108 protein-coding genes and 1 pseudogene (2 of these 109 only partly in view) are annotated in these 113,540 nt (G+C 58.8%); 66 read left to right on the top strand and 43 right to left on the bottom strand.

Annotated elements, in window-relative coordinates:
• Positions 1-554: the 3' portion of a carbonic anhydrase gene (locus K5K95_RS09340; protein ID WP_222589213.1), read on the top strand. It extends 178 nt beyond the left edge of the window; 554 of the gene's 732 nt are visible here — the last part of the coding sequence; its start codon lies off the left edge, out of view; the stop codon is at positions 552-554.
• Between the two features lie 90 nt (positions 555-644).
• Positions 645-2,171, top strand: coding sequence for a SulP family inorganic anion transporter (locus tag K5K95_RS09335; RefSeq protein WP_222589212.1), 1,527 nt, complete (start codon positions 645-647; stop codon positions 2,169-2,171).
• A 120-nt stretch (positions 2,172-2,291) separates the two neighbouring features.
• Here the strand turns inward: K5K95_RS09335 and K5K95_RS09330 are convergent, their stop codons facing one another.
• The gene (locus K5K95_RS09330) at positions 2,292-2,942 is read right to left on the bottom strand and encodes a hypothetical protein (RefSeq protein ID WP_222589211.1); all 651 of its coding nucleotides are present in this window, start codon (positions 2,940-2,942) and stop codon (positions 2,292-2,294) included.
• Positions 2,943-3,312: 370 nt separating this feature from the next.
• On the opposite strand from K5K95_RS09330, the gene coxB reads away from it, so the two are divergent.
• The 4 genes from coxB (at position 3,313) to K5K95_RS09310 (ending at position 7,697) form a co-directional block, all read left to right on the top strand.
• Positions 3,313-4,440, top strand: a complete 1,128-nt coding sequence (gene coxB, locus K5K95_RS09325) for a cytochrome c oxidase subunit II (protein WP_222589210.1) — start codon at positions 3,313-3,315, stop codon at positions 4,438-4,440.
• 82 nt (positions 4,441-4,522) lie between these two features.
• On the top strand, positions 4,523-6,115 hold the full coding sequence (gene ctaD / locus K5K95_RS09320) for a cytochrome c oxidase subunit I (protein WP_222589209.1): 1,593 nt from the start codon (positions 4,523-4,525) through the stop codon (positions 6,113-6,115).
• Between the two features lie 117 nt (positions 6,116-6,232).
• Complete coding sequence (locus K5K95_RS09315) at positions 6,233-6,784, top strand: cytochrome c oxidase assembly protein (protein WP_222589208.1); 552 nt, start codon at positions 6,233-6,235, stop codon at positions 6,782-6,784.
• Between the two features lie 25 nt (positions 6,785-6,809).
• Positions 6,810-7,697 (top strand): cytochrome c oxidase subunit 3, encoded by an 888-nt coding sequence (locus K5K95_RS09310; RefSeq protein ID WP_222589207.1) that lies wholly within the window; start codon positions 6,810-6,812, stop codon positions 7,695-7,697.
• 4 nt (positions 7,698-7,701) lie between these two features.
• Here K5K95_RS09310 and K5K95_RS09305 read toward each other — a convergent pair whose 3' ends face one another.
• A complete protein-coding gene (locus tag K5K95_RS09305) occupies positions 7,702-7,905 on the bottom strand; it encodes a twin transmembrane helix small protein (protein ID WP_090177370.1) in 204 nt (67 codons plus the stop codon).
• 70 nt (positions 7,906-7,975) lie between these two features.
• Here K5K95_RS09305 and K5K95_RS09300 point away from each other — a divergent pair, with 70 nt between their 5' ends.
• From K5K95_RS09300 to K5K95_RS09280, 5 genes are read left to right on the top strand one after another with little or no spacing between them, the layout of a single operon-like run.
• Positions 7,976-8,716, top strand: coding sequence for an SURF1 family protein (locus K5K95_RS09300; protein WP_222589206.1), 741 nt, complete (start codon positions 7,976-7,978; stop codon positions 8,714-8,716).
• Entirely contained in the window at positions 8,682-9,275 is a 594-nt protein-coding gene (locus K5K95_RS09295; protein ID WP_222589205.1) for a hypothetical protein, read from the top strand. Before K5K95_RS09300 ends, K5K95_RS09295 begins: the two co-directional genes overlap by 35 nt.
• A gap of 10 nt (positions 9,276-9,285) precedes the next feature.
• Entirely contained in the window at positions 9,286-10,362 is a 1,077-nt protein-coding gene (locus tag K5K95_RS09290) for a COX15/CtaA family protein (protein ID WP_222589204.1), read from the top strand.
• Positions 10,350-11,249 (top strand): heme o synthase, encoded by a 900-nt coding sequence (gene cyoE, locus K5K95_RS09285; protein WP_222589203.1) that lies wholly within the window; start codon positions 10,350-10,352, stop codon positions 11,247-11,249. The genes K5K95_RS09290 and cyoE overlap by 13 nt, the downstream gene beginning before the upstream one ends.
• Positions 11,246-11,881 (top strand): SCO family protein, encoded by a 636-nt coding sequence (locus K5K95_RS09280; protein WP_222589202.1) that lies wholly within the window; start codon positions 11,246-11,248, stop codon positions 11,879-11,881. The genes cyoE and K5K95_RS09280 overlap by 4 nt, the downstream gene beginning before the upstream one ends.
• Before the next feature lie 177 nt (positions 11,882-12,058).
• Here the strand turns inward: K5K95_RS09280 and K5K95_RS09275 are convergent, their stop codons facing one another.
• The 3 genes from K5K95_RS09275 to K5K95_RS09265 form a co-directional block, all read right to left on the bottom strand.
• Positions 12,059-12,829, bottom strand: a complete 771-nt coding sequence (locus tag K5K95_RS09275; protein ID WP_222589201.1) for a MetQ/NlpA family ABC transporter substrate-binding protein — start codon at positions 12,827-12,829, stop codon at positions 12,059-12,061.
• A gap of 63 nt (positions 12,830-12,892) precedes the next feature.
• Positions 12,893-13,567: a methionine ABC transporter permease gene (locus tag K5K95_RS09270; protein ID WP_090177389.1), complete on the bottom strand. Its 675-nt coding sequence runs from the start codon at positions 13,565-13,567 to the stop codon at positions 12,893-12,895.
• On the bottom strand, positions 13,567-14,574 hold the full coding sequence (locus tag K5K95_RS09265; RefSeq protein WP_222589200.1) for a methionine ABC transporter ATP-binding protein: 1,008 nt from the start codon (positions 14,572-14,574) through the stop codon (positions 13,567-13,569). The genes K5K95_RS09270 and K5K95_RS09265 overlap by 1 nt, the downstream gene beginning before the upstream one ends.
• Before the next feature lie 265 nt (positions 14,575-14,839).
• Between K5K95_RS09265 and katE the strand changes: the two genes are divergently transcribed.
• Complete coding sequence (gene katE / locus K5K95_RS09260; protein WP_222589199.1) at positions 14,840-16,978, top strand: catalase HPII; 2,139 nt, start codon at positions 14,840-14,842, stop codon at positions 16,976-16,978.
• 118 nt (positions 16,979-17,096) lie between these two features.
• Here the strand turns inward: katE and K5K95_RS09255 are convergent, their stop codons facing one another.
• Genes K5K95_RS09255 through zur form a run of 4 tightly spaced genes read right to left on the bottom strand, consistent with a single transcriptional unit; the run spans position 17,097 to position 19,902 of the window.
• On the bottom strand, positions 17,097-17,816 hold the full coding sequence (locus tag K5K95_RS09255) for a PA5502 family lipoprotein (protein WP_222589198.1): 720 nt from the start codon (positions 17,814-17,816) through the stop codon (positions 17,097-17,099).
• 37 nt (positions 17,817-17,853) lie between these two features.
• Entirely contained in the window at positions 17,854-18,642 is a 789-nt protein-coding gene (gene znuB / locus K5K95_RS09250; RefSeq protein WP_090177401.1) for a zinc ABC transporter permease subunit ZnuB, read from the bottom strand.
• Complete coding sequence (gene znuC / locus K5K95_RS09245) at positions 18,635-19,420, bottom strand: zinc ABC transporter ATP-binding protein ZnuC (protein ID WP_222589197.1); 786 nt, start codon at positions 19,418-19,420, stop codon at positions 18,635-18,637. The genes znuB and znuC overlap by 8 nt, the downstream gene beginning before the upstream one ends.
• Positions 19,420-19,902: a zinc uptake transcriptional repressor Zur gene (zur, locus tag K5K95_RS09240; protein WP_090177408.1), complete on the bottom strand. Its 483-nt coding sequence runs from the start codon at positions 19,900-19,902 to the stop codon at positions 19,420-19,422. Before zur ends, znuC begins: the two co-directional genes overlap by 1 nt.
• 66 nt (positions 19,903-19,968) lie before the next feature.
• Between zur and znuA the strand changes: the two genes are divergently transcribed.
• Positions 19,969-20,889 (top strand): zinc ABC transporter substrate-binding protein ZnuA, encoded by a 921-nt coding sequence (znuA, locus tag K5K95_RS09235; protein WP_222589196.1) that lies wholly within the window; start codon positions 19,969-19,971, stop codon positions 20,887-20,889.
• A gap of 89 nt (positions 20,890-20,978) precedes the next feature.
• Here znuA and K5K95_RS09230 read toward each other — a convergent pair whose 3' ends face one another.
• Together K5K95_RS09230 and K5K95_RS09225 are read right to left on the bottom strand one after the other, a co-directional pair.
• On the bottom strand, positions 20,979-21,929 hold the full coding sequence (locus K5K95_RS09230) for a homoserine kinase (protein WP_222589195.1): 951 nt from the start codon (positions 21,927-21,929) through the stop codon (positions 20,979-20,981).
• A 60-nt stretch (positions 21,930-21,989) separates the two neighbouring features.
• Positions 21,990-22,286, bottom strand: coding sequence for a DUF2782 domain-containing protein (locus K5K95_RS09225; protein ID WP_222589194.1), 297 nt, complete (start codon positions 22,284-22,286; stop codon positions 21,990-21,992).
• A gap of 74 nt (positions 22,287-22,360) precedes the next feature.
• Here K5K95_RS09225 and polA point away from each other — a divergent pair, with 74 nt between their 5' ends.
• Positions 22,361-25,132 (top strand): DNA polymerase I, encoded by a 2,772-nt coding sequence (gene polA, locus K5K95_RS09220; RefSeq protein WP_222589193.1) that lies wholly within the window; start codon positions 22,361-22,363, stop codon positions 25,130-25,132.
• Between the two features lie 283 nt (positions 25,133-25,415).
• On the opposite strand, the gene yihA is transcribed toward polA, so the two are convergent.
• Positions 25,416-26,060, bottom strand: a complete 645-nt coding sequence (gene yihA / locus K5K95_RS09215; RefSeq protein ID WP_222589192.1) for a ribosome biogenesis GTP-binding protein YihA/YsxC — start codon at positions 26,058-26,060, stop codon at positions 25,416-25,418.
• A gap of 191 nt (positions 26,061-26,251) precedes the next feature.
• Between yihA and K5K95_RS09210 the strand changes: the two genes are divergently transcribed.
• The 7 genes from K5K95_RS09210 (at position 26,252) to K5K95_RS09180 (ending at position 33,561) form a co-directional block, all read left to right on the top strand.
• Entirely contained in the window at positions 26,252-26,542 is a 291-nt protein-coding gene (locus K5K95_RS09210) for a c-type cytochrome (protein ID WP_222589191.1), read from the top strand.
• Between the two features lie 46 nt (positions 26,543-26,588).
• Positions 26,589-27,200 carry a c-type cytochrome gene (locus K5K95_RS09205; RefSeq protein WP_222589190.1) on the top strand — a complete coding sequence of 204 codons (612 nt, stop codon included), beginning with the start codon at positions 26,589-26,591 and terminating at the stop codon, positions 27,198-27,200.
• A gap of 200 nt (positions 27,201-27,400) precedes the next feature.
• Positions 27,401-28,042, top strand: a complete 642-nt coding sequence (locus tag K5K95_RS09200; RefSeq protein WP_222589189.1) for a thiol:disulfide interchange protein DsbA/DsbL — start codon at positions 27,401-27,403, stop codon at positions 28,040-28,042.
• A 14-nt stretch (positions 28,043-28,056) separates the two neighbouring features.
• Positions 28,057-28,935, top strand: coding sequence for an endonuclease/exonuclease/phosphatase family protein (locus tag K5K95_RS09195; RefSeq protein ID WP_222589188.1), 879 nt, complete (start codon positions 28,057-28,059; stop codon positions 28,933-28,935).
• Positions 28,932-30,989: a GGDEF domain-containing protein gene (locus K5K95_RS09190; protein ID WP_222589187.1), complete on the top strand. Its 2,058-nt coding sequence runs from the start codon at positions 28,932-28,934 to the stop codon at positions 30,987-30,989. Before K5K95_RS09195 ends, K5K95_RS09190 begins: the two co-directional genes overlap by 4 nt.
• 103 nt (positions 30,990-31,092) lie before the next feature.
• Positions 31,093-31,872, top strand: a complete 780-nt coding sequence (locus K5K95_RS09185) for an N-acetylmuramoyl-L-alanine amidase (RefSeq protein WP_222589186.1) — start codon at positions 31,093-31,095, stop codon at positions 31,870-31,872.
• Between the two features lie 75 nt (positions 31,873-31,947).
• The gene (locus K5K95_RS09180) at positions 31,948-33,561 is read left to right on the top strand and encodes an EAL domain-containing protein (RefSeq protein WP_222590314.1); all 1,614 of its coding nucleotides are present in this window, start codon (positions 31,948-31,950) and stop codon (positions 33,559-33,561) included.
• A 15-nt stretch (positions 33,562-33,576) separates the two neighbouring features.
• On the opposite strand, the gene K5K95_RS09175 is transcribed toward K5K95_RS09180, so the two are convergent.
• Together K5K95_RS09175 and algB are read right to left on the bottom strand one after the other, a co-directional pair.
• Positions 33,577-35,367, bottom strand: a complete 1,791-nt coding sequence (locus K5K95_RS09175; RefSeq protein WP_222589185.1) for a KinB sensor domain-containing domain — start codon at positions 35,365-35,367, stop codon at positions 33,577-33,579.
• Between the two features lie 10 nt (positions 35,368-35,377).
• A complete protein-coding gene (algB, locus tag K5K95_RS09170; protein WP_222589184.1) occupies positions 35,378-36,724 on the bottom strand; it encodes a sigma-54-dependent response regulator transcription factor AlgB in 1,347 nt (448 codons plus the stop codon).
• Between the two features lie 441 nt (positions 36,725-37,165).
• On the opposite strand from algB, the gene K5K95_RS09165 reads away from it, so the two are divergent.
• From K5K95_RS09165 to K5K95_RS09145, 5 genes are all read left to right on the top strand, one after another.
• Positions 37,166-37,453 (top strand): hypothetical protein, encoded by a 288-nt coding sequence (locus K5K95_RS09165; RefSeq protein ID WP_222589183.1) that lies wholly within the window; start codon positions 37,166-37,168, stop codon positions 37,451-37,453.
• Between the two features lie 82 nt (positions 37,454-37,535).
• Complete coding sequence (locus tag K5K95_RS09160; RefSeq protein ID WP_003177151.1) at positions 37,536-37,700, top strand: DUF1328 domain-containing protein; 165 nt, start codon at positions 37,536-37,538, stop codon at positions 37,698-37,700.
• Positions 37,701-37,702: 2 nt separating this feature from the next.
• A complete protein-coding gene (locus K5K95_RS09155; protein WP_222589182.1) occupies positions 37,703-38,167 on the top strand; it encodes an inhibitor of vertebrate lysozyme family protein in 465 nt (154 codons plus the stop codon).
• A 705-nt stretch (positions 38,168-38,872) separates the two neighbouring features.
• Positions 38,873-40,204, top strand: coding sequence for a glutamate/aspartate:proton symporter GltP (gene gltP / locus K5K95_RS09150; RefSeq protein ID WP_222589181.1), 1,332 nt, complete (start codon positions 38,873-38,875; stop codon positions 40,202-40,204).
• A 203-nt stretch (positions 40,205-40,407) separates the two neighbouring features.
• The gene (locus K5K95_RS09145) at positions 40,408-41,637 is read left to right on the top strand and encodes a nucleoside recognition domain-containing protein (RefSeq protein ID WP_090177461.1); all 1,230 of its coding nucleotides are present in this window, start codon (positions 40,408-40,410) and stop codon (positions 41,635-41,637) included.
• A 119-nt stretch (positions 41,638-41,756) separates the two neighbouring features.
• On the opposite strand, the gene K5K95_RS09140 is transcribed toward K5K95_RS09145, so the two are convergent.
• The 9 genes from K5K95_RS09140 to K5K95_RS09100 all read right to left on the bottom strand — a co-directional run bounded on the left by K5K95_RS09140 (position 41,757) and on the right by K5K95_RS09100 (position 52,058).
• Positions 41,757-42,383: an ABC-type transport auxiliary lipoprotein family protein gene (locus K5K95_RS09140; RefSeq protein WP_222589180.1), complete on the bottom strand. Its 627-nt coding sequence runs from the start codon at positions 42,381-42,383 to the stop codon at positions 41,757-41,759.
• Entirely contained in the window at positions 42,380-43,318 is a 939-nt protein-coding gene (locus tag K5K95_RS09135; RefSeq protein WP_222589179.1) for an MlaD family protein, read from the bottom strand. The genes K5K95_RS09140 and K5K95_RS09135 overlap by 4 nt, the downstream gene beginning before the upstream one ends.
• 1 nt (position 43,319) lies before the next feature.
• Positions 43,320-44,123: an ABC transporter ATP-binding protein gene (locus tag K5K95_RS09130; RefSeq protein ID WP_222589178.1), complete on the bottom strand. Its 804-nt coding sequence runs from the start codon at positions 44,121-44,123 to the stop codon at positions 43,320-43,322.
• The gene (locus tag K5K95_RS09125; RefSeq protein ID WP_222589177.1) at positions 44,120-45,268 is read right to left on the bottom strand and encodes an ABC transporter permease; all 1,149 of its coding nucleotides are present in this window, start codon (positions 45,266-45,268) and stop codon (positions 44,120-44,122) included. Before K5K95_RS09125 ends, K5K95_RS09130 begins: the two co-directional genes overlap by 4 nt.
• Positions 45,269-45,322: 54 nt before the next feature.
• On the bottom strand, positions 45,323-46,351 hold the full coding sequence (locus K5K95_RS09120) for a DUF5924 family protein (protein ID WP_222589176.1): 1,029 nt from the start codon (positions 46,349-46,351) through the stop codon (positions 45,323-45,325).
• A 115-nt stretch (positions 46,352-46,466) separates the two neighbouring features.
• On the bottom strand, positions 46,467-47,855 hold the full coding sequence (locus K5K95_RS09115) for a M16 family metallopeptidase (RefSeq protein ID WP_222589175.1): 1,389 nt from the start codon (positions 47,853-47,855) through the stop codon (positions 46,467-46,469).
• 121 nt (positions 47,856-47,976) lie between these two features.
• A complete protein-coding gene (locus tag K5K95_RS09110; RefSeq protein ID WP_222589174.1) occupies positions 47,977-49,635 on the bottom strand; it encodes a Na/Pi cotransporter family protein in 1,659 nt (552 codons plus the stop codon).
• Between the two features lie 265 nt (positions 49,636-49,900).
• Entirely contained in the window at positions 49,901-50,665 is a 765-nt protein-coding gene (locus K5K95_RS09105) for a TerC family protein (RefSeq protein ID WP_222589173.1), read from the bottom strand.
• Positions 50,666-50,750: 85 nt separating this feature from the next.
• Positions 50,751-52,058: a CitMHS family transporter gene (locus K5K95_RS09100; protein WP_222589172.1), complete on the bottom strand. Its 1,308-nt coding sequence runs from the start codon at positions 52,056-52,058 to the stop codon at positions 50,751-50,753.
• Positions 52,059-52,377: 319 nt separating this feature from the next.
• On the opposite strand from K5K95_RS09100, the gene K5K95_RS09095 reads away from it, so the two are divergent.
• Complete coding sequence (locus tag K5K95_RS09095) at positions 52,378-52,779, top strand: GFA family protein (protein ID WP_222589171.1); 402 nt, start codon at positions 52,378-52,380, stop codon at positions 52,777-52,779.
• On the opposite strand, the gene K5K95_RS09090 is transcribed toward K5K95_RS09095, so the two are convergent.
• Complete coding sequence (locus tag K5K95_RS09090; RefSeq protein ID WP_222589170.1) at positions 52,780-53,106, bottom strand: DOPA 4,5-dioxygenase family protein; 327 nt, start codon at positions 53,104-53,106, stop codon at positions 52,780-52,782.
• Between the two features lie 82 nt (positions 53,107-53,188).
• Between K5K95_RS09090 and K5K95_RS09085 the strand changes: the two genes are divergently transcribed.
• Positions 53,189-53,860, top strand: coding sequence for an NAD(P)-dependent oxidoreductase (locus K5K95_RS09085; RefSeq protein ID WP_222589169.1), 672 nt, complete (start codon positions 53,189-53,191; stop codon positions 53,858-53,860).
• Here the strand turns inward: K5K95_RS09085 and K5K95_RS09080 are convergent.
• Positions 53,847-54,797 (bottom strand): choline sulfate utilization transcriptional regulator, encoded by a 951-nt coding sequence (locus tag K5K95_RS09080; protein ID WP_222589168.1) that lies wholly within the window; start codon positions 54,795-54,797, stop codon positions 53,847-53,849. The genes K5K95_RS09085 and K5K95_RS09080 overlap by 14 nt on opposite strands.
• A gap of 114 nt (positions 54,798-54,911) precedes the next feature.
• Between K5K95_RS09080 and betC the strand changes: the two genes are divergently transcribed.
• From betC to K5K95_RS09065, 3 genes are all read left to right on the top strand, one after another.
• Positions 54,912-56,426: a choline-sulfatase gene (gene betC / locus K5K95_RS09075; protein WP_222589167.1), complete on the top strand. Its 1,515-nt coding sequence runs from the start codon at positions 54,912-54,914 to the stop codon at positions 56,424-56,426.
• Positions 56,427-56,442: 16 nt separating this feature from the next.
• Positions 56,443-57,363, top strand: a complete 921-nt coding sequence (gene choX / locus K5K95_RS09070; protein WP_222589166.1) for a choline ABC transporter substrate-binding protein — start codon at positions 56,443-56,445, stop codon at positions 57,361-57,363.
• A gap of 150 nt (positions 57,364-57,513) precedes the next feature.
• Positions 57,514-59,082, top strand: coding sequence for a SulP family inorganic anion transporter (locus tag K5K95_RS09065; RefSeq protein ID WP_222589165.1), 1,569 nt, complete (start codon positions 57,514-57,516; stop codon positions 59,080-59,082).
• 114 nt (positions 59,083-59,196) lie between these two features.
• On the opposite strand, the gene aroE is transcribed toward K5K95_RS09065, so the two are convergent.
• Positions 59,197-60,018, bottom strand: a complete 822-nt coding sequence (gene aroE, locus K5K95_RS09060; protein ID WP_222589164.1) for a shikimate dehydrogenase — start codon at positions 60,016-60,018, stop codon at positions 59,197-59,199.
• Positions 60,019-60,031: 13 nt separating this feature from the next.
• On the bottom strand, positions 60,032-60,946 hold the full coding sequence (hemF, locus tag K5K95_RS09055; protein ID WP_222589163.1) for an oxygen-dependent coproporphyrinogen oxidase: 915 nt from the start codon (positions 60,944-60,946) through the stop codon (positions 60,032-60,034).
• A 163-nt stretch (positions 60,947-61,109) separates the two neighbouring features.
• Between hemF and K5K95_RS09050 the strand changes: the two genes are divergently transcribed.
• On the top strand, positions 61,110-62,087 hold the full coding sequence (locus K5K95_RS09050; RefSeq protein ID WP_222589162.1) for an NADPH:quinone reductase: 978 nt from the start codon (positions 61,110-61,112) through the stop codon (positions 62,085-62,087).
• Positions 62,088-62,193: 106 nt separating this feature from the next.
• Here K5K95_RS09050 and K5K95_RS09045 read toward each other — a convergent pair whose 3' ends face one another.
• The 3 genes from K5K95_RS09045 to K5K95_RS09035 form a co-directional block, all read right to left on the bottom strand.
• The gene (locus tag K5K95_RS09045; RefSeq protein WP_222589161.1) at positions 62,194-62,751 is read right to left on the bottom strand and encodes an L-threonylcarbamoyladenylate synthase; all 558 of its coding nucleotides are present in this window, start codon (positions 62,749-62,751) and stop codon (positions 62,194-62,196) included.
• 54 nt (positions 62,752-62,805) lie between these two features.
• Complete coding sequence (gene dprA, locus K5K95_RS09040; protein WP_222589160.1) at positions 62,806-63,906, bottom strand: DNA-processing protein DprA; 1,101 nt, start codon at positions 63,904-63,906, stop codon at positions 62,806-62,808.
• 80 nt (positions 63,907-63,986) lie between these two features.
• The gene (locus K5K95_RS09035; RefSeq protein ID WP_222589159.1) at positions 63,987-65,012 is read right to left on the bottom strand and encodes a LysM peptidoglycan-binding domain-containing protein; all 1,026 of its coding nucleotides are present in this window, start codon (positions 65,010-65,012) and stop codon (positions 63,987-63,989) included.
• Between the two features lie 167 nt (positions 65,013-65,179).
• Between K5K95_RS09035 and def the strand changes: the two genes are divergently transcribed.
• The 5 genes from def (at position 65,180) to K5K95_RS09010 (ending at position 69,887) form a co-directional block, all read left to right on the top strand.
• Complete coding sequence (gene def / locus K5K95_RS09030; protein ID WP_090177534.1) at positions 65,180-65,686, top strand: peptide deformylase; 507 nt, start codon at positions 65,180-65,182, stop codon at positions 65,684-65,686.
• Positions 65,687-65,743: 57 nt separating this feature from the next.
• Entirely contained in the window at positions 65,744-66,703 is a 960-nt protein-coding gene (gene fmt / locus K5K95_RS09025; protein WP_222589158.1) for a methionyl-tRNA formyltransferase, read from the top strand.
• The gene (gene rsmB / locus K5K95_RS09020) at positions 66,700-68,010 is read left to right on the top strand and encodes a 16S rRNA (cytosine(967)-C(5))-methyltransferase RsmB (RefSeq protein WP_222589157.1); all 1,311 of its coding nucleotides are present in this window, start codon (positions 66,700-66,702) and stop codon (positions 68,008-68,010) included. Before fmt ends, rsmB begins: the two co-directional genes overlap by 4 nt.
• A gap of 23 nt (positions 68,011-68,033) precedes the next feature.
• Positions 68,034-69,407: a Trk system potassium transporter TrkA gene (trkA, locus tag K5K95_RS09015; RefSeq protein WP_208670713.1), complete on the top strand. Its 1,374-nt coding sequence runs from the start codon at positions 68,034-68,036 to the stop codon at positions 69,405-69,407.
• Positions 69,408-69,572: 165 nt separating this feature from the next.
• Positions 69,573-69,887, top strand: coding sequence for a tetratricopeptide repeat protein (locus K5K95_RS09010; protein WP_222589156.1), 315 nt, complete (start codon positions 69,573-69,575; stop codon positions 69,885-69,887).
• On the opposite strand, the gene K5K95_RS09005 is transcribed toward K5K95_RS09010, so the two are convergent.
• From K5K95_RS09005 to tag, 3 genes are all read right to left on the bottom strand, one after another.
• Positions 69,888-70,127, bottom strand: a complete 240-nt coding sequence (locus K5K95_RS09005; protein WP_222589155.1) for a PilZ domain-containing protein — start codon at positions 70,125-70,127, stop codon at positions 69,888-69,890. It abuts the gene before it with no gap.
• Between the two features lie 72 nt (positions 70,128-70,199).
• Positions 70,200-71,087 (bottom strand): lysophospholipid acyltransferase, encoded by an 888-nt coding sequence (locus K5K95_RS09000; protein WP_090177553.1) that lies wholly within the window; start codon positions 71,085-71,087, stop codon positions 70,200-70,202.
• 40 nt (positions 71,088-71,127) lie between these two features.
• Positions 71,128-71,685: a DNA-3-methyladenine glycosylase I gene (gene tag / locus K5K95_RS08995; RefSeq protein ID WP_222589154.1), complete on the bottom strand. Its 558-nt coding sequence runs from the start codon at positions 71,683-71,685 to the stop codon at positions 71,128-71,130.
• 81 nt (positions 71,686-71,766) lie between these two features.
• Between tag and glyQ the strand changes: the two genes are divergently transcribed.
• The 4 genes from glyQ to K5K95_RS08975 all read left to right on the top strand — a co-directional run bounded on the left by glyQ (position 71,767) and on the right by K5K95_RS08975 (position 76,177).
• Positions 71,767-72,720: a glycine--tRNA ligase subunit alpha gene (glyQ, locus tag K5K95_RS08990; protein ID WP_003213601.1), complete on the top strand. Its 954-nt coding sequence runs from the start codon at positions 71,767-71,769 to the stop codon at positions 72,718-72,720.
• Positions 72,717-74,771 carry a glycine--tRNA ligase subunit beta gene (gene glyS, locus K5K95_RS08985; RefSeq protein ID WP_222589153.1) on the top strand — a complete coding sequence of 685 codons (2,055 nt, stop codon included), beginning with the start codon at positions 72,717-72,719 and terminating at the stop codon, positions 74,769-74,771. Before glyQ ends, glyS begins: the two co-directional genes overlap by 4 nt.
• Before the next feature lie 4 nt (positions 74,772-74,775).
• Entirely contained in the window at positions 74,776-75,315 is a 540-nt protein-coding gene (gmhB, locus tag K5K95_RS08980) for a D-glycero-beta-D-manno-heptose 1,7-bisphosphate 7-phosphatase (protein WP_197281768.1), read from the top strand.
• An 82-nt stretch (positions 75,316-75,397) separates the two neighbouring features.
• Positions 75,398-76,177: a lysophospholipid acyltransferase family protein gene (locus tag K5K95_RS08975; protein WP_222589152.1), complete on the top strand. Its 780-nt coding sequence runs from the start codon at positions 75,398-75,400 to the stop codon at positions 76,175-76,177.
• Positions 76,178-76,466: 289 nt separating this feature from the next.
• On the opposite strand, the gene gyrB is transcribed toward K5K95_RS08975, so the two are convergent.
• From gyrB to dnaA, 4 genes are read right to left on the bottom strand one after another with little or no spacing between them, the layout of a single operon-like run.
• Positions 76,467-78,884 (bottom strand): DNA topoisomerase (ATP-hydrolyzing) subunit B, encoded by a 2,418-nt coding sequence (gene gyrB, locus K5K95_RS08970; protein WP_222589151.1) that lies wholly within the window; start codon positions 78,882-78,884, stop codon positions 76,467-76,469.
• 5 nt (positions 78,885-78,889) lie between these two features.
• Entirely contained in the window at positions 78,890-79,993 is a 1,104-nt protein-coding gene (gene recF / locus K5K95_RS08965) for a DNA replication/repair protein RecF (RefSeq protein WP_007969883.1), read from the bottom strand.
• Between the two features lie 20 nt (positions 79,994-80,013).
• Entirely contained in the window at positions 80,014-81,117 is a 1,104-nt protein-coding gene (gene dnaN / locus K5K95_RS08960; protein WP_017341709.1) for a DNA polymerase III subunit beta, read from the bottom strand.
• A 39-nt stretch (positions 81,118-81,156) separates the two neighbouring features.
• Positions 81,157-82,677: a chromosomal replication initiator protein DnaA gene (gene dnaA / locus K5K95_RS08955; RefSeq protein ID WP_222589150.1), complete on the bottom strand. Its 1,521-nt coding sequence runs from the start codon at positions 82,675-82,677 to the stop codon at positions 81,157-81,159.
• Positions 82,678-83,244: 567 nt separating this feature from the next.
• Between dnaA and rpmH the strand changes: the two genes are divergently transcribed.
• From rpmH to K5K95_RS08830, 25 genes are all read left to right on the top strand, one after another.
• Positions 83,245-83,379 carry a 50S ribosomal protein L34 gene (rpmH, locus tag K5K95_RS08950; RefSeq protein ID WP_003213577.1) on the top strand — a complete coding sequence of 45 codons (135 nt, stop codon included), beginning with the start codon at positions 83,245-83,247 and terminating at the stop codon, positions 83,377-83,379.
• A 16-nt stretch (positions 83,380-83,395) separates the two neighbouring features.
• The gene (gene rnpA, locus K5K95_RS08945) at positions 83,396-83,797 is read left to right on the top strand and encodes a ribonuclease P protein component (RefSeq protein ID WP_003187205.1); all 402 of its coding nucleotides are present in this window, start codon (positions 83,396-83,398) and stop codon (positions 83,795-83,797) included.
• Positions 83,790-84,035: a membrane protein insertion efficiency factor YidD gene (gene yidD, locus K5K95_RS08940; protein WP_201115586.1), complete on the top strand. Its 246-nt coding sequence runs from the start codon at positions 83,790-83,792 to the stop codon at positions 84,033-84,035. The genes rnpA and yidD overlap by 8 nt, the downstream gene beginning before the upstream one ends.
• A gap of 2 nt (positions 84,036-84,037) precedes the next feature.
• A complete protein-coding gene (gene yidC / locus K5K95_RS08935) occupies positions 84,038-85,744 on the top strand; it encodes a membrane protein insertase YidC (protein ID WP_222589149.1) in 1,707 nt (568 codons plus the stop codon).
• A 79-nt stretch (positions 85,745-85,823) separates the two neighbouring features.
• Positions 85,824-87,194: a tRNA uridine-5-carboxymethylaminomethyl(34) synthesis GTPase MnmE gene (gene mnmE / locus K5K95_RS08930; protein WP_222589148.1), complete on the top strand. Its 1,371-nt coding sequence runs from the start codon at positions 85,824-85,826 to the stop codon at positions 87,192-87,194.
• Positions 87,195-87,745: 551 nt separating this feature from the next.
• Positions 87,746-89,644 (top strand): tRNA uridine-5-carboxymethylaminomethyl(34) synthesis enzyme MnmG, encoded by a 1,899-nt coding sequence (gene mnmG, locus K5K95_RS08925; protein ID WP_222589147.1) that lies wholly within the window; start codon positions 87,746-87,748, stop codon positions 89,642-89,644.
• Positions 89,641-90,285 carry a 16S rRNA (guanine(527)-N(7))-methyltransferase RsmG gene (gene rsmG / locus K5K95_RS08920; protein WP_222589146.1) on the top strand — a complete coding sequence of 215 codons (645 nt, stop codon included), beginning with the start codon at positions 89,641-89,643 and terminating at the stop codon, positions 90,283-90,285. The genes mnmG and rsmG overlap by 4 nt, the downstream gene beginning before the upstream one ends.
• Before the next feature lie 18 nt (positions 90,286-90,303).
• On the top strand, positions 90,304-91,101 hold the full coding sequence (locus tag K5K95_RS08915; protein WP_090177596.1) for a ParA family protein: 798 nt from the start codon (positions 90,304-90,306) through the stop codon (positions 91,099-91,101).
• A gap of 9 nt (positions 91,102-91,110) precedes the next feature.
• The gene (locus K5K95_RS08910) at positions 91,111-91,983 is read left to right on the top strand and encodes a ParB/RepB/Spo0J family partition protein (protein WP_090177598.1); all 873 of its coding nucleotides are present in this window, start codon (positions 91,111-91,113) and stop codon (positions 91,981-91,983) included.
• A gap of 148 nt (positions 91,984-92,131) precedes the next feature.
• On the top strand, positions 92,132-92,539 hold the full coding sequence (locus K5K95_RS08905; RefSeq protein ID WP_090177601.1) for a F0F1 ATP synthase subunit I: 408 nt from the start codon (positions 92,132-92,134) through the stop codon (positions 92,537-92,539).
• 16 nt (positions 92,540-92,555) lie between these two features.
• The gene (gene atpB, locus K5K95_RS08900) at positions 92,556-93,425 is read left to right on the top strand and encodes a F0F1 ATP synthase subunit A (protein ID WP_222589145.1); all 870 of its coding nucleotides are present in this window, start codon (positions 92,556-92,558) and stop codon (positions 93,423-93,425) included.
• Between the two features lie 133 nt (positions 93,426-93,558).
• Positions 93,559-93,816: a F0F1 ATP synthase subunit C gene (atpE, locus tag K5K95_RS08895; RefSeq protein WP_002555987.1), complete on the top strand. Its 258-nt coding sequence runs from the start codon at positions 93,559-93,561 to the stop codon at positions 93,814-93,816.
• Between the two features lie 56 nt (positions 93,817-93,872).
• A complete protein-coding gene (locus K5K95_RS08890) occupies positions 93,873-94,343 on the top strand; it encodes a F0F1 ATP synthase subunit B (RefSeq protein ID WP_007948090.1) in 471 nt (156 codons plus the stop codon).
• A gap of 12 nt (positions 94,344-94,355) precedes the next feature.
• On the top strand, positions 94,356-94,892 hold the full coding sequence (locus K5K95_RS08885; protein WP_222589144.1) for a F0F1 ATP synthase subunit delta: 537 nt from the start codon (positions 94,356-94,358) through the stop codon (positions 94,890-94,892).
• Positions 94,893-94,913: 21 nt separating this feature from the next.
• Positions 94,914-96,458 carry a F0F1 ATP synthase subunit alpha gene (gene atpA / locus K5K95_RS08880; RefSeq protein ID WP_090177609.1) on the top strand — a complete coding sequence of 515 codons (1,545 nt, stop codon included), beginning with the start codon at positions 94,914-94,916 and terminating at the stop codon, positions 96,456-96,458.
• 50 nt (positions 96,459-96,508) lie between these two features.
• Positions 96,509-97,369, top strand: coding sequence for a F0F1 ATP synthase subunit gamma (atpG, locus tag K5K95_RS08875; protein ID WP_090177612.1), 861 nt, complete (start codon positions 96,509-96,511; stop codon positions 97,367-97,369).
• 27 nt (positions 97,370-97,396) lie between these two features.
• Positions 97,397-98,776 carry a F0F1 ATP synthase subunit beta gene (gene atpD, locus K5K95_RS08870; protein WP_222589143.1) on the top strand — a complete coding sequence of 460 codons (1,380 nt, stop codon included), beginning with the start codon at positions 97,397-97,399 and terminating at the stop codon, positions 98,774-98,776.
• A gap of 45 nt (positions 98,777-98,821) precedes the next feature.
• Positions 98,822-99,247 carry a F0F1 ATP synthase subunit epsilon gene (locus K5K95_RS08865; protein WP_222589142.1) on the top strand — a complete coding sequence of 142 codons (426 nt, stop codon included), beginning with the start codon at positions 98,822-98,824 and terminating at the stop codon, positions 99,245-99,247.
• 116 nt (positions 99,248-99,363) lie between these two features.
• Positions 99,364-100,731, top strand: a complete 1,368-nt coding sequence (glmU, locus tag K5K95_RS08860; RefSeq protein ID WP_222589141.1) for a bifunctional UDP-N-acetylglucosamine diphosphorylase/glucosamine-1-phosphate N-acetyltransferase GlmU — start codon at positions 99,364-99,366, stop codon at positions 100,729-100,731.
• Between the two features lie 217 nt (positions 100,732-100,948).
• Positions 100,949-101,725 (top strand): DeoR/GlpR family DNA-binding transcription regulator, encoded by a 777-nt coding sequence (locus K5K95_RS08855; protein WP_222589140.1) that lies wholly within the window; start codon positions 100,949-100,951, stop codon positions 101,723-101,725.
• 1 nt (position 101,726) lies between these two features.
• Positions 101,727-103,559: a glutamine--fructose-6-phosphate transaminase (isomerizing) gene (gene glmS, locus K5K95_RS08850; RefSeq protein ID WP_222589139.1), complete on the top strand. Its 1,833-nt coding sequence runs from the start codon at positions 101,727-101,729 to the stop codon at positions 103,557-103,559.
• 79 nt (positions 103,560-103,638) lie between these two features.
• Positions 103,639-104,541, top strand: coding sequence for a LysR family transcriptional regulator (locus K5K95_RS08845; protein ID WP_222589138.1), 903 nt, complete (start codon positions 103,639-103,641; stop codon positions 104,539-104,541).
• A 125-nt stretch (positions 104,542-104,666) separates the two neighbouring features.
• Positions 104,667-105,293, top strand: a complete 627-nt coding sequence (locus K5K95_RS08840) for a glutathione S-transferase family protein (protein ID WP_222589137.1) — start codon at positions 104,667-104,669, stop codon at positions 105,291-105,293.
• 63 nt (positions 105,294-105,356) lie between these two features.
• Positions 105,357-107,387, top strand: a complete 2,031-nt coding sequence (locus K5K95_RS08835; RefSeq protein WP_222589136.1) for a pyridoxamine 5'-phosphate oxidase family protein — start codon at positions 105,357-105,359, stop codon at positions 107,385-107,387.
• A 438-nt stretch (positions 107,388-107,825) separates the two neighbouring features.
• Positions 107,826-108,203: a DUF6124 family protein gene (locus tag K5K95_RS08830; RefSeq protein WP_222589135.1), complete on the top strand. Its 378-nt coding sequence runs from the start codon at positions 107,826-107,828 to the stop codon at positions 108,201-108,203.
• Positions 108,204-108,302: 99 nt separating this feature from the next.
• Here the strand turns inward: K5K95_RS08830 and K5K95_RS08825 are convergent, their stop codons facing one another.
• The 6 genes and pseudogenes from K5K95_RS08825 to gmd form a co-directional block, all read right to left on the bottom strand.
• Positions 108,303-109,433, bottom strand: coding sequence for a glycosyltransferase family 4 protein (locus K5K95_RS08825; protein ID WP_222589134.1), 1,131 nt, complete (start codon positions 109,431-109,433; stop codon positions 108,303-108,305).
• Positions 109,434-110,564 carry a glycosyltransferase family 4 protein gene (locus K5K95_RS08820; protein ID WP_222589133.1) on the bottom strand — a complete coding sequence of 377 codons (1,131 nt, stop codon included), beginning with the start codon at positions 110,562-110,564 and terminating at the stop codon, positions 109,434-109,436.
• Positions 110,548-111,912, bottom strand: a complete 1,365-nt coding sequence (locus K5K95_RS08815; protein WP_222589132.1) for a glycosyltransferase family 4 protein — start codon at positions 111,910-111,912, stop codon at positions 110,548-110,550. Before K5K95_RS08815 ends, K5K95_RS08820 begins: the two co-directional genes overlap by 17 nt.
• Positions 111,909-112,025: pseudogene (locus tag K5K95_RS33535) on the bottom strand (hypothetical protein); the annotation flags it as partial. The gene K5K95_RS08815 and the pseudogene K5K95_RS33535, both read right to left, overlap by 4 nt.
• Positions 112,026-112,027: 2 nt before the next feature.
• Entirely contained in the window at positions 112,028-113,470 is a 1,443-nt protein-coding gene (locus tag K5K95_RS08810) for a mannose-1-phosphate guanylyltransferase/mannose-6-phosphate isomerase (RefSeq protein ID WP_222589131.1), read from the bottom strand.
• A gap of 3 nt (positions 113,471-113,473) precedes the next feature.
• Positions 113,474-113,540 carry the final stretch of a GDP-mannose 4,6-dehydratase gene (gmd, locus tag K5K95_RS08805; protein ID WP_109626923.1) on the bottom strand. The gene runs 905 nt beyond the window's last position, so only the last 67 of its 972 coding nucleotides appear in the window; its start codon lies off the right edge, out of view; it ends in the stop codon at positions 113,474-113,476.

Here is a 113,540-nt window from a genome sequence, read left to right as displayed (position 1 = left end):
TGTTCATCGCCTGCGCCGACTCGCGCATCGTTCCCGAGCTTATTACCCAAAGCTCCCCCGGCGACTTGTTCGTAACCCGTAACGTCGGCAACGTCGTTCCGCCTTATGGTCAGATGAACGGCGGTGTTTCCACGGCCATCGAATACGCCGTGCTGGCCCTCGGGGTGCAACACATCATCATTTGCGGGCACTCCGATTGCGGCGCGATGCGCGCGGTGCTCAACCCGCAAAGCCTGGAAAAAATGCCCACGGTCAAAGCCTGGCTGCGGCATGCCGAAGTGGCGAAAACCATGGTCCAGGAAAACTGCCATTGCACTGACGAAAACGAGACCATGCACTTCCTTACCGAGGAGAACGTGATCGCCCAGCTGCAGCATTTGCGCACTCACCCGTCGGTTGCTTCGCGCATGGCCAACGGTCACCTGTTTATCCATGGCTGGATCTACAACATCGAAACCAGCGAAATCAGAGCTTACGACGCGGATCAGGGGTGCTTCCTGCCGCTCGATGGCACTCATCCGATTCCGGTGGCGACGCCCAAAGCGCGCTTCTAAATCCTCCTAAATCTATGTGTGGTTTAGCCGAGGCTGCTGATTGAGTAGCCTGGCTTTGCCATGCCTGAAGAAAACTTCGGGAGAATCACCATGCGTGCTGCGCAATTGAAAGCTGTTCTGCCACGGGAGCTGCTGGCATCCGTGGTCGTGTTTCTCGTCGCCCTGCCCTTGTGCATGGGCATCGCGATCGCTTCGGGTTTGCCGCCCGCCAAAGGTTTGATCACCGGGATCATTGGTGGACTGGTCGTCGGTTGGCTTGCCGGCTCGCCTCTGCAAGTCAGTGGCCCAGCGGCAGGTTTGGCGGTGCTGGTCTTCGAATTGGTGCGCCAGCACGGTATTGCCATGCTCGGGCCGATCCTGCTGCTGGCGGGTTTTCTGCAGCTGGTGGCCGGGCGCTTGAAGCTGGGTTGCTGGTTCCGGGTCACGGCGCCAGCCGTGGTTTACGGCATGCTTGCCGGGATCGGTGTGCTGATCGTGCTTTCACAGGTGCATGTGATGCTCGACGCCGTGCCCAAGCCTTCCGGCCTGGACAATCTCGCGGCCTTCCCGGCTGCCGTCATGCAGGCATTGCCGTCCCTTGGCTGGCAGGCAGGCTTGCTTGGGCTGTCGACGATTGCCGTGATGTGGCTGTGGGAAAAATTTCGCCCTCACTCATTGCGCTTCATTCCCGGTGCACTGCTCGGCGTCGGGTTGGCGACTGTCGCCAGCCTGATCCTCGCGTTGCAGGTCAAACGGGTGGAAGTCCCGGCCAATCTGGCGGAAGCCATCGACTGGTTGAAACCGGCCGACTTGCTCAACCTCGCGGACCCGACCTTGCTGATCGCCGCTTTTGCCGTGGCCTTCATTGCCAGCGCCGAAACCTTGCTCTCGGCAGCAGCGGTGGACCGTATGCACAGCGGCCAGCGTTCAGACTTTGACCGAGAGTTATCGGCGCAAGGGGTGGGCAATATGCTCTGCGGCCTGATGGGTGCGCTGCCGATGACCGGTGTGATCGTGCGCAGTTCGGCCAACGTTCAGGCCGGTGCCACCACGCGTCTGTCGACGGTGTTCCATGGTTTGTGGCTGCTGGCCTTTGTGTTGCTGTTGTCCAGTGTGCTGCAAAGTATTCCAGTAGCGAGCCTGGCAGGGGTGCTGGTGTACACCGGCTTCAAACTGGTCGACATGAAGGCCTTTCGAAGCCTGGGCCGCTATGGCCGGATGCCGATGTTCACTTACGCGGCGACAGCGTTGGCCATCATCTTCACCGACCTGCTGACGGGGGTGTTGATCGGCTTTGGCCTGACGCTGGCGAAACTGGCGTGGAAAGCTTCGCGACTGAAAATCAGCCTGATCGACCTGCCCACGGACGGTGAAATGGAGTTGCGCCTGATGGGCGCCGCGACTTTTCTCAAAGTACCGGCATTGACTCAAGTCCTGGGGACCATCCCCGCAGGTACGACGGTGCATGTGCCGCTCAATAACCTGAGCTACATCGATCACTCGTGCCTGGAATTACTGGAGGAATGGGGCCGGGCCAATGCGGCCAAGGGGTCAAAGCTAATCATTGAAGCGAGGGGGCTCAAGCGCAGGTTGGAAGGGCGTTTGCGGACAACCACCGGCGTAGGTTCAGCCGCGTAGAAAACAATGTGGGAGCGGGCTTGCTCGCGAAGGCGGTGTATCAGTCAACATCAATGTTGAATGATCGACCGCATTCGCGAGCAAGCCCGCTCCCACAGGTGTTCGGTTTCTCCCGTTGGATCAAGCCGCCGGCTGATCCAGTTCAAAGCCCACGCCTAAACGGCGCGACATGCACGGCCAGCGCTTCCACGCGGCGCCAGTGTCCGGGCTGCTGAGCTTTTCACGGTAGGCCTCGACCGATTCCAGCGCAAAGCTTTCCTCGTTGAGCATCTCGTCCACGGCGTGATGTACCGCCTCGTCGAGCTGGTTGGCGAACTCCTCACCGATCAATTGGTGGGCAATCAGGTTGGCGACAGTCATGTCCAAGGGGATCAGTGGCTGGCCAAAATGCTTGATGTACAGGTCGTTGACCTCTTCAACCAACCGATGTGCCAGATATGCCTCGTCCAGCAGGCTGTCCAGACCGACATGACCGGCCATGATCGCCGGTGGCTGAAGGAAATACTGTTCGGCAATCGTCAGCACCGGTTTGATCTGTGACTCGATACCCGCTTCCCTGGCGACTTCATTGGCTGCATCCAGCAGATCAGGCACTTCATTTATGTAAGCGGCGACGAAACGCGCCAGTACACCGTTGGCATCCGTTTCCGGCAATTGAATCGATGGATGTAAATGAGGCAGTTTGCTTTCCAGCTGACGAGTCAGCAGGCCGGTATCGGCTTCATGTTGTTGGGCTTTTTGGATCTGCTCGCGCAATGCGGCGGTGTTCATGAAAACTCCAGGAAACAAGGCAATGAAATAGGGAAGACATAACTTAGCTGGCGTATGACGAACGCTAAGACGCATTTGTCATAATTGTTTCATCCTTGAGACGCCTCCGTTATATCGGTTTGCCACCACTCGTCTGCATCCTTCTCCATTCGTGACCTTGAACGCAAGTCCCAGCTGTTTCAGATCATTTACGCCATCACATTGCGAGGTCGCGGTCGCTGTCTATACTCGGGTTGGAATGGAGTTAGCTGATGACGCCCGACTGCACATGCAGCAAGGCACGGCGATTCAAGTTCGTAGTCTGAAAATGCCGCTCCCTTGCCGCTGGTGTTTGCCGGCGGGATAACAAGAACGATAAGGGGAACCCGCAATGATGCGACATCCACACGTCTGGATGGGCCTCCTGTTGTGGTCGATTTTCAGTCCTGCGCACGCCGCCTGGACTGTGAATATGGCGCCGGGAGCGACTGAAATCAGTCACGCAGTATTTGATCTGCACATGACCATCTTCTGGATCTGTGTGGTGATCGGCATCATCGTCTTCGGCGCCATGTTCTGGTCGATGATCCTCCACCGCCGCTCGACCGGGCAGGTGGCTGCAAAATTTCATGAAAGCACCACCGTCGAAATCCTCTGGACCATCGTGCCCTTTCTGATCCTGGTGGCCATGGCGGTTCCTGCGACCGCAACCCTGATCAAGATGTACGACGCCAGTGAACCGGATATCGATATCCAGATCACCGGCTATCAGTGGAAGTGGCATTACAAATACCTCGGCCAGGACGTTGAGTTCTTCAGCAACCTGAACACTCCTGCCGATCAGATCCACAACAAGGAAACCAAGGGCGAGCACTACTTGCTCGAGGTCGACAAGCCGCTGGTGCTGCCGATCGGCGCCAAAGTTCGCTTCCTGGTGACTTCCGCCGACGTCATCCACTCCTGGTGGGTGCCGGCCTTCGCGGTCAAGCGCGACGCGATCCCGGGGTTCGTCAACGAAGCGTGGACCCGCATCGACAAACCGGGCATCTACCGTGGCCAATGTGCCGAATTGTGCGGCAAGGACCACGGCTTCATGCCGATCGTGGTCGAGGTCAAGGAAAAGGCCGACTACGACAAATGGCTGGCCGAACGTAAAGCCGAGGCCATGCAGCTTAAAGAGCTGACCAGCAAGGAATGGACGCTCGACGAGCTCAAAGAGCGCGGCGACAAGATCTATCACACCACCTGCGTGGCCTGTCACCAGGCCGAAGGCCAGGGCCTGCCGCCGATGTTCCCGGCGCTCAAAGGCTCGCCGATTGCTACCGGCCCCAAAGCCGACCACCTGCACCGCGTTTACTTCGGCAAACCCGGCACCGCCATGGCGGCGTTCGGCAAGCAGCTTTCGGAAGTCGATATCGCGGCGGTCGTGACCTACGAACGTAACGCCTGGGGCAACAACAAAGGCGACATGGTCACTCCTAAAGAAGTGCTGGAGCTGAAACAGGCGGAAAGCAAATGACCCGGTCTATTGCGCACGTAAGGAACCGGTCGGGGCTGCACGCCCTGACCTGCCCAGCCCCTCTGTTTGCAGGAGACAGGACATGACTGCTGTCGTCGATGACCATGTTCAAACCGAGACCGCCCACGCCCATGGCCCTGCCAAAGGCCTGATGCGCTGGGTGCTGACCACCAACCACAAGGATATCGGGACGCTGTACCTGTGGTTCGCGTTCTGCATGTTCCTGCTGGGCGGTTCGTTTGCGATGGTGATTCGCGCCGAACTGTTCCAGCCCGGACTGCAAATCGTCGAGCCGGCGTTCTTCAACCAGATGACCACCATGCACGGCCTGGTGATGGTCTTCGGTGCGGTGATGCCGGCCTTCGTCGGCCTCGCCAACTGGATGATCCCGTTGATGATCGGCGCGCCGGACATGGCCCTGCCACGGATGAACAACTTCAGTTTCTGGCTGTTGCCGGCCGCGTTCATCCTGCTGGTCTCGACCCTGTTCACCCCCGGTGGCGGACCGAACTTCGGCTGGACGTTCTACGCCCCGCTCTCCACGACCTATGCACCGGAAAGCGTCACGTTCTTCATCTTCGCCATCCACCTGATGGGGATCAGTTCGATCATGGGGGCGATCAACGTGATCGCAACCATCCTCAACCTGCGCGCCCCCGGCATGACGTTGATGAAAATGCCGCTGTTCGTCTGGACCTGGCTGATTACCGCGTTCCTGCTGATCGCGGTGATGCCGGTATTGGCCGGCTGCGTGACGATGATGCTGATGGACATCCACTTCGGCACCAGTTTCTTCAGCGCGGCCGGTGGCGGTGACCCGGTGTTGTTCCAGCATGTGTTCTGGTTCTTCGGTCACCCCGAGGTGTACATCATGATCCTGCCGGCCTTCGGTGCCGTCAGCTCGATCATCCCGACCTTCTCGCGCAAGCCGCTGTTTGGCTACACCTCGATGGTCTATGCGACAGCGAGTATTGCGTTCCTGTCGTTCATCGTCTGGGCGCACCACATGTTCGTGGTCGGCATTCCACTGGTGGGCGAACTGTTCTTCATGTACGCCACGTTGCTGATCGCTGTGCCCACCGGGGTCAAGGTGTTCAACTGGGCCAGCACCATGTGGCAAGGCTCGTTGACCTTCGAGACGCCGATGCTGTTCGCGGTGGCGTTCGTGATCCTGTTCTCCATCGGCGGCTTCTCCGGCTTGATGCTGGCCATCGCCCCGGCGGACTTCCAGTACCAGGACACCTACTTCGTGGTCGCGCACTTCCACTACGTGCTGGTGCCGGGGGCGATCTTCGGGATCTTCGCGTCAGCCTATTACTGGATGCCGAAATGGACCGGCCACATGTATGACGAAACCCTGGGCAAGCTGCACTTCTGGCTCTCGTTCATCGGCATGAACATGGCGTTCTTCCCGATGCACTTCGTGGGCCTGGCCGGCATGCCGCGGCGGATTCCTGACTACAACCTGCAATTCGCCGACTTCAACATGGTGTCGTCGATTGGCGCGTTCATGTTTGGCGCCACGCAGATTTTCTTCCTGTTCATCGTGATCAAGACCATTCGCGGCGGCCCGCCAGCACCGGCCAAACCGTGGGATGGGGCCGAAGGCCTGGAGTGGAGCATCCCGTCACCGGCGCCGTATCACACGTTCACCACGCCGCCGGAAGTGAAATGAACGCACTGACCCTTGTGGGAACCGGCTTGTTCGCGATGGCGATTTGTCTGACTCACCGTGTCGCGTCCATCGCAGGCAAGCCAGCTCCCACAGGGTCTGGTGTTGAGGGCTTGAATCATGGCTGATTCGATTTCGCTGAAGAAACTCGTCACCCGCCTGCTACTGGTGGTGGTGGCGATGTTTGTTTTCGGCTTTGCCCTGGTGCCGATCTACGACGTGATGTGCAAGGCGTTCGGCATCAACGGCAAGACCGCCGGGCAATACGAAGGCGAGCAAGTGGTGGATATGTCGCGGCAAGTGCGCGTGCAGTTTCTGTCGATGAATAACGCCGACATGGTCTGGGAGTTCTATCCCAAGGGCAATGAGCTGAAGGCGCATCCGGGGGCCGTGAACGAGATGATTTTCGTCGCCTACAACCCGACCGATCACCCTATGAGCGCCCAGGCAGTGCCGAGCATCGCACCCAGTGAAGCGGCGGCGTACTTCCACAAAACCGAATGTTTCTGCTTTACCCAGCAAGTGCTGCAGCCCGGTCAACGGATCGAGATGCCGGTACGTTTCATCGTTGACCGTGACATGCCCAAGGATGTGAAGCACCTGACGCTGTCCTACACGCTGTTCGATATCACCGCCCGACATCCACCGGTAGCTGTAAACACTGGCGGTTGAGCGTGCCCGATAAGGAGAACAATAAATGGCAACTCATGAACATTATTACGTTCCGGCCCAGAGCAAATGGCCGATCATCGCCACTGTCGGCATGCTCACGACCGTTTTCGGCCTGGCCACCTGGTTCAATGACCTGAAAGCGGCGCGACCCGAATCCCACGGTCCGCTGATCTTTTTCGTCGGCGGCCTGCTGGTGGCCTACATGCTGTTCGGCTGGTTCGGCACGGTAATCAAGGAAAGTCGCGGCGGCTTGTACAGCGCGCAGATGGACCGCTCGTTCCGCTGGGGCATGAGCTGGTTCATCTTCTCCGAGGTAATGTTCTTCATCGCCTTCTTCGGCGCGCTGTTTTATGTGCGACACGTCTCCGGACCGGCCCTCGGTGGCGAGGGCGCCAAGGGCATCGCCCACATGCTGTGGCCGAACTTCCAATTCACCTGGCCGTTGCTCAACAACCCCGACTCGAAACTGTTCCCGCCACCCAAGGAAGTCATCAGCCCTTGGGGTTTGCCGTTGCTCAATACCGTGTTGCTGGTGAGTTCCAGCGTCACCATTACCATCGCCCACCACGCCTTGAAAAAGGGCCATCGCGGTGCGCTGAAAATCTGGCTGGCGATCACCGTGCTGCTGGGTTGCGCGTTCCTCACCTTCCAGGCTGAAGAGTACATGCACGCCTACCACGAGCTGGGCCTGACCCTCGGCTCGGGCATCTACGGCGCGACGTTCTTCATGCTCACCGGTTTCCACGGCGCCCACGTGACCATCGGCACCATCATTCTGTTTGTGATGCTGATGCGGATCATGCGTGGACACTTCGATAACGAACATCAGTTCGGCTTCGAGGCCGCGAGTTGGTATTGGCACTTCGTCGATGTGGTGTGGATCGGGCTGTTTGTTTTCGTCTACGTGCTCTGAGGTTTTACCAAGGTGCCGTAGAGACCAACTGGCCGCTGTAGAAACCCCAGGCGATCAAGCCGACGGTCACGGCGGCCAGTGCAACACGAACACTCAAGGCAATGACGAGGCGGTTCGAGCTGCTGTCGTCCTTGACCAGAAAAAACAGGCCGCTGAACAGGCTGACAACCGTGGCAATCAGCATCAGGACGATGGCTGCTTTGAGCATGGTGAAACTCCGGGGGAAAGGCGATGCACTTGAGTATAGCTATCGCGATGACCGACTTTCTGGCGACGCCATGAAGCGCTTCCGGCCGGGTGTCGTGCCAACGCTGGTGGTCGCAATCCTGCTGCCGCTGCTGGTGTCGCTCGGGTTCTGGCAATTGAGCCGGGGCGCGGAAAAAAGCGCGCTCCTGCACACCTACACCGAACGCCGTGCCGCTGAACCGATGGCCAGCACCGCACTGCAACACACTGAAGATCCGGCGTTTCGCCGCGTTCACTTGCGCGGCCAGTTCGATCCCGCCCACAGCCTGCTGCTGGATAACCGCCAACGCGACGGCAAGGTCGGCGTCGAGTTGCTGCAACCGTTCCAGGATCAGGCCACCGGACTCTGGCTGCTGGTCAATCGCGGCTGGCTGCCGTGGCCGGACCGGCGCACACCGCCGCAATTCACCACGCCGACCGAGGCGTTGAACCTGACTGCCTGGGTTTACGTGTCCCCCGGCGCGACGTTTCAGTTGCACGCCGACCCGAGCACCACAACCTGGCCACAGCTGGTGACGGCCGTTGACCCGGCGAAGCTGTGGACCACGCTCGATCGTGAAGGCTTTGCCTACGAATTACGTGAAGAAACCGGCCCCGCGTCCTACCAGGCCGATTGGCCCGTGGTAGCCATGGGGCCGGAGAAACACATCGCTTATGCCGTGCAGTGGTTCGCCATGTCGATCGCCCTGCTCGGCCTTTTCATCTACCTCGGCTGGCACAACGCAAAGGAGAAACACCATGGGAGCGGCCATGAATCCACCCAGCATGTCTGAGGCGAAAACACCGGTGAGCCGGCGCAAGGGTCGCTTGCAGTTGCTGCTGATCCTGCTGGGGGTGATCGGTCCGATGATCCTCGCCACCGGCATGTACAAATTGCAGTTCTGGGTACCAGAGGGCCGCAGCTATCACGGCGAACTGATCGGCAATGGCCAGTCCCGCGCCGACCTTGGCGTGCAGGCGCAAGAGGACCGTTGGCAATTGCTGGTCACGGCGCCCAAGGAGTGTTCGGTCGACTGCCAACAACTGGTGTACCTGGCGCGACAAGTCCAGATCGGCCTTGGCCGCGACGCCGGGCGCGCCAGTCACGCACTCGCCGCGGCGCAACCGCTGAGCAGCGATTACGACGCCAAACTCACCCGCGAGTATCCTCAATTACAGCGCTATCCACTGAATTTGACCGAGTTCCATAAAGCCGCCGGCGACCAGGCAGTACCGCAACTCTGGATCATCGACCCTCACGGCAATCTGGTGCTGCGCTACGACCCGACGGTCAAGGGTAAGGACCTGCTCAACGACCTGCGTCATCTGTTGAAACTGTCGAACATCGGATAAGGGCATCGTCATGGCCAAACCTGGATTTCGCCTCGCGTTGTTTGCCACCTTGCTGGCACTGATTGTAGTGCTGCTCGGCGCCTACACCCGCCTGACCCACGCCGGCCTCGGCTGCCCGGACTGGCCGGGCTGCTACGGCTTCATCAGCGTGCCCAAAGGCGAAGCTCAACTGGCCCATGCAGAACTGCATTTTCCCGAGGCGCCTGTCGAAGCCCATAAAGGCTGGAACGAGATGGTCCACCGCTATTTCGCCGGCACACTGGGGCTGTTGATTTCGGTGCTGGCCGGGCGTGCCTGGGTGCATCGCCGTCATCCGGGGCAACCGGTGAAGTTGCCATTGTTTCTGTTGGGCGTGGTGTTTGCCCAAGCGGCGTTCGGCATGTGGACGGTAACGCTCAAGCTCTGGCCGCAGGTCGTCACCGGGCATTTACTCGGCGGATTTGCGACGTTGAGTCTGTTGTTTTTGCTGACCTTGCGCCTGTCCGGCTTAGTGCCGGCGCTGACGGTGCCACGGCGTCTGCAACACTGGGCGACGGCGGGATTGCTGCTGGTGATCCTGCAAATCGCCCTCGGCGGTTGGGTCAGCTCCAACTACGCGGCAGTGGCCTGCATCGATTTCCCGACCTGCCATGGGCAATGGCTGCCGCCGGCTGACTTCGCCAACGGCTTTCACCTGACCCAGCACATCGGCCCCAATTACCTTGGCGGGCAACTGGACAGCGATGCCCGCACGGCGATTCACCTGACTCACCGGATCGGCGCGTTGCTGGTGACGCTCGTACTGCTTGGGCTGGCCTGGCAACTGAAGGTGGTCGGTATGACCCGCCTGGCAGGGCTGGTGCTGATTGCACTCGGCGCACAAATCACCCTCGGCATCAGCAACGTGCTGTTCCACCTGCCCCTGCCGGTGGCTGTCGCCCATAACGCCGGTGGCGCGGCGCTGCTACTGACGATGGTCCTGGTCAACTATCACGCGCGAACCAGCCTGGTTCGGGTGAAGCAGCAAACTCCGCGCTGGCGCTTCAGCCCGCGTAAACATTCGGCCGGCCCCATAACAATAAAAGGAGAGACGCCATGGCGACTCTGATCGGCGCGCGTCACAGTCAGGCCATCTGGCGTGATTACCTGGAGCTGACCAAGCCCAAAGTGGTGGTGCTGATGCTCATCACCTCGCTGGTCGGCATGTTTCTCGCGACCCGCGCCGGGGTGCCGTGGACCGTGCTGGTGTTTGGCAATCTGGGGATCGCGCTGTGCGCAGGCGGCGCAGCGGCAGTTAACCATGTGGTCGACCGGCGTATTGATGCGGTCATGGCTCGCACGCACAAACGCCCCTTGGCCGAAGGTCGGGTGTCCCCGGCGGCCGCGCTGATTTTTGCCCTGGTGTTGGCGCTGCTTGGACAAGCCGTGCTGCTGGCCTTCACCAATGCGCTGACGGCCTGGCTGACCCTCGCCTCCTTGCTCGGCTACGCGGTGGTCTACACGGGTTTCCTGAAGCGTGCGACGCCGCAGAATATTGTCATCGGTGGCCTGGCCGGTGCCGCGCCGCCGTTGCTCGGCTGGACCGCTGCGACGGGGCATGTCAGCGCCGAACCGTTGCTGCTGGTGTTGATCATCTTCGCCTGGACCCCGCCACACTTCTGGGCCCTGGCCATTCACCGCAAAGAGGAATACGCCAAGGCCGACATTCCGATGCTGCCGGTCACCCATGGTGAGCACTACACCAAAATCCACATCCTGCTTTACACCTTCGCGCTGCTGGCCGTCAGCCTGATGCCCTACGTGATCCACATGAGCGGCATGCTCTACCTGATTTGCGCGCTGGGACTCGGCGCCAGATTCCTGCAATGGGCCATCGTGCTGTACCGTGGCACTCGGCCGCACGCGGCGATCAACACCTTCAAGTACTCTATTTACTACTTGTTCCTGCTGTTTATCGCGCTGCTCGTAGACCACTACTTACTGTTGAACCTATGACTCGAACTCAGAAAACCGTCTTCATCCTTGTCGCCCTGATCGCACTGGTTCTGGGCCTGACCATCAACAAAGTGCTGTCCGGCAAAGGCCAGGGCGATCCGACAGCGCTGATCGACGCCGGGATCATTTTGCTGCCGCAAAGCCGCAACCTGCCGAACGTGACGATGACGGACGAAGACGGCAAGCCTGTCACGGTCAATGAGTTGAAAGACAAATGGTCGCTGCTGTTCTTCGGTTACACCTTCTGCCCGGACATCTGCCCGACCACCCTCGCCCAGTTGCGTCAGATCAAGAGTGAATTGCCGCCAGAGGCGGTGGCCAAGTTGCAGATCATTCTGGTCAGCGTCGACCCGAACCGTGACACGCCCAAGCAACTCAAGCAGTACCTGGGTTACTTCGATCCGCAGTTCAAGGGCCTGACGGCCTCTTCGGTGGACGACATTCAAAAACTGGCCAACGCGGTGAGCATCCCGTTTATTCCGGCGGACACCAGTAAGCCGAACTACACCGTCGACCACAGCGGCAACCTCGCAGTGATCGGGCCGGACGGGACGCAACGTGGATTCATACGAGCGCCATTGAACAACACGAAGTTGGTGGCGCAGTTGCCGGTGATGCTTAACCGCAAATAGTTGTGCTGACACAGAACTAATGTGGGAGCGGGCTTGCTCGCGAAGGGGCCAGTACATTCAACATTTGTATTGACTGGCATACCACTTTCGCGAGCAAGCCCGCTCCCACAAGGTCGATGTTTCAGGCAAAAAAATGGGGCGCATTCAATGCGCCCCATTTTTCGTTCAAGCGGTAGATCAGAACGCCGGCAATACCGCACCTTTGTACTTCTCGAGGATGAAGGCTTTCACTTCCGGGCTGTGCAGGGCAGCAACCAGTTTCTTCATCGCGTCGCTGTCCTTGTTGTCCTCACGGGCTACGAGGATGTTCACGTACGGCGAATCGTTGCCTTCGATAACCAGCGCATCCTTGGACGGATCAAGTTTGGCTTCCAGCGCGTAGTTGGTGTTGATCAGCGCCAGATCGACCTGAGTCAGCACGCGCGGGATGGTCGCGGCTTCCAGTTCACGGAATTTCAGGTCCTTGGTGTTCTCGGTGATGTCCTTGACGGTCGACAGGATGTTGTTGGAATCCTTCAACTTGATCAGGCCAGCCTTGGCCAGCAGCAACAGCGCACGGCCGCCGTTGGTGGCGTCGTTCGGAATCACCACGTTGGCGCCACCAGGCAGTTCGGTCAGCGCCTTGTACTTGCTGGAGTAAGCGCCCAGCGGTTCCAGGTGCACGCCGGCAACGGCCACCAGGTTAGTGCCCTTGGCCTTGTTGAACTCATCAAGGTACGGCTGGTGCTGGAAGAAGTTGGCGTCCAGACGTTTTTCGGCGACCTGCACGTTCGGCTGGATGTAATCGGTGAAGACTTTGACCTTCAAGTCCACGCCTTCCTTCGCCAGGGCCGGTTTCACGAATTCGAGGATTTCTGCGTGCGGAACCGGGGTGGCCGCGACGGTCAGTTCATCGGCGTGAGCAGCGAACGCTGCAACAGCGGCGAACGCGACAAGTAGTTTTTTCATTCAGCTAACTCCATGTGAGGCGCCTGCATTTGGGCGCCTGCCAGCGAATGGCCGGCTCATTTGTCATTTACGTGAAAAGTGTACGACCATCTTATCGCCGACGGTTTGCAGCACTTGAACCAGTACCAGCAGCAACATCACCGTCACGACCATCACATCAGGCTGGAAACGCTGGTAACCGAAACGGATCGCCAGGTCGCCCAGACCACCCGCGCCCACCACACCCGCCATCGCCGTGTAGGACACCAGTGTAATGGCTGTCACCGTTATCGCCGCGAAGATGCCCGGGCGGGCTTCCGGCAGCAAGGCATTGGTGATGATCTGGCGCGTCGTGGCGCCCATCGCCTGGGTCGCCTCGATGATGCCGCGATCGACTTCACGCAAGGCGGTTTCCACCAGTCGTGCAAAAAATGGCGTAGCGCCTATCACCAGCGGCGGAATCGCACCGGCGACACCCAGGGACGTACCGGTAATCAGCACGGTGAACGGAATCATCACGATCAGCAGAATGATGAACGGCAGCGACCGCAGGATGTTCACCATCAGCGACAGCATCGCGTAGACGCCTTTGGCTTCCAGCAACTGACGCGGGCTGCAGAGAAACAGCAGCACGCCAAGCGGCAGGCCGAGCAAAACGGTAAACAACAGCGAACCGAAGAGCATCAGCAACGTATCGCCGGTGGCCAGCCAGATTTCGAACCAGTCGATATTGACGAAGAAACTTGTCAGGACTTCCATCAGCGCAACACCTCCATGTGGACGTCAGCGGCGGTGAAATGGGCGAACGCCGCTTCCATGTCGCCACCGGTGACGGCCAGGGTCAATTGCCCGTAGGGAATGTCTTTGATGCGGTCGATACGACCGGCGAGGATGCTGTAGTCCACACCCGTTTCCCGGGCAACGGTTCCCAGCAATGGCGCGTAGGTCGCTTCGCCCTGAAAGGTCAGGCGTACTATGCGGCCCGGCACGTGAGCGAAGTCATCGCGCTGTTCGCTTTCGTCGATCTGTTCGTCTTCTTGCACGAAGCGCTTGGTGGTCGGGTGCTTCGGATGCAGGAACACCTCGGCCACCGAACCTTGCTCGACGATCACGCCCGCGTCCATCACCGCCACTTGATCGCAGACCCGACGGATCACGTCCATCTCGTGGGTGATCAGGACGATGGTCAGCTTCAACTCGCGATTGATCTCGGCCAGCAATTGCAGGACCGACGCAGTGGTCTGCGGGTCCAGTGCGCTGGTGGCTTCGTCGCACAACAGGATTTTCGGTTTGGTCGCCAGGGCGCGGGCAATGCCGACGCGCTGCTTCTGGCCACCGGACAACTGCGCCGGGTACTTTTTGGCGTGATCGGACAAACCGACCCGTGCCAGCAATTCCGATACCCGCAAGTCGATTTCACTGCGCGACAGTTCGCCGGCGAGGGTCAGCGGCAGCGCCACGTTGTCGGCCACGGTCTTGGATGCCAGCAGGTTGAAGTGCTGGAAAATCATCCCGACCTGCTGGCGGAAACGCCGCAAGCTGTTGGCGTCGAGCGCTGTGACTTCTTCGCCGTCGACAATGATCTTGCCGCCACTGGATTCTTCCAGGCGATTGATCAGACGCAGCAGGGTACTTTTTCCCGCACCGGAATGGCCGATCAGGCCAAAGACCTGACCGTTCTCAATCGTCAGACTGGTCGGGTGCAGGGCGGGAATATCCTTACCGGCGACGCGGTAGGTTTTGTGGACGTTTTGAAACTCGATCACGTAGCGAACCTTGTGGGGCGCGTTGGAAAAGGATCAGCGGTTAGCCGGGCGCGCATTTTAGCCTGTCCGTATAGAGGTTATTAGCATTTATTCCGCATTCAACCTTCCATTTGGCAATAACGCGATCAAAGGTTAGAAAAAAGGAACGGCGCAAAACGTCATCAGTCACTTATTAGGCAACTCGAAAACGCCCCCGGTGCCGTGCCTGGGGAATTGCTCAAGAGTCCTGGCTACGGCGGGAATCGCAACGAGGAGTTTAAAACCGATGAGTACCAAGAAGCCTGCCGCTCCAAAAAGCGCACTGGCCGGGACCGATACCCTGGACCGAGGCAACACCAATACCAAGCTCGACAGCCTGGAAAAATTTCGCTCCGATGCCACTGATCAGGCCCTGCGCACCAATCAGGGCGTGAAAGTTTCGGACAACCAGAACACCTTGAAGGTCGGCGCTCGCGGGCCGTCGTTGCTGGAAGATTTCATCATGCGTGAAAAAATCACGCATTTTGACCATGAACGCATTCCCGAGCGCATCGTCCATGCGCGCGGCACCGGTGCTCATGGTTATTTCCAGACGTACGAAAACCATTCAGTCCTGACCAAGGCCGGTTTCCTGCAAGACCCCGGTCATAAAACCCCGGTCTTCGCGCGCTTCTCTACGGTCCAGGGCCCGCGCGGGTCGGGCGACACCGTGCGCGATGTGCGCGGTTTCGCCGTGAAGTTCTTCACCGAGGAAGGCAACTTCGACCTGGTCGGCAACAACATGCCGGTGTTCTTCATTCAGGACGCCATCAAGTTTCCTGACTTCGTGCACGCCGTGAAGCCGGAGCCGCACAACGAGATTCCTACCGGTGGCTCGGCTCACGACACCTTCTGGGATTTTGTGTCCCTGGTGCCGGAGTCGGCGCACATGGTGATCTGGGCCATGTCCGACCGGGCCATTCCGAAAAGCCTGCGCAGCATGCAAGGTTTCGGTGTGCACACCTTCCGGCTTGTCAACGCCGAAGGTAAATCACGCTTCGTCAAATTCCATTGGCGCCCTACCGCCGGGACTTGCTCGCTGGTGTGGGATGAAGCGCAGAAGCTCGCCGGTAAAGACACCGATTTCCACCGTCGCGATCTCTGGGAGTCGATCGAGATGGGCGACTACCCGGAATGGGAACTGGGCGTACAGATCATCGAAGAGGAGAACGAGCACTCGTTCGACTTCGATATCCTCGACCCGACCAAGTTGATTCCGGAAGAACTGGTGCCGATCACGCCGCTGGGCAAAATGGTGCTCAACCGCAACCCGGACAACTTCTTCGCTGAAACTGAGCAAGTGGCGTTTTGCCCAGGGCATATCGTGCCGGGCATCGACTTCTCTAACGACCCTTTGCTGCAAGGTCGACTGTTTTCCTACACCGATACGCAAATCAGCCGACTCGGTGGACCGAATTTCCACGAGATTCCGATCAACCGTCCGGTCGCGCCATTCCACAACGGTCAGCGCGATGCCATGCATCGCACCACCATCGACAAGGGACGCGCTTCCTACGAGCCGAACTCCATCGATGGCGGATGGCCGAAAGAAACGCCACCGGCGGCACAGGACGGCGGGTTCGAGACTTATCCGGAGCGCATCGACGCCAACAAGATCCGCCAGCGCAGCGAATCGTTCGGCGACCACTTCTCCCAGGCGCGGCTGTTTTTTCACAGCATGAGCAAGCACGAGCAGGAACACATCATCGCGGCCTACAGCTTTGAGCTGGGCAAGGTTGAGCGTGAATTTATTCGTGCGCGCCAAGTGAATGAGATCCTGGCCAACATCGATCTGGAACTGGCCAAGCGCGTTGCGACAAACCTTGGTTTGCCAGCGCCCAAAGCCGGCACCGTCGAAGTGCGCAAGACGTCGCTGGATCGCTCACCCGCCCTGAGCCAGGCGAACCTGCTGCCGGCGGATATCAAAACCCGCAAAGTGGCAATTCTTGCAGCCAACGGTGTCGATGGTGCAGCGATTGATGCCATGAAGAAGGCGCTTCAAGCAGAAGGCGCGCACGCGAAATTGCTCGGCCCGACTTCCGCGCCCGTGAAAACGGCAGATGGCAAATCACTGCCGGTGGATGCATCGATGGAAGGATTGCCTTCGGTGGCGTTCGACGCGGTATTCGTACCGGGTGGCGCAGCGTCGATCAAAGCGTTGAGCGGCGATGGCGTGGCGCTGCATTACCTGCTCGAGGCGTACAAGCACCTGAAAGCCATTGCGCTGCATGGCGAGGCTAAACAGTTGTTGGATGTGCTCAAGCTTGAGGTCGATGCGGGGCTGATCGTGGGCGCGGATGCCAAGTTGATCAAACCGTTCTTTGCCGCCATCGGGCAGCATCGGGTTTGGGATCGGGAGCCGAAGGCCAAGGCGATTCCGGCTTAAGGATTTGTGTAGTCAGGGACGACGCCTTCGCGAGCATGCTCGCTCCCACAAAGATTAGTTTCGTTCGCTATTTCGTGAACGATTAAATCCTGTGGGAGTGGGCTTGCCCGCGATGCTTTTAAGGCTGCTTACGCGGACTCAAGACCATTTGCGCGGGAACGTTGCGCAGGATCTGCTTCTCAAGCTTCAGATCAAACCCGGAATCCAGCTTCTTCACCCTTTTGGTGAGCAATGTCGCCAACCAAGGAAAATCCTCGGTGCGTGGCGCTTGAATGCTCACGTCGCACTGGTAATTCACCACATCAGCAGCAATCGCATCGAGCTGCCGGCGAAGCTTTGTCATATCCGCGAGGTTCAGCGCGATCGTCGTGCTTTCTGCCGTCGGATCGATCACTTTCGCCTGGGGCTGGGCCTCTGCAGCCATGAGCGCAGCTTCGGCTCTATCCAGTTCGGCCTTGCGAGCATTGACGATGGCGTTGTTGACGCCACCTGTCAGCGCCGGAGCCTTGGGCATCAACGCGCGAGCACGGGCCAGCGCCGTTGCGGCAGCATTGACATCGCCTTTTTGCAGCACGATCTGGCTGCGACGCAGGTACGCTTCAGCCAATTGCCGCTGATACGGCACAAGGGATGGATCGTTTGGCGACTGCGCTTGTAAGGCAGCCAGTTGATCTTCGGCAGTGGCCAGCTCGCTGCTGGCCAGGTTTTGTTCCAGCTGCGCGATGGCCGCAGCCCGTGCATCGGTCGCCTCAGTGGCGGCCGGCGGCGTGCTTTGACATGCGCCCAGTAGCAGCGAAAATGCGACAAGGAGCAGATAACGGGAGGCTAACAGCTTCATTCCTGCGACTCTCTATTTGCGCAAAAAACGAGCAAGTCTACACCCCTCGACGGGGCAGGACAAAACTCAGCAGAAACAGTGCGGCGGCCGTCACAACAATTGACGGGCCCGCCGGGGTGTCCTTGAACCATGACAACGCCAACCCGCCACAGACCGCGAGCATACCCAGCAGGCTCGCGCCCAGTGCCATCTGCTCCGGTGACCTGGCGTGACGTTGTGCCGCAGCCGCCGGAATGATCAGCAACGAAGTGATCAGCAACACACCGACAATCTTCATCGCCACCGCGATCACCACGGCGATCAGCAACATCAGGGTCAGGCGCAACGCCGCGACCGGCAAGCCTTCGACCGTGGCCAGTTCTTCATGCACCGTGATTGCCAGCAACGGCCTCCACAATGTCACCAGCAAGGCCAGTACGGCCGCGCTGCCGCCCAGAATCCAGGACAAGTCAGTCGGACTGATCGCCAGCAAGTCGCCGAACAGATACGCCATCAGGTCGATCCGCACTTCGTGCATGAAGCTTAGTACGACCAGGCCCAAAGAGAGCGTGCTTGGCGCGAGAATGCCCAAAAGCGTGTCGGAAGCCAGTGGCTGACGTTGTTGCAGGGTCACCAGCAACACCGCCAACAGCAGGCAGCCAACGGTGACGGCCACGGCCGGACTGACATCCAGCAGAAAGCCCAACGCCACACCCAGCAAGGCCGCGTGGGACAGGGTATCGCCGAAATAGGCCATGCGCCGCCAGACCACAAACGAACCCAGAGGTCCCGCGACCAGCGCCAAAGCCAGACCTGCGAGCAGGGCGTAGAGCAGAAAATCAGCCATGCTTGCAGCTATCTCCATGGACGTGGGTATGGACCGCCGGGGTCGCGGTGACCACCGAGCCATGCAGGTCATGGGCGTGGTCGTGATGGTGGTGATAAATCGCCAGGCTTTGTGCGTTCTTTCCGAACAACTCGACGAAAGCCGGATCGCCGCTGACCTGTTCCGGGTGCCCGGAGCAGCAAACATGGCGATTGAGGCAAACCACCTGGTCGGTGGTGCTCATCACCAGGTGCAAATCGTGGGAAACCATCAACACGCCACAACCGTGACGGTCGCGCAGGCGTGTGATCAAGCTGTAGAGCTCGGCCTGACCGGCCACATCGACACCTTGCACGGGTTCGTCGAGCACCAGCAATTGCGGTTCGCGCAACAATGCCCGAGCCAACAACACGCGCTGCATTTCGCCGCCGGAAACACTTTGCACCGGACTGTCGATCACCTGTTCGGCACCGACTTCCTTGAGGGCCGACAGGGCCATGGCGCGATCCACGCCCGGCACCAGGCGCAAGAAGCGCAGCACCGAGAGCGGCAAGGTCGGGTCGACGTGAAGTTTTTGCGGCATGTAACCGACGCGCAGCTTCGGCTTGCGCCAAACGCTGCCGCTGTCAGGCTTCAACAGGCCGAGCACCGCCCGAACCAACGTGGTCTTGCCCGCGCCGTTAGGGCCGATCAGCGTCACGATCTGCCCTGGCTCGACGCTCAGATCAATGTTGTCCAGAACGTTTTGCCCGGCAAAAGTGACGGCAACCTTTTCGAGGCGGATCAGCGTGTTGCTCATCAAGCCCCCTGACATCCCGAGCAGAGCCCGACCACTTCAACGGTCTGGCCTTCGACGATGAAACCGACATCCTTCGCGCTGCCAACGATGGCGTCGCTGATGGACTTCTGCTCCAGCTCGATGGCGGCGTGGCATTCGCGGCAGATCAGGAACTGCCCTTGATGGGCATGCTCCGGGTGATTGCAGCCGACGAAGGCGTTCAGTGAGGATATGCGGTGCACGAGGCCGTTTTCCAGCAGGAAATCCAGCGCGCGGTACACAGTGGGCGGCGCGGCACGGCGACCGTCCTGCTCGCTGAGCACTGCCAGGATGTCGTAGGCGCCCAACGGTTTGTGGCTTTGCCACACCAGTTCCAGCACCCGCCGACGCAAGGCGGTCAGGCGCAGGCCTTGCCGCGCGCACAAAGCATCGGCCTCTGACAGAGCGCTATGCACGCAATGAGAGTGGTCGTGGGGACGGCTGGCAATCGGTGTTTTAGGCATGAGCGGCGACGAGTTTTGTGAGAGACGTTATTATGTTACCCGTTCTCGCCTCTTCGAGTGGTCATCGTGTCCCGAATTTTTTCCTTCTTTGTCGCCTTTTCCGCCAGTTTCCTGTTGATCGGCTCGGCGCAGGCCGACGTCAAGGTCCTGACCAGCATCAAGCCGCTACAGTTGATTGCCGCTGCAGTGCAGGACGGCGTGGCGATTCCGGAAGTGCTGCTGCCACCGGGCGCTTCGCCGCATAACTACGCCTTGCGGCCTTCCGACGTACGGAAGGTGCAGTCGGTGGACCTGGTCTACTGGATCGGTCCGGACATGGAAGGTTTCCTGCCTCGGGTGCTCAATGGCCGATCACTGCCAAGCGTCGCGGTGCAGGATTTGCCGGGACTTAAACTGCGACGATTCGCCGAAGATAGCCACTCACACGCCGAAGAAGCCGACGAGCATGACCACGATCACCGCCCAGGCAGCCTGGACGCGCATTTGTGGCTGTCGCCGGTCAATGCCCGGGTCATCGCCGCGAAAATGGCGGCTGACTTGAGTGCCGCCGACCCGGCCAACGCAGCACGCTATCAAAGCAACCTCAAGGCATTCGATGAGCGTCTCGATGCGCTGGATATACGCCTGAAAAAACGTCTGGCCTCTGTCGAAGGCAAACCTTACTTCGTGTTCCACGAAGCGTTCGACTACTTCGAAGACGCCTATGGCCTCAAGCACACCGGCGTGTTCAGCGTTGCCGCCGAAGTGCAGCCGGGAGCCCAACACGTCGCAGCGATGCGTGCGCGGTTACAGGAAGTCGGCAAGACCTGTGTATTCAGCGAGCCGCCATTGCGCCCACGCCTGGCGGAAACCCTGGTAGCCGGCCTGCCGGTGAAACTGGCGGAACTGGACGCGCTCGGCGGATACACCCCGGCGACCGCTCAGGGGTATGAGCAAGTGTTGGAGAAGTTGGGGAATGATTTGGCGGGGTGCCTGGAGTCGCTTTAAACCTATTCGGCTTCGCCTCAATCGCGGGCAAGCCCGCTCCCACAGGTTCGCGGTGATCCTTGTGGGAGCGGGCTTGCCCGCGATTCTTTTCAGAGGGCGAAGGGCAATGAAGTACTAACCTTCTGGCGCTGCGCCAAGCGCTGCTGAAATTCCATCGGATCGTGAATCAACACGTCCTGCCCGGCGAACGATTCCGCGGCGATCAACCGTGACAACCAGAACCGCACACACGCCACGCGCAGCATGGTCGGCCACAGCTCAGCCTCGGCTGCCGTGAACGGTCGCAACGCGGCGTAGGCCCCGAGCAACGCCCGCGCTCGCGGCCCGTCGATCTGCCCGTGTTCATCCGAACACCAGTCATTCAATGCAATCGCAACGTCATACAGCATCGGGCCCGAACAGGCGTTGTAGAAGTCGATCAGGCCGGTCAGATGCGTGCCTTCGAACATCGCGTTGTCGCGGAACAGGTCCGCGTGGATGTTCGCCCGTGGCAACGCGAGAATTTTCGTCTTCTGCTCGGTGATTTCATCCAGTGCACGTTGCAGCAGATCGCTTTGCTCGGCATTCAGGTGCGAGAGGAACTGCGTGCCCTCCTCCAGCATCCAGTCCAGGCCACGATCAGTCTTGCGCTTGATCATGTTGTCCTGGGTCGCCAAGTGCAGGTGGCCGAGCAACTCACCGACTTGAGCGCAATGCTGCGCATTGGCTTCCTTGATGTGCTTGCCGGCCAGGCGTGGCTGCAACAACGCGGGTTTACCGGCCAGTTCGCGCAGGGCGACACCGTCGGTGGTTCGCAGTGCATACGGCACTGGCAGGTCAGCCTCGTGTAGCACGTCGAGCAGTTCGATGAAGAATGGCATCTCCTGAACCGGACCACGCTCAACCAGGGTCAGGACAAATTCGCCCTGCTCCAGGCTGATAAAGAAATTGGTGTTTTCGCTACCGGCGGCAATCCCCTGGAAATCAAGCAGGCGGCCGAGCCCGTATGGGGCGAGAAAGGTTTCCAGCTCGGGCCGAGCCAGCGGGGTAAACACAGACATGGTTAAAAACTGCTCAGTTCGGGCGCCGCGATTAAGCCGGCGCCGATTAAAGTTAGGAAACTACTTCCAGGTAAAAATTTCCCACGACGGAATCAACATATCCGGCTGGTCGGAACGTATGTAGTTCGCGTCTGAACCATCGGCGCGCACCAGGAAATAGGGTTTGCCCACCTTCGGTGTGACCTTGATCGCATACACGAATCCACTCCGGCTGTATTCCTGAATGACCTTGTCACCTTCCTTGTGCGTCTTGATGGTAACTTCCGGCTCCGAAGTCGGCGCGGTGTCCGCCGCCATGACGGCAAGCGGAACGGTTGCAAACAAGCCAGCCAGCAACAGGCGATTTAGTGTGCGCATGATAACCTTGTCCCTTTGTCGTCAACGGTCCCGCTATTCTAGCGCCGGACCCGCCGAAAAGGTTGATCCTGCTCATGAGCCAAGCCCCCCTCGTCCTGGTGGACGGTTCTTCTTACCTGTATCGCGCCTTTCATGCACTGCCGCCGCTGACCACCTCCAGAGGTTTGCCGACCGGTGCGGTCAAAGGCGTGTTGAACATGCTCAAGAGTCTGCGCAAGCAGTACCCGGACAGTCCGTTCGCCGTGGTCTTCGACGCCAAGGGCGGGACCTTCCGCGACGAAATGTTCGCCGAGTACAAGGCCAATCGCCCGAGCATGCCCGATGACATGCGCGTGCAAATCGAGCCACTGCACCAGAGCGTGATTGCCCTGGGCTTTCCATTGCTGTGCGTCGAAGGCGTCGAAGCCGATGACGTGATCGGCACCCTGGCCCGCAGCAGCGCGGCCGCCGACCGTCCAGTGGTCATCTCCACCGGCGACAAGGACATGGCCCAATTGGTCGACGGCCACATTACCTTGGTCAATACCATGACCGGTAGCGCGCTGGACGTGGAAGGCGTGAAGGAGAAATTCGGCGTCGCTCCCGAGCAGATCATCGATTATCTGGCATTGATGGGCGATTCTTCCGACAACATTCCCGGCGTTCCAGGCATCGGTCCAAAGACGGCGTCTGGCTTGTTGGTCGGCGTAAACGGCGGCCTGACCGAGCTATATGCGAATCTCGACATCGTTCCGACGCTGCCGATTCGCGGCGCCAAGACCCTGCCGGCCAAGCTGGAAGAGCACAAGGAGATGGCGTTCCTCTCCTATCAACTGGCGACCATCAAGATCGACGTACCGCTGGACATCGGTCTCGACGATCTGCAAATGGGCCAGCCGGATCACGACAAACTCGCCGAGCTCTACACCCTGCTGGAATTCAAAAGCTGGTTTGAAGAAAACCAGCGCGATGCCAAGCGTTCCGGTCAGGAAGTCTCTGTTCCGGTGGCTGAAGAAGCCGCTGTCGACACCGAACTCAAGTACACAACGATCCTCACCCAGGCTGATTTCGATCTGTGGCTGAAGAAACTCAACGACGCCAAGCTGATCGCCTTTGATACCGAAACCACCGGCATCGATGCGCAGCAGGCGCAATTGGTGGGCCTGTCTTTCGCGGTACAAGCCAACGAAGCGGCCTACATCCCGCTGACCCATTCCTACATGGGCGTGCCGGATCAGCTGGATCGCGACACCGTGCTGCGGGCGCTGAAACCGATTCTGGAAGATCCGAGCAAACTCAAGGTCGGCCAGCACGCCAAGTTCGACATGAACATCCTGGCCAACTGCGCCATCGGCGGCGATCAGAGCTGCGGCATCACCGTGCAAGGCATCGCTTTCGACACCATGCTCGAATCCTACGTGCTGGACTCCACAGCCACCCGCCACGACATGGACAGCCTGGCGCTCAAGTACCTGAATCACACCACCACCAGCTTCCAGGACATCGCCGGCAAAGGTGCCAAGCAACTGACCTTCGACCAGATTTCCCTGGAACTGGCCGGGCCTTACGCCGCAGAAGACGCCGACGTGACACTGCGCCTGCATCAAACCCTGCAGGAAAAGCTCAATGCCATTCCGAGCCTGAGCAAAGTCCTGAGCGAAATCGAAATGCCGCTGGTGCCGGTGCTGGCACGGATCGAACGCCAGGGCGCGCTGGTCGACGCCAACCTGCTGGGCATTCAGAGTGTTGAACTGGGCGACAAAATGGTCGCGCTGGAGCGTGAGGCGTTTGCCATCGCCGGCGAGGAGTTCAACCTCGGCTCGCCCAAGCAACTGGGCGTGATCCTGTACGAAAAACTCGGCCTGCCGATCCTCAGCAAAACCGCCAAGGGCCAGGCATCCACCGCCGAAGCGGTGTTGGCTGAACTGGCCGAACAGGATTACCCGCTGCCTAAAGTGCTGATGCAGTACCGCTCGATGAGCAAGCTTAAAAGCACGTACACTGATCGTTTGCCAGAGCAGATCAACCCGCGCACCGGGCGGATTCACACCTCGTACCATCAGGCCGTCGCGGCCACTGGCCGTTTGTCGTCCAGCGATCCGAACCTGCAGAACATCCCGATCCGCACCGCCGAAGGCCGTCGCATCCGTCAGGCGTTCATTGCCCCTAAAGGCTACAAGTTGCTGGCAGCGGACTACTCGCAAATCGAACTGCGGATCATGGCTCACCTGGCCAAGGATGAAGGGTTGCTCCATGCGTTCCGCAATGACCTGGACGTGCACAAAGCCACGGCGGCCGAAGTCTTCGGTGTCGAACTGGCCGACGTCACCACCGATCAGCGTCGCAGCGCCAAGGCGATCAACTTCGGTTTGATCTACGGCATGAGTGCGTTTGGCCTCGCCAAGCAGATTGGTGTTGATCGCAAACAGTCACAGGCGTACATCGACCGCTATTTCACCCGCTACCCGGGTGTTCTGGAGTACATGGAACGCACCCGCGCCCAGGCAGCCGAGCAAGGTTTCGTTGAAACCATTTTCGGACGTCGCCTGTACTTGCCGGAAATCAACGCGAAAAACCCGGCCCTGCGCAAAGGCGCCGAGCGCACGGCAATCAACGCCCCGATGCAAGGCACCGCGGCGGACATCATCAAGAAAGCCATGGTAGCTGTGGATAACTGGCTGTCGACCTCAGGCCTCGACGCCAAAGTCATCCTGCAAGTGCACGATGAATTGGTGCTTGAGGTGCGTGAGGATTTGGTCGACCAGGTTCGCGACGAAATTCGCGCGCACATGAGCGATGCCGCGAAACTCGATGTACCGCTTCTGGTTGAAGTCGGCGTGGGCAACAACTGGGACGAGGCTCACTGAGCCGTCTAGCTCGGGGTTTTCTGCTGCGGCACAGTGCCGCGGCAGAACAGCGAAGGGGCTTATTTCGGAAAACGAGGGGGCTTATTTCAAATGGTTTCTGAAACGCCGGAACTAAACCTGTGAACTGCCACTCAGAGTTACTGAATGGCTGGTGAAGCCCTTCGATGCTCCTATGTTGTGTTAAGTGTTGGCAGATATCTGGACCCCGCCCTAGCGGTCCGGAACTTGAACCCCGGAACTTCCCCCTCCCCATAAGAAGTCCGGGGTTTTTTTTGCCCGCGATTTATTGCCCGGCAACCTCCGAGCCCTTGTCCGCGAGTTCCATCCAGCCTGCCAGTACAGTGTAGGCGTCTTCCAGGCCCATGCGTTTCGGCGCCGAAAACAATTGGATGCTGATCGCATCACCCCAGCCTTTGCGAATATCCGCCTGAACCTTGAGCAGGACGTTTTTCGCTGCGCCGTACGTCAACTTGTCGGCTTTGGTCAGCAAAATGTGCATCGGCATGCCACTGGCGACCGCCCAGTCGAGCATCAACAGGTCGAAGTCAGTCATTGGATGGCGGATGTCCATCATCAGGATCAGACCTTTCAAACTCTCGCGACCACCCAGATAAGCTTCCAGGTGACGCTGCCAGTGCAGCTTCAGCGGAATGGGTACTTTTGCGTAACCGTAGCCCGGCAGGTCGACCAGACGACGATCATCGTCTAGCTTGAAGAAGTTCAAGAGTTGCGTGCGACCCGGGGTTTTCGAGGTTCGCGCCAGGCTGGCATGCGTCAGGGTGTTCAACGCGCTGGATTTACCGGCATTGGAACGCCCGGCGAATGCCACTTCGAAGCCTTCGTCGTCAGGACATTGATCGACTTTGGCAGCGCTGAGCATGAAGGTGGACTGTTGGCACAGGCCGAGGATGGGGTTCTTGAGTTGCATGGGATTTCCGATGTGGGCGGCGCCGGGAATGGACGCGGCGAGCAGTGTCGTTTCCGTTTCAGTGACGCCAGTATATAATGCCGCAGATTTTGTGTGCGCTTTGTCCCAGCGTAGGATGAAGTTCACGAGAGCGAATGACCTTGATTGCGCATTAGAACGCAAAACGCTCTCAACCCTGAAAAGGTCGTTTTATGACGAAATGGCTGCTAGTTGCCGGTGTCTTGATGCCGCTTTACAGCGCTCAGGCTACACAGGATCCGGAAACTGTGTACAACCGTGTTTGTGGTGCCTGTCATTCCGGCCAACTACCCATGGCCCCTCAAAAGGGCGATCAGGAAGCTTGGACGCCGAGGTTGGCGAAAGGTATGGAGACGCTGGTGCAACACGTGACCCAGGGTTTCAAGGCGATGCCGCCGCGTGGTTTGTGCATGGACTGCAGTGCCGAGGATTACCAGGCCATCATCCACTGGATGAGCGAGTGATCCCGGTCCATAACTCTTTAACCCTTAGCCGTAGTTGGATTAGCTGATGAACAAATTGATCGTGAGTCTGCTGTTGACCGTGGGGATCTCCGGCATTGCCCATGCTGCAGGTGATGCAACTGCTGGTCAGGCGAAAGCCGCAGTATGTGGCGCCTGTCATGGCCCGGATGGCAATAGCATGGCGCCTAACTTTCCGAAACTGGCAGGCCAGGGCGAGCGTTATCTGAACAAGCAGCTGCACGACATCAAGTCCGGCAAACGCACGGTACTGGAAATGACCGGACTGCTGACCAACCTGAGTGATCAGGACCTGGCCGATATCGCCGCCTACTTCTCCAGCCAGAAAGGCAGCGTTGGCGCCGCCGACCCTAAAGTCGTGGCTCGCGGTGAAGCATTGTTCCGTGGTGGTGACCTGGCCAAGGGCCTGCCCGCCTGCACCGGTTGCCACTCGCCCAATGGCGCAGGCAACCCGGCAGCTGGCTTCCCACACCTGGGCGGTCAACACGCTCAATACGTTGCCAAGCAACTGACCGAATTCCGCAAGGAAGAAGGCGGCCGCACCAACGACGGCGACACCAAAACCATGCAGACCATTGCCAAGCGGCTGAGCGACGAAGACATCGCAGCAGTGTCCAGCTACATTCAGGGCCTGCACTAAGACCGGCGAATCGGGGGTCGCGCAGGATGTACATCTCCTGCCACGTTAACGCTCCATTAATCCGTCGCAGCAAGTATAAAAAGGGTGGCTTAGGCCGCCCTTTTTTGTGGCCGCTGCCGTTACACTACAGAACTCACGCCCGCCATGACCTGTCTGAAAACAGGTCGCGCGAAGCGACCAAAATTGTCCAGGAGTAAAGCATGCGTAATCTGATCATCAGCGCCGCACTCGTCGCTGCCAGCCTGTTCGGCATGACTGCCCAAGCCGCCGAAGCACCCGCCGCCCCTTATGTCGAACTGAGCAATCCGGTTCCGGTCGCCGTGCCTGGCAAAATCGAAGTCGTGGAGCTGTTCTGGTACGGCTGCCCGCACTGCTACGCTTTTGAACCGGTGATCAATCCTTGGGTCGAGAAGCTGCCTTCGGATGTAAACTTTGTCCGCATTCCGGCGATGTTCGGCGGCCCTTGGGATGCACACGGCCAGATGTTCCTGACCCTTGAAGCCATGGGCGTCGAGAGCAAGGTTCACGCCGCGGTGTTCAACGCGATTCAGAAAGAACACAAGAAGCTGACCGATAAAGCCGACATGGCCGACTTCCTCGCCACTCAAGGCGTAGACAAGGACAAGTTCCTCGCGACCTTCGACTCCTTCGCCATCAAGGGCAAGATCGTCCAGGCGCGTGAACTGGCCAAGAAATATGAAATCTCCGGCGTTCCAACCATGATCGTCAACGGCAAGTATCGCTTTGACGTGGGCTCTGCCGGCGGTGCCGAGCAAGCCCTGCAACTGGCCGACAAACTGGTCGACAAAGAGCGAGCGGCTAACAAGGCTGCCGCCAACTAAGCGCGGGGCCTGCCATGCGCCGCTGGGGTACTGAACGGGTCGTTGGCCTGCATGATCCGCAGGTCAACGAACATCATCTGGAATCGACGGGCTTGCCCGCAGACAGCCGTCTGCGCCTGCTCAGTTTCAATATTCAGGTCGGCATCAGTACCGAGCGTTATCGGCACTACCTGACCCGGGGCTGGCAACATCTGTTGCCACACACCGGGCGTGCCGACAACCTGCAAAAGATCGGCAATCTGTTGGGCGACTTCGATCTGGTTGCCCTGCAGGAAGCTGATGGCGGCAGCCTGCGATCGGGTTACGTCAATCAGGTTGAACACCTGGCGCAACTTGGCGCCTTCCCCTACTGGTATCAGCAACTCAACCGCAATCTCGGCCGCCTCGGCCAGCACAGCAATGGCGTGCTGAGCCGACTGCGCCCGTGGGCGATTGAAGATCATCCACTGCCTGGCCCCAAAGGCCGCGGAGCCATCCTGGTGCGCTTCGGCGAGGGTCCGGAGGCGTTGGTGGTGGTGATGATGCACCTTGCGCTCGGCGCTCGGGTGCGCACGATGCAACTGGCTTACATTCGCGAGTTGATCGGCGGCTACAAGCACCAGGTGCTGATGGGCGACATGAACACCCACGCCAGTGACCTGCTGCAGAACTCCCCGTTGCGTGACCTCGGCCTGCTCGCGCCACAACTGGAAGCGACTTTCCCCAGTTGGCGTCCGCAGCGCTGCCTGGACCATATTCTGCTCAGCCCCACCCTGACCCTTGAAAAGGTCGAGGTGCTGGCACAACCGATTTCAGACCACCTGCCCGTCGCGGTAGAGATTCGTCTGCCGGGTTCGCTCACGGCCGATGCATTGCCCGCGTTGAGTCCTGCCCCTCGCGGATCCCTTGAATGAGCGACGAAACAGAGCGTTGGAAAGAGAAATACCTCAAAAGCATCGAACAACAGGAAAAGCTCGAACGCCGATGGAACGCCAGGCTCGACCTGCTGCGCCGTGGCCTGGTACGCAGCACGCTTGCCGCGGAGGGCACCGATCGCGCCGTTGATCAATGCATGAAGGAAATGCGCGAAGTCGTGCGTTCCGATGATATGGACGCCGGCCTGGCCGCCTTGTTGCCACGGCTCGAAAAAGCCGTGCTCGACTCCGAACAGCGCCGGGAAACCCGGGTCAACCAGACCAGCGCTGCACTGACTGCACTGGTTACGCAGCTGCAAACGCTGCCGCTGCCACGCGAAGTCAGCCGACCGCTCAAGAATTTTGCCAAGCAACTGGATGCCCGGGTCAGTCAGGCAAAGGAAATTCCGTTGCTGCTTAGCGAGCTTAGTGGCTTGCAAGGCAACGCCTTGCGCCAACTGGATAACCCGACAGAGCCTGATCGCCCCGGTTTTTTGCAGCGGCTGTTCGGTAGCCGGGAAGCGGATGAGGCTGCGCCTCAGGTTGCCGTCGCTACCGTGCAAGCGCCTGCCCAGCAGACCGTTGAACCGGCTAGCCCACTGGCTGCCGAGACTCAACCGGTGACAGCCAATCCCGCGCCCACGATCGAGCCGCCGCCAGTCGCGTCGCCAGTCGCCCCGTCACCGGCCTACGACGCCCAGCCCGTCGCTGCAATCCCTGAGCCCCTGGTGATACAGGCCGCTCCCAAAGCGGTTACCGCTCCCGACGTCGTGGCGTTTGTCCCAACTGTCCTTGCCCCCACGCCTGAATGTACGCAGCCGGTAGATACACAAGAGCCGAGCGATTTTGAACAACTGGAAGAGCCTGCACAGCCAGTCATCGCACCTGCCGCGCAGGTTCAAGAGGTAATCAATCCTGACGAATTGAACCCGGCAGTGGCGATCGGCGATGCGCAGCAACCTGAGTCTGGAGACGCTGTTTATGCCTTGCCAGATTCACCAGAGCCTTCCTACAGCTCTGTCGCCAAGCACATTGAAGACACGCTGCTGGGCCTTCTTGACGACCTGACGCTGCCTGAGCGCCACCGGCCGCAAGCCGAAGCGATGCGCGACCGCCTGCAAAACGGCTTGAACTGGTACGAGTTGATTCCGATCCTCGACGATCTCGCAACTTTGATGCTGGCGATCACCGACAGCGGCCAGCACGAATTCGAAGCTTACTTGCAGCATCTCAACGAACGCCTGGAGTCATTCCAGAGCAACTTGCAGGCGGCCAGCGACGGTCATGCCGACAATCGATCTGCCGCGCGCGAAATGGACACGCAGATCCGTGAGCAGGTCGACGGCTTGCAAAGCAGCATGCAGGAAGCGGCAGATCTGGAGGACCTCAAACACGTCCTTGAGAACCATCTCGAAGGCCTGCTGGGCACGATGGACCAACACCAGAAGCAGCGCGACGAGCGTGAACATGAAATCGCCGCACGCCTGCAAAGCCTGGCCGAGCGGGTGGCGCACATGGAACAGGAAGCGCTGGGCTACCGCGAGCACCTTGAAGAACAGCGCCAGAAGGCGCTGATCGATCCGCTCACCAGCCTGCCCAATCGAGCCGCCTGGAGTGAGCGACTGGAGCACGAGGTTCACCATTGCCAGCAACACGGCAACACCTTGTTGCTGGCGATGCTGGATCTCGACCACTTCAAACGCATCAACGATAACTACGGGCACCTTGCGGGTGACAAAGTACTGAAAATCATCGCCAGCGTGCTGCGCAAGCGCCTGCGGGGAACCGATTTCATTGCACGGTTCGGAGGTGAGGAGTTTGTCATGTTGATGCCTGACACTTCATTGGTAACCGGCGCAAAGCTGCTGGAAACGTTGCGCGCCTCCATTGAAGCCTGCCCTTTTCACTTCAAGGGCGAGCGGGTGACCATCACGCTGTCCGTAGGTTTTACCGCATTGAAAACCGCGGAACACAGTGATCAAGCACTGAAAAGAGCCGATCAGGCGTTGTATCGCGCAAAGAATGGCGGCCGCAACCGGGTCGAGCCGGGCTGACAGGCAATTGTTCCTTTTTATTTAAAACAGCGCTTTTGCCCTCTGCACGCGAGGCAGTACGTTACACTGTTGCATTACTGTCTTGCGTGTATTGCCTCCAGCCATGAAATGTCTTGCTCTCATTGTGTCGCTGCTCCTGCTGGCGGGTTGTGCCAGCGGTCCGCGGATCGACACCAGTCACCCTTCAGCCAACTACGACAGTCGCATTCAGTTCGTGGTGGTGCATTACACCAACGCCTCGCTCGAGCGCTCTCTGCAGTTGCTGACCCATGGCGAGGTCAGCAGCCACTATCTGATCGGCGATGATAAAGGCGCCACCATCTATAAGCTGATGGATGAAAATCTGCGCGCCTGGCACGCCGGTGAAAGCGAGTGGCAAGGCCGGACCTGGCTGAACTCCAGCTCCATCGGCATCGAGATCGTCAATCCGGGCTTCAAGGACACCCCGACCGGTCGCCTGTGGTATCCCTACAGCGAAGCTCAGATTCAATCGTTGATCTTCCTGCTCAAGGACATCAGCAAACGTCACAACATCAACCCTGACGCCATCATCGGTCATAGCGACATCGCGCCGCTGCGCAAGCTCGACCCCGGCCCGCTATTCCCCTGGAAACGCCTGGCCGCCGAAGGCCTGGGTATCTGGCCCAACGAGCAGGCGGTTGCACGCCAGCAAGCCCGGTATGCAGTCGAACTGCCAAGCATCAGCTGGTTTCAGTCACAGTTGGCTCACCTGGGTTACTCCACTCCGCAAACGGGTGAGCTGGATGTAGCGACACGCCATGTACTGGCCGCTTTCCAGATGCATTTCCGCCCAACCCGCTTCGACGGCACCCCGGACGCTCAAACCGCAGCATTGCTACAGGTCTTGAATCAGACAAAATAATGACGCCCGCCCGACGGTCGAGGCTATTTCCAAATCAGCAGCTATAACTCATTGGTAATTCTTCGGATATCCATGATGGCTGTAGCTCGAGAGACGCTTCGTAGTTGGTTCTATCGCCCTTGGTTCCTGGCGATACTGGCTGCTGCCTTCAGCGCAACACTATTGATGGCCGGCAGCCTGTTCGTGGCAATGCATCAGGTCGAACAGAGCGAGAGCGAGGAAATGAACGCTCAGGGCGAACGCTTCCTTGTCCGCCTCGAGCAGTTGTTCGGGCAGCTTCGAGAGAGCCTCGACGACCTGGAAGCCCAGCCGTTACGAACGTGTGATACGGCGATGGTCGCGACGTTGCAACAGGTCAGTTTCAACTACCGCTTCGTTTACGAAGCCGCTTACATGGATGGCCCGCGAATCTGCTCAAACCGCCCTCGCCAGGAAGTGTTGTCGCTGACACGACCACCGGACATCAGGGGCCCCACCTACAGCTTCTGGTTGAACACCACGACCGAGCCCGATGAAAACCGTGCTGCGCTGATGCTCGGACGTGGCAACTTCCGTGTCGCGACGTCTCGCGGACATTTGACCGACATGGTCGATCTGTCCCCCGGTAGCAGCCTGCTGGTCGTGCTCGATCACGGCAACCGGGCGATTCCGGTTCTGGGTGTCGAGCAAGTCTGGCCGCCCACACAACCCTGGCCCCCAAAAAGCCAGGATGCATTGCAAGTGACTCAAACTCACTTGATTTACCGCATGCCCACCAACAACCCCGAATACCAATTAGTGCTGATCACACCGCGCACGGGCATGCATGTGCCTGCCGTTTGGTGGTGGCTGCTACCGGCCAGCCTGGCCCTGGGTGTCTTCGTTGGTTTCATGGTGTTTTTGCTGGTGCGACAGCGACAGTCGCTGGACGCCGAATTGAACGGCGCCATTCGCCGAGGCGAATTGCAGGTGTTGTATCAACCGATCTTCGATCTCGACAGTCGCAACTGCGTCGGTGCCGAAGCCTTGTTGCGCTGGCGAAGGCCGGACGGCACCCTGACCAGTCCCGACCTGTTCATCCCGATGGCCGAAAACACCGGCCAGATCCGTCAGATGACCGACTTCGTATTGCAGCGGTTGCTTGAACAGCTGGGGCAATTGCTACGCGCCAATCCGCAGTTGTACATCTCCGTGAACCTGGCGGCTTGCGACGTCATGGTCCCGCGTATCGGCCAGGTGATGGCCCGCCTGCTGACCTTGCATCGGGTTGCGGCAAAACAAATCGCTTTCGAGGTGACTGAGCGTGGCCTGATCGATGTGGTGGTGGCCAGGGAAAACCTGCAAGCGCTGCGCGATGTCGGGCATCAGGTGTTGATCGATGACTTTGGCACGGGTTATTGCAGCCTCGCCTACCTGCAAACCCTGCCGGTGGACTGCCTGAAAATCGACAAGGCGTTTATCGATGCTCTGGGCCATGACGCCGCCAGCAGCGGTGTGGCACCACACATCATCCATATGGCGCAGGCCCTGCAACTCAAGGTGATTGCAGAAGGTATCGAGCATGAAGCCCAAGCGAAGTTTTTGAGCAGTGAAGGCGTGAGGTATGGCCAGGGTTGGCTTTTCGCCCATGCGCTGAGCGCCGTCCAGTTCATTGAACTGATTACCCGCGGTCGCCGGCTGAGCGCGCGGCGTCTGGATGATGAAGCCTGAAGAAATGGCTGCGGCTTATACCGCCAGTGCCATGTAGAACTGCGTCCCCTGCCCCGGCCGCGAATAGACACCCATCCGGCCGCCGTGCAGCTGCACGATTTCCTTGCACAGCGCTAAGCCAAGCCCCGCACCACCCTTCTTGCGCCCGACCTGAACAAAGGGCTCGAAGATCCGCCCTTGCTGGCCGTAAGCAATGCCTTCACCGTTGTCTTCTACGCTGATAATCACCCGTTCCCCATGACGTCGGGCCTGCAACCGTATCAACCCACCCTGAGCGGTGTGGCGCAAAGCGTTATCGATGAGGTTATCGAGTACCCGGTCCAGTTGCCCCTGGTCGACCTGCAACCTGGGCAGCGGCCCCTGCACTTCCACCAGCAATTCAATGCCCTTGAGCGTCGCAACCCCGGAAAAACGTCCCCGGGCCTGCTCAAGCAGATCTTCGATGGCACAAGGTGCCAGCGTCAGTTTCTGCAATCCGTTCTGGTAGCGCGAGAAATTCAACAAGTCGTTGATCAGCTGCATCAAGCGCTGCATTTCTTCATTCACGGTGTCCAGCAAATCAGCTTCGCGCGAATCCTCAGGAAACTTCGCCCGTTCGCGGAACAGGCCGAAAGCCATGTGCATGCCAGTCACCGGGGTGCGCAGCTCATGGGAGGCCCGCAGGACAAACTCACTGCGCACCCGTTCGAATGCACGCTGTTCGGTGACATCATGCAACACCATCACAGCGCCAAGAATGTGGCCCTGTGTATGGCTGACCGGCGTCAAGCTATAGGTCAGCAACCTCGATTCGCCGTCTACCTCAACGCTCAGGTCTTCCGGTGCCCGCTCGAGGGTCCCGCCGCGCAGCACCAGTTGCAGTTGTTCATCCAGTTCGGGGCGTTCAAGCGCCGTCCCCAGCCCTTGGCCAAGACGATCGGTGTCCCAGCCCAACTGGCGCTGCGCCACTGGGTTGAGGTGCTCGAGATGACCATCGCGATCGATCATCAGCAACCCGTCGTCGATACTGTCGAGTACGGCCTGCAATCGTTGCTGACCGGCAAGCAGCTCATCGATATTCATCGCCTGGTGCTCGCGCAACGCCTCGGCCATGATGCCGAAACGCTTGGTCAGCTGGTTCATTTCCACGGCGGAGGACACCGGCAAGGTCACTTCGAAATTGCCCTGGCCGATATTGTCCGCAGCTTGCACCAAGGCTTCGATCGGAGCGCCAAAACGCCTGGCGATTGCATGGGCGGTAACGAACCCGATGATCAGGACCGCCAATCCCACCAATCCCAGCAAGCCGGCGATCAACAGCGCCCGCTCACGAGCCTTGCGTTCGGTGTCATTGATGCTATCCAGCGCACGCTTGTGCTCGGTGATCAGGCCATTGCGCAGTGCGTTGAATTTTTCCGTCAGCGCTTCTTTGCCACTCAATACCTGCGTCGGTTCACGCGCCTGGCTGTAGGCCTCAAGAAATTCGAGGTAATCAGCCTTCGCCTGCTTGAATCCGTACAAGTCGCCGTTGCCGGCTTGCTCATGGGCGATGCCTTCGTCCAACAACTGGAGGTAATGCTGGCGGGTCGCCTCAAACGCTTCCGGGTTGGGCGTCTCATTGACCATGACCATGAGTTGATCGCCCAAGGTCTGGCGCAATTTCAGCCCCAGATCCAGCGTGACAAAGTTCTCGCGAACCAGTGCTTCCTGGGTCGCGGCCATCTGCATCACGCTCACCAGCCCGAGCAAGAGCCCGAGCAATGCCACCGTGATCAGCGCCGAAATACTCAGGAACAGCCGAGTACGCAGCTTCATCGCCAGTTTCATCGGACAGCGCTCACAGGTTGTACTGCTTGCGCTTGCGATACAGGGTCGAAGCGTCGATGCCAAGGGTTTTGGCCGCCTGGTCCAGCGTGTCGGCCGTGGCCAGCACGGCACCGATGTGGGCTTTCTCCAGTTCGTCCAGACTCAACGCAGCACCGATGCGCGGTGCGTTGTTGATCGGCGTCTCGGCCATGCCCAAATGACTGATCTCGACCCGCTCCTGTGGACAAATGATGCTCGCCCGCTCCACCACGTTACGCAGCTCGCGAATGTTGCCGGGCCAGCGGTAACCCAGCAGCGCCTCACGGGCTTCATCGCTGAAGCCTCTCGCCGGTCGGGCGTACTCCTTGACGAAGCGCGCAAGAAAACGGTCAGCCAGGTTCAGGATGTCTTCCCTGCGCTCGCGCAGTGGCGGCAAGTGCAGGGTAATGACGTTCAGGCGATAGAGCAGGTCTTCACGAAAACGACCGTCGCGCACCATGTCTTCGAGGTTCAGGTTGGTCGCCGCAAGAATTCGCACGTCGGCGCGGCGCGTCACTGGGTCGCCCACACGCTCGTATTCTTTGTCCTGGATGAAACGGAGCAATTTGGGTTGCAACGTCAGAGGAAAATCGCCGATCTCGTCGAGGAACAACGTGCCGCCATCCGCTTGATTGACTCGTCCCAAGGTGCTTTCACTGGCACCCGTAAACGCGCCACGGCTGTGGCCAAAGAGTTCGCTTTCCATCAATTCCGCCGTCAGCGACGGGCAGTTGATAGTGACGCAGGACTTCTTCTGACGTTTGCTCCAACCGTGAATGGCTTGCGACAGCTCACCTTTACCAGTCCCGGACTCGCCAAGGATCAGGATGTTGGCGTCGGTGCCGGCCACCTGGCGTGCGGTCTCGAGCACAACTTTCATGGCCGGGCTATGTGAGTCCAGGCCGTCCTTGGATTTACGCACTTCGCCTTCAAGGGCCTCAAGGCGCGCGGAGAGTTGGCGCACTTCCAACTGCTTGGCCGTGGCCAGGCGCAATTGGTCGGGGCTGCAAGGTTTGACGAGATAGTCGGCTGCACCGGCCTGAATGGCATCGACTGCGGTGTCTACGGCGGAGTGAGCTGTGACGATCACCACGCGCATCCAGGGTGCCTGGATGCGCATCTGGGCCAAAACATCCAGGCCATTGTCTTCGCCCAGGCGCAGATCGAGAAAGCACAGATCGAAAACCTGGCGCTGCAACAAGGCGTCGGCCTGTGCTGCGCTGTTTGCGGTAGCGACGCTATAGCCTTCATCTTCGAGGCAATAACGGAAGGTTCGCAGAATGGCAGATTCGTCATCCACCAGCAGAATGCGGCCTTGATGCTCAGTGGCTGATTCCATGTTCCTGCGCTCCATTTAGTGAATGATCTTGGTTAGTCCCGGAAAAATCGGGCAAGTTGCATGGTTTATTCTGATCCATTCCAGCCCTGGCAGGGTAGTTCTCTACCGATCTGTTAGCTAATGGTCTGATTTATCTGGTTTTTTACTTAAATATCGCTTTTAAGGCGATTACCCACGTCCCTTTCTGACATCTGCGCCCTCCTCGCAATTCAAAAATTCTCAAAGTTCCCTCGATGCGATCGTGCAATACGCACGACCTTGCGCAGGACATCGTGCAGGATGCGTCCTGCGCGTATTTCACCAACAACCTAACTACTTGATTTTAAACGATTTAATTCTATGAAAAAGCTGGCATGCAGGCTGCAATGTATAGGGTAAGCAGGGCATAAATTATCGACGCCCATTAGCAGATCACCCCACCAGAGTGGGAGGAGCTTCAGGATGAATCGTCAACGTGCCGGCCAGTTGCCTATATCGCCATTGCATATCCAGCAAGGCCTGTTTGCCCTTCTGGCCCTGCTGATCACGCTGATTGCGGGCCAACAGTTCCTTCTTTGGGAACAGAGCCAGCAGCCAGAGGCGCCGCACGTATCGATTCACCCTGCAACCCAGACTCATTTCAGAGCCGTCAGCAGCAACCAGGCTGACCTCGCCCCGATGCGAATGATGGACGTCGACCAGGCTCAGCCTGCGGATCAGATGCCACGTCAGGAACATTGGGTGTTCTAGGCAAACGAACTTGGCGCGATCGATGCGCCGGGAAAAGCACCACACGCACTACCTCTAATATAGAAGCGTAAGGAGAATCACCATGTTGAGCTGGGCAATCACATTCTTGATCATTGCCATCATTGCTGCGGTACTGGGCTTCGGTGGTATCGCGGGCACCGCCACGGGTATCGCCAAGATTCTCTTTGTCGTGTTCCTGGTGATGTTTATTGCTTCGTTCTTCTTTGGCCGTCGCGGTCGAGGTTGAAGATGAGCGTCACGTTTAAGACATTGGCAGCCGCCCTGCTTCTGGGCGGTAGTGCCATGGCAATCGCTGCCAATGATGGGCAGTCGCGGGTCAACGAGTTGCTGAGCGCAGACCCGCAGTACCGTGAAACCTGGACAAAAGTCGTTAAAAAGGAAGAACGACTGCCGGAATGGGTGATGAACCTGTCTGGCGATGCCGAGCAAATGAATGCTCTTGAAGAAGATGGCGACAAGTATCTGGTCGGCCCGCTGTGCGAAACAAAGTCGACGTGCCGGACCAAACGCTTGATCGTGGCATTCAGTTTCGACAAAAAGGACGCCTACGCCATGTTGATCGAAGTGCCTGCAGGACTGCCGGCCGACAAGTCGCCAACGCGACATGCCGATTACCGCTTCCTCGGTAAACCCGATCAAGGTATGCAGGATTTGTTGATGGAACAGCTCAAGAAAGATCCAAACTGGTACTGAGTTCGAAACACGGAAGAGGCGGCACCGCTTCTTCCCTATGCGCTACCCGAGGAAGGTAGTCGCATGACCAAGGGGTCGGGACGTTCTGACTGTTTCAGGGTCGGAGTGACCTACGGGCACATGGAGTGCCTGCGCGAGGGCCGGGTCAGGAATAGCTGCGACGCAAGTTCGCCAATCCCGTGTGATTTGACGAGCTTGCGTAGAGCTTTTTGCATGAAAAGCATCGTCCTAGAGCGTTCTGCTCATCCCCTGTCCTTAAGATATGGCGACTCTTCGCAAAACCGTTGCGCGGTGTTTCTTTCGTGACCGTATATCGAGAAAGATCTGCTTTGCGTACGAAGTGTTTTCGCTTTGAAACGTAGGCTTTTTCCTAAGTTTTGCCCTACACATCCCCGCTCAAGAAATGACCAACCTCCCCTGTAATGGCCGGTTCACGGCACTTATGCCTGCCGAAATGTCGTATTCGAACCGGTTGGGACGCGAGTTTGAATTGAAAAAGCTCATGCCGATTCGGCATAGGGTAGGCGTTTACGGCATTAGACGTCGCAGCCTTGCATCGGAATAGTTGCGCCTTTTTTCGCCTGCCAGAGAGCCATACAACTCGCTCCGGGGCACCTTATACGGGGGCAGAGGCATACGACTTTTTCGCCACAAGCGTTCCAGTTCCTGCATCTGCCTGAGTCAAACGCAAGTAAGGGTAAAGATATGAAGAAGGCAAAGCTTAGCCTCGCCTGGCAGATCCTCATCGGTCTGGTATTGGGGATTGCAATCGGTGCGCTGCTCAACCATTTCAGTGCCGAAAAAGCCTGGTGGGTCAGCAACGTCCTGCAACCGGCAGGCGATATCTTTATCCGTCTGATCAAGATGATCGTTATCCCGATCGTCATTTCCTCGCTGATCGTCGGCATCGCAGGCGTTGGTGACGCGAAGAAGCTTGGACGTATCGGTCTGAAGACCATCGTTTACTTCGAAATCGTCACCACCATCGCCATCGTGGTCGGTCTGGTGCTGGCCAACGTGTTCCATCCGGGCACCGGCATCGACATGAGCACCCTGGGTACGGTGGATATTTCCAAGTACCAGGCGACCGCTGCCGAGGTTCAGCACGAACACGCGTTCGTCGAAACCATCCTCAATCTGATCCCGTCGAACATCTTCGCGGCCATGTCTCGCGGCGAGATGCTGCCGATCATCTTCTTCTCCGTATTGTTCGGCCTCGGTTTGTCGAGCCTGCAATCGGACCTGCGTGAACCGCTGGTGAAGATGTTCCAGGGCGTCTCGGAAAGCATGTTCAAAGTCACCCACATGATCATGAACTACGCCCCGATCGGCGTTTTCGCACTGATCGCGGTGACCGTGGCCAACTTCGGTTTCGCCTCCCTGCTGCCGCTGGCCAAACTGGTGATCCTGGTCTACGTCGCCATCGCCTTCTTCGCCTTCGTGGTGCTGGGCCTGATCGCCAAGGTATTCGGCTTCTCGGTGCTCAAGCTGATGCGCATCTTCAAGGATGAGCTGGTGCTGGCTTACTCCACCGCCAGTTCCGAAACCGTGCTGCCGCGCGTGATCGAGAAAATGGAAGCCTACGGCGCACCGAAAGCCATTTGCAGCTTCGTGGTGCCAACCGGTTACTCGTTCAACCTCGACGGTTCGACCCTGTACCAGAGCATCGCGGCCATCTTCATTGCTCAGCTCTACGGCATCGATCTGTCTATCAGCCAGCAACTGCTGCTGGTGCTGACCCTGATGGTCACCTCCAAAGGCATCGCCGGTGTACCGGGCGTATCCTTCGTGGTGTTGCTGGCCACCTTGGGCAGCGTCGGTATTCCGCTCGAAGGCCTGGCGTTCATCGCCGGTGTCGACCGCATCATGGACATGGCCCGTACCGCACTGAACGTGATCGGCAACGCCTTGGCCGTACTGGTCATTTCCCGTTGGGAAGGCATGTATGACGATGCCAAGGGTCAGCGCTACTGGAACTCCCTGCCGCACTGGCGCAGCAAGGAAAAGCTGCCTGCCGGCGAAGTGTCCAGCAACTGACACAAAACCTTGTAGGAGTGAGCCTGCTCGCGATAGCGGTGTATCAAACAACAGAGATGTTGGATGTGCCGCCCTCATCGCGAGCAGGCTCACTCCTACAAAGGTCCAGTCCAAGCCGTACAAACAAACCCCGGAGAAATCCGGGGTTTGTCGTTTCTGCACACCCCGCTATCATTCGCCGCATCTTCCGGGGGATTTGACTGATGCTTAATGGCCTGTGGCTTGGCTTCTTCATCGTGGCTGCCATTTCGGCGCTGGCGCAATGGCTGATTGGCGGGAACGCCGGGATCTTCGCGGCGATGGTGGAAAGCATCTTCGCCATGGCCAAGTTATCGGTCGAAGTCATGGTCCTGCTGTTCGGCACACTGACGCTCTGGCTGGGCTTTCTGCGAATTGCCGAAAAGGCCGGCATCGTCGAATGGCTGGCCAAAGCGCTCGGCCCGTTGTTCCTGCGTCTGATGCCGGAAGTCCCACCCGGTCACCCGGCCATCGGCCTGATCACGCTGAACTTTGCCGCCAACGGCCTGGGCCTGGACAACGCCGCCACGCCGATTGGCCTCAAAGCCATGAAAGCGCTGCAAGAGCTCAATCCCAGCGACACGATTGCCAGCAACGCACAGATCCTGTTTTTGGTGCTCAACGCGTCCTCGCTGACCCTGCTGCCAGTGACGATCTTCATGTACCGCGCCCAGCAAGGCGCGCCCGATCCGACGCTGGTGTTTCTGCCCATCCTGTTGGCCACCAGTTGCTCGACCATCGTGGGCTTTTTGTCGGTAGCGTTCATGCAACGTCTGCGCATCTGGGACCCGGTGGTGCTCGCCTATCTGATTCCCGGTGCCCTGGCCCTCGGTGCCTTTATGGCGCTGCTGGCGACCCTCTCGGCGAGCGCTCTGGCGGGTTTGTCATCCATCCTCGGCAACCTGACGCTGTTTGGCTTGATCATGCTGTTCCTGGTGATCGGCGCGCTGCGCAAGGTGAAGGTGTACGAAGCGTTCGTCGAAGGGGCCAAAGAAGGCTTCGACGTGGCCAAGAACCTATTGCCGTACCTGGTGGCGATGCTGTGCGCGGTCGGTGTGCTGCGAGCCTCCGGGGCACTGGACTTTGGTCTGGACGGTATCCGTCACCTGGTGGCATGGGCCGGCTGGGACACGCGCTTCGTCGACGCACTGCCAACGGCGATGGTCAAACCGTTCTCCGGTAGCGCCGCCCGGGCAATGCTGATCGAAACCATGAAGACATCGGGTGTAGACAGCTTCCCTGCGTTAGTCGCGGCGACGGTGCAGGGCAGTACGGAAACGACGTTCTATGTACTGGCGGTGTACTTTGGCGCGGTGGGGATTCAGCGCGCGCGGCACGCGGTCGGGTGTGCGTTGCTGGCGGAGCTTGCTGGCGTACTGGGTGCGATCGGCGTTTGCTACTGGTTCTTCGGTTAACCGAAATTCCCTGTGGGAGCGGGCTTGCCCGCGATGGCGTCGTATCAGGCGACGATGATGTCGACTGATAGTCCGCTATCGCGGGCAAGCCCGCTCCCACATGGGGTTCTGTGGTGGATTCAGGGCTTTGGCGGCGGCGCGACTTTCTGGCCTTGCTCAACCGCCCAACTCACCACCTGCGCCGTCAACTGATCACTGGCCTGGCCAAACCCGGCCACCACCGCCGGCACCTGCACATCGCTCAACGGCTGGCGCACTTCGAAGCGACGGCTGGCGAGGATTCGCTGGTCATACCCGCGCACCAGCAACGCATCCAGACGCACGACCACACTGGCCGACGTGCCTTGATACTCCGTCTGAAAGGCCTGCAGATTGCCGCCCAACTCCAGATCAGCCTGGAAATTGCTGTCATCGGTGCTCAACAACGGCACCCGCCCGTCACGCTGGAAACCATCGAGCAGGCGATTGCGCAGCAACACCGGCGCCGGATCGCTCCAGCGTGACGCCTTGTAGCTGCTGAGCAGGTCACCCTGAGGGATGACCGCGATGTTCGGGCTGTTCAAGGCCTGGCTGGCCTGGGGCTTGGTCAGGCGCAGCGACCAGCGTTGCGGCGCGCCGTGGCTGGCCGCGACGCTGCCCTGGGACGCGGGCAAGCGATAGACATCGGACGGCTCTGACTTGGGCAGGATCGAACAGGAACTGACCCAGGTGAAGCTGGCGAGGAGGGCGAGGTGAACAAACTTCATGGCGTGAATTCCTTGTTCTTGTCATCACCCAGCAGATAACCGCTGGGGTTGGCTTGCAGGCGTTGGGAGATGGCCCGCAATGCCGTCAGGGTGTCGCGCAGTTCACGCACCGCTGGCGCCAGGCCATTGAGGCCCTGCATCCCGCTGTTGAGCGAATCCTGATTGGTCGTGAGGAGGGTGTTGATAGTCGCGCTGCTTTGCTCCAGCGATTTCATCGCCTGCTCGGCGCTGCCGAACACCTGCTTGCCCTGATCATTGAGCAGGCCATTGGCGTTGCGCATCAGCGCTGACGTCTGTTCGAGCATGGCCCCGGCTTGCTTGCCGACCGACGCCAGTTGCTGCATCGCCTGACGAATATCACCGCGTTGATCGGCGATGGTGCCGGTGGTTTGCTCCAGATGCTCAAGCGTCTTGCTGACGCGATCGACGTTGTCCGGAGAAAACATCTGATTGGCGTTATGCATCAACGTGCTCACGCCGGCCATCAAATCATTGCTGTCGTTCATCAAGCGCGCGATGGGCGAGGGCGACGCCACAATCGTTGGCAAGTGACCGTCCTTGCCCCTCAGCGTCGGGCTTTGCGGCGTACCTCCGCTGAGCTGGATGATCGACGTCCCCGTGATCCCGGTCAGCGCCAACTTGGCCTGGGTGTCTTCCTTGATCGGCGTATCGCCCCCCAGGCGAATCCGCGCCAGCACCCGACGCGGGTCTTTCGGGTCAAGGCGCAACGTCACCACGTCGCCAACCTTGATCCCGCTGTACTGCACCGCGCTACCTTTGGACAGACCGCTGACCGCCTCGTTGAAGACGATCTCATAATCCTTGAACTCGGTGTCGACGCTGGACTTGGCCAGCCACAGACCGAAGAGCAGGGCGCCTGCCACCACCAGCACGGTGAACAGGCCGATCAATACATGATGGGCTCGGGTTTCCATGTCAGACCTCTTTCAACTGTTGAGCGGCCGTCAGCGCCGCGCGGCCGCGAGGGCCATGGAAGTATTCGTGAATCCACGCGTCGTCGGTTTCCGACACCTTGTCGATGGCGTCCGCCACCAGCACTTTCTTCTGCGCCAGCACCGCCACCCGGTCGGTGATGGTGTAGAGCGTGTCGAGGTCGTGGGTGACCAGAAACACACTCAATCCCAGGGCATCACGCAGGGTCAGGATCAATTGATCGAACGCCGCAGCGCCGATCGGGTCGAGGCCGGCGGTAGGTTCGTCGAGAAACAGGATGTCCGGGTCCAGCGCCAGCGCCCGGGCCAGTGCCGCGCGCTTGATCATGCCGCCGGACAGCGAAGCAGGGTACTTGTCGGCCGCCGACAGCGGCAGACCGGCCAATGCGAGCTTGACCGCCGCCAGGTGCTCGGCGTCTTCACGGCTCAGACCCGCGTGTTCGATCAAGGGCAGTGCGACGTTTTCGGTCACGGTCAGCGAAGAGAACAGGGCGCCTTTCTGGAACAATACGCCGAAACGCCGTTCGACCAGCGAGCGCTCGTGTTCGGACAGGGTTGGCAGGTTCTTGCCGAAGACTTTCACCACCCCCTCACTGGGCTGACGCAAGCCGACGATGCTGCGCAGCAACACCGATTTTCCGCTGCCGGAACCGCCGACCACGGCGAGGATTTCGCCCTTGTACAAATCGAGATCAAGGTTTTCGTGCACGCTCTGGCTGCCAAAGCGATTGCACAGGCCACGGACTTCGATCACCGCCTCGGAAGGCGCGCGCGGTTGTCGACTCACCAGCCCATCTCCATGAAAAACAATGCGGCCACGGCGTCGAGCACGATCACCACGAAAATCGACTGCACCACGCTCGACGTGGTGTGCGCACCGACAGATTCGGCACTGCCGCTGACTTTGAAGCCTTCAAGACAACCAATCGAGGCAATCAGGAAGGCGAAGATCGGCGCTTTGACGATCCCCACCAGAAAGTGCTGAACGCCAATGTCCGACTGCAGCAGCGAAAGGAACATCGCCGGCGAGATATCCAGCGACACGGCGCACACCACACCGCCGCCGACAATGCCTGAGAGCATCGCCAGAAAAGTCAGCATCGGTAGCGCAAACAGCAAGGCCAATACGCGCGGCACCACCAGCAATTCCACCGGGTCGAGACCGAGCGTACGGATGGCGTCGATTTCTTCATTGGCTTTCATCGAGCCGATCTGCGCAGTGAACGCACTGGCAGTGCGCCCGGCCATCAGGATCGCAGTCAGCAATACACCAAATTCGCGCAGGAAGGAGAACGCCACGAGGTCCACGGTGAAAATGCTCGCGCCGAAACTGGCCAACACCGTCGCCCCGAGAAACGCGACCACGGCGCCCACCAGAAAGGTCAGCAGCGCAACGATGGGCGCGGCGTCGAGGCCGGTCTGTTCGATGTGCGCAACCATCGGCGTGATACGCCAGCGCGCGGGGCGAAACAGATTGCGCGCGATGGTTTCAAGAATCAGGCCGACGAAACCCAGCAGTTGCAGGGTGTCCTGCCAGACCGCATCGACGGCGCGACCAATGCGCGTCAGCAGTTGAATGCCAACGCTGATTTCCGGCTCCTTGAGAGGCACGCAGAAATCGGTAAGCGAGCAATAAACCGTCTGCAACAAGGCACGGTCGGCAGAGGAAAGCGTGCAATCGGGATGCTCGGCGGACCGGCCCAGACGCTCGGAGCCGAGTAATTCCACCAGCAGCGATGCCCCGGCAGTGTCGAGGGCGCCGAGGCCATTGAGGTCGATGTGCGTGCTGTCGTCGTACTGGCCACGGAGCTTTTCGCTCAGTTGCTTGAGATCGGCGTAATGGGCGAGCGTCCAGTCACCCGTAACCCGCAATTGAGCAGGGGAGTGAGAGGCGTCTAGTCGGGCATTGCCGGCCACTGTGCTACTGGTCATAAGCTCCGTGCTTGTTCGGCTGATACGCAGGTCTACGTAATAGCACGAACCGGATTAGTTTTCTTTTATCGGTGTGCTGTCCGCGATCTTGAAGCGCAGCACCCCGATCAACTGGCCGTCTTCGGTCAGCACCCGAACCTGCCATTTACCCGCCGGGTTGCCGGGGAAGTTCTGCTTGTGGGTCCAGGCCCGATAGCCTTCCTTGCGCCCGCCATGGATGTCCAGCGGGATGCGGTCAACCTCTTTGCCGTTGAACATCCACACGTGATAAATCCGTTCATCCAGACCGCGCGGAGCGTTGATCGCGGTGTAGGCGTACAGGCCATCTCCGCGGATCTGTTCGGCGCTGACCTCTTCAAGGCTCTTGCCTGGCGTGCGGTCTTGCATCTGCGTGCTGATCGCCACGTCGGTCATCCACAGCGTCGCCGGCGGCACCCACGAACGCAGCACCCAGCCAACGCCGCCGATACCTACGGTAATGCTCAGAATCGCCAACGCGTTGCGCACTGTCCGTATCGGGAAAATCGACGCCAGGCTCGGGAACGACAGCACGACGGAGATACCCAGCGCCAGTTTGAAACTCTGGGAGGTGGTCAGGTGCATGATGACGGGCAGGGCAGTGAGTAGCGCAGCAAACAGCGTCAGGGTGTGCAGCGCCAGGAACGCCCAGCGTCGGGGCGCCAGCCATTTGTAGTAGAGCGGGTCGATGATGGAAATCAGCGCCGCAATCCCCAGCATCCCGGTAAAAAACAACTGGCCGCTGTTCCAGGTGGTGGTGATGAAAAAGAATGGCAGGACGAAGAACAGACTTTCCTGGTGAATCATCTGCGTCGCATAACGCAGCAAAGGCTGGGGAATTTCGCGTTTGAAAATTCTGGTGAAGAGCTTGGTCAGGCTGTTTTCCAGCATCAGCCAGATCCAGCTGAGCACCATGATGATGGTGATCCACGTCGCCAGGCTCTGTTGCCGATCAACCAGAATGAAACTGCCGACCCCGGAGATAAAACCGCCGAGCGCAATGACGCCTGGATAGCGCTTCATCAATTCCAGGATGCGCTGTACGTATAGGGTCAAAGTAGGCATTCGGCGATTCACAATAGTCGTGGGAAAAATCCTCGACAGACTACCGCCCGTGGGGCGGTGTGGCGAGGTTCGCAATCCAGACCCGCCCCCCCTGTAGCACCGCCAAAGGCAGCGGTTATACGGTTGGCGGACCCCTTCGGTGCATGCGCCAGCCCAGCACCATCAACACGATAAGGCCAAACACGCCGGCAATCGCCCACATCAACTGGTCATAGCTCAGCAGTGGCTTCTCGATTCGCAAGTAGCCCGGCTGCATCAGCAACTCACGCATCGCCTTGTTCGCTTCTTCGAGCGTCACGCCTTGCAGCTCCTTGGCCGGATCAGCGAAGCGTCCGTCCTCGTAGTCTCCAAGCGCACTCCAATAGTAATCGGCCAGTGCGCTGTTTCCTTGAACGGCCCAGGCCTGGCGGGCGATTGCGGCCTGTTTGAGCCGGTTGAACGTGTTCGCGTTGAGGCCGTCCCTGAGCATTCCGGCCTTCAAGTCTTCCAGCACTTGTTTGGCTTCAGGCACGTCGTCGCGTTCCAGGTCTGCGTTCAGGCTCATGAAGCCCACCCCGCCAAACAGTTCGCGCTCAGCCGAGGGGCCATAGGACAAGCTGTGGGCAAGGCGCAATTTGCGATAGAGCGCCCAGTCCAGATACTCCTTGAGCAAATCGAAGGTTTCGTCATGCAGGTCCTCCAGCACCGGCTCCGGAACCAGCCAGTGGAGCTTGGCGCCACCTCCGACGAATCCAGTGTTCAGCGTTCGCTCGTGGGCAGCGCTGGCCTGGATTTGCGGCAGGGCCAAATGATCGCTCGGGTCGACAGCCGCAAGTTCGCCATAGGTTCGCTCCAGATAGGCTGGCAGCAGGCGGTCGAGTTCGCCGACGACGATCAGCGTCATATTGTTGGGTGCATACCAGGCCTTGCGCACTTTCTCCAACTGTTCACGGGTCAGGTGATCGACTTGAGCCCGCTCCGGGCATTTGAGGCCCAGCTCCACCGCCAGTTGATTACTTGCCGTGTGGCCCAGGTCCTGACGATCCAGCCAGCGTTGCAAGTGCGAGTAATGGCCGCCGTCTTCGCGCTCGACCACTAGTTTGGCCGCGTTGATCGCGTTGTCATCGATTCGGGTCTGAGTCAGGAGCGCCAGCAGCAGGTCGAGGACCTTGCGCTGGTTTTGCGCCGGGGCCTCGATGGTGAACGTGGTGTCGGCGTTGCTGGTGAACGCGTTCCACTCACCGCCCAATGCCTGCATGCGCTCTTCCAGACCACCTTCGCCGGTGGCATCGATGCCGCTGAACAGCAAATGCTCGAGCAAATGCGGCAGCTCCTTGTCGGCGCAGCTGAAATCATCCAGGCCAACGCCGACCACCAGACGAATCGCCACATGCCCGCGCTCGGTGCCGGGCTTGAGCAGCAATTGCAGACCGTTGGGCAGCGTATAGCCTTCGACCTGAAAACGATCCAGGGCAAACGACGGCAATGAACCCAGCAAAAGAAAGGCGAACAACAGACAACGCATAGAAAGCTTCCAGGCAACCAATCGGAGATCCGTGTCGTCCTTCAGGCCGCTATCGCGGGTTGCCCACGAAGACGGCCTTGAGGCTGAACCACTGTAACTGACTGACCACACTGCCAGACGTTCAAGGCGAATGCGTAATGTCAGCCAAATCGTCGACGGCGAGCGCGCCAGTGTCAGACGTTTCCAGCACCACATAAGCGCTGCTGCAAAACAACGAATTCAAGCGCTTCATGTCGGCGATCAGTTCCAGGTGCAACGAACTGGTCTCGATACTCTGTACGATTTTACGTTGCAACCGGCTGACATGCGCATGGGCCAGGCGGCGTTCCTGTGCGCGAAAGCGACGTTTCTCACGCAGTAACTGGCGGGCACTTTCCTTGTCGGCACTGAGGAACACCGACAATCCCAGGCGCAGGTTAGAGATTAGCTGAGTGTGCAATCCTGCAAGCTCTTCCAGGCCGACCTCGGAAAAAGACCGGCGCTGCGAGGTTTTCTGCTGCTGGACCTTGCGCAACATGCGCTCGATCAGATCGCTGGCAAGTTTGAGGTTGATCGCCAATTCGATGATTTCTGCCCAGCGCCGGCTGTCTTGATCGCTGAGGTCCTCACGAGGCATCTGCGCCAGATAGAGCTTGATCGCGCTGTAGAGCGCTTCGACATCATCGGTCAGCCGGCGCATTTCCTGGGTGACAGCACTCTGTTTGCCGCGCAGCACGTCGAGCATGGCTTCAAGCATGTTGTCGATCAGATCGCCAATGCGCAGGGTTTCCCGGGCGGCGTTGGCCAGCGCCAGGCTTGGCGTGAGCAGGGCCGTGGGATCAAGGTGCCGCGGTTTGGCCGTGCCATTGAGCTCCGGGCGCTCGGGCAGCAGCCACGCGCAAAGCCTGGCCATCGGACCGACGCTGGGTAACAGGATCAGGCATCGCGCGGTGTTGTAGAGCAGGTGGAAGCCAATGACCATTTCCTGAGGGCTGAAATCCAGGCTGTCGATCCAGTGCACCAGCGGATCGAGTACCGGAATGATCAGCAGCAGGCCGATCAGCTTGTACAACAGGCTGCCCAGCGCCACCTGACGACCGGCGGCGTTTTGCATGCTGGTGCTGAGGAACGCCAGGATGCCGCTGCCGATATTGGCGCCAATCACCAGACCAATGGCCACTGGCAGACTGATCACCGCAGCTCCGGCCAGGGTTGCCGTCAGCAGGACGGCGGCCAGGCTGGAGTAGGAAATCATCGCGAACATCGCGCCGACCAGGGCATCGAGCAGAATGTCACCGGTCAGTGAGGCGAAAATCACCTTCACGCCCTGCGCATGAGTGATGGGCGCGGCAGATTCGACAATCAATTGCAGCGCCAGAATGATCAGGCCCAGGCCAATACTGACGCGGCCCATCTGCCCAAGCCGCGTCTGTTTGCGAGACAGAAAGAAAATCACCCCGAGGAAGATCAGCAGCGGCGACAGCCACGACAAATCGAACGTCAGCACCCGCGCCATCAGCGCCGTGCCGACGTCGGCGCCGAGCATGGTCGCCAGGGCCGGCGTCAGCGCCATCAGGCCTTGGCCGACAAAGGAAGTGACGAGCATGGCGGTGGCGTTACTGCTCTGGACCATCGCGGTCACGACGATTCCGGAGATGAAAGCCAACCAGCGTTTGGACATGTTCTGGCCGATGACATGGCGCAGATTGGAACCGAAGACCCGCAAGATGCCGGTTCGGACGATGTGCGTGCCCCAGATCAGCAAGGCCACGGCGGATAACAAATTGAGCAGGGTGAGCATAAGGGCCCCCTGTGGTGTTAGCGCCCCAGAGGGGCAAGTTGACGGTGCCGCGCGACGTTCTACGTTTTGTACTTAAGCTGTAGTTGGCTAACGGCCTGCGCGCCAGCATCGCACAGCTAAAGAAGCGATTGAAACAAAACTGTCATGAAAACAGGTTGATGCGGATGTGAAAAAGGGGCCGAAGGCCCCTGCAATTCATGTGAGAGCAAGCTCGCTCCCACAGGTTTTGTGCACTGACTGACACCAGCCAGTGCACAGGTTCGGGTTATTGCCCCGGAATGTCCTTGCGCAGTTTCACCGGTTCCTGCTGCTTTTTCTTCGCCATCGCGGTGCGCATCTTGATGTTGATCGCTTCAACCGCCAGCGAGAACGCCATGGCGAAGTAGACGTAGCCTTTTGGAACGTGCACGTCGAACGACTCGGCAATCAGCACCGTACCGACGATCAACAGGAACGACAGCGCCAGCATCTTCAGCGACGGGTGCTTGTCGATGAATGCGCTGATGGTGCCCGACGCCCACATCATCACCAGCACGGCAACAATGATCGCCGCGACCATGACCGGAACGTAGGAGACCATGCCGACCGCAGTGATCACCGAGTCCAGCGAGAACACGATGTCGATGATCGCGATCTGAATGATGGTGTAGAAGAAGTTGCCGCCCTTGCCGCCCGGCTCTTCATTGCTTTCGTCTTCGCCTTCGAGCGCGTGATACATCTCTTGCGAGCTCTTCCACAACAGGAACAGGCCACCGAAGAACAGAATCAGGTCACGCCCGGAAATGCCTTGGCCGAACACTTCGAACAGGTCGGCGGTCAGGCGCATGACCCAGGTGATCGACAGCAGCAACAGGATCCGCGTGACCATGGCCAGCGCCAGGCCGAAAATCCGCGTGCGCTGTTGCATGTGTTTAGGCATGCGGCTGACCAGGATCGAAATCATGATGATGTTATCGATACCCAGGACGATTTCCAGGGCGGTCAGGGTAAAGAAGGCAACCCAGATTTCAGGGTTGGTCAGCCATTCCATGTGTATTCCTTTGAGCGAGTGTTAAACCATAAAGGGCCCGGGCTTCAAACCGCGAAGCCTGGACCCCTTACGGTGAGTCTTGGGCTTATAGAGTGCTGAACAGAGGAAAGATCCCCATCAGCAATGCTGCAACCAGTATGCACATGCAGACCAGCACTGCCCATTTCAGGGTGAAGCGCTGATGGTCACCAAAATCGATACCGGCCAGGGCCACCAACAGGTAAGTCGACGGTACCAGCGGGCTCAACAAGTGGACGGGCTGACCAACGATCGAGGCACGTGCCATTTCAACCGCGGTTATACCGTAGTGACTGGCTGCTTCGGCAAGTACTGGTAACACGCCGTAATAAAATGCGTCGTTCGACATGAAAAACGTAAACGGCATGCTCACCAGCGCGGTGATCACGGCCAGGTACGGGCCGAGGAAATCCGGGATAACCGCCAGCAGGCTTTTCGACATGGCGTCGACCATGCCGGTGCCCGACAGGATACCGGTGAAGATACCGGCCGCGAAGATCAAACCGACTACCGCCAGCACGCTACCGGCATGGGCCGCGACGCGGTCCTTCTGCTGTTGCAGGCATGGATAGTTGACGATCATCGCGATACTGAACGCCACCATGAACAGCACTGGCAGCGGCAACAGGCCGGCAATCAGGGTGCACATCAATGCGAACGTCAGGGCACCGTTGAACCAGATCAACTTCGGACGACGGGCATCCGGGAACTGCGAAACGCTGATTACACTGTGGTCGACTTCTTCGCCCACCAGGTGCAATTCACCCAGACGCGCACGCTCACGTTTGCCGTAGAAGTAGGCGATCAGGAGGATAGCCACCACGCCGGCGGCCATTGCCGGAATCATTGGTACGAAGATCGCGGAAGGGTCCACATGCAGCGCACTGGCCGCACGGGCGGTCGGGCCGCCCCACGGGGTCATGTTCATCACGCCTCCGGCGAGGATGATCAGACCGGCCATGATTCGCGGGCTCATGCCAATGCGGCTGTAGAGCGGCAACATGGCGGCCACACAGATCATGTAAGTGGTCGCGCCGTCACCGTCCATGGACACGATCAGCGCCAGTACGGCGGTGCCGACCGAAACTTTCAGCGGGTCGCCCTTGACCAGTTTGAGGATCTTGCGCACGGCCGGGTCGAACAGGCCGGAGTCGATCATCAGGGCGAAATACAGAATGGCGAACATCAGCATCACGCCGGTCGGCGCGAGTTTGGTGATGCCTTCGAGCATCATCGGGCCGATCTTCGGCGCAAAACCGCCGAACAGGGCGAAAACGATCGGGATGATGATCAGGGCGATCAGCGCGGACAGGCGCTTGGTCATGATCAGGAACATGAACGTGATGACCATGGCAAAGCCAAGGAAAGTCAGCATAGGAGTACTCCAGGCATAGCGCGGCTAGGGAATGGGCGAACCGGTTGGGGTCAGCGCAGAACGGGAAGCGCGAGGCGTATGAACGGAGTGACAGCGAAGCGGCGGGTAGCAGAGGACATCAGGATCACCATTGTTGTTGTTAAATGGACCGTGCGAGCAATCAAACACGCGCTTTGGCCAACCGGTCTGTTGCCGGCAGTGGGGGCGATCCTAATCGGGGAAGCTTTCAGCCAGCTTTCGTTGACGAAAGCATTGACCGGATGTGCAACCGGTCGTCGGACAGGGCTTATGTCCCGGAATACGGGACAGGAGGAGAAAAATGAATGACATTCATTCGGGCGGCTGTCACTGCGGACATCTGCGCTATCAATTCAACGGGCCGTTGCACGACATCGCCCACTGCCATTGTTCAATTTGCCGGCGGGTCAGCGGCGGGATCGTGACCACCTGGATCACAGTGCCCGCATCGGCGTTCCAATGGATGAACGGGACGCCGGCGCAGTACGCGTCCTCGTCCACCTGCCTGCGCTATTTCTGCCCGACGTGTGGGGCACAGATGGCGTTGGTGTCACGCCTCAGCCCGGAGACTATCGACGTGACCATCGCCACCCTTGACCACCCGGAGCATGCACCGGCCGAGCGGCACATCTGGACGGACAACCAATTGCCCTGGCTGCACCTGGACGAACACTTGCCCGGCGAAGCGCAAGAAAGCCTCTGATCAAAAAACAGACAGGTCCAGCGGACGGACCGCGCCCATCCAGATCGCGTGCTCTGTGTGGTCGAGCAAATCGTTCCCCGTATCAGGGTGCAGGAACACCACCAGCCCCTGGCGATTGAGCGCCAGCCAGGGCAGCACTTCGCCAAGCAGTTCCGGGGCAAAAGCCAGTTGGCAGCTCCAGTCCGGGTGCGGACCGACGGGGCGCTCATGCACGCGTCCCATCCTCAGCGGGAATAGCTGTGCCGCCCGCTCACAGATATCCCGCGCCCGCTCGATGCTGTCGGCGTCAAAATAGACATGGGCGTGATAGCCCTTGATCTGCTGCATCTCAATCCCTCTTAAACCCGTTCGAACCCTCACCGTTCCCCACAGGTCACACGTCATATACGTAGAAAACAAGGACTCAGCCATGAAAAATGCCGAAACCCCCGTTGTGAAAGTGGTGCTTTATGGTGCCATGAGTAGCCTGGGCAGTGCGCTGATGGCTGAAATGCTGCGGCGCCAGCATGAAGTCATCGCGATTCTGGACGACCTGACGGCCCTCGCGCCACGCCCGGGTTTGCGCACCAAGACCGGTGACCTGTTTGAGGCTGAACGGGTGAAGCAAAGCGTTGCAGGCAGTTCAGCGGTTATCTGTTTGCTCGACGCGCCAGGGCTGCCCTTCAACAGCGACAGTGTGGAAAAGACCATCGTCCCGGGCCCGGTCGAGCAAGTGCTGGCTGTGGATGCGTTGGTTGAAGGTATGCAGGCCGCGGGCATTTCCCGGCTGTTTCTGGTGGGGGATTTCGAGGTACTGGACGATCTGGAGACTGACGATAGCCTGCAACGCCATGCCGCCGAGGAAATCCGCGAAGCGCTTCAAAGCAGTGCGTTGCACTGGACGCTGGTGAACGCGCCACGTGGGGTGCCCGGGCTGACCATCGAACATTTCAGCCAGGTCAGCAGCAGCCTGGAACCGGGGCTGGCAGAACCGCTTGAGCGGTTGAACCGCGTCGCCGTCGGCATTGCCGATGAGCTTCAGCTGAACCTGCACGTTCGCGAGCACGTCAATTTTGTAGCGGTGGACGCTAAACAGCGATAGACGGCAACGCAAGGCCGGTAAGCGATTGCGCACTGCTGGCTTGTTCTGCCATCAACCAATCGACAAATAGCTGGATCAACGCTCCCCGCCGTTTGCGTTGAGGCAACACCACGTAATAGCCGAGCCTGGAAATCACCGTGTCTGCAATCGGCCGGCACAACAAACCTTGTGCCAGCAAGTTATCCACAAGGTGACGCCAGCCGATCGCCACGCCTTGGCCGCCAATCGCGGCTTGAATCAACAGCGTGTAATTATCGAAACGCAATTGCCCCGGCGCAGGCGCTGAAGTGATGCCCAGCTCGCGAAACACGCCGCTCCAATCGAACCAGTTACTGCTGTTTTCTCCGCGTAAATGCAGCAGCGGAAATTCCAGCAATGATTGAGCGGGCAAGGGCAGGGGACGGTCCTTCAACAACAGCGGGCTGCACACCGGAAACACTTCTTCGCTGAACAGCCAATGGCTTTCGCCCTGTTTGAAGCGCCCGTCGCCGAACAGCACCGCCACGTCGATATCGGTGCGCAGCATGTTGTGGTTGCGCTCGCTGGTAACCAGGCTCACATCCACTTGCGGATTGGCGGCATGAAAACGGTGTAATCGCGGCATCAACCAATACGCGGCAAACGCGAAGTCGGTGGCGACCTGCAAGACCTCGTGTTGCTGTTGTGCGGTTATCGCGCTCAATCCTGCGTCGATATTCTGCAAACCGAGCTGAACCTGCTCGAAAAGAATGATCCCGGCTTCCGTCAGTTCAATGCCGCGATAGATACGGTCGAACAGCCGTGTGCCGAGTTGTTCTTCCAACCGCTTGATCTGCTGGCTGATGGCCGGTTGCGTTGTTCCAAGCTCCACTGCGGCGGCGGTGAAACTGCGTTGACGGGCAGCCGATTCAAAAGCGCGGAGCAAATCCAGCGACAAATCACCGAGGGATTCATACATAAGCTGTGCTTATCCTAGTCATTGCCGTGCATGGGCTTTACCACAACAAGCATGGACTCCATGCTCGATTGCAGCACTCTCGCATAAATATTCACTATGGAATGCCGCGATCACATGAAGCGCAAGAATATTCTTTTCATCATGGCCGATCAGATGGCCGCGCCAATGTTGCCGTTCTACGGCCCTTCGCCCATCAAACTGCCTAATTTGAGTCGCCTCGCCGCCGAAGGCGTGGTGTTCGACGCCGCCTATTGCAACAGTCCACTCTGCGCGCCGTCGCGTTTCACCCTGGTCAGCGGTCAATTGCCGAGCAAGATCGGCGCTTACGACAACGCGGCCGATTTCCCTGCCGACGTACCGACATACGCTCACTACCTGCGTCGACTCGGCTACCGCACCGCGCTCTCGGGCAAGATGCACTTTTGCGGCCCGGACCAACTCCATGGCTACGAAGAACGCCTGACCAGCGATATTTACCCGGCCGACTACGGTTGGGCCGTGAATTGGGATGAACCGGACGTCCGTCCGACCTGGTATCACAACATGTCGTCGGTGCTGCAAGCCGGGCCGTGCGTGCGCACCAATCAGCTGGATTTCGATGAAGAGGTGGTGTTCAAGGCCCAGCAATACCTGTTCGATCACATCCGTGAGGATGGCGATCAGCCGTTTTGCCTGACCGTGTCGATGACCCATCCACACGACCCGTACACCATTCCCAAAGCTTTCTGGGACCTGTACGACGATGCCGACATCCCATTGCCTGAAACTCCCGTGCAGACCTCGCTCGACCCGCACTCCCAGCGTTTGCTCAAGGTCTACGACCTGTGGGACAAACCGCTGCCTGTGGATAAGATTCGCGACGCGCGCCGCGCTTACTTTGGCGCTTGCAGCTATATCGACAGCAACGTCGGCAAACTCCTGCAAACCCTCGAAGAAACCGGGTTGATCGATGACACCATCATTGTCTTCTCTGGCGATCACGGCGACATGCTCGGCGAGCGCGGCCTCTGGTACAAAATGCATTGGTTCGAAATGGCCGCGCGAGTGCCTTTGCTGATCAGTGCACCGGGGCAATTCGGGGCTGGCCGGGTCAGTGCGTCTGTTTCCACCGCCGACCTGCTGCCCACCTTCGTGGAACTGGCCGGAGGTTCGCTGGAGCCAGGCCTGCCGCTGGACGGCCGCTCGCTGGTGCCGCATCTGCAAGGGCAGGGCGGTCACGACGAAGTGTTCGGCGAATACATGGCCGAGGGCACCATCAGTCCTTTGATGATGATCCGTCGCGGCGCCTACAAATTCATCTACAGCGAAGACGACCCTTGCCTACTCTTCGATGTACACAATGACCCGCGTGAGCAAGAAGAACTCAGCCAATCGCCGCAGCATCGGCAGCTGTTCGAGGATTTTCTCGCCGAGGCGCGGGCCAAATGGGACATTCCGGCCATTCACCAACAGGTGCTCGCCAGCCAGCGACGCCGGCGTTTCGTCGCCGATGCGCTGACCATCGGCAAGCTGAAGAGCTGGGATCACCAGCCGCTGGTGGACGCCAGTCAGCAGTACATGCGCAACCACATCGATCTCGACGATCTGGAGCGCAAAGCACGTTATCCACAACCCTGCCAAAACCAATAATGTTAAGGGGAAGTCCATGCAAAAGTTATCCACAGTACTGACGGTCGGGCTTTTGGCTCTGGGCAGCGCATCGGTTTACGCCGACCAAAGCTGCGACACGGTGAAAATGGCCGACCCTGGCTGGAGCGACATCGCCGCGACCAACGCCATCACCGGGTTTCTGCTGGATGGCATGGGCTACAAGGCCAAGGTCGACACCCTCGCGGTGCCGATCACCTTTGGCGGGTTGAAGGATGGCCAGGTGGATGTATTCCTGGGTAACTGGATGCCAGCGCAGCAGGGCTTCTACGACAAGTTCGTGGCCACCGGCGATGTCACCCAACTGGCGAAGAACCTCGACGGTACCGAGTTCACACTGGCAGTCCCGGATTACGTGTGGGACGCGGGTGTGCATAACTTTGCCGACCTGAATAAATTCGCCGACAAGTTCGACAAGAAGATCTACGGCATCGGTTCGGGCGCTCCGGCGAACATTTCGCTGCAAGAGATCATCAAGAAGAATGACTTCGACATGGGCCAGTGGAAACTGGTCGAGTCCAGCGAGCAAGCGATGCTGGCCGAAGTGTCTCGCGCGGTGAAGAAACAGAAATTCGTGACCTTCCTCGGCTGGACCCCGCACCCGATGAACGTGCAGCTGAAAATGCATTACCTGAAGGGCGGCGAGAAGTATTTCGGCGACACTGGCAGCGTCCACACGCTGACGCGCAAAGGTTATGCACAGGCCTGTCCGAACGTTGGCAAGTTGCTGACCAACCTGAGTTTCACCCAGGAGATGGAAAACAGCATCATGGCCGAGGTGGTAAACAAGAAGGTCAGCAATGCCGATGCGGCCAAAGCGTGGATCAAGGCAAACCCGGCGGTGCTGGACAAGTGGCTTGACGGTGTGAAGACCGTGGACGGGAAGGATGCGTTGACGGCAGTGAAAGCCAAACTTTAAGGTTTGCAGACGCTATCGCGAGCAGGCTCGCTCCCACAGGATCACCGTGAATATGTGGGAGCGAGCCTGCTCGCGAATCGATTTATGCCCTTGCGCCTACGCAACTGACACACCACCCTGACGCCTTACAGTCACTCACCGAGAGGATCCATGGCCTTCCCCAGCCGCCATTCACTCTTCCCCTTCCTTTCCTGGTTGCCCCGGCAAACCCGCGCCAGCGTCGGCCGTGACCTGATTGTCGGACTCAGTGGCGCCATTCTCGCGTTGCCGCAATCCATTGCCTACGCACTGATCGCCGGTCTCCCGCCCGAATACGGCCTCTACGCTGCGATCATCCCGGTGTTGATTGCCTGCCTGTGGGGTTCGTCGTGGCATTTGATCTGCGGTCCGACGGCGGCCATTTCCATTGTCCTGTACGCGAGCGTCAGCCCACTGGCGGTTCCTGCGACCCAGGACTACGTGACGTTGATCCTGTTGCTGACCTTTCTGGCCGGCATTTTCCAATGGCTCCTGGGTTTGCTGCGGTTTGGCGCGCTGGTGAATTTCGTCTCGCACTCGGTGGTACTGGGTTTCACCCTCGGCGCGGCGGTGGTGATTGCCATCGGCCAACTGCCGAACCTGCTGGGGCTGGACCTGCCCAATCAAGCCACGGCGTTGAACAGCCTGATGATGCTGTTGAGTCATCTCGGTGAGATGGACAAGCCTTCACTGGTACTGGGCGTGGCAACGGTCGTGGTGGGCGTGATCCTGAAAATGCTGCTGCCACGCTGGCCGACGCTGCTGATCACCTTGGTGTTGAGCGGATTGCTGGTGTGGGTTTGGCCATCGATGTTCGGCCATGTGAAGTTGGTTAGCGCGTTTGTCGGGCGGCTGCCGCCGTTCAGCCCGCTGCCGCTGGACCTGGATCTGGTCCTGCGCCTGCTGCCCAGCGCCGTGGCCGTCGGAATGCTCGGGTTGGTGACGAGCCTGTCGATTGCCCGTTCCTTGTCGGCGCGCTCACAGCAATTGCTCGATGCAAACCAGGAAGTCCGCGCCCAGGGGTTATCGAACATTGTCGGTGCGTTCTTTTCCGGATCGCTGTCGGCCGGCTCCTTCACCCGTTCGGGCCTTAGCTACGAGGCGGGTGCCTGCTCACCGTTGGCTGGTGTCTTCTCGGCCATGTGGGTGGCACTGTTCGCGATCTTTGGCGCGGTGCTGATCGCGCACATTCCGATCCCGGCGATGGCGGGCAGTATTTTGCTGATCGCCTGGGGCCTGGTGGATCATCGCGGCATTCGCGCGTTGTTGCGGGTCAGTCGCGCCGAGTTCCTGGTGATGGCGCTGACCTGTGTCGCCACGCTGCTGCTGGAGTTGCAGACGGCGATTTACGCCGGGGTGCTGGCGTCCTTGTTCTTCTATCTCAAACGCACTTCGCAGCCGCGCGTGCAGCATTGGCGCGAAGGCGATGAAGATATTCTGCGGGTCGGCGGGTCGATCTTTTTCGGCGCCAGCCATTACCTGCAAGTACGTCTGCAACGCATGCACGGCGCGCGGGTCGTGATCGAGGCGCAGCAGATCAACTTTATCGACTATTCGGGGGTGGAAATGCTGCATCAGGAAGCACGACGGCTTCTGCGCCAGGATCGCAGCCTGACCCTGCGCGGTGCGCGCCCGCCAGTGATAGAAGAATTGAGAAAGCTCGAAGGCGCGGAGAAATGCCCGATCCGGTTTGAGGATTGATCCGTCATGGCGCAAATCCCCTGTGGAAGCGAGCTTGCTCGCGATGGCGGTCGTTCTGATACATCAATGTTGGATGTACCGTCGTCATCGCGAGCAAGCTCGCTCCTACAGTAGTTACAGGGCGAGTTGCCGGCGCAGTTCGGCCAGCACTGGCGCCGTGTCCGGACGCACGCCGCGCCACAGGAAGAAGGCTTCAGCCGCTTGTTCGGCCAGCATGCCCAAGCCGTCCATCGACACTGCCGCGCCGTGTTCACTGGCCCAACGACAGAACGAAGTCGGCTCTTTGCCGTACATCATGTCGTAGCACACTGTTTTGCCCGGTTCGATCAGGCTGCTGGCAATCGGCGGCACATCGCCCGACAGACTCGCCGACGTCGCATTGATGATCAGGTCCACCGGCTCGCGCAACCAGTCGAAACCGCTGGCTGATACCGGCCCCAAGTCGCAGAACAGCTCCGCCAGTAGCTCGGCTTTTTCCACTGTACGGTTGGCGATGATTACCGACGCCGGCTGCTCGGCCAGCAACGGTTCCAGCGCGCCACGCACCGCGCCGCCAGCGCCGAGCAGCAGGATGCGTTTGCCCTTGAGGCTGAAACCGGCGTTGACGGTCAAGTCGCGCACCAGCCCGGCACCGTCGGTGTTGTCACCGAGCAGCGTGCCATCGTCGAGTTTGCTCAAGGTGTTTACCGCGCCAGCCCGTTGGGCCCGTTGCGTCAGGCTGTCGGCCAGGCGAAAGGCATCTTCCTTGAACGGCACCGTGACATTCGCCCCACGGCCTTCGAGGAAAAATTCCCGGGCGAAACCGGAAAAATCGTCGAGTGGCGCCAGCGAAGTGCTGTAATCCAGTTCCTGAGCGGTTTGCTCGGCAAACAAACGGTGAATCAGCGGCGACTTGCTGTGGCCAATCGGGTTACCGAATACGACGTAACGGTCCATCAGAACTCCTCGTTCAGGCTTCGGCCAACCAATCGCGATCTTGCAGGAAGTATTCGGTCAGGCGTGCTTCTTCGCTACCGGGCTCGGCTTTCCAGTCGTAGCTCCAGCGCACTTGCGGCGGCAGCGACATGAGGATCGACTCGGTACGCCCGCCCGATTGCAGGCCGAACAGCGTGCCACGGTCGTAGACCAGGTTGAACTCGACGTAGCGCCCGCGACGGAATTCCTGGAATTCACGCTGCTGGGCAGTGAACGGATCCTGTTTGCGGCGTTGCATGATCGGCAGGTAGGCGTCGATGTAGGCGTCACCGATGGCGCGCATGAAGGCGAAACTGGTGTCGAAGTCCCACTCGTTCAAATCATCGAAGAACAGACCGCCGATGCCACGCGGCTCGTGACGGTGCTTGATGTGGAAGTAGCTGTCACACCAGGCTTTGTAGCGCGCGTAGACGTCCGGACCGAACGGCGCACATGCCTGCTCGGCGACACGGTGCCAGTGCACGCAGTCTTCGATGTTGCCGTAGTAAGGGGTCAGGTCGAAGCCACCGCCGAACCACCAGACCGGTTCTTCACCTTCTTTTTCCGCGATGAAAAAGCGCACGTTGGCGTGGGAAGTCGGCACGTGTGGGTTGTGCGGGTGAATCACCAGCGACACGCCCAGGGCTTCGAAGCCACGTCCGGCCAGTTCTGGCCGATGAGCGCTGGCGGACGGTGGAAGACCGCTGCCAAAGACGTGAGAGAAGTTGACGCCGCCCTTTTCAATCACCGCGCCGTTTTCGATCACTCGCGTGCGACCTCCGCCACCGGCGGGCCGGGTCCAGGCGTCTTCGACGAAGTGCGTGCCGCCGTCTTCGGCTTCCAGGGCAGCGCAAATACGGTCTTGCAGGTCGAGCAGGTAGGCTTTTACGGCCTCGGTGCGGGTCGTCATGTCATCACCTTGAATCGGGCAAAGCTACGCGGCGCTCCATCGGAGCAGGGGGCGGCGCAAACGGGCGCGTAGCATAACATCGCAGATGGGCCTGCCGCAGTTGACGAAGGTCAAGCTTAGGAGTCCGATAGGGAGCTTCGCACATGACCTAAGGAGAGTTCTGATGGCAAAGCGTATTCAGTTTCGCACCCATGGCGGCCCCGAAGTCCTCGAGTATGTCGACTATCAACCCGCCGAGCCCGGCCCGCAGCAGGTTCGCGTCACCAACAAGGCCATCGGCCTGAACTTCATCGATACCTACTACCGCAGTGGTCTCTATCCACTACCCGCCCTGCCATCGGGCCTGGGTGCGGAAGGCGCGGGCGTGGTCGAGGCTGTCGGCAGCGAAGTCACCCGCTTCAAGATCGGTGATCGTGTGGCGTACGGCAGCGGCCCATTGGGCGCTTATAGCGACGTTCATGTGTTGCCGGAGGCCAATCTGGTGCACCTACCGGATGCCATCAGTTTCGAACAGGCTGCCGGGGTGATGCTCAAAGGCCTGACCGTGCAGTACCTGTTGCGTCAGACCTATGAACTCAAGGGCGGTGAAACCATTCTGTTCCACGCCGCGGCCGGCGGTGTCGGTTCGCTGGCTTGCCAATGGGCCAAGGCTCTTGGCGTGAAGCTGATCGGAACGGTCAGTTCGCCGCAAAAGGCGGCGCTGGCAAAAGCCAACGGTGCCTGGGCAACCATCGATTACAGCCACGAAAACGTGGCACAACGCGTGCTGGAATTGACGGACGGGAAGAAAGTCCCGGTGGTGTACGACGGCGTCGGCAAGGACACGTGGCTGACGTCGCTCGACAGCGTTTCTCCGCGCGGTCTGGTGGTGAGCTTCGGCAATGCGTCCGGAGCGGTCGATGGGGTGAACCTGGGGATTTTGGCGGCGAAGGGATCGTTGTACGTCACCCGGCCGACGCTGGCGACTTACGCCAACAACGCCGAAAACCTGCAGCGCATGGCGGATGAGCTGTTCGAGATGATCATCAGCGGAAAGTTGAAAGTCGACATCAGCCAGAAGTATCCGCTGGCTGAAGCCGCTAAGGCGCAGGCTGAGTTGTCGGCGCGGCGGACCACAGGCTCGACAGTTTTGTTGCCCTGAAGGACGCCATCGCGAGCAGGCTCGCTCCCACAGTTGACCGGGTTTCCTCAGAGGAATGCGGTTAAATGTGGGAGCGGGCTTGCTCGCGATTGGCAGCGCCGCGATCTTAATCCGGGCGAATCACGTCGCCCGTCGCCAGATCTCGAATCACGCTCGGATTCTTGCGCCCGCCCAGATTCCCGCCCAACACGTAATCCACCTGCCCACGGAAATACTGCTCGACGCGAATTCGCGTACGCGCCGCCGGCCGGCCCTGCGGGTTGGCCGACGTCGAAACCAACGGCCCGACCACCGCGCACAAATCCCTCACCAGCGGGTGATCGCTGACACGCAGCGCCACCGTTTCATGCACGCCGGTAATCCACTGCGGCAACATATTCTGATGCGGCACCAGCCAGGTGTTCGGCCCCGGCCAGGTGCTGGCCATGCGATCCATCCACAATTCAGGAAAGTCTTCAAAGAGGAAGTCGAACTGGCGGATGTTGTCAGCCACCAGAATCAACCCTTTTTCCACTGACCGTCCCTTGATCGCCAGCAGACGATAGACCGCCTCTTCGTCCCACGGGTCGCAACCCAGGCCCCACACGGCTTCGGTTGGATAGGCGATCACCGCCCCTGCGCGAACGGCTTGTGCGGCTTGTTGCACACGCCAACTGTTGACCATGAAAAACTCTCCGGAATAAGGCTCTGCGCAGTTTACCGATCTTCCTTATAAAACCTAGCTCACCCGTGCAAACCAACGCCCGCTTTCGCAGACTGCCCGGCCGTCCATTTCCAGCTCCGTCAACGCCGCCAGCACTTTGGACAAGGCCCAGCCGCTGCTCACGGACAACGCTTCACTGGTGTGGGGCGCGGCGTGCAGTAGTTTGAGCAACGGATGCGTCACCGCTGGAGTCTCTGTGGATAACGGCAACCGTTGCCAGCCGCGTAGCGCTTCAAGGATATGTTCAATGGTTTCCACCAACACTGCGCCGTCGCGGATCAATTGATGACAGCCCTTGGCGCCGGGATGATGGATCGATCCCGGAATCGCGTAGACCTCGCGCCCCTGTTCCGCCGCCAGCCTCGCGGTGATCAACGAACCGCTCGCAATACTGGCCTCGACCACCAGCACACCCAGGGATAAACCGCTGATGATCCGGTTGCGTCGAGGGAAGTTGCCAGCGCTAGGACCGGCGTCCAGCGGGAACTCGGAAAGCACCGCGCTACCCGATGCAATCATGGCGTCCGCCAGCCGTCTATTGCGCTGTGGATAAAACTTTTCAAGTCCCGTGCCAAGTACACCGACCGTTCGACCGCCCACGTCCAAAGCGGCCTGATGCGCGGCAGCATCGATGCCCAGCGCCAGACCGCTGGTAATGACGAAACCGGCACCGGCCAGACTGCGCGAAAACGCCGTGGCGGTGTCCATGCCCGGTCGCGAGGCGCGACGACTGCCGACCATCGCCAGCTGCGGAATCTCCAGGATCCCCGGATCACCCGCCACAAATAACAGCGGCGGCGCATCGCTGATCTGCGCCAGCAACGCCGGGTAGTCAGGCTGGTCCCACATTAATAAATGCTGGCCCGGACGCTCTATCCAGGCCAATGCGTGGCTCGCGCCATCGCGCACTTCCTGGGCCCGTCGCGCTTCGGCGCAGGCCAGCGGCAAGCCCAACGAGCGCCAGGCGCTGGCCGGTGCGCTGATGGCTTTGGAGGCCGATCCAAACGCTTCAAGCAGTTTGCGAAAACGTGCAGGGCCGATTTCCGGCAAGCGGTGCAGGCGTAAACGAGCTTCCAGTTCCGCAGGGGAAACCGGTGTGACGGCAGACAGCGACATGGATCATCCTTGATCGTTATGAGCCCCGTTCAAACGGGAATAAGCTGTGGATAACTCTGTTGGTAACTTGTGGAGCAGGCTTACGGATTTCGCACCTTGTCCATGACGGCCAAGGAGCGCGACGCGGTGAGTACCAAACCGTAACTAAGCTTGTCGTAGGTGCGGAAAACCATCAGCAACCCCGCGCGCTCATCGGGAATTTTCAACGGTTGACCGGTGATCCGGTCACGTACGGTTTCGCCGGTTTTCATCACCACCAGCACGTTGCCTTCAACCAGACCATCGCGCTGGCCTTTGTTCAACGTGACAACATCCAACGCACCAATCTGGGTAACCCCGCGCGGCACATCGATAATCAAGCCGTTGACCGGCGTCTTGGGCGCGCTGGGCATGAAGGTCGAGTTGATGGATCGCTCTTCCCCACTGAACAAACGGTCACCCAGTCGAACTTCCTGGGTCGTGCGTTGCAGCGCAAGGGTGGCGACGTCACCTTCGGTGGCGACAATCTCGCCGCCGCCGATGTCGTCGGCGTTGATCCCCAGAAACTCTTTGCTGTCGGGATCGGTATAGACCTTGCCCTGACGGAAGATGCCGTAGACCGGCTGGTTCGGGTCGAAATGGCCGCGGGCGAAGATGCGATCGCCGGTGCCGCTGAGCACGCGTTCGGCATCTCCGGCGACGATGTAGGGCGCCTTGTCGAAGTCCTCGACCTTGTCGACGATGCGGTTGCTCAACAAGAAACTGTTGATCGATTTCAGCGGAATGCTCGGGATTGCATCAGCCACCGGCGCGCTGCGTACCCGAGGCGAGAGCTTGATAGTGCCCCGGGAAGCGCCGCGGTTGAGGGTCAGGCGCGGCTGGCCATTGACGTAGACCAGCGACAACGAATCGCCTGGATAGATGAGATTGGGGTTTTCGATCTGCGGGTTGGCCTGCCACAACTCTGGCCATTTCCATGGCTCTCGCAGAAATTTGCCCGAAATGTCCCAGAGTGTGTCCCCCGCGACCACCGTGTATTGCGCTGGAAAACCTTCCTTGAGTTGCACCTGCCCGTGCGCCAAACCGGCCGAGGCCAGAAGGAGCAAGGCGAGTAGTGATTTCCTCATGCGGTGAATCCCTTTATTATGTGCGTTCGCGTGAAACGCCAGAGCCCTCGTGGCTCGCTCATCTATTCTGAAAAGAACAGGGAGCTACGCTTCACAACGGTAGCCGGCATCTTCGGACCCGCCAGGCCATCGCCCGACTTTACCTCACACGTGCAGCAATTAAGCTTATGGCCATTTTAGACATCCTCGAATTCCCCGACTCGCGCCTGCGCACGATCGCCAAACCGGTGACCGTAGTGGACGACGAAGTGCGTCAGTTGGTCGATGATATGTTTGAAACAATGTATGAAGCGCCAGGCATCGGCCTCGCCGCGACCCAGGTCAACGTGCACAAACGTATCGTCGTGATGGACCTCTCCGAAGACCGCAGCGAACCGCGGGTGTTCATCAACCCCGAATTCGAAGCGCTGACCGACGAGATGGAGCAATACCAGGAAGGCTGCCTCTCGGTGCCGGGTTTCTACGAAAACGTCGACCGTCCGCAGAAGGTCAAGGTCAAGGCCCTGGATCGCGACGGCCAGCCTTACGAACTGATCGCCGAAGGCCTGCTCGCGGTGTGCATCCAGCACGAATGCGACCACCTGAATGGCAAATTGTTCGTCGACTACCTGTCCAACCTCAAACGCGACCGAATCAAGAAGAAACTGGAAAAGCTCCATCGCCAGAACGCTTGATGCCCTCCTTTCAAAGGCTTGCCGCGGCAAGCCTTTTTCTTTTCAGAGATTGCTCCCATGACTGAGCCACTGCGCATCGTCTTTGCCGGCACCCCGGAATTCGCCGCCGAACACCTCAAGGCCCTGCTCGACAGCCCTTACGAGATCGTCGCGGTCTACACCCAGCCGGACCGTCCGGCGGGTCGCGGGCAAAAACTGATGCCGAGCCCGGTCAAGCAACTCGCGCTGGAAAACAACATCCCGGTGCTGCAACCGCCCACCCTGCGCAACGAAGACGCCCAAGCCGAATTGGCTGCACTCAAGCCGGACTTGCTGGTGGTGGTCGCCTACGGCCTGATCCTGCCGCAAGCAGTGCTGGATATTCCGCGCCTGGGTTGCATCAATAGCCATGCCTCGTTGCTGCCGCGCTGGCGCGGTGCGGCGCCGATCCAGCGCGCCGTCGAAGCGGGCGATAGCGAAAGCGGCGTGACCGTGATGCGCATGGAGCTGGGCCTGGACACCGGGCCGATGCTGCTCAAAGTCACCACGCCGATCACCGCTGAAGACACCGGCGGCAGCCTTCATGACCGTCTGGCCGAAATGGGCCCACCGGCTGTGATTCAGGCGATTGCCGGCCTCGCCGCCGGCACGCTGAAAGGCGAAGTGCAGGACGACAGCCTCGCCACCTACGCGCACAAATTGAACAAGGACGAAGCACGCATCGACTGGAACCGCCCGGCGGTAGAGTTGGAGCGTCTGGTCCGTGCCTTCAATCCATGGCCGATCACCCACAGCACGCTGAATGGCGAAGCCCTGAAAGTGCTGGCCGCGAGCGTTGCCGAAGGGCAGGGCGCACCGGGGGAAATCCTCAGCGCCAGCAAGGACGGCTTGATCGTCGCCTGCGGTGAGCGGGCTTTGTGCCTGACCCGTTTGCAATTACCCGGCGGCAAGGCGCTGAATTTCAGCGACTTGTTCAACAGCCGTCGTGAGAAATTTGCCGTCGGCACCGTGCTCGGCCAAACGGCGGACGCTCAATGAACCCGCGTCTGGCCGCCGCCAAGGCACTGGCTGCTGTGCTCAACGGTAAAGCATCCCTCAACAGTTCGTTGCCGACGCAAATGGACAAGGTTGAAGACCGGGATCGCGGCTTCACCCAGGACCTGGCGTTCGGTACCGCGCGCTGGCAACCGCGTTTGTCGGCGCTGGCGGCCAAGTTGCTGCAGAAGCCGTTCAAGGCGGCGGACGCCGATGTCGAGGCGTTGTTGCTGGTCGGTCTCTACCAATTGCTCTACACCCGCGTTCCGGCCCACGCCGCCATCGGCGAAACCGTAGGCTGCGCCGACAAGCTGAAAAAACCCTGGGCCAAGGCCTTGCTCAATGCCGTGCTGCGCCGCGCCCAGCGTGAAAGCGAAGCGCTGCTGGCCGAACTGGAACATGATCCGGTGGTGCGCACTGCCCATCCACGCTGGCTGCAGAAATCCCTGAAGGCCTTCTGGCCTGAGCAGTGGGAAGCCATTTGCGCGGCGAACAATGCACATCCGCCGATGATTCTGCGGGTCAACCGTCGCCATCATTCACGCGATGCGTATCTGGGGCTGCTAACCCAAGCCGGCATCGCCGCCACGCCGTGCATTTACAGCCGGGACGGCATCATCCTAGAAGCAGCGACCGACGTGCGCAGCTTGCCGGGCTTCGCCGAAGGCTGGATCAGTGTGCAGGACGAAGCGGCGCAACTGGCCGCTGACCTGCTCGACCTGGCGCCAGGCCAACGGGTGCTGGACGCCTGCTGCGCGCCAGGCGGCAAAACCTGCCACATTCTCGAGGCCGAGCCAAAACTGGCGGGCGTCGTGGCGGTGGACCTGGAAGCCAAGCGTCTGGTGCGAGTGCGCGAGAACCTTGCGCGCCTTGGCCTGAGCGCCGACCTGATCGCCGCCGATGGCCGCGACACCGCCACCTGGTGGGACGGCAAACCGTTTCAACGCATCTTGCTCGACGCGCCGTGCTCAGCCACCGGCGTAATCCGTCGTCACCCGGACATCAAGCTGACACGCCAACCCGACGACATCGCCGCATTGGCGGTGCTGCAAGGGGAGCTGCTCGACGCCCTGTGGATAACTCTGGAAGTCGGCGGGATTCTGCTTTACGCCACCTGCTCCACGCTGCCGACCGAGAACACCGAGGTCATCGAAGCGTTCCTCGCTCGCACGCCGGGTGCCCGTGAACTGGACCTCGCCACAACGGCCGGCATCAAGCAGCCGCACGGTCGCCAGTTGCTGGCCCAGGAAGGTGGCCACGACGGTTTCTACTACGCCAAGCTGATCAAGATCGCCGCCGCGCGCGGTTAACGGGATTCCAAGGGAGTGACTGGATGAAAATCATCATCCTCGGCGCAGGGCAGGTCGGCGGTTCGTTGGCGGAACACTTGGCCAGCGAGGCCAACGACATCACGGTGGTGGACACCGATGGCGATCGCCTGCGAGATCTCGGTGATCGGCTGGACATCCGCACCGTGCAGGGCCGCGGCTCGTTGCCGACGGTGCTGCGCCAGGCCGGCGCGGATGACGCCGACATGCTGGTGGCAGTGACCAACAGCGACGAAACCAACATGGTCGCCTGTCAGGTCGCCCACACCCTGTTCCACACCCCGACAAAAATTGCCCGGGTCCGCGAAGCGGCGTATCTCACGCGATCCGAGTTGTTCGATAACGACGCGATTCCGGTGGACGTGCTGATCAGTCCGGAACAAGTGGTCACCAACTACATCAAGCGTCTGATCCAGCATCCGGGCGCCTTGCAGGTGATCGACTTCGCCGAAGGCAAAGCACAATTGGTGGCCGTGAAGGCGTACTACGGCGGACCGCTGGTGGGTCAGCAACTGCGTCAGTTGCGCGAGCACATGCCAAACGTTGAAACCCGTGTAGCGGCGATTTTTCGTCGTGATCGGCCGATTTTGCCTCAGGGCGATACCGTCATCGAGGCCGACGACGAAGTGTTTTTCATTGCCGCCAAAGCGAATATTCGCGCAGTGATGAGCGAAATGCGCCGTCTGGATGAAACGTACAAACGTATCGTCATCGCCGGCGGCGGGCAGATTGGTGAGCGTCTGGCCGAGGCGATCGAAAGTCGCTACCAGGTCAAGATCATCGAGATGAACCCGGCACGCTGCCGCCATCTCTCGGACACCCTCGACAGCACCGTGGTATTGCAGGGCAGCGCCTCAGACCGTGACTTGCTGATGGAAGAGAACATTGCCGACGCCGACATCTTCCTGGCCCTGACCAACGATGACGAAGCCAACATCATGTCTTCGCTGCTGGCCAAGCGCCTTGGCGCGAAGAAGGTGATGACGATCATCAACAACCCGGCGTACGTTGATTTGATTCAGGGCGGTGACATCGACATTGCCATCAGCCCGCAACTGGCGACCATCGGCACCCTGCTGGCCCACGTGCGCCGCGGCGATATCGTCAGCGTGCACTCACTGCGCCGCGGCGCGGCCGAGGCCATTGAGGCGATTGCCCATGGTGACGCGAAGTCGAGCAAGGTGATTGGCAAGGCCATCGAGAACATCGGCTTGCCACCGGGTACGACGATTGGCGCGATCATTCGCGATGAGGAAGTGATCATTGCCCACGACGATACGGTGATCGCAGCGGGCGACCATGTGATTCTGTTCCTTGTGGATAAGAAGCATATTCGGGATGTGGAAAAGCTGTTTCATGTGGGGTTGAGCTTCTTCTGATCCAGAAGCTGCGGCGGCCGGTCTGGCCTCATCGCGAGCAGGCTCACTCCCACAGTATTTCTTCAGTGAATACAGATCTTGTGTCCGGCAAAAATCCACTGTGGGAGTGAGCCTGCTCGCGATGGCTATCTTGAAGCTGACCAACCTCTAGAAGGAGTCCACCCAATGCTCGAATCCCTGGAAAAAATGCTTGCCAAGGGTGTGGATAACTCATTGCTGCGCTTCGGCCTGGGCAAGGGTTACCTGGATCTTGGGGAAAACGCCAAAGCGGCCGAGCATTTCACGCGTTGCGTCGAATTTGATCCGAAGTATTCGGCGGCCTGGAAACTATTGGGCAAGGCTCATCTCGCACTCGCGGACTTTGCGGCCGCGCGTCAGGCATGGGAACAGGGTCTGGAAGCTGCCCGCGCCCATGGCGACAAGCAAGCAGAGAAAGAGATGACGGTATTTCTGAAAAAGCTTGAACGCCAGTCGCACTGATCAGAGATAGCGCAAGCCTATGCCATCGGCATCGACCAGCACCACTTCCATACGCACCCGCGGAGCACCTGTGGGTAAGTCCTGCACTTGACCGTAAACCACCGCGCCTCGGGACAACGACGACAAGCGCGGATGCCTGACGTAGACGCCTGTATCCGAAAGATTGCGGGTCTGGCCGAGGCATTCGCCAAAGCTTTCGTGAGTGATCTTGATGCGAAACGATTTGCGAAGTTCGGACATCTTTTGCGCCCTTGAATGAACGGTTGTGGATAACGTTGGCCCCAAGGTTATCCACAGATCATGCCAATCGAGTCAATACCAGCGCTCTTCGCCTGGCGGACGTTTCTTGAAACGTTTCATGCTCCACATGTATTGGCTCGGATAGGCCCGTACATAACGCTCCACGACCTGGCTCATGGCGGCGCAGGAGGTTTCGGTATCCGTGCTGTACATGGCCTCTGGCGCGGCTTCGAGGATCACTTTGTAACCGGAACCGTCCGGCAACCGCAGCGCATGCAGGAACACACCGACGGCTTTACCGCCAGCGAGCATGTTTGGCACGAATTTACTGGTCAGCGCCTGCGTGGCGAAGAACGGTACAAAGATCCCGGCGGATTCGGCCGGTTCCGGGTCAGCCGGAATGCCGACCGCACCACCTTTGCGCACTTCCTTGATAACGCTGAGGATGCCTTCCTTGGTCGAGGCGGCCACCCGGTTGCCCAATTGGACACGTTGCTTGCGCAGCAAATCATCCACCGCCTTAAGCTTGGGCGGACGATAGAAGATGATCGGTTTGCACTGGCTGCAATAGAAGTGGTTCAACACTTCCCAGTTGCCCAGGTGGCTGGTGATGCCGACGACGCCTTTGCCGGAAGCAAGCGCGTCTTTCAACACGTCGAGGCCTTCGACTTCGCGCACCAGGTCGATTGAACGCTGGGCCGGCCAGATCCACGCACAGGCGCTTTCAGTCAACGACTTGCCAATGTCTTTCAGGCTCTGGCCCACCAGGCGCTCACGTTCGGCCGGGTCCATCTCGGGAAAGCACTTGGAAAGGTTGATCCGCACCACGTCGCGGGAACGGTTAGGTGTTTTCCACATGACCCAGCCAATGGCCGAGCCCACGGCTTGCACTGCCCGCCACGGAAGCAAGGCAAACAGCCGCAGAGCGCCTACCAGCAAGGCGCCTTTAAACTTATCCACAGGTCACTCCTGATCTTGTGCTGTGCGCGAGGCGGCTATTCTAACCGCCGTTGGCGAGCTGAGCGTAGCGGTCGCAGTCTTGCGTGTGGTCCATGACCATGCCCGAGGCCTGCATCAGCGCGTAGCAAATCGTCGGGCCGACGAAGGTGAAACCGGCCTTTTTCAAGCCCTTGCTCATCTCCACGGCAACTGGCGTGATCGCCGGTACCTCGGTGCGATCCTTGAAATGATTGATCACAGGAGTACCTCCAACGAAAGACCAGAGAAACTCCACCGGGTCTTCCAGCGTCAGCCAGGCCTGGGCGTTGCGCCGGGCGGCGTTGAGTTTCAGGCGATTGCGAATGATGCCCGGATCGAGCATCAATTCATCGATTTCCGCGTCGCTCATCTGCGCTATGCGTTGTACGTCGAAGCCGAACAGCACCTCGCGATAACGCTCACGTTTACGCAGCACGGTGATCCACGAGAGGCCGGCCTGGAACCCTTCGAGCAAAAGCAACTCGAACAATCCCTGCGCATCGCGTAGCGGCGCGCCCCACTCCTGGTCGTGATAAGCCATGTACAGCGGATCTTCGGAACACCAAAAGCAGCGTGGCATAAGGCTCCAGGGGGCGTGCGCAGCAATGAATCGGGTATACTCCCGCTCTTTAAATCGCAGCCCAAGAAACAGGTGAATTTCGTGAGCCAGCCTACGCCAGCCGTGCGTACCTTCCAAGACTTGATCCTCGCCCTCCAGCAATACTGGGCCGAGCAAGGTTGCGTGGTACTTCAGCCCTACGATATGGAAGTAGGCGCCGGTACTTTCCACACTGCCACGTTTCTGCGCGCCATCGGCCCGGAAACCTGGAACGCCGCTTATGTGCAGCCCAGTCGTCGCCCGACTGACGGCCGCTACGGCGAAAACCCGAACCGTCTGCAGCATTACTACCAGTTTCAGGTTGTCCTGAAGCCGAACCCGGACAATTTCCAGGAACTGTACCTGGGCTCCCTCAAGCATGTCGGCCTGGACCCGCTGGTCCACGACATTCGCTTCGTCGAAGACAACTGGGAATCGCCGACACTGGGCGCCTGGGGTCTGGGCTGGGAAGTCTGGCTCAACGGCATGGAAGTGACGCAGTTCACTTACTTCCAGCAAGCGGGCGGGATCGAGTGCTACCCGGTGACCGGCGAGATCACTTATGGCCTGGAACGTCTGGCGATGTACCTGCAAGGCGTGGACTCGGTCTACGACCTGGTCTGGGCGGACGGTCCGTTCGGTAAAGTGACCTACGGCGACGTGTTCCACCAGAACGAAGTGGAGCAGTCGACCTACAACTTCGAACACGCCAACGTCGAGAAGCTGTTCGAACTGTTCGATTTCTACGAAAGCGAAGCCAAGCGCCTGATCGAACTCGACCAGCCGCTGCCATTGCCAAGCTATGAAATGGTGTTGAAGGCATCCCATACCTTCAACCTGCTGGATGCACGCCGGGCAATCTCGGTGACCGCGCGTCAGCAATACATCCTGCGTGTGCGCACCCTGGCGCGTTCCGTTGCGCAAGCCTACCTGCTGGCTCGCGCCAAGCTGGGCTTCCCGATGGCGACCCCGGACCTGCGTGATGAAGTACTGGCCAAGCTGGAGGCTGCACAATGAGTGCTCAAGATTTTCTGGTTGAACTGGGCACCGAAGAACTGCCACCCAAAGCCCTGAACACCCTGGCCGACGCGTTCCTGGCCGGTATCGACAAGGGCTTGCAGGCCGCCGGCCTGAACTACGAAACCAAAACCGTCTACGCCGCGCCGCGTCGTCTGGCTGTGCTGATCACTTCGCTGGCCACCCACCAGCCGGATCGCAGCATCAACCTCGACGGCCCGCCACGTCAGGCCGCGTTCGATGCCGAAGGCAATCCGACTCAAGCGGCACTGGGTTTTGCCAAGAAGTGCGGCGTCGACCTGAGCGAAATCGATCAGAGCGGCCCGAAACTGCGCTACAGCCAAAGCATCGCGGGCAAACCGACCGCGAGCCTGCTGCCGACCATCGTCGAAGATTCCCTGAACGACCTGCCGATTCCCAAGCGCATGCGCTGGGGTGCTCGCAAGGAAGAATTCGTTCGCCCAACCCAATGGCTGGTCATGCTGCTCGGTGACCAGGTCATCGACTGCACCATCCTTGCCCAGAAGGCTGGCCGTGATTCCCGTGGTCACCGTTTCCATCACCCGGAAAGTGTGCGCATCACTTCGCCGGCCAACTACCTGGCCGACCTGCGTGGCGCTTACGTGCTGGCCGACGCCAACGAGCGTCGCGCGCTGATCAGCAAGCGCACCGAAGAGCTGGCGACGATGCAGGAAGGTACTGCAATCGTTCCGCCTGCCTTGCTCGACGAAGTGACTGCGCTGGTTGAATGGCCGGTGCCGCTGGTGTGCTCGTTCGAGGAACGTTTCCTCGACGTGCCGCAAGAAGCCCTGATCACCACCATGCAGGACAACCAGAAGTATTTCTGCCTGCTGGATGCCGACGGCAAATTGCTGCCACGTTTCATTACCGTGGCCAACATCGAAAGCAAAGACCCGCAGCAGATCATCGCCGGTAACGAGAAAGTGGTTCGCCCACGCCTGACCGACGCCGAGTTCTTCTTCAAGCAAGACAAGAAGCAGAAACTCGAAGACTTCAACCTGCGCCTGCAGAACGTGGTGTTCCAGGAAAAACTCGGCAGCGTCTACGACAAGGCCGAGCGCGTTTCCAAACTGGCCGCGTTCATTGCGCAACGCATTGGCGGCAACGCAGCCTGGGCTTCCCGTGCCGGCCTGCTGTCCAAGTGCGACCTGGCGACCGAGATGGTTGGTGAGTTCCCGGAGATGCAAGGCGTCGCCGGTTACTACTACGCCCTCAACGATGGCGAGCCGGAAGATGTCGCTCTGGCGCTAAACGAGCAATACATGCCGCGCGGTGCCGGCGCTGAACTGCCGACCACCCTGACCGGTGCGGCCGTGGCCATCGCCGACAAGCTCGACACCCTGGTCGGGATTTTCGGCATTGGCATGTTGCCAACCGGCAGCAAAGACCCGTATGCACTGCGCCGTGCCGCACTCGGCGTGTTGCGCATCCTGATCGACAAGAAGCTCGACCTCGACCTCAACGATGCCGTGGCGTTTGCCGTGAATGCGTTCGGTACCAAGGTGAAAGCTGCCGGTCTGAATGACGCGGTGCTGGAATTCATCTTCGATCGTCTGCGTGCCCGTTATGAAGACGAAGGCGTGGACGTCGGCACTTACCTGTCGGTACGTGCCCTGAAGCCGGGTTCGGCGCTGGACTTCGACCAACGCGTACAAGCGGTGGAAGCATTCCGCAAGTTGCCGGAAGCCGCTGCCCTGGCCGCAGTGAACAAGCGCGTGTCGAACTTGCTGAGCAAGGTCGAAGGCTCTGTTCCGTCGGTCGTGGAAGCCAAGTACTTCGACAATGCCAACGAGTTCTCCCTGTACTCGGCGATCCAGCAGGCTGACCAGGCTGTACAGCCGATGGCCGCTGCGCGTCAGTACCGTGAATCGCTGGCTCGTCTGGCTGCCCTGCGCGAGCCGGTGGATGCATTCTTCGAGGCCGTGATGGTCAACGCTGAAGATGCCAAGGTCCGCGCCAACCGCTATGCATTGCTGGCGCGTCTGCGTGGGCTGTTCCTCGGCGTCGCCGACATTTCGATGCTGGGCTGAGGAGCTGCTGTTGAAACTGCTGATTCTCGATCGGGACGGGGTGATCAATTACGACTCCGACGCTTACATCAAGTCGGTGGAGGAGTGGATTCCGCTCCCGGGCTCGATCGAGGCGATTGCGCAGTTGAGCAAGGCCGGCTGGACGGTGGCGGTAGCTACCAACCAGTCGGGCATTGCTCGCGGTTATTACGACATCGCCACCCTGGACGCCATGCACGAGCGCCTTCGCTCGCTGGTGGCGGAGCAGGGCGGTGAGGTCGGGCTGATCGTCTATTGCCCGCACGGGCCGGACGACGGCTGCGATTGCCGCAAGCCAAAACCGGGGATGCTGAAAACCATCGCCGCGCATTACAACGTTTCGCTGACTAATCTATGGTTTGTTGGCGACACGCTCGGTGACCTGGAAGCCGCCAAAGCCGTCGATTCTCAGCCAGTTTTGGTAAAGACCGGGAAAGGCGAAAAGACTTTGGGCAAGACCCTGCCGGTGGGCACCTTGATTTTTGACGATCTTGCGGCGATTGCCGCAGAACTTATCCACAATTAGAGCGCTTTCGAATTTCCTGACCAAGGATTGATCGGGAGTGCGCTTTATATAGACGGGCAGAGCCCGCACGGTAAATGTCGCCATGTCGATACTGCAGGCCATCAGAACCTTCCTCTTTTACCTGCTGCTGGGCACCAGCTCCTTGCTTTGGTGCAGCCTGAGCTTTTTCATCGCGCCTTTTCTGCCGTTCAAGGCGCGGTATCGCTTTATCAATGTTTATTGGTGCCGTTGCGCCTTGTGGCTGAGCAAAGTCTTTCTGGGCATCAGCTACGAAGTGAAGGGCGCGGAGAACGTGCCAGACCAGCCCTGTGTGATTCAGTCGAACCACCAGAGCACCTGGGAGACGTTCTTCCTCTCGGCCTACTTCGAGCCTTTGAGCCAGGTACTGAAGCGTGAACTGCTCTACGTTCCGTTCTTCGGTTGGGCCATGGCCATGCTGCGTCCGATCGCCATCGATCGCGACAATCCGAAAGCTGCGCTAAAGCATGTGGCCAAGAAGGGTGACGAATTGCTCAAGAATGGTGTTTGGGTGCTGATTTTCCCGGAAGGGACACGCGTTCCCTTTGGCAGCATCGGCAAGTTCTCCCGCGGAGGCACCGCGTTGGCGGTCAACGCGGCACTTCCAGTGCTGCCGATTGCACACAATGCCGGCAAATTCTGGCCGAAAACCGGTTGGGCAAAGAAGCAGGGCGTGATCACCGTGATCATTGGCGCACCGATGTACGCCGAGGGTAGCGGGCCGCGCGCCATTGCCGATCTGAACGACCGTGTGCAGCACTGGAACGAACAGATGCAACGGGAAATGGGTTCGCTGCCAGCAGCCCCTGCAGCACCCTCTGCCAACGATCAGGTCGCTGTCTGAGATTCTGTGGATAACCTGTGTACCGTTTTTCCAAAACGCGGCTTATTTAGTTCGTAAGCATATGATTTATATGTATATTTCTTAAACTGATAAAATTCCGAAAAAGGTGCATAAGTTTTTTTCGGGCGCAAAAAAACCGGCTGATATAGCCGGTTTTTTTATGCCCGAAATTGCTGTGTTTCAGTGGCTGAACAATGGCTGTGTCAGGTTGTTAACGGGGTGGCTGAGATGCAATAAAAAAGGCCAACGCTGAGCGTTGGCCTTTTGGGTTTGGCAGGATTTCGCTGAATCAGAAGTCCAGGTTGGAAACCGCCAAGGCGTTGCTTTCGATGAAGTCACGACGAGGTTCGACCGCATCACCCATCAGGGTGTTGAAGATCTGGTCTGCGCCGATGGCGTCTTCGATGGTCACTTTGAGCATCCGGCGCTGGCTAGGGTCCATGGTGGTTTCCCACAGCTGATCCGGGTTCATCTCGCCCAGACCTTTGTATCGCTGAATGGTGTGACGCTTGGTGCTTTCAGCCATCAGCCATTCAAGAGCTTCCTTGAACTCGGTGACCGGCTTCTTGCGCTCGCCACGCTGGATGTACGCGCCGTCGTCCAGCAAGGTGCTCAACTGAGCGCCGAGGGATACCACGGTTTTGTAGTCATTGCTGCCAAAGAAGTCGCGGTTGAAGGTGACGTAGTTCGACAGGCCATGGGAGATCAGCTCAACCTCTGGCAGCCAGACGTTACGTTCACGGTCTTCACGCAGGCTGGCTTTGTACACCAGGCCGGACTTCTCAACAGTGCGCAGACGAACTTCGTACTGAGCCAGCCAATCCTGCATCGCTGCGTGATCGGACAGTTGCTCCATGCTCACTGCAGGCAGGTAGATGAAGTGTTCGGTCAGTTCCTGTGGGTACAGGCGCGACAGACGCTTGAGGGTCTTCATCACCAGACGGAAGTCATTCACCAGACGCTCGAGGGCAGGGCCGGAGATCCCCGGTGCTTCCTCGTTCAGGTGCAGGCTCGCGTCTTCCAGGGCCGACTGCGTCATGTACTCTTCCATGGCGTCGTCGTCTTTGATGTATTGCTCTTGCTTGCCCTTCTTGACCTTGTACAGCGGTGGCTGGGCGATGTAGATGTAGCCGCGCTCGATCAGCTCAGGCAACTGACGGAAGAAAAAGGTCAGCAGCAGGGTACGAATGTGCGAACCGTCGACGTCAGCATCGGTCATGATGATGATGTTGTGATAACGCAGCTTCGCAATGTTGTACTCGTCGCGGCCAATGCCACAGCCCAGTGCGGTGATCAAGGTGCCCACTTCTTGCGAAGAGATCATCTTGTCGAATCGCGCTTTTTCAACGTTCAGGATCTTGCCTTTGAGTGGCAGGATGGCCTGGGTTTTACGGTTACGTCCCTGCTTGGCGGAGCCGCCAGCAGAGTCACCTTCCACGAGGTACAGTTCGGAAAGGGCAGGGTCCTTTTCCTGGCAGTCAGCCAGTTTGCCCGGCAGGCCGGCAATATCCAGCGCGCCTTTACGACGGGTCATCTCACGGGCTTTACGCGCCGCTTCCCGCGCACGAGCAGCATCGATCATCTTGCCGACGACGAGCTTGGCTTCGTTCGGGTTTTCCAGCAGGAAGTCGGAGAAGTACTTGCCCATTTCCTGTTCGACCGCGGTCTTCACTTCGGAAGAGACCAGCTTGTCTTTGGTCTGCGAGCTGAACTTCGGATCCGGTACTTTCACCGAAATGATCGCGGTCAGGCCTTCGCGGGCATCGTCACCAGTGGTGGCGACCTTGTGCTTCTTGGCCAGGCCTTCAGCTTCGATGTAGGTGTTCAGGTTACGCGTCAGTGCGGAACGGAAACCCACCAAGTGAGTGCCGCCATCGCGCTGTGGAATGTTGTTGGTGAAGCACAACAGGTTCTCGTTGAAGCTGTCGTTCCACTGCAGGGCGATTTCCACGCCGATGCCGTCTTCACGCTGGATGTTGAAGTGGAACACCTGGTTGACCGGAGTCTTGTTGGTGTTCAGGTATTCAACGAACGCACGCAGGCCGCCTTCGTATTTGAACAGCTCTTCCTTGCCGCTGCGCTCGTCCTTGAGGACGATGCCGACGCCGGAGTTGAGGAAGGACAGTTCGCGGATCCGCTTGGCCAGGATATCCCAGCTGAAATGGATATTCTTGAAGGTCAGGTCGGATGGTTTGAAGTGAATCTGGGTACCGGTGGTTTCGCTCTCGCCGACGATTTTCATCGGCTCTTTCGGTACACCGTGGATGTAGGTCTGTTCCCAGATCTTGCCACTGCGGCGAACGGTCAGAACCAGCTCTTCGGACAGGGCGTTAACAACCGAAACACCTACACCGTGCAGACCGCCAGAAACCTTGTACGAGTTATCGTCGAACTTACCGCCGGCGTGCAGTACGGTCATGATGACCTCAGCTGCCGAGACGCCTTCTTCTTTGTGCACGTCTACCGGGATGCCACGACCGTTGTCGCGAACGGTGATGGATTCGTCCGGGTGGATGATGATGCTGATGTCGTCGCAATGGCCAGCCAGTGCTTCGTCGATCGAGTTGTCGACCACCTCGAACACCATGTGGTGCAGACCGCTGCCATCGTCGGTGTCACCAATGTACATACCGGGACGTTTGCGTACGGCATCCAGGCCTTTCAGCACTTTAATGCTCGTTGAGTCGTACGTATTTTCTTCGCTCAATGCCTTCACTCCCGATGGTCGTGGGTCTGGGTGATACGGCCCTGTTCCACGTGGAACAGAGCGACTGGCGTTTCCGTCTGCCAGCCTTCCCTCAATAATTCGTGATCTACACAGGTGATAAACACCTGGCAGCGTAAGTCTTCCAGCAAGCGGCAAAGCGCGCGACGGTGGTGCTCGTCCAGTTCGGACGGCAGGTCATCCACCAGATAAATACACTGGCCGCGCCGGGCCTGGCTCACCAGGTGCCCCTGGGCAATCCGCAATGCACAGACCACTAACTTCTGCTGGCCGCGGGACAAGATGTCTGCGGCATTATGTGCGCCCAATCTGAGACGCAAATCAGCACGTTGTGGTCCGGCCTGGGTGTGCCCCATTTGCTGATCCCGCTGAAGGGAACCGGCGAGCACTGCGCTCAATTCTCGGTCCTTGTCCCAACCTCGGTAATAGCTGAGCGTCAAACCTTCAAGCTCAACCAGTTCGCTCAAGGTTTGTTCAAAGACTGGTTTCAAGGCTTTGATGTAAGCGCGGCGGTATTCATCAATTTCAGCGCTGGCCTGGCACAACTCCCTGTCCCAAACCGCTTGCGAAACGGCGTCAAGTGTACCATGCCGCAGCCAAGAGTTTCTCTGGCGCAGGGCCTTCTGCAAGCGCTGCCAAGTTGACATGAATCGCGGTTCCACGTGGAACACGCCCCAGTCGAGAAACTGCCGGCGAATCTTGGGTGCACCTTCCAGCAAGCGAAAGCTGTCAGGGTTAATCAGCTGCAGCGGCAGGATTTCTGCCAGCTGTGCCGCACTGCGGGCGTTCTGCCCATCGATACGGATCTGAAATTCGCCCTGACGGTCGCGGGAGATTCCCAAGGCGCTGTGCCCACCTTCCGCCAACTCCACCTGACCAAACACCGTACACGCCAACTGCTCGTACTGGATCACCGGCAACAGACGGGTGCTACGAAACGAACGGGCAAGCCCCAGCAGGTGGATGGCTTCCAGAACACTGGTTTTGCCGCTGCCGTTGGCGCCGTAAAGAATGTTGATTCGGGGGGAGGGGGAGAAGGTCACCGGGTGCAGATTGCGCACCGCGGTGACCGAGACGCGACTTAAGGACATCTAGCTTCTGCTGAGCATGATTACAGACGCATCGGCATGACAACGTAGGCCGAATCGTCGTTGTCGGACTCTTGCACCAGCGCACTGCTGTTGGAGTCGGACAGGATCAAACGAACCTGCTCTGTGGTCATCACACCCAGCACGTCGAGCAGATAGCTGACGTTGAAGCCGATTTCCAGATTGCCGCCGTTGTACTCGACGCCAACTTCTTCTTCAGCTTCTTCCTGCTCCGGGTTGTTCGCCTGGATCTTCAACTGACCGTTGGCCAATTGCAGACGAATACCACGGTATTTCTCGTTGGAGAGAATCGCGGTACGGCTGAATGCTTCACGTAATGCCTGACGATCACCCAGCACCAGTTTGTCGCCGCCTTTAGGCAGAACGCGCTCGTAGTCAGGGAACTTGCCGTCGACCAGCTTCGAGGTGAAGGTGAATTCGCCGGTGGTCGCGCGGATATGATGCTGACCCAGCACAATGCTGACAATGCCGTCCGGTTCGGTCAGCAGGCGCGCCAGTTCAAGGATACCCTTGCGCGGCACGATGACCTGGTGACGATCCGGCTGACCAATATCGGCCTGCATCGAGCACATAGCCAGACGGTGCCCGTCAGTGGCCACGGCACGGATGATGCCGGCAGAGACTTCCAGCAGCATACCGTTGAGGTAATAACGTACGTCCTGCTGGGCCATGGCGAAGCTGGTGCGTTCGATCAGACGACGCAGTTTGCTTTGCTCCAGGCTGCAGGTCAGCGAGCCAGGACCTTCTTCGACGGTCGGGAAATCGTTGGCTGGCAGGGTCGACAGGGTGAAGCGGCTACGGCCGGCTTTCACCACCAGCTTCTGCTCGTCGACCTTGATGTCGATCAGCGCGTCGTTCGGCAGGCTCTTGCAGATGTCCATCAACTTGCGCGCAGGCACAGTAATGGAGCCCGGGTCCGCAGGCTCTTCGAGTTGCACACGACCGACCAGCTCGACTTCCAGGTCGGTACCGGTCAGCGACAATTGCTGGCCTTCGACAACCAGCAGCACGTTGGAGAGCACCGGCAAGGTCTGGCGGCGCTCGACGACGCCTGCGACCAGTTGCAGGGGTTTCAACAGGGCTTCGCGTTGAATGGTGAAATGCATGGTCTAGTCCCTTGCCTTAATAAGCTGCGCTGGTGTTCATCAAGTGGTCAGTGTACGCAGCAGGTTCTTGTAGTCCTCGCGGATGTCCGCGTCGGATTCCTTAAGTTCGTTGATCTTGCGGCAAGCGTGCAAAACGGTGGTGTGGTCCCGGCCGCCAAACACATCGCCGATTTCCGGCAGGCTGTGGTTAGTCAACTCCTTGGACAACGCCATTGCAACCTGACGCGGACGTGCGACCGAGCGCGAACGACGCTTGGACAGCAGGTCGGAAATCTTGATCTTGTAGTACTCAGCGACCGTGCGCTGAATGTTATCCACAGAGACCAGTTTGTCTTGCAGCGCCAACAAGTCCTTCAGGGATTCGCGAATCAACTCGATGGTGATGTCGCGGCCCATGAAGTGCGAGTGGGCGATCACGCGTTTCAGCGCGCCTTCCAGCTCACGGACGTTGGAGCGAATACGTTGTGCGATAAAGAACGCCGCATCGTGTGGCAGATCGACTTTGGCCTGATCGGCCTTTTTCATCAGGATCGCTACGCGGGTTTCCAGCTCTGGCGGCTCGACCGCTACGGTCAGGCCCCAGCCGAAGCGGGATTTGAGGCGCTCTTCAAGGCCTTCGATTTCTTTAGGATAGCGGTCACTGGTGAGAATGACCTGCTGACCACCTTCAAGCAGGGCGTTGAAGGTGTGGAAAAACTCTTCCTGGGAACGCTCTTTGCGGGCAAAGAACTGAATGTCATCGATCAGCAACGCATCCACCGAACGGTAAAAGCGCTTGAACTCGTTGATTGCGTTCAGTTGCAGCGCCTTGACCATGTCGGCCACGAACCGCTCCGAATGCAGGTAAACCACCTTGGCATTCGGGTTCTTCTTTAATAGGTGGTTACCCACCGCGTGCATCAAGTGGGTTTTACCCAAGCCGACGCCGCCATAAAGGAAGAGCGGGTTGTAACCGTGCTTCGGGTTGTCCGCCACTTGCCAGGCCGCAGCCCGGGCCAACTGGTTGGACTTACCTTCGACGAAGTTTTCGAAGGTGAAGGTGCGGTTCAGGTAACTGGTGTGCTTGAGCGCGCCCTCGACCTGCACGGTGCGCTGCTCGGAGCGAACCGGCGCCTGTTGCGAACTGGCCCCGGCCATCGGATCGAAGCTGTCACGCGACGGCTCTTCACTGACCTCGGCAACTTTTTGCGTCGCGCGCTTGGTCGGTGTCGTCGCCGGGGCGGGCGCCGGAGCGTTCACTGGCGCTTGGCTCGCCTGAGCTTGGGACGCAGCAGCGGCCAACGGCGCATTTGGAGCCGCACGCGGTGCTGAACTGCGTTTGCTGCCTATTAATAAGGAAAGCGCAGGCGCCATGCCATTGCCATGCTCATCCAGCAGTTCGAGGACACGGCCCAGGTACTTTTCGTTGACCCAGTCGAGAACAAAACGATTCGGTGCGTAGACACGCAACTCGTCGCCTTCGGCTTCGACCTGTAGTGGACGGATCCAAGTGTTGAATTGTTGGGCAGGCAGCTCATCGCGCAAAAGCTCCACGCACTGCTGCCAAAGTTCCACTGACACGGATATCCCCTAAGTTGAAAGCCGGTGAGGCAAAAACAAGCGGCCATTGTAGCGGCCAGACGTCCACTTATCCACATGCAGGTTGCGCACAGGCCATGAATTATCAACGCGTTACCCCTCATAAAGGCGACCAATGGTATGTGCATAAGCTCTGTGGATAACCGACCATGAGGGCACTGGACAAGTGGGGGCGAAACTCGGTGGATAACCTGCCTGTGGATAACTGGCCGTTCCACACACAGCTTATCCGATAGCGCAGCACAGGCTGACCACCGTTTTCCACTGTAGTTGTCATTCTCTGTACAGTGCACAGTAGAAGGGCTGAAGCTACTTATCCACAGAGGACGGCGTCCCTAGCTTTTATAAGCTTTACAAAAAAGCTTTAAATAACTTCCTTCTTTATTTCTATATCTAGCGAAGGCTGTGCGAACCAGAAAACGCCTGGAGATCTATTTATAAGGAAACGTTGGTTGGAAATTGACCTAGAGGCTTGCTTTCTCTAGAATCCCCGGTCTCTTAAAACGGGGGCCATTCCGGCCCGTTGTGGACGAACCAGGTAACACGACAATGAAACGTACTTTCCAACCAAGCACTATCAAACGCGCTCGTACCCACGGTTTCCGTGCTCGCATGGCTACCAAGAACGGTCGTGCCGTCCTGTCGCGTCGTCGCGCCAAAGGTCGTGCGCGTCTGGCAGTTTGATAATCCGGCACTGGAGGTGAGTCAGGACTTCAGTCGGGAAAAGCGTCTGCTTACTCCCCGGCATTTCAAGGCAGTCTTTGACTCCCCTACCGGCAAGGTTCCGGGGAAAAATCTCCTGCTCCTTGCGCGCAACAACGATCTCGATCACCCCCGTCTAGGGCTGGTTATCGGGAAAAAGAGCGTAAAGCTCTCCGTCGAGCGCAATCGCCTCAAACGTCTGATGCGCGAATCGTTTCGCCTGAACCAGGATTCACTGGTCGGTTGGGACATCGTAATCGTCGCGCGCAAAGGTTTGGGTGACGTAGAAAACCCCGAATTGATTCAGCATTTCGGCAAGCTCTGGAAGCGTCTGGCACGTAGCAAGCCGGTACCAGCAGTCAACACCGAAACTGTAGGGGTAGACAGTCCCGATGCGTAAACTGGCCCTCGTTCCGATCCAGTTTTATCGCTATGCCATTAGTCCCCTGATGGCCAACCACTGTCGCTTCTACCCCAGTTGTTCCTGCTACGCGTTAGAGGCCATAGAAAATCATGGTCTTCTGCGCGGTGGCTGGCTGGCCTTTCGTCGTTTAGGTCGCTGTCATCCGTGGAATCCCGGTGGTTATGACCCGGTTCCATCTATCCCTACCTCCCGTTCTTCTTCGATGGCCGAGTAATCATGGATATCAAACGCACGATCCTGATCGTCGCCCTGGCAATCGTGTCCTATGTTATGGTCCTTAAATGGAACCAGGACTATGGCCAGGCTGCCCTGCCGACTCAGAATGTTGCTTCCAGTACTTCCGCACCGGGCCTACCGGACACGGCGACTGGCAATAATGCTTCTGTCAGTGACGACATTCCACGCGCCGCAAGCGATACCAGTGCGACTGCACCTGCTGAAACATCGGTAGCTGCGAGCAAAGACCTCATCCAGATCAAAACGGATGTGCTCAACCTGGCTATCGATCCACAAGGTGGTGATGTTGCCCAGCTGACGCTGCCGCTGTATCCACGTCGCCAGGACCATCCGGAAATTCCATTCCAGTTGTTCGATAACGGCAACGAGCGGACTTATCTGGCCCAGAGCGGTTTGATCGGTACCGATGGTCCGGACGCAAGTCCTGCCGGTCGTCCGGTTTACTCCTCGGAGAAGAAGATCTACCAACTGGCTGACGGTCAGGACCAATTGGTCGTGGACCTGAAGTTCAGCAAGGACGGCGTCAACTACATCAAGCGTTTCACCGTGAAACGTGGCCTGTATGACGTAACCGTTACCTACTTGATCGACAACGAAAGCGCCAAGCCTTGGTCCGGTGCGATGTTCGCTCAATTGAAGCGTGACGCCAGCGCCGATCCATCGTCCAGCACTGCCACCGGTACCGCGACTTACCTGGGCGCTGCCCTGTGGACAAGTAACGAGCCGTACAAGAAAGTGTCCATGAAGGACATGGACAAGGTGACCGAAGACAAAACCAAGCCACCAATCACCTATAACGTGAATGGCGGCTGGGTTGCATGGTTGCAGCACTATTTTGTAACCGCGTGGATTCCTCAGCCTGGTCAGAACAATGCGGTAGTTGCTCGTAAAGATGGCAAGGGCAACTACATCATCGGCTACACCGCGCCAGCAATTACTGTTGCGCCAGGTGCGAAGGCCGAGACCAGCGCAGTTCTGTACGCAGGTCCGAAAAGCCAGGCTGTGCTGAAACAGTTGTCCCCAGGTCTGGAACTGACCGTCGACTACGGCATCCTGTGGTTCATTGCCCAGCCAATTTTCTGGCTGCTGCAACACATCCACGCGCTGGTCGGTAACTGGGGCTGGTCGATCATCTTCCTGACCATGCTGATCAAAGGGCTTTTCTTCCCGCTGTCGGCTGCCAGCTACAAATCGATGGCCCGCATGCGTGCAGTGGCACCGAAACTGGCCGCGCTGAAAGAGCAACATGGCGACGACCGGCAGAAAATGTCGCAATCCATGATGGAGCTGTACAAGAAAGAGAAGATCAATCCGCTGGGTGGTTGCTTGCCAATCCTCGTGCAGATGCCGGTTTTCCTTTCGTTGTACTGGGTTCTGCTGGAAAGCGTTGAAATGCGCCAAGCGCCGTTCATGCTGTGGATTACTGACCTGTCGATCAAGGATCCGTTCTTCATTCTGCCGATCATCATGGGTGCAACCATGTTCATCCAGCAGCAGTTGAACCCTACACCTCCGGATCCGATGCAGGCCAAGGTGATGAAGCTGATGCCAATCATCTTCACCTTCTTCTTCCTGTGGTTCCCGGCAGGTCTGGTGCTGTACTGGGTAGTGAACAACTGCCTGTCTATCACCCAACAGTGGTACATCACTCGTAAAATTGAAGCGGCTACCAAAGCAGCTGCCTGATTTACACTGTGGATAACCACTCAAAACGCCCCCTAGTGGGGCGTTTTGCTATCTGTCACTTTTGTCTGGATACCGGTTTATGAGCGTTCCTCGTGAAACCATTGCAGCCGTCGCCACCGCTCAAGGTCGCGGGGGTGTGGGCATCGTCCGTATTTCCGGACCGTTGGCGAGTGTTGCCGCCAAGGCGATCAGCGGTCGCGAACTCAAACCCCGATTTGCCCATTACGGCCCGTTTCTCAGTGAAAACGAAGAGGTACTGGACGAAGGCATCGCGTTGTATTTCCCGGGACCGAACTCCTTCACCGGCGAAGACGTGCTTGAACTGCAGGGGCACGGCGGTCCGATCGTGCTGGACATGTTGCTCAAGCGTTGCCTGGAACTGGGCTGTCGTCTCGCCCGTCCGGGTGAATTCAGTGAGCGTGCGTTCCTCAATGACAAACTCGATCTGGCCCAGGCGGAAGCTATCGCCGACTTGATCGAGGCAAGTTCTGCACAGGCCGCACGCAACGCGCTGCGTTCATTGCAGGGAGCATTTTCCCAACGTGTGCATAACCTCACCGAACAACTGATTGGCCTGCGCATCTACGTCGAGGCGGCGATCGATTTTCCGGAAGAAGAAATCGATTTCCTTGCGGACGGTCACGTACTGGCCATGCTCGACAAAGTGCGTGATGAATTATCCACAGTGCTTCGCGAAGCCGGGCAAGGTGCCTTGTTGCGTGACGGGATGACGGTGGTCATTGCCGGCCGTCCGAACGCCGGTAAATCCAGCCTGCTGAATGCATTGGCCGGTCGGGAAGCTGCGATCGTCACCGAGATTGCCGGCACCACCCGTGACATTCTTCGCGAACATATCCACATCGATGGCATGCCGCTGCACGTGGTCGACACTGCAGGCCTGCGTGATACCGATGACCAGGTGGAAAAGATAGGGGTCGAACGGGCGTTGAAAGCCATTGGCGAGGCTGATCGGGTGCTGCTGGTGGTTGATGCAACCGCTCCCGAGGCACTTGATCCATTCGCTTTATGGCCGGAATTCCTTGAAATCCGCCCGGATCCATCCAAAGTCACACTGATTCGCAATAAAGCGGACCTTACCGGGGAAGCGATTGCCCTGGAAGTCAGTGACGATGGCCATGTCACGATCAGCCTCAGCGCGAAATCCGCCGGCATGGGTCTGGAACTGCTACGCGAGCATCTCAAGGCATGCATGGGCTACGAGCAGACCTCTGAAAGCAGCTTCAGTGCTCGCAGGCGTCACCTTGAAGCGCTGCGACATGCCAGCGCGTCCCTTGAGCATGGCCGTGCACAGTTAACGCTGGCAGGGGCCGGTGAACTGCTGGCCGAAGATTTGCGTCAAGCTCAGCACTCTCTTGGTGAAATCACCGGTGCCTTCAGCTCCGATGACCTGCTGGGACGCATTTTCTCCAGCTTCTGCATCGGTAAATAGCCCCTTCGTTATTCACAGACAGGCCATTCGAGCCTGTCTGTTTCCTCCCTTTGTCTAAATTTTTATCCAATGCAGAGCACATTCCTTCCGCTCGAGCGGATTTTCCGTGCCTGCAATTCCCTCAATCAGCGCTTTTCTGTGGATTAAGCCCTGTGAGTAACTGCCACTAAGGGCAGTTGATAACAGGGCCTCAAAACTGAAGATAACCGCCCCTGTGGATAACCACCCCTTTCATCCACAGGCTTAAACCAGTTATCCAAGGGCCTCATTGACACATGACCACAGGGTTTTGAAGCTCTGTACACATTGAATATAAAGGCCTGTAGAGATCTATCCACAGAAAGGAGCCTCAGTAGAAATAAACATAAAAACAAAGATTTAATAAATTTCTCTCTTTTTAATTTCTATAACCCCGATTTCTCCACAGCTGGTTAAATTTTGTGCAAAGGGTTCTTTAGGAAGGGCGAAGTCCCTATACTTGCCGACCAGGTATAGAAACCTGAGCTCAAACTATTCCTGATTACCTGACTGAAGCAGGCACGAGGTGCGTGGTGGATTTCCCTTCCCGTTTTGAAGTGATCGTCATCGGCGGCGGTCATGCCGGTACCGAGGCAGCACTGGCGTCAGCACGCATGGGGGCAAAAACCCTATTGCTGACGCATAACGTGGAAACCCTCGGTGCCATGAGTTGCAACCCCGCCATTGGTGGGATCGGTAAAAGCCACCTGGTCAAGGAAATCGATGCCCTCGGCGGCGCGATGGCCATGGCAACCGATAAGGGCGGTATCCAATTTCGCGTGTTGAACAGCCGCAAAGGTCCGGCCGTGCGTGCAACTCGCGCCCAGGCAGACCGGATTCTGTACAAAGCCGCTGTCCGCGAAACATTGGAAAACCAGCCCAACCTGTGGATATTTCAACAAGCCGCTGATGACCTGATCGTCGAACAGGAACAAGTGCGCGGTGTGGTTACCCAAATGGGCCTGCGTTTCCTGGCAGATTCCGTGGTATTGACCACTGGCACCTTCCTCGGCGGACTTATCCACATCGGTATGCAGAATTATTCCGGTGGTCGCGCCGGCGATCCGCCATCGATTGCCCTGGCTCGCCGCCTGCGTGAATTGCCGCTGCGTGTCGGTCGCCTGAAAACCGGTACACCGCCACGTATCGATGGTCGTTCTGTGGATTTCTCGGTAATGACCGAGCAAGCAGGCGATACCCCGATCCCGGTGATGTCGTTCATGGGCTCCAAAGAGCAGCATCCGAGACAGGTCAGCTGCTGGATTACCCACACCAACGCCCGTACCCACGAAATCATTGCCGCCAACCTTGATCGTTCGCCGATGTATTCCGATGCCGGGCAGATCGAAGGCATCGGCCCACGTTATTGCCCGTCGATTGAAGACAAGATCCATCGCTTTGCCGACAAGGAAAGCCATCAGGTCTTCATCGAACCGGAAGGCTTGACCACCCACGAGCTGTACCCGAACGGGATATCCACATCCTTGCCGTTCGACGTGCAATTGCAGATCGTGCAATCGATTCGTGGCATGGAAAACGCGCACATCGTGCGTCCGGGCTATGCCATCGAATACGACTATTTCGACCCGCGTGACCTGAAGTACAGCCTCGAAACCAAAGTCATTGGCGGTCTGTTTTTCGCCGGGCAAATCAACGGTACCACCGGTTACGAAGAAGCTGGCGCCCAGGGTTTGCTGGCCGGAGCCAACGCCGCCCTGCGTGCACAGGGCAAAGACGCCTGGTGCCCGCGCCGTGACGAGGCGTACATCGGCGTATTGGTCGACGACCTGATTACCCTCGGTACTCAAGAGCCGTACCGGATGTTCACTTCCCGTGCCGAGTACCGTCTGATCCTGCGCGAAGACAACGCCGATCTGCGCTTGACCGAAAAAGGTCGCGAGCTGGGTCTGGTCGATGACGCGCGCTGGGCGGCGTTCTGCAAGAAACGCGAAAGTATCGATCTGGAAGAGCAACGCCTGAAAAGCACCTGGGTCCGTCCCGGGACTGAGCAGGGCGACGCGATTTCCGAGAAGTTCGGTACACCGCTGACCCACGAATACAATTTGCTCAACCTGCTGAGCCGTCCGGAAATCGACTACGCTGGTCTGATCGCCGTCACCGGTGGAGGCGCAGAAGATCCACAGGTCGCCGAGCAGGTCGAAATTAAGACCAAGTACGCCGGGTACATCGATCGTCAACAGGATGAAATCGCTCGCCTGCGGGCCAGCGAAGACACAAAACTGCCTGTGGATATCGATTACACGAACATTTCCGGTCTCTCCAAAGAGATCCAGAGCAAGCTCGGTGCGACCCGTCCAGAGACATTGGGCCAGGCATCACGTATCCCGGGCGTCACCCCGGCAGCGATTTCGCTGTTGATGATTCATTTGAAAAAACGCGGCGCGGGCCGTCAGTTGGAGCAAAGCGCTTGAGTTCGTTGGTCACCTCGCAACACGCCGAAGAGTTATCCACAGGTGCTCGCCAGCTCGGTGTCACACTGACAGAAACCCAGCACGCGCAGCTGCTGGGTTATCTGGCCCTGTTGATCAAATGGAACAAGGCTTACAACCTGACCGCCGTGCGTGATCCGGACGAAATGGTTTCCCGTCACCTGCTCGACAGTCTGAGCGTGATGTCGTTTGTCGAAAACGGCCGCTGGCTGGACGTTGGCAGCGGTGGTGGTATGCCGGGGATTCCGCTGGCCATCCTGTTTCCAGAGTCACAAGTGACTTGCCTGGACAGCAATGGCAAGAAAACCCGCTTCCTGACCCAGGTCAAACTCGAACTCAAACTGGATAACCTGCAAGTTATCCACAGTCGCGTCGAAGCCTTCCAGCCTGCACAGCTCTTCAACGGGATTATTTCCCGGGCTTTCAGCAGCATGGAAAACTTCAGCAACTGGACTCGCCACCTCGGCGATGCCGATACACGCTGGCTGGCAATGAAGGGCGTTCATCCGGCCGATGAGCTGGTAGCATTGCCGGCAGACTTCCACCTCGATAGCGAACACGCCCTGGCCGTACCTGGTTGCCAAGGCCAACGCCATCTGCTGATACTGCGCCGCACGGCATGATTGGGAACACAAGCAAGAATGGCTAAGGTATTCGCGATTGCGAACCAAAAGGGTGGTGTGGGCAAAACCACCACCTGCATCAACCTCGCAGCTTCCCTGGTCGCTACCAAGCGCCGGGTGCTGTTGATCGATCTCGATCCACAAGGCAACGCCACCATGGGTAGCGGTGTGGATAAACACGGCCTGGAAAACTCGGTCTACGACCTGCTGATCGGCGAATGCGACCTGGCTCAGGCCATGCACTATTCCGAGCACGGTGGTTACCAGCTGTTGCCGGCCAACCGCGACCTGACCGCGGCGGAAGTGGTTCTGCTGGAAATGCAGATGAAGGAAAGTCGCCTGCGCAGCGCGCTGGCGCCGATCCGCGAAAACTACGATTACATTTTGATCGACTGCCCGCCGTCGCTGTCGATGCTTACGCTTAACGCACTGGTCGCCGCTGACGGGGTAATTATCCCCATGCAGTGCGAGTATTTTGCGCTCGAAGGCTTGAGCGACCTTGTGGATAACATCAAGCGAATCGCTGAATTGCTCAACCCGAACCTGAAAGTCGAAGGCCTGCTGCGGACCATGTATGACCCGCGCCTGAGCCTGATGAATGATGTTTCGGCGCAGCTCAAGGAACACTTCGGCGAGCAGCTGTACGACACCGTCATCCCACGAAACATCCGTCTGGCCGAAGCACCCAGCTATGGCATGCCGGCACTGGCTTATGACAAAGCATCGCGTGGCGCAATCGCCTATCTGGCATTGGCCGGCGAGCTGGTTCGTCGTCAACGCAAAAACTCACGCACTGCCGCCGCTCAGGCAACTTAAGGAATCCCCATGGCCGTCAAGAAACGAGGTCTCGGACGTGGACTGGATGCACTGCTGAGTGGTCCGACTGTCAGCTCGCTGGAAGAACAAGCGGTGCAAGCCGACCAGCGTGAGCTGCAGCACCTGCCCCTGGACTTGATCCAGCGCGGCAAGTACCAGCCGCGTCGGGACATGGATCCTCAGGCGCTGGAAGAGCTGGCGCAGTCGATCAAGGCCCAGGGCGTGATGCAGCCGATCGTTGTTCGTCCGATCGGCAGCGGTCGCTTCGAAATAATCGCCGGTGAACGCCGTTGGCGCGCCAGTCAGCAGGCCGGTAAGGAAACCATCCCGGCGATGGTCCGCGACGTGCCGGATGAAACGGCGATTGCCATGGCGCTGATCGAGAACATCCAGCGCGAAGACCTCAATCCGATTGAAGAAGCGGTGGCCTTGCAGCGTCTGCAGCAGGAATTCCAGCTGACGCAGCAACAAGTGGCCGAAGCAGTGGGCAAATCCCGCGTGACTGTGGCCAACCTGCTACGCTTGATCGCGTTGCCGGAAGTTATCAAGACCATGCTGTCGCACGGTGACCTGGAAATGGGTCATGCCCGTGCTTTGCTCGGTTTACCGGAGAATCAACAGGTTGAAGGGGCGCGACATGTTGTCGCACGGGGGCTGACTGTGCGCCAAACCGAGGCACTGGTTCGCCAGTGGTTGAGTGGCAAACAGGAGCCTGCTGAACCGGTAAAGCCGGACCCGGATATCGCCCGACTCGAGCAGCGCCTGGCTGAGCGCCTAGGCTCTGCGGTGCAGATCCGCCACGGTAAGAAGGGCAAAGGGCAGTTGGTAATTGGTTATAACTCCCTCGATGAGCTACAAGGTGTGCTTGCACATATTCGTTGAAACATTTCCTCATGTAGCGTGCAGGCGGAAATCACTACCTGACAGTTGAATAGGGGCTGAACCGCCCCTATACTCTGCGCGCATTTTGTCGGCACAAATTATGCCAAGTTATTGAATTCTGGCAGCCGACCATTGGAGAGCAATAGTGATGGAAACACGCACGCCAAACCGCTTGCCGTTCCATCGCCTGGCAGTTTTTCCGGTGTTAGCGGCTCAATTTGTCGTTTTGCTGATCGCCGCTTTGGCGCTCTGGCAATGGCACGGAGTCGTTGCCGGGTACTCAGGACTCTGCGGAGGTCTGATAGCCTTGCTGCCCAATGTTTATTTCGCTCACAGGGCATTTCGGTTTTCCGGCGCCCGAGCAGCTCAAGCCATCGTCCGGTCTTTTTATGCCGGTGAGGCGGGCAAACTGATTTTGACGGCAGTGCTCTTTGCATTGACGTTCGCAGGTGTGAAGCCATTGGCGCCGCTAGCTGTATTCGGCGTCTTCGTGTTGACCCAACTGGTCAGCTGGTTCGCGCCCCTGCTGATGAGAACAAGACTTTCGAGACCTTAGGGCGTTTGAGGCAACCATGGCAGAAACAACCGCTTCGGGCTATATCCAGCACCACTTGCAGAACCTGACCTTCGGGCAGCACCCAACTGGCGGGTGGGGTTTTGCCCACACCGCAGCAGAAGCCAAAGAAATGGGCTTCTGGGCTTTCCACGTCGATACCCTCGGCTGGTCGGTCGCGTTGGGTCTGATTTTCGTTCTTCTTTTCCGCATGGCGGCAAAGAAAGCGACTTCCGGTCAGCCTGGTGCTTTGCAGAACTTCGTTGAAGTATTGGTCGAATTCGTCGATGGCAGCGTGAAAGACAGCTTCCATGGCCGTAGCCCGGTGATTGCACCGCTGGCACTGACCATCTTCGTCTGGGTGTTCCTGATGAACGCCGTCGACCTGATTCCGGTCGACTGGATTCCTCAGCTGGCCATCCTGATTACCGGCGACCACCACATTCCGTTCCGTGCAGTGTCGACCACTGACCCGAACGCGACCCTGGGCATGGCCCTGTCGGTGTTCGCGCTGATCATCTTCTACAGCATCAAGGTCAAGGGCATCGGCGGCTTCATCGGCGAACTGACCCTGCACCCGTTCGGCAGCAAGAACATCTTCGTTCAAGCGCTGCTGATTCCGGTGAACTTCCTGCTGGAGTTCGTGACGCTGGTGGCCAAGCCAATCTCCCTGGCACTGCGTCTGTTCGGCAACATGTACGCCGGCGAGCTGGTCTTCATTCTGATTGCTGTGATGTTCGGCAGCGGTCTGCTCTGGCTTAGCGGCCTGGGCGTAGTTCTGCAGTGGGCGTGGGCTGTGTTCCACATCCTGATCATCACCCTGCAGGCGTTTATCTTCATGATGCTGACCATCGTTTACTTGTCGATGGCGCACGAAGAGAACCATTAAGACCAGTCTCGACTGGTCTGATGTCCCACTCGGTCAAACGAGTGGGGGCCCGAACTGGGCTATGAAACGATTTGTTTTACCGCTTTAAAATCTAAAAAACCTAAACCATACGACGTAAAAGTCGGGAGGAAAGATGGAAACTGTAGTTGGTCTAACCGCTATCGCTGTTGCACTGTTGATCGGCCTGGGCGCACTGGGCACCGCAATTGGTTTCGGCCTGTTGGGTGGCAAGTTCCTGGAAGGCGCAGCGCGTCAGCCAGAGATGGTTCCAATGCTGCAAGTTAAAATGTTCATCGTTGCCGGTCTGCTCGACGCCGTAACCATGATCGGTGTTGGTATCGCTCTGTTCTTCACTTTCGCGAACCCATTCGTTGGTCAACTCGCTGGCTAATTACTCGAACCTTCGAGTAATTGGTGTGATGTGCAACGAACGAGCGAGGTGTTGGCGTGAACATTAATGCAACCCTGATTGGCCAGTCCGTTGCGTTCTTCATTTTTGTACTGTTTTGCATGAAGTTCGTGTGGCCTCCGGTCATCGCGGCTTTGCACGAACGTCAGAAGAAGATCGCGGATGGACTGGACGCTGCCGCCCGAGCAGCTCGCGACCTGGAATTGGCCCAAGATAAAGCGGGTCAACAACTGCGCGAAGCAAAAGCTCAGGCAGCCGAAATCATTGAGCAAGCCAAGAAACGCGGTAACCAGATCGTTGAAGAGGCTGTTGAAAAAGCCCGTATCGACGCTGACCGTGTGAAGGTTCAGGCTCAGGCCGAGATCGAGCAGGAACTGAACAGTGTCAAAGACGCGCTGCGTGCCCAATTGGGTAGCCTGGCAGTCTCCGGCGCCGAGAAGATCCTGGGTTCCACAATCGATCAAAACGCGCACGCGGAGCTGGTAAATAAACTGGCTGCTGAAATTTAAGCGAGGGCGATCATGGCAGAATTGACCACGTTGGCCCGACCTTACGCTAAGGCAGCCTTCGAGCACGCCCAGGCCCACCAGCAACTGGCCTCTTGGTCAGCCATGCTCGGCCTGGCTGCAGCAGTGTCGCAAGACGACACCATGCAGCGCGTGCTCAAGGCCCCGCGACTGACGAGCGCAAACAAGGCCGCCACGTTCATTGACGTGTGCGGCGACAAGTTTGATGTCAAGGCACAGAACTTCATCAACGTCGTTGCCGAAAACGACCGTCTCCCGCTTTTGCCGGAGATATCCGCTCTGTTCGACCTGTACAAGGCTGAACAAGAGAAGTCGGTAGACGTTGAAGTGACCAGTGCTTTTGCATTGAACCAAGAACAGCAAGACAAACTCGCCAAGGTTCTCAGTGCACGACTCAACCGGGAAGTGCGCCTGCAAGTCGAGGAAGACAAATCCCTTATTGGGGGCATTGTCATCCGCGCCGGCGACCTGGTTATCGATGGCTCGGTTCGCGGCAAACTCGCGAGCCTTGCCGAAGCATTGAAATCTTGAGTTTGAAGGGGCAGCAGAGCAATGCAGCAACTCAATCCTTCCGAAATAAGTGAAATTATCAAGGGCCGCATCGACAAGCTCGATGTGACCTCCCAAGCCCGTAACGAAGGCACAGTCGTCAGCGTATCTGACGGTATCGTGCGGATTCACGGTCTGGCCGACGTAATGTACGGCGAGATGATCGAGTTTCCGGGCGGCGTCTTCGGTATGGCTCTCAACCTGGAGCAAGACTCCGTAGGTGCCGTTGTATTGGGCTCCTACCAGTCTCTGGCTGAAGGCATGAGCGCCAAGTGCACCGGCCGCATCCTCGAAGTTCCGGTTGGTAAGGAACTGCTGGGTCGCGTAGTCGACGCACTGGGTAACCCAGTTGACGGCAAAGGTCCGCTGAACAACACCGAGACCGATGCGGTCGAGAAAGTTGCTCCAGGCGTGATCTGGCGTAAGTCGGTAGACCAGCCTGTACAGACTGGCTACAAGGCTGTCGATGCCATGATCCCTGTCGGCCGTGGCCAGCGTGAGCTGATCATCGGTGACCGTCAGATCGGTAAAACCGCTCTGGCGATCGACGCGATCATCAACCAGAAAAACAGCGGTATTTTCTGCGTCTACGTAGCCATTGGTCAGAAACAATCGACCATCGCCAACGTGGTTCGCAAGCTGGAAGAAAACGGCGCGCTGGCTAACACCATCGTCGTGGCCGCGAGCGCTTCGGAATCTGCAGCACTGCAATTCCTGGCTCCGTACTCCGGTTGCACCATGGGTGAATTCTTCCGCGACCGCGGTGAAGACGCGCTGATCGTTTATGACGATCTGTCCAAGCAAGCAGTGGCTTACCGCCAGATTTCCCTGCTGCTGCGCCGTCCACCAGGCCGTGAAGCTTACCCAGGCGACGTGTTCTATCTCCACTCCCGTCTGCTGGAGCGCGCATCGCGCGTTTCGGAAGAATACGTAGAGAAGTTCACCAACGGCGCAGTGACCGGCAAAACCGGTTCCCTGACCGCACTGCCGATCATCGAAACCCAGGCTGGCGACGTTTCCGCGTTCGTTCCGACCAACGTGATTTCCATCACCGACGGTCAGATCTTCCTGGAATCGGCCATGTTCAACTCCGGGATCCGTCCTGCTGTGAACGCCGGTGTTTCGGTATCCCGTGTGGGTGGTGCCGCTCAGACCAAGATCATCAAGAAGCTCTCCGGTGGTATCCGTACCGCTCTGGCTCAGTACCGTGAACTGGCGGCATTCGCCCAGTTCGCTTCTGACCTGGACGAAGCGACCCGTAAGCAACTTGAGCATGGTCAGCGCGTTACCGAGCTGATGAAGCAGAAGCAATACGCACCAATGTCGATCGCTGACATGGCGCTGTCGCTGTATGCCGCTGAGCGTGGGTTCCTGACTGACGTCGAAATCGCCAAGATCGGCAGCTTTGAACAAGCGCTGATTTCTTACTTCAACCGCGATCACGCCGATTTGATGGCGAAGATCAACGTGAAGGGTGACTTCAATGACGAAATCGATGCAGGCATGAAAGCCGGTATCGAGAAGTTCAAGGCCACCCAAACCTGGTAAGCCGCAGCGGGAGCCGCAAGGCTCCCGCTTGCTAACCTGATAGGTGTTACATGGCAGGCGCAAAAGAGATTCGCAGTAAGATTGCGAGCATCAAAAGCACGCAAAAGATTACCAGCGCCATGGAAAAAGTGGCGGTCAGCAAAATGCGCAAGGCACAAATGCGCATGTCGGCTAGCCGTCCTTATGCGGAGCGCATCCGCCAGGTTATTGGCCATCTGGCCAACGCCAACCCGGAATATCGCCACCCATTCATGATCGACCGTGAAGTAAAGCGTGTCGGTTATGTCGTGGTGAGCAGTGACCGTGGTCTGTGTGGTGGCTTGAACACCAACCTGTTCAAGGCCCTGGTCAAGGACATGGCGGTAAACCGCGAAAACGGCGTCGAGATCGATCTGTGTGTTGTTGGTAGCAAGGGTGCGGCTTTCTTCCGCAACTTCGGCGGTAACGTCGTTGCAGCTATCAGCCACCTGGGTGAAGAGCCGTCGATCAATGACCTGATCGGCAGCGTCAAGGTGATGCTGGATGCCTACCTGGACGGCCGTATTGATCGCCTGTCCGTGGTGTCCAACAAGTTCATCAACACCATGACGCAACAGCCTACCGTGGAGCAGTTGATTCCATTGGTGGCAACCCCGGATCAGGAACTCAAGCACCACTGGGATTATCTGTACGAACCGGACGCCAAAGAGCTGCTTGACGGCTTGATGGTCCGTTACGTGGAGTCGCAGGTCTACCAGGCGGTGGTCGAGAACAACGCGGCTGAACAAGCTGCGCGGATGATCGCGATGAAAAACGCTACCGACAACGCCGGTGATTTGATCAGCGATTTGCAGCTGGTCTACAACAAGGCGCGTCAGGCTGCGATCACCCAAGAGATCTCGGAAATCGTCGGCGGCGCTGCCGCGGTTTAACGGTTCAAATATTCAGAGGATCCAGCTATGAGTAGCGGACGTATCGTTCAAATCATCGGCGCCGTTATCGACGTGGAATTTCCACGCGACAGCGTACCGAGCATCTACAACGCGCTGAAAGTAGTGAGCGCGGCTGAAACCACCCTGGAAGTTCAGCAGCAGCTGGGCGACGGCGTGGTTCGTACCATTGCGATGGGTTCCACCGAGGGCTTGAAGCGCGGTCTGGAAGTCACTGACTCTGGCGCAGCCATCTCCGTACCGGTCGGTAAAGCGACTCTGGGCCGGATCATGGACGTTCTGGGTAACCCGATCGACGAAGCTGGCCCGATCGCCACCGAAGAGCGCTGGGGCATTCACCGTCCTGCGCCAACCTTCGCTGAACAAGCGGGCGGCAACGACCTGCTGGAAACCGGCATCAAGGTTATCGACCTGGTTTGCCCGTTCGCCAAGGGCGGTAAAGTAGGTCTGTTCGGTGGTGCCGGTGTAGGCAAAACCGTAAACATGATGGAATTGATCCGTAACATCGCCATCGAGCACAGCGGTTATTCCGTGTTCGCCGGTGTGGGTGAGCGTACTCGTGAGGGTAACGACTTCTACCACGAGATGAAGGATTCCAACGTTCTGGACAAAGTGGCACTGGTTTACGGTCAGATGAACGAGCCGCCGGGTAACCGTCTGCGCGTAGCACTGACCGGCCTGACCATGGCCGAGAAGTTCCGTGACGAAGGTAACGACGTTCTGCTGTTCGTCGACAACATCTATCGTTACACCCTGGCCGGTACTGAAGTATCCGCACTGCTGGGCCGTATGCCTTCCGCAGTAGGTTACCAGCCGACCCTGGCCGAAGAGATGGGTACTCTGCAAGAGCGTATCACTTCGACCAAAAACGGTTCGATCACCTCGATCCAAGCGGTATACGTACCTGCGGATGACTTGACTGACCCGTCGCCAGCGACCACTTTCGCCCACTTGGACGCCACCGTCGTTCTGTCCCGTGACATCGCTTCCCTGGGTATCTACCCAGCGGTCGATCCACTCGACTCGACTTCGCGCCAGCTGGACCCGAACGTAATCGGCCAGGATCACTACGACACCGCTCGCGGTGTACAGTATGTTCTGCAACGTTACAAAGAACTGAAGGACATCATTGCGATCCTGGGTATGGACGAGCTGTCGGAAGCCGACAAGCAGTTGGTAAACCGTGCTCGTAAGATCCAGCGTTTCTTGTCGCAGCCGTTCTTCGTGGCTGAAGTCTTCACCGGTGCTTCGGGTAAATACGTTTCCCTGAAAGACACCATTGCTGGCTTCAAAGGCATCCTCAACGGTGACTACGACCACCTGCCAGAACAAGCGTTCTACATGGTCGGCGGCATCGAAGAAGCGATCGAGAAAGCCAAGAAACTGTAATCCCGGCGCCTGGCAACGGGCGCTAATTTAGGTTGAGGCAATCAGATGGCTATGACAGTCCATTGCGATATCGTCAGCGCGGAAGGAGAAATCTTTTCCGGTCTGGTCGAGATGGTGATTGCGCACGGTGCACTGGGTGATCTTGGTATCGCCCTGGGTCACGCGCCGTTGATCACTAATCTCAAGCCGGGCCCGATCCGCCTGGTCAAGCAGGGCGGGGAAGAGGAGGTGTATTACATCTCCGGTGGTTTCCTCGAGGTTCAGCCGAACATGGTCAAGGTTCTTGCCGATACCGTGCAACGTGCTGCCGACCTGGATGAAGCCTCCGCTCTGGAAGCCGTTAAGGCTGCCGAGAAGGCCTTGCATGAGCGGGGCGCGGAATTCGATTACGGTTCTGCATCCGCACGTCTGGCCGAGGCTGCAGCTCAGCTGCGCACCGTCCAGCAGATCCGCAAGAAGTTTGGCCACTAATAGGCCATCGCTTGTTGCGCGATTGATTAAAAAGGGTAGCCTCGGCTACCCTTTTTTCTTTTTCGACTTTCATAACCTGGTCGCAGCCGCTGACCACCCAGGATTGGTAGCCAGTCATGTCTTTAGAAATCGTTATTCTCGCTGCCGGCCAAGGCACTCGCATGCGTTCGGCGTTGCCGAAAGTTCTGCATCCCATTGCCGGCAATTCGATGCTCGGCCATGTTATCCACAGCGCACGGCAACTTGATCCACAGCGCATCCATGTGGTGATCGGTCATGGCGCCGAAGCCGTGCGTGAGCGCCTGGCGGCGGACGATCTGAATTTCGTCCTGCAGGACAAGCAGTTGGGTACCGGTCATGCAGTGGCGCAAGCCGTGCCATTCATCGAGTCCGACACCGTGCTGATTCTGTACGGTGACGTGCCTTTGATTGAAGTCGAAACCCTGCAGCGTTTGCTCAAGAAAGTTGCACCGCAGCAACTGGGTTTGCTTACCGTTGAACTGGATGACCCGACGGGTTACGGCCGTATCGTCCGTGATGCCGACGGTAAGGTCACCGCCATCGTCGAGCAGAAAGATGCCAACGAGGCCGAGCGCGCGATCACTGAAGGCAACACCGGGATTTTGGCCCTGCCTTTCGCGCAATTGGGTGGATGGATGAGCCGTCTCTCCAATAACAACGCCCAAGGCGAGTATTACCTGACCGACGTGATCGCGATGGCGGTCAGCGATGGTCTGGTGGTGGCCACCGAGCAACCACACGACGCCATGGAAGTGCAGGGCGCCAATGATCGCAAGCAACTCTCTGAACTCGAGCGCCACTACCAGTTGCGTGCTGGTCGCCGATTGATGGCGCAAGGCGTGACCCTGCGTGATCCGGCACGTTTCGATGTTCGTGGTGAAATCACCGTGGGCCGCGATGTGCTGATCGACATCAACGTGATCCTCGAAGGCAAAGTGGTCATCGAAGATGACGTGGTGATCGGTCCGAACTGCGTGATCAAGGACAGCACCCTGCGCAAAGGCGTGGTGATCAAGGCCAATAGTCATATCGAAGGCGCGATTTTGGGTGAGGGCAGCGATGCCGGTCCATTCGCGCGCTTGCGTCCAGGTACAGTGCTTGAAGCCCGAGCGCATGTGGGTAACTTTGTCGAACTGAAAAACGCGCATCTGGGTGAAGGCGCAAAAGCTGGTCACCTGACGTACTTGGGTGATGCCGAAGTCGGCGCGCGCACCAACATTGGCGCAGGCACAATCACCTGCAATTACGACGGCGCCAACAAGTGGAAAACCGTGCTGGGTGAAGACGTATTCATCGGCTCCAACAACTCGCTGGTGGCGCCTGTGGATATCTCTTCCGGTGCAACGACGGCGGCCGGTTCGACGATCACCCAGAATGTGGATAACGCGCAGTTGGCGGTTGGTCGGGCGCGGCAGAAGAACATCGACGGCTGGAAGCGGCCGGAGAAGATCAAGAAAAGCTGAGTTATCCACAAACGTTTTTCAAGTTTGAGTTATTCACAGCCTGATCGATCGTCATCGCGGGTAAGCCCGCTCCTGCAAGGTTTCACGGGACCTTTCAAGAGCGAGCTTGCCCGCGCTGCATTTATCCACAGACATTTTTTCTTACAGACGCTTGACGAAGTTTCACCAATAGGTTTTGATTGCTTCCGTTATCTTTCGAATCGAAACTTACTTGCTCATGTCGAAGCGCAATACACCACAACGTCGCCACAACATTCTCGCCTTGCTCACTGAACAGGGCGAAGTCAGTGTGGATGAGCTGGCCAAACGCTTCGAAACTTCGGAAGTTACGGTTCGCAAGGATTTGGCTGCGCTTGAGAGTAATGGCCTGTTGCTTCGCCGCTATGGCGGTGCGATCACCATGCCTCAGGAACTGGTCGCCGACATCGGCCAGCCGGTTTCCAAATACAAACAGGCCATCGCCCGCGCCGCCGTGAAACGGATTCGCGAGCATGCGCGAATCATCATCGATAGTGGCAGCACCACCGCCGCCATGATCCCGGAACTCGGCCAGCAGCCAGGCCTGGTGGTGATGACCAATTCCCTGCACGTCGCCAACGCCTTGAGTGAACTCGAACACGAACCGGTGCTGTTGATGACCGGTGGTACCTGGGACCCGCATTCCGAGTCCTTTCAGGGGCAGGTTGCCGAGCAAGTACTACGCTCTTACGACTTTGACCAGTTGTTCATCGGTGCCGATGGCATCGATCTGGTCCGTGGTACCACCACCTTCAACGAATTGCTCGGCCTTAGCCGTGTCATGGCCGATGTCGCCCGTGAAGTGATCGTGATGGTAGAGGCCGACAAGATCGGCCGCAAGATCCCCAACCTGGAACTGCCCTGGAGCAGTGTCCATACCCTCATTACCGATGATCGCTTGCCGCAAGATGCAAGGGATCAGATTCAGGCCCGCGGCATCAATTTGATTTGCGCGTCTGTCAGTCAGGAGAAATAGCATGTGTGGAATTGTCGGCGCAGTTGCAGAACGTAATATCACCGCCATCCTGCTCGAAGGCCTCAAGCGCCTGGAATACCGTGGCTATGACAGCGCCGGTGTGGCGGTCTTCACCAACGATGAAAAGCTCGAACGCACGCGTCGTCCGGGCAAGGTCAGCGAACTGGAGCTCGCCCTCGAAGCCGAACCTCTGGTTGGTCGTCTGGGCATCGCCCATACCCGCTGGGCCACCCACGGCGCACCGTGCGAGCGTAATGCGCACCCGCATTTCTCCGGCGACCTGGCGGTGGTACACAACGGCATCATCGAAAACCACGAAGCCTTGCGTGAACAGCTGAAAGCCTTGGGTTACGTGTTCACATCGGACACTGACACCGAAGTCATCGCTCACCTGCTGAACCACAAACTCAAGGACCTGCATGACCTGACCGTGGCCCTCAAGGCGACCGTTAAGGAACTGCACGGTGCTTACGGCCTGGCCGTGATCAGTGCTCATCAACCTGATCGTCTGGTCGCAGCCCGCAGTGGCAGCCCGCTGGTGATTGGTCTGGGCCTGGGTGAAAACTTCCTGGCATCCGACCAGTTGGCCCTGCGTCAGGTCACTGACCGTTTCATGTACCTGGAAGAAGGCGATATCGCCGAAATTCGCCGTGACAGCGTGCACATCTGGGACGTTGATGGCCAAGCCGTCGAGCGTGAAACCGTTCAGTATCGCGATGGCGCCGAAGCGGCCGACAAGGGCGAGTTCCGCCACTTCATGCTCAAGGAAATCCACGAGCAACCGGCCGTGGTTCAACGCACCCTCGAAGGTCGTCTGAGCCCCAATGGTGTACTGGTACAGGCTTTCGGCCCACAGGCGGCTGAGCTGTTTGCCAAAGTGCGCAATGTGCAAATCGTTGCCTGCGGCACCAGCTATCACGCCGGCATGGTTGCCCGTTACTGGCTCGAAGAATTGGCCGGTATCCCGTGCCAGGTCGAAGTCGCCAGTGAGTTCCGCTACCGCAAAGTCGTGGTGCAGCCAGACACGCTGTTCGTCACCATTTCCCAGTCCGGCGAAACCGCCGACACCCTGGCCGCCCTGCGCAACGCCAAGGAGTTGGGCTACCTCGCCAGCCTGGCGATCTGCAACGTCGGCATCAGCTCGCTGGTACGTGAATCCGACCTGACCCTGCTGACCCAGGCCGGTCGCGAAATCGGCGTCGCCTCGACCAAAGCCTTCACCACTCAACTGGTTGGCTTGTTGTTGCTGACTCTTTCTTTGGGTCAGGTTCGCGGCACATTGTCCAAGGACGTCGAAGCGACCCTGGTCGAAGAACTGCGTCGTCTGCCAGCTCGCTTGGGCGAAGCCCTGGCCATGGACAGCACCGTGGAGAAAATCGCCGAGCTGTTCGCCGAGAAGAACCACACCCTGTTCCTCGGCCGTGGCGCGCAATTCCCGGTGGCAATGGAAGGGGCCCTGAAACTCAAGGAAATCTCCTACATCCACGCCGAAGCCTACCCGGCGGGCGAGCTCAAGCACGGCCCATTGGCGCTTGTGGATAACGACATGCCAGTGGTCACCGTAGCGCCGAACAACGAACTGCTGGAGAAGCTCAAGTCCAACCTCCAGGAAGTCCGCGCCCGTGGTGGCCAACTGATCGTCTTCGCAGACGAACAGGCAGGCATGACCAACGGCGAAGGCACCCACGTTGTCCACATGCCGCACATCCACGACATCCTGTCGCCGATCCTCTACACCATTCCGCTGCAGTTGCTGTCGTACTACGTCGCCGTGTTGAAAGGCACAGACGTTGACCAGCCGCGCAACCTGGCGAAATCGGTGACTGTGGAATAAGTTATCCACAGGTGATCGAACCTTAAAAAATCGCAGCCTCCGGTTGCGATTTTTTTTATCTGCATGAAGGACAAGCGCCATGGACCGATTCCAGGAAATGCAAGTCTTCGCCGCCGTCGCCAAGGAGCAAGGTTTTTCGGCAGCGGCTCGGCTTTTGGGGATGTCGGCGGCGAGTGTCACTCGGGCCGTGGCGGCGCTGGAGAAGCGCATTGGCACTCAGTTACTGACGCGCACCACCCGCAGCGTGTATTTGAGCGAGGCAGGTCAGCGTTTTCTGGAGGATTGTCGGAGAATTCTTGCCGAGGTGCAGGAAGCTGAGGATTCAGCCGCCGGAAGTCATGCCCAGCCCCGTGGGCAACTGACTATCACGGCGCCTGTGTTGTTCGGTGATTTGTTCGTCACGCCGATCATGGTCGGTTACCTGACGCAATTTCCTGAAGTCAGCATCAATGCGCTTCTGGTCGACCGGGTGGTGAGTATGGTTGAGGAGGGCGTCGATGTGGCGGTGCGCATCGGCGAGCTGCCGGACAGCAATCAACATGCAATCCGTGTCGGTGAAGTGCGGCGGGTGATTTGCGCTTCTCCGCAATTCCTGAAAGCCCATGGTCGGCCTCGGCATCCATGCGAATTAAGCGCAGCACCGATCATTGCTACCTCGGCCATCGGGCAGCTCAGGAGCTGGCCGTTCCTTGAGGCGGGAGAGCCGATCAGCGTTCGTGCAGAACCGCGTCTTGTGGTCACCGCCAATCAGGCCGCTATCACGGCCGCCGCCATGGGCCTGGGGCTGACCCGAGTGCTGTCGTATCAAGTGGCGAGCAAGATTGCTGCGGGTGAGCTGGAAATAGTATTGGCTAACTTCGAACTGCCGCCGTTGCCCATTCATGTGGTCTATCAGGGCGGGCGCAAGGCTCCGGCGCGGGTCCGTAGTTTTGTCGACTTTGTTGTGAAGACACTGCGTGAACACCCGGCGCTGCAGGGCTAACGCGTTATTGCGCTGGATGAAATAATTGATTGCATTTGCTGGTTATTCTGTTGTTTTGGTTGTAGGTGGAAGATAGCTCCAATTGGCGCCGACCTAAACGGCGCCACCCACCAGCGGAGCCGACCATGCAAGCCATCAAACTCTACAACTTCCCACGTTCCGGCCATGCTCACCGTGTGCAGTTGATGTTGTCCCTACTGCAGCTGCCGACCGAGCTGATCTTGGTCGATCTGGCCAAAGGCGCGCACAAGCAGCCGGATTACCTGGCGATCAACCCGTTCGGTCAAGTCCCGGCGATTGATGATCAAGGTGTGGTGCTGGCCGATTCCAACGCGATCCTGGTTTACCTGGCCCACAAATACGGCAACGGGCGCTGGCTGCCCACCGATCCGGTCGGTGCGGCCAGAGTTCAGCGCTGGTTGTCGATCACCGCAGGGCCGATTGCCTACAGCGTTGCCCGAGCACGGCTGATCACGGTGTTCGGCGCGTCCTACAATGCTGAAGAAGTCATCGCCAACGCCCACGCCGTGCTCAAAGTAATCGATCAGGAATTGGCCGCTACGCAATACCTCGTCGGCAACGAGCCAACCATCGCCGATGTCTCGGCCTACAGTTATATCGCCCATGCGCCGGAAGGCAATGTGTCGCTGGACGACTACGCCAACATCCGGGCGTGGCTGGCGCGAGTTGAAGCGTTGCCAGGATTTGTCGGCATGCCGAGCACCATCGCCGGCCTGCAAAAAACCGCCTGATGCTCACGGCCCGACCCAGTCGGGCTGCTCACATTGCGCGATCGGCGCAGGGGAGAAACCGTTATGGAACGTTCACCTTGGCACGCTGGCGAAAAACAGTTGCAGGCTCACGTGGGTGTTGCAGAGCGAATGGACGTCGTAGGTCGTAAGGTGATTCGCAGCGAGATGCCGGATCAGCACCGCATGTTCTATCAGCAACTGCCGTTCATGCTGTACGGCGCGGTCGATGCCGATGGCAACCCTTGGGCCAGTATTCTTGAAGGGCCGCCAGGTTTTGCTCATTCCCCGGAGCCTGCGTTGTTGCAGTTCGACAGCCTGCCTGGCAACGACGACCCTGCGCAGTTGCAAGAAGGCGCGGCGATTGGCCTGCTGGGCATCGAACTGCACACTCGGCGTCGCAACCGTCTCAATGGCCGGGTTGGCGCCGTGACGGCGAACGGCTTTGGAGTGACGGTCGAGCAATCGTTCGGCAATTGCCCGCAGTACATTCAGCTGCGCCAGTTCCGCTCCGTGCCTTTGGCGGACCCGTCGACCCGTGTCGCGCAGCACCTCAATGCGCTGGATGACGCGGCCACCGCGATGATTGCCGACGCCGATACCTTCTTTGTCGCCAGCTACGTGGACGTCGATGGCCAACGCTCGGTGGACGTTTCTCACCGAGGTGGCCAAGCCGGTTTTGTCCAGGTTGAGGGCAATCGCCTGACCATTCCGGATTTTGCCGGCAACCTGTTCTTCAATACCTTGGGCAACCTGCTGATCAACCCTCGTGCGGGTTTGCTGTTTATTGATTTCAATTCGGGCGACTTGCTGCAGCTCAGCGGTCGCGCGCAGGTCATTCTCGAAGGCCCGCAGGTCGAAGCCTTTCAAGGGGCCGAGCGGTTGTGGACGTTCGAGGTGGAGCGTGTGGTGCGCCGGCCTGCCGCCCTGGCTTTGCGCTGGCGCTTTGACGGCGTGTCTCCGACCAGTTTGCTGACCGGCACCTGGGCGCAGGCGAACGCGCGGCTGCAAGCCAAGGCCCTGGGCGACAGCTGGCGGCCGTTGCGAGTGGTGCGCATCGAGCAGGAAAGCCACGCCATCCGTTCGATTTACCTGGAGCCCAGCGACGGCGCGGGGTTGCCGCTGTTTCAGGCCGGGCAGCATTTGCCGTTGCGATTCAACATTGCAGGCGATGTGCACATCCGCACGTACAGCCTGTCGAGCGCGCCCTCCGATGACTTTTTTCGCATCAGTGTGAAGCGTGACGGGTTGGTGTCTTCGCACCTGCATGAACATATTCGCGTCGGCGATGTGCTGGAAGCTCGTGCGCCTCAAGGGCATTTCACCGTGGCACCCCACGAGCGTCGGCCATTGGTGTTGTTGGCCGCCGGTGTTGGCATCACGCCGTTGCTGTCGATGGTGCGTGAGGTGGTTTACCAGGGTTTGCGCACCCGGCGCATTCGCCCGACGTGGTTTTTCCAGAGTTCGCGAACCTTGGCCGATCAGCTGTTTCGTCCGGAGCTGGATCGGTTGCTCGACGGCCTCGGTGACTCGGTACACGTGATGCGATTGCTCAGTCAGCCCGAAACGGATGCCCATGAGGGGGAAGATTTTGACCTGACCGGGCGGATCGACGCCGACCTGATCAAGACCGTTCTCGAAGTGGACGACTACGATCAGGTGGATTTTGTCCTGTGCGGTCCGGGCAGTTTTACCCAAGGGATGTATGACAGCCTGCGCAGTCTGGACATCCGCGACGCGAGGATTCATGCCGAAACCTTTGGCCCCTCGACATTGCGTCGTACGCCGGACCCGGATGCCGTGGTCATCGAGCAACCACCGGCTGCCACTGTTTCGGTGCCTGTCGTGTTCCAGCGCTCGGCCAAAGAGGCGCGCTGGCAGCCCGAGGGCGGCAGTTTGCTGGAGCTGGCGGAAAGCCGCGGATTGCGCCCGGAATTCAGCTGCCGCGGCGGATCTTGCGGCACCTGCAAAACGCGCCTGATCAGCGGCGAAGTGAATTATCCACAGCCCCCGGCGGAAGTGCCTGAGGCTGGAGAGGTGCTGATTTGTTGTGCGGTGCCGGCGCAGGGTTCGCAGCCGTTGGTGCTGGATTTGTGACCTATCGGGAATGCACAGGAGATCCCCTTGGGGAGTGAGTTGGCTCGCGATAGCGATGTGTCAGCCAACTTCAATGTTGAATGTTAAACAGCCTTCGCGAGCAAGCCCGCTCCCACATTGAGGTCGATGTTGGCCTGAAATTTACTGCGAACGTCCTACAAGCTTGAGCGTTCCTGGGGATGATTCCGACATGATCTGGCGGTTGTCGTGTCGGAAGTCGGAGGATAGGCTTCGCGGGGCGCTGCAAATTCAGTGATCGGGTTTGGTCGCTCAGGTTTAGAATGGCGCACGTTTGTGCTTGCTTCATGGCGAGCTGTGCGTGGGAGGGCTTAGGCTCTGCCGGGTTCCATTCCCTGGTCGACCAACCCGCGTACGGTTCGCCTCCCTTCTGCTTGGTCGCAGTGTTGGCGAGCTCCAGTCCTCGAATGGAGCTTCACCATGATTAAAGAAACCCCCAATCCCCCCGAATCCGCCGACGTTTCTCCCTACGAATCCGCCGACTCCAAAAAATTCAACGACGCTGCCGAACTCGCGCTGGATCACTACCTGAATCCCGCCGCTCTCAAGTCACCGGCCAACCGCAAACCGAGCACCCTGTTTCTGGTTGCGCCGGATATCAAAGACGAAGACCTGTTGGCCCACACCTGCGAGTCGCTGGCCCAGACCAGTGTGATGGCGAGTGATTTTGCGGGGTATCTGGAAGGTCCGCATCGGCACACGGCAATGGCGATTCAGCAGATCGTCATGCTGGCCGAACTGGCGGTGAACCGGATGCGGGATAACGTTGCCGTACCGAAACTTCAGCCGCACAGCTGATCTATTGTGGGAGCGGGCTTGCTCGCGAAAGCGGAGTGTCATTCAGCATTGATGTTGACTGAACCACCGCCTTCGCGAGCAAGCCCGCTCCCACATCAGTTACGCGTAGGACAGGGATTTTTCTTCCAGTAGTTCCTCGTACAACTCGGTCCACTTGCGGCCCATTTCGTCGGCGGTGAATAACTGCCGATAACGCGCCTCAGCCTTCGCGCCCATTTGCGCTGCTCGTGCCGGGTTTTCCCACAGCGTGCGCATGGCTTCACGGAAGGCAAGCGGTTGACTCGGTGGGACCACCAGCCCGGTTTCGTTGTGGATATTGATGTAGCTGGTGCCGGTGCCGATTTCGCTGGAGATCATCGGTTTGCCATACATCGCGCCTTCGAGCAGCGAGATGCCGAACGCTTCAGAGCGTAGATGCGAAGGAAACACGATGGCGTAGCTCAGTTGCAGCAGCGCCACTTTGTCTTCATCACCCAGGCGCCCGAGGAAGTGAATATTGCGCAAACCCAAGGCCGCTGCCTGTGCATGCAGCTCCAATTCCAGTGGGCCTGCTCCCACAATGACCACTGGGTAATCCAGGTCTTTGAGCGCATCGAGCAGGATGTGCAAACCCTTGTAGTAGCGCATCACGCCCACAAACAGGAAAAACTTATCCCCAACCGTTTGCCGCCAATGAGCCATGCGCTCGCTGTCGGGCTGTGGATAACCTGCCTTGTTCAGGCCATAGGGGATAACCCGGGTCTTGGCCTGGAACTGTTGCAATACATCGCTGGTGTGCAAGTAGTTGGGCGAGGCGGCGACGATCCGGTCGGCGCTTGCCAGGAACCGGTTCATCAGAGGCCGATAAAGCTTGAGCAGGTGCTTCTGGCGAATGATGTCCGAGTGGTACGTCACTACGCTGGGTTTCTTGATGCCGCTGGCGAAGTGCACCAGGTCCATGAACGGCCAGGGGAAGTGGTAATTGACCACGTCGGCTTCAGCGGCCATTTCGCGAAACTGCTTGAAGACGCTCCAGGAAAACCCCGTGGAAGCAAACTGAATATCGAGTTTGGCCCGGTGAACCTCGTGTTGCCCGAGTCGAACCACCGGCGGTGTGGGATCGGCACTGAGTGTCAGTACCTGGCTTTCAACGCCATGCTGGGCACCGCTTTCGCAGAGCTGGAAGATGACTTGCTCGATGCCGCCAACGGAGTCAGGCAGGTACGTCTTGAAAAAATGGAGTACTCGCATTCAACCTCCTAATGCCTGGCGATAGGCGCTGGCCGTGATAGTGGCGCAGCGCTCCCAGGTAAAAAGCCTTGCCTGTTGCAATCCGGCTTCCCGGCATGCCTGCCAATGCACTCGATCGTCGATCAGACGGATCATTGCCTCGCGCAAGCCGTCGGGATCGTCAGCTTCAATATAGTTGCCCGCAGCCCCTGCCACTTCCGGCATGGCCGAACGTCGGGTGAGGATTACCGGCGTGCCGCTGGCCATCGCTTCCAGAACCGGTAAGCCAAAGCCTTCGTAAAGCGACGGAAAAATCAGCGCCCGGGCGCCGGCCAACAGCTGCGCGACTTGCTCGTCGGGCAGGTAACCCAGCAGGCAGACATTCCCGGTGGCGAGCGCCCGCTGCAGTTCTTCGCTGAACTGGTCGTGCTGCCAACCGGCCATGCCAACAATCAGCAGCGGAAAACGCTGGCGGATTGCCTCGGGCAACCTTGCATGGGCGAGCAGGGCCAGTGTCAGGTTCTTGCGTGGCTCCAGGGTGCCGACGCAGAGGAAATACTCCCGCGCCTCGACGCCATGAGCCTTGAGCACCGCGTCGATGGCCTCCGGCTCGCGGGGGTGAAAACGCGACGCCACGCCCAATGGCGCAACGACAAACCGTTCTGCTGGCAAGCCGAAGTGCTGTTGAGCTTCGTCAGCGATGTACTGCGAGTCGGTGAGAATCAGGCTCGCCCGCTGCACCCCGTCGGCGAGTCGCCGTTCGATCTCTCGCAAGCGCGCGGGCGGTTGCGTCTCGGGGTAGTGCAGGTGGGTCAGGTCATGCAAGGTGATGACCGTCGGGCCGTCGAACGACAGTGGCCACAAACTTGGTTCGTGGTAGAGGTCGATGGTTTGCGTGCTCCCCTGATCGAAGCGTTTCTGTTCCAGCCAGCGGCGGGCTTGGTAGGCCCCGGGAATCCTGCGCAGCAACGGCGTCAGCCGTGAATAGCCCGGCATGGCTGCCTCAGGGAGTACGGAACTCCAGCCCCAGCCGTGGAACAGTGCCAGCTCGACTTCGGGTTCAGCGGCGAGGGCGCCAGCCAGTTCAGCAACGTAATGGCCTATGCCGGTGCGCGGGCCCTGGAGGATCCTGGCGTTAAGGGCAATTCGCATGTTGCCTCTCTGGCACGGCCGGTTCTTGCAGATTGCGCAAGGTGCGTTCGGCCAGTTGTGCACTGGCTTCACGCCAGCCGATCCACTGCCAATCCGCGACGTTGCGCGCGGCCGGAAATTGCCCGGAGCGTTCGAACTCCATGACCAGGTCCGCCAGGCTTTGTGGCTCGGCCAGATCAAAGTACGCCATGAACTCGCCGCCGATTTCACGGAAGATCGGAATGTCACTGCCCATGGCCGGCAAACCGCGTTGCATGGCTTCGACCAGAGGCAGACCGAAACCTTCGACCCAGGATGGAAACACCAGCGCGCTGGCGTGGGAATAGGCGTGTTCGAGACTTGTGTCGCTCAGGTCGTTGAACATGAACAGGCGTTTGTTCAGTTCGGCGTGATTGCGCACGCGGGCGAGCAGGACGTCGCATTTCCAGCCGATACGCCCGGCGATGCACAGCCGTGCGCTGGAACCGGATGCCCAGGCGCGCTCAAAAGCGTCGAGCAGGTAATCGTGGTTTTTGCGTGGCTCGATGGTGCTGACCATCAGAAACACCGGTTCTTGTGTTTCGAACAGCCGTGCCAGGCGCGGCTCGACCACGGCGCTGACTTCGCTCAGGTCCAGTTCGGAACCGAGGTGAAAATAGTCGAACCACAGTCTGTCGGTTTTGGCTGGGCCCAGGCGTCGCTGCACTTCTTCACGCACCTGATCGCGCACCGTGGCGGAGATCGCCACATAGCCGTCGGCGATTTGGGTAATCCAGTTGAACCACTCGGTGAAAACCTGCACCAGCCGCGTGTCATAGAACTGCGGATGTGTCAGCGGAATGAGGTCGTAGATCACCGAAACGATGCCCACGCCTTCGCGTTTGAGCTGTTCGGCGAACGGGAAAAAATCGCTGTGCCAGGAGGAGTCGAGCAACACCAACTGATCGCCCGCCTGATGCTGCAAGGGCGAGCAACGTTTGGGCAGTTGATATTGGTTGATGCCCTCGATCAGACGCAATGGAATGCTGAAACAGGAGATCGCCGTGACGCGGTAGGCCACGTGTAGCAAGCGCTTGATCACTCGCGAGTTGCTGCGGTTGTGCAAGTGTTGGTGCATTTGCCAGAAACGATGAGCGAGCCGTCCGAGGCGCCCGCCAAAGGTCATCAGCCCATCGTAAAACGGAATGTTCAATGCGCCCAGTTTCAGCACTCGATAGAGTTTGCCGTTGAGCATCACCACTGGGATGCACTCCACACCGTCGACACTCTTCGGCAGCTGATTGATGACGTTGCGCACCACTCGCTGAATGCCCGAATTGACTTTGGGGTGCTGGAACACGTGGGTGCATTCCACCAGAAGACGCGTCATGGCCTGCCCTCCGAAACAATTGATTCGGCAGAGTGGGTGATGGAGGTTTTCGCCCCCGGCCACGAGCAACCGACGAAGTCTTCATGGCGGTTGTTGATCACATGGAACACCAAGGTCAAACCGTCCTGCCGTATTGGTCTTCGAAGCGAACGATATCGTCCTCTCCCAGGTATTCGCCGCTTTGCACTTCAATGATCACCAGATCGATCACGCCCGGGTTTTCCAGGCGATGCTTGTGACCGGCGGCAATGAAAGTGGATTCGTTCTTGGCCACCAGATGGGTGCCGGTGCCGTTGTTGGTCACCTTGGCCATGCCTTCGACGACCACCCAGTGTTCATTGCGGTGGTGGTGCATTTGCAGCGACAGCTTGCCGCCGGGCTTGACCACGATGCGCTTGATCTTGAAGCGCGGGCCTTCCTCGAGCACGGTGTAGGTGCCCCAAGGCCGACTGACCGTGCGGTGCAGGCGATAGGCCTCGTGTTTCTTGTCCTTGAGCTGCTTGGCGACCCGGCGCACATCCTGCGCGCGATCGGCGTGGGCGACCAGCACCGCGTCGGCGGTGTCGATGATGATCAAGTTATCCACACCCACCGTTGCCACCAGCCGGTCTTCGCACTGGACAAAGTTGTTGTGGCTGTCGATGAACACCGCATCGCCGCTGGCGCGGTTGTTTTGCGCATCCGCCGGCACCAGCGCGGCCACCGCGCCCCAGGAGCCAATATCGCTCCAGTCGAATCCGGCGGGCACCACGACCACCTTCTCGGAGCGTTCCATCAAGGCGTAGTCGATGGAAATGTCGGTGATCTCGGCGAACAGCTCCGGGGATAATTCCTGCTGCAGACACCCAACCGTTTCCACCGGGGCACTGGCTGCCATGCAGGTTCGCGTCTGCTCAAGCAGTTCGGGGGCGTGCAGTTGCAACTCGGCCAGCACCGTGGCGACCGAGAAGCAGAACATGCCCGAGTTCCACAGGAATTTGCCGCTTTCCAGATAATGCGTAGCGGTTTGCAGGTCAGGTTTTTCGACGAAGCGTTGCACCTTGGCCGCGCCTTTTTCGTCCAGTGCCGCGCCGGTTTCGATGTAGCCGAAACCGGTCTCCGGGGCAGTCGGCACCACGCCAAACGTCACCAGGAAACCATCCTTGGCCAGCGCCACGGCGTGGTCAACGGCTGATTTCAACGCATCTTCATTGCGGATCAAATGGTCGGCAGGCATGACCACCATGATCGCTTCGTCGCCGTGCAATGCTTGTAGCGACAGGGCGGCGGCTGCGATGGCCGGGGCCGTGTTACGGCCAGTCGGCTCAAGCAGGAAGTGTCCGCGATGACGATTGAGCTGCGCCTCCTGATAGTGATCCTTGCTCTGAAAGTAGTACTCACGATTCGTCACCGTGACGATATCGCCCCAGCCATCAAGCAGCCCGGCCGCACGCCGATACGTCTTGCCCAGCAGCGACTGGCCGTCGGGCAATGTCATGAACGGCTTGGGGTGCCCTTCGCGGGACACCGGCCACAAACGAGTCCCGGCGCCGCCGGAAAGGATCACTGGAATCAGCATGGCCTACTCCTTGGCGACGCGTTTCATGTCCGCGTCCATCATCATGCGGATCAAGGTATCCAGATCTGTT

The organism is Pseudomonas sp. DR48 (assembly GCF_019823085.1).
GTDB lineage: Bacteria > Pseudomonadota > Gammaproteobacteria > Pseudomonadales > Pseudomonadaceae > Aquipseudomonas.
Note: the sequence above shows the minus strand (reverse complement) of the source record. Positions and strands in the feature narration are given on the sequence as shown.

What these genes read in the sequence shown, in the direction of transcription:
- K5K95_RS09335 (WP_222589212.1), top strand. Translation starts at nt 645, where the DNA reads ATGCGTGCTGCGCAATTGAAAGCTGTTCTGCCACGGGAGCTGCTGGCA.
- K5K95_RS09330 (WP_222589211.1), bottom strand. Translation starts at nt 2,942, where the DNA reads ATGAACACCGCCGCATTGCGCGAGCAGATCCAAAAAGCCCAACAACAT.
- coxB (WP_222589210.1), top strand. Translation starts at nt 3,313, where the DNA reads ATGATGCGACATCCACACGTCTGGATGGGCCTCCTGTTGTGGTCGATT.
- ctaD (WP_222589209.1), top strand. Translation starts at nt 4,523, where the DNA reads ATGACTGCTGTCGTCGATGACCATGTTCAAACCGAGACCGCCCACGCC.
- K5K95_RS09315 (WP_222589208.1), top strand. Translation starts at nt 6,233, where the DNA reads ATGGCTGATTCGATTTCGCTGAAGAAACTCGTCACCCGCCTGCTACTG.
- K5K95_RS09310 (WP_222589207.1), top strand. Translation starts at nt 6,810, where the DNA reads ATGGCAACTCATGAACATTATTACGTTCCGGCCCAGAGCAAATGGCCG.
- K5K95_RS09305 (WP_090177370.1), bottom strand. Translation starts at nt 7,905, where the DNA reads ATGCTCAAAGCAGCCATCGTCCTGATGCTGATTGCCACGGTTGTCAGC.
- K5K95_RS09300 (WP_222589206.1), top strand. Translation starts at nt 7,976, where the DNA reads ATGAAGCGCTTCCGGCCGGGTGTCGTGCCAACGCTGGTGGTCGCAATC.
- K5K95_RS09295 (WP_222589205.1), top strand. Translation starts at nt 8,682, where the DNA reads ATGGGAGCGGCCATGAATCCACCCAGCATGTCTGAGGCGAAAACACCG.
- K5K95_RS09290 (WP_222589204.1), top strand. Translation starts at nt 9,286, where the DNA reads ATGGCCAAACCTGGATTTCGCCTCGCGTTGTTTGCCACCTTGCTGGCA.
- cyoE (WP_222589203.1), top strand. Translation starts at nt 10,350, where the DNA reads ATGGCGACTCTGATCGGCGCGCGTCACAGTCAGGCCATCTGGCGTGAT.
- K5K95_RS09280 (WP_222589202.1), top strand. Translation starts at nt 11,246, where the DNA reads ATGACTCGAACTCAGAAAACCGTCTTCATCCTTGTCGCCCTGATCGCA.
- K5K95_RS09275 (WP_222589201.1), bottom strand. Translation starts at nt 12,829, where the DNA reads ATGAAAAAACTACTTGTCGCGTTCGCCGCTGTTGCAGCGTTCGCTGCT.
- K5K95_RS09270 (WP_090177389.1), bottom strand. Translation starts at nt 13,567, where the DNA reads ATGGAAGTCCTGACAAGTTTCTTCGTCAATATCGACTGGTTCGAAATC.
- katE (WP_222589199.1), top strand. Translation starts at nt 14,840, where the DNA reads ATGAGTACCAAGAAGCCTGCCGCTCCAAAAAGCGCACTGGCCGGGACC.
- K5K95_RS09255 (WP_222589198.1), bottom strand. Translation starts at nt 17,816, where the DNA reads ATGAAGCTGTTAGCCTCCCGTTATCTGCTCCTTGTCGCATTTTCGCTG.
- znuB (WP_090177401.1), bottom strand. Translation starts at nt 18,642, where the DNA reads ATGGCTGATTTTCTGCTCTACGCCCTGCTCGCAGGTCTGGCTTTGGCG.
- znuC (WP_222589197.1), bottom strand. Translation starts at nt 19,420, where the DNA reads ATGAGCAACACGCTGATCCGCCTCGAAAAGGTTGCCGTCACTTTTGCC.
- zur (WP_090177408.1), bottom strand. Translation starts at nt 19,902, where the DNA reads ATGCCTAAAACACCGATTGCCAGCCGTCCCCACGACCACTCTCATTGC.
- K5K95_RS09230 (WP_222589195.1), bottom strand. Translation starts at nt 21,929, where the DNA reads ATGTCTGTGTTTACCCCGCTGGCTCGGCCCGAGCTGGAAACCTTTCTC.
- K5K95_RS09225 (WP_222589194.1), bottom strand. Translation starts at nt 22,286, where the DNA reads ATGCGCACACTAAATCGCCTGTTGCTGGCTGGCTTGTTTGCAACCGTT.
- polA (WP_222589193.1), top strand. Translation starts at nt 22,361, where the DNA reads ATGAGCCAAGCCCCCCTCGTCCTGGTGGACGGTTCTTCTTACCTGTAT.
- yihA (WP_222589192.1), bottom strand. Translation starts at nt 26,060, where the DNA reads ATGCAACTCAAGAACCCCATCCTCGGCCTGTGCCAACAGTCCACCTTC.
- K5K95_RS09210 (WP_222589191.1), top strand. Translation starts at nt 26,252, where the DNA reads ATGACGAAATGGCTGCTAGTTGCCGGTGTCTTGATGCCGCTTTACAGC.
- K5K95_RS09205 (WP_222589190.1), top strand. Translation starts at nt 26,589, where the DNA reads ATGAACAAATTGATCGTGAGTCTGCTGTTGACCGTGGGGATCTCCGGC.
- K5K95_RS09200 (WP_222589189.1), top strand. Translation starts at nt 27,401, where the DNA reads ATGCGTAATCTGATCATCAGCGCCGCACTCGTCGCTGCCAGCCTGTTC.
- K5K95_RS09195 (WP_222589188.1), top strand. Translation starts at nt 28,057, where the DNA reads ATGCGCCGCTGGGGTACTGAACGGGTCGTTGGCCTGCATGATCCGCAG.
- K5K95_RS09190 (WP_222589187.1), top strand. Translation starts at nt 28,932, where the DNA reads ATGAGCGACGAAACAGAGCGTTGGAAAGAGAAATACCTCAAAAGCATC.
- K5K95_RS09185 (WP_222589186.1), top strand. Translation starts at nt 31,093, where the DNA reads ATGAAATGTCTTGCTCTCATTGTGTCGCTGCTCCTGCTGGCGGGTTGT.
- K5K95_RS09180 (WP_222590314.1), top strand. Translation starts at nt 31,948, where the DNA reads ATGGCTGTAGCTCGAGAGACGCTTCGTAGTTGGTTCTATCGCCCTTGG.
- K5K95_RS09175 (WP_222589185.1), bottom strand. Translation starts at nt 35,367, where the DNA reads ATGAAACTGGCGATGAAGCTGCGTACTCGGCTGTTCCTGAGTATTTCG.
- algB (WP_222589184.1), bottom strand. Translation starts at nt 36,724, where the DNA reads ATGGAATCAGCCACTGAGCATCAAGGCCGCATTCTGCTGGTGGATGAC.
- K5K95_RS09165 (WP_222589183.1), top strand. Translation starts at nt 37,166, where the DNA reads ATGAATCGTCAACGTGCCGGCCAGTTGCCTATATCGCCATTGCATATC.
- K5K95_RS09160 (WP_003177151.1), top strand. Translation starts at nt 37,536, where the DNA reads ATGTTGAGCTGGGCAATCACATTCTTGATCATTGCCATCATTGCTGCG.
- K5K95_RS09155 (WP_222589182.1), top strand. Translation starts at nt 37,703, where the DNA reads ATGAGCGTCACGTTTAAGACATTGGCAGCCGCCCTGCTTCTGGGCGGT.
- gltP (WP_222589181.1), top strand. Translation starts at nt 38,873, where the DNA reads ATGAAGAAGGCAAAGCTTAGCCTCGCCTGGCAGATCCTCATCGGTCTG.
- K5K95_RS09145 (WP_090177461.1), top strand. Translation starts at nt 40,408, where the DNA reads ATGCTTAATGGCCTGTGGCTTGGCTTCTTCATCGTGGCTGCCATTTCG.
- K5K95_RS09140 (WP_222589180.1), bottom strand. Translation starts at nt 42,383, where the DNA reads ATGAAGTTTGTTCACCTCGCCCTCCTCGCCAGCTTCACCTGGGTCAGT.
- K5K95_RS09135 (WP_222589179.1), bottom strand. Translation starts at nt 43,318, where the DNA reads ATGGAAACCCGAGCCCATCATGTATTGATCGGCCTGTTCACCGTGCTG.
- K5K95_RS09125 (WP_222589177.1), bottom strand. Translation starts at nt 45,268, where the DNA reads ATGACCAGTAGCACAGTGGCCGGCAATGCCCGACTAGACGCCTCTCAC.
- K5K95_RS09120 (WP_222589176.1), bottom strand. Translation starts at nt 46,351, where the DNA reads ATGCCTACTTTGACCCTATACGTACAGCGCATCCTGGAATTGATGAAG.
- K5K95_RS09115 (WP_222589175.1), bottom strand. Translation starts at nt 47,855, where the DNA reads ATGCGTTGTCTGTTGTTCGCCTTTCTTTTGCTGGGTTCATTGCCGTCG.
- K5K95_RS09110 (WP_222589174.1), bottom strand. Translation starts at nt 49,635, where the DNA reads ATGCTCACCCTGCTCAATTTGTTATCCGCCGTGGCCTTGCTGATCTGG.
- K5K95_RS09105 (WP_222589173.1), bottom strand. Translation starts at nt 50,665, where the DNA reads ATGGAATGGCTGACCAACCCTGAAATCTGGGTTGCCTTCTTTACCCTG.
- K5K95_RS09100 (WP_222589172.1), bottom strand. Translation starts at nt 52,058, where the DNA reads ATGCTGACTTTCCTTGGCTTTGCCATGGTCATCACGTTCATGTTCCTG.
- K5K95_RS09095 (WP_222589171.1), top strand. Translation starts at nt 52,378, where the DNA reads ATGAATGACATTCATTCGGGCGGCTGTCACTGCGGACATCTGCGCTAT.
- K5K95_RS09090 (WP_222589170.1), bottom strand. Translation starts at nt 53,106, where the DNA reads ATGCAGCAGATCAAGGGCTATCACGCCCATGTCTATTTTGACGCCGAC.
- K5K95_RS09085 (WP_222589169.1), top strand. Translation starts at nt 53,189, where the DNA reads ATGAAAAATGCCGAAACCCCCGTTGTGAAAGTGGTGCTTTATGGTGCC.
- K5K95_RS09080 (WP_222589168.1), bottom strand. Translation starts at nt 54,797, where the DNA reads ATGTATGAATCCCTCGGTGATTTGTCGCTGGATTTGCTCCGCGCTTTT.
- betC (WP_222589167.1), top strand. Translation starts at nt 54,912, where the DNA reads ATGAAGCGCAAGAATATTCTTTTCATCATGGCCGATCAGATGGCCGCG.
- choX (WP_222589166.1), top strand. Translation starts at nt 56,443, where the DNA reads ATGCAAAAGTTATCCACAGTACTGACGGTCGGGCTTTTGGCTCTGGGC.
- K5K95_RS09065 (WP_222589165.1), top strand. Translation starts at nt 57,514, where the DNA reads ATGGCCTTCCCCAGCCGCCATTCACTCTTCCCCTTCCTTTCCTGGTTG.
- aroE (WP_222589164.1), bottom strand. Translation starts at nt 60,018, where the DNA reads ATGGACCGTTACGTCGTATTCGGTAACCCGATTGGCCACAGCAAGTCG.
- hemF (WP_222589163.1), bottom strand. Translation starts at nt 60,946, where the DNA reads ATGACGACCCGCACCGAGGCCGTAAAAGCCTACCTGCTCGACCTGCAA.
- K5K95_RS09050 (WP_222589162.1), top strand. Translation starts at nt 61,110, where the DNA reads ATGGCAAAGCGTATTCAGTTTCGCACCCATGGCGGCCCCGAAGTCCTC.
- K5K95_RS09045 (WP_222589161.1), bottom strand. Translation starts at nt 62,751, where the DNA reads ATGGTCAACAGTTGGCGTGTGCAACAAGCCGCACAAGCCGTTCGCGCA.
- dprA (WP_222589160.1), bottom strand. Translation starts at nt 63,906, where the DNA reads ATGTCGCTGTCTGCCGTCACACCGGTTTCCCCTGCGGAACTGGAAGCT.
- K5K95_RS09035 (WP_222589159.1), bottom strand. Translation starts at nt 65,012, where the DNA reads ATGAGGAAATCACTACTCGCCTTGCTCCTTCTGGCCTCGGCCGGTTTG.
- def (WP_090177534.1), top strand. Translation starts at nt 65,180, where the DNA reads ATGGCCATTTTAGACATCCTCGAATTCCCCGACTCGCGCCTGCGCACG.
- fmt (WP_222589158.1), top strand. Translation starts at nt 65,744, where the DNA reads ATGACTGAGCCACTGCGCATCGTCTTTGCCGGCACCCCGGAATTCGCC.
- rsmB (WP_222589157.1), top strand. Translation starts at nt 66,700, where the DNA reads ATGAACCCGCGTCTGGCCGCCGCCAAGGCACTGGCTGCTGTGCTCAAC.
- trkA (WP_208670713.1), top strand. Translation starts at nt 68,034, where the DNA reads ATGAAAATCATCATCCTCGGCGCAGGGCAGGTCGGCGGTTCGTTGGCG.
- K5K95_RS09010 (WP_222589156.1), top strand. Translation starts at nt 69,573, where the DNA reads ATGCTCGAATCCCTGGAAAAAATGCTTGCCAAGGGTGTGGATAACTCA.
- K5K95_RS09005 (WP_222589155.1), bottom strand. Translation starts at nt 70,127, where the DNA reads ATGTCCGAACTTCGCAAATCGTTTCGCATCAAGATCACTCACGAAAGC.
- tag (WP_222589154.1), bottom strand. Translation starts at nt 71,685, where the DNA reads ATGCCACGCTGCTTTTGGTGTTCCGAAGATCCGCTGTACATGGCTTAT.
- glyS (WP_222589153.1), top strand. Translation starts at nt 72,717, where the DNA reads ATGAGTGCTCAAGATTTTCTGGTTGAACTGGGCACCGAAGAACTGCCA.
- K5K95_RS08975 (WP_222589152.1), top strand. Translation starts at nt 75,398, where the DNA reads ATGTCGATACTGCAGGCCATCAGAACCTTCCTCTTTTACCTGCTGCTG.
- recF (WP_007969883.1), bottom strand. Translation starts at nt 79,993, where the DNA reads ATGTCCTTAAGTCGCGTCTCGGTCACCGCGGTGCGCAATCTGCACCCG.
- dnaN (WP_017341709.1), bottom strand. Translation starts at nt 81,117, where the DNA reads ATGCATTTCACCATTCAACGCGAAGCCCTGTTGAAACCCCTGCAACTG.
- rpmH (WP_003213577.1), top strand. Translation starts at nt 83,245, where the DNA reads ATGAAACGTACTTTCCAACCAAGCACTATCAAACGCGCTCGTACCCAC.
- yidD (WP_201115586.1), top strand. Translation starts at nt 83,790, where the DNA reads ATGCGTAAACTGGCCCTCGTTCCGATCCAGTTTTATCGCTATGCCATT.
- yidC (WP_222589149.1), top strand. Translation starts at nt 84,038, where the DNA reads ATGGATATCAAACGCACGATCCTGATCGTCGCCCTGGCAATCGTGTCC.
- mnmE (WP_222589148.1), top strand. Translation starts at nt 85,824, where the DNA reads ATGAGCGTTCCTCGTGAAACCATTGCAGCCGTCGCCACCGCTCAAGGT.
- K5K95_RS08915 (WP_090177596.1), top strand. Translation starts at nt 90,304, where the DNA reads ATGGCTAAGGTATTCGCGATTGCGAACCAAAAGGGTGGTGTGGGCAAA.
- K5K95_RS08910 (WP_090177598.1), top strand. Translation starts at nt 91,111, where the DNA reads ATGGCCGTCAAGAAACGAGGTCTCGGACGTGGACTGGATGCACTGCTG.
- K5K95_RS08905 (WP_090177601.1), top strand. Translation starts at nt 92,132, where the DNA reads ATGGAAACACGCACGCCAAACCGCTTGCCGTTCCATCGCCTGGCAGTT.
- atpB (WP_222589145.1), top strand. Translation starts at nt 92,556, where the DNA reads ATGGCAGAAACAACCGCTTCGGGCTATATCCAGCACCACTTGCAGAAC.
- atpE (WP_002555987.1), top strand. Translation starts at nt 93,559, where the DNA reads ATGGAAACTGTAGTTGGTCTAACCGCTATCGCTGTTGCACTGTTGATC.
- K5K95_RS08885 (WP_222589144.1), top strand. Translation starts at nt 94,356, where the DNA reads ATGGCAGAATTGACCACGTTGGCCCGACCTTACGCTAAGGCAGCCTTC.
- atpA (WP_090177609.1), top strand. Translation starts at nt 94,914, where the DNA reads ATGCAGCAACTCAATCCTTCCGAAATAAGTGAAATTATCAAGGGCCGC.
- atpG (WP_090177612.1), top strand. Translation starts at nt 96,509, where the DNA reads ATGGCAGGCGCAAAAGAGATTCGCAGTAAGATTGCGAGCATCAAAAGC.
- atpD (WP_222589143.1), top strand. Translation starts at nt 97,397, where the DNA reads ATGAGTAGCGGACGTATCGTTCAAATCATCGGCGCCGTTATCGACGTG.
- K5K95_RS08865 (WP_222589142.1), top strand. Translation starts at nt 98,822, where the DNA reads ATGGCTATGACAGTCCATTGCGATATCGTCAGCGCGGAAGGAGAAATC.
- glmU (WP_222589141.1), top strand. Translation starts at nt 99,364, where the DNA reads ATGTCTTTAGAAATCGTTATTCTCGCTGCCGGCCAAGGCACTCGCATG.
- K5K95_RS08855 (WP_222589140.1), top strand. Translation starts at nt 100,949, where the DNA reads ATGTCGAAGCGCAATACACCACAACGTCGCCACAACATTCTCGCCTTG.
- glmS (WP_222589139.1), top strand. Translation starts at nt 101,727, where the DNA reads ATGTGTGGAATTGTCGGCGCAGTTGCAGAACGTAATATCACCGCCATC.
- K5K95_RS08845 (WP_222589138.1), top strand. Translation starts at nt 103,639, where the DNA reads ATGGACCGATTCCAGGAAATGCAAGTCTTCGCCGCCGTCGCCAAGGAG.
- K5K95_RS08840 (WP_222589137.1), top strand. Translation starts at nt 104,667, where the DNA reads ATGCAAGCCATCAAACTCTACAACTTCCCACGTTCCGGCCATGCTCAC.
- K5K95_RS08835 (WP_222589136.1), top strand. Translation starts at nt 105,357, where the DNA reads ATGGAACGTTCACCTTGGCACGCTGGCGAAAAACAGTTGCAGGCTCAC.
- K5K95_RS08830 (WP_222589135.1), top strand. Translation starts at nt 107,826, where the DNA reads ATGATTAAAGAAACCCCCAATCCCCCCGAATCCGCCGACGTTTCTCCC.
- K5K95_RS08825 (WP_222589134.1), bottom strand. Translation starts at nt 109,433, where the DNA reads ATGCGAGTACTCCATTTTTTCAAGACGTACCTGCCTGACTCCGTTGGC.
- K5K95_RS08820 (WP_222589133.1), bottom strand. Translation starts at nt 110,564, where the DNA reads ATGCGAATTGCCCTTAACGCCAGGATCCTCCAGGGCCCGCGCACCGGC.
- K5K95_RS08815 (WP_222589132.1), bottom strand. Translation starts at nt 111,912, where the DNA reads ATGACGCGTCTTCTGGTGGAATGCACCCACGTGTTCCAGCACCCCAAA.
- K5K95_RS08810 (WP_222589131.1), bottom strand. Translation starts at nt 113,470, where the DNA reads ATGCTGATTCCAGTGATCCTTTCCGGCGGCGCCGGGACTCGTTTGTGG.